The sequence below is a fragment of the Parendozoicomonas haliclonae genome (assembly GCF_900174585.1).
Lineage (GTDB): Bacteria > Pseudomonadota > Gammaproteobacteria > Pseudomonadales > Endozoicomonadaceae > Sansalvadorimonas > Sansalvadorimonas haliclonae.
Genome location: NZ_FWPT01000005.1, coordinates 346029 through 458274 on the forward strand (window position 1 = coordinate 346029; position 112246 = coordinate 458274).

At 52.4% G+C, this 112246-nt stretch carries 89 protein-coding genes and 1 tRNA gene (1 of these 90 running past the window's edge); 50 read left to right on the plus strand and 40 right to left on the minus strand.

Annotated elements, in window-relative coordinates; translation table 11 throughout:
• The 7 genes from ptsP to EHSB41UT_RS12885 all read left to right on the plus strand — a co-directional run.
• A protein-coding gene (gene ptsP, locus EHSB41UT_RS12855) for a phosphoenolpyruvate--protein phosphotransferase (protein WP_242667303.1) crosses the window boundary here: on the plus strand, window positions 1–2464 show its 3' portion. It extends 104 nt beyond the left edge of the window; 2464 of the gene's 2568 nt are visible here — the last part of the coding sequence; the start codon falls outside the window, past its left edge; its stop codon occupies window positions 2462–2464.
• Window positions 2465–2472: 8 nt separating this feature from the next.
• Complete coding sequence (ptsG, locus tag EHSB41UT_RS12860) at window positions 2473–4269, plus strand: PTS glucose transporter subunit IIBC (RefSeq protein ID WP_087110431.1); 1797 nt, start codon at window positions 2473–2475, stop codon at window positions 4267–4269.
• A gap of 114 nt (window positions 4270–4383) precedes the next feature.
• Complete coding sequence (gene pgi / locus EHSB41UT_RS12865) at window positions 4384–6033, plus strand: glucose-6-phosphate isomerase (RefSeq protein ID WP_087110433.1); 1650 nt, start codon at window positions 4384–4386, stop codon at window positions 6031–6033.
• Window positions 6034–6140: 107 nt separating this feature from the next.
• Window positions 6141–7331: a mechanosensitive ion channel family protein gene (locus EHSB41UT_RS12870; protein WP_242667304.1), complete on the plus strand. Its 1191-nt coding sequence runs from the start codon at window positions 6141–6143 to the stop codon at window positions 7329–7331.
• A gap of 75 nt (window positions 7332–7406) precedes the next feature.
• Window positions 7407–8603: a PP2C family protein-serine/threonine phosphatase gene (locus tag EHSB41UT_RS12875; RefSeq protein WP_087110437.1), complete on the plus strand. Its 1197-nt coding sequence runs from the start codon at window positions 7407–7409 to the stop codon at window positions 8601–8603.
• 3 nt (window positions 8604–8606) lie between these two features.
• A complete protein-coding gene (locus tag EHSB41UT_RS12880; RefSeq protein ID WP_087110439.1) occupies window positions 8607–8945 on the plus strand; it encodes an STAS domain-containing protein in 339 nt (112 codons plus the stop codon).
• On the plus strand, window positions 8942–9400 hold the full coding sequence (locus EHSB41UT_RS12885) for an ATP-binding protein (protein WP_087110441.1): 459 nt from the start codon (window positions 8942–8944) through the stop codon (window positions 9398–9400). Before EHSB41UT_RS12880 ends, EHSB41UT_RS12885 begins: the two co-directional genes overlap by 4 nt.
• On the opposite strand, the gene EHSB41UT_RS12890 is transcribed toward EHSB41UT_RS12885, so the two are convergent.
• Both EHSB41UT_RS12890 and mfd read right to left on the minus strand, forming a co-directional pair.
• Entirely contained in the window at window positions 9387–10577 is a 1191-nt protein-coding gene (locus EHSB41UT_RS12890) for a CsiV family protein (protein ID WP_087110443.1), read from the minus strand. The two genes, EHSB41UT_RS12885 and EHSB41UT_RS12890, sit on opposite strands and share 14 nt — an antisense overlap.
• A gap of 30 nt (window positions 10578–10607) precedes the next feature.
• Window positions 10608–14066, minus strand: a complete 3459-nt coding sequence (gene mfd / locus EHSB41UT_RS12895) for a transcription-repair coupling factor (protein WP_087110445.1) — start codon at window positions 14064–14066, stop codon at window positions 10608–10610.
• A 399-nt stretch (window positions 14067–14465) separates the two neighbouring features.
• Here mfd and EHSB41UT_RS12900 point away from each other — a divergent pair, with 399 nt between their 5' ends.
• The gene (locus tag EHSB41UT_RS12900) at window positions 14466–15917 is read left to right on the plus strand and encodes a glyceraldehyde-3-phosphate dehydrogenase (RefSeq protein WP_278248151.1); all 1452 of its coding nucleotides are present in this window, start codon (window positions 14466–14468) and stop codon (window positions 15915–15917) included.
• An 8-nt stretch (window positions 15918–15925) separates the two neighbouring features.
• On the opposite strand, the gene EHSB41UT_RS12905 is transcribed toward EHSB41UT_RS12900, so the two are convergent.
• Window positions 15926–17650, minus strand: coding sequence for a hypothetical protein (locus EHSB41UT_RS12905; RefSeq protein ID WP_133060503.1), 1725 nt, complete (start codon window positions 17648–17650; stop codon window positions 15926–15928).
• A 436-nt stretch (window positions 17651–18086) separates the two neighbouring features.
• Between EHSB41UT_RS12905 and EHSB41UT_RS12915 the strand changes: the two genes are divergently transcribed.
• The 9 genes from EHSB41UT_RS12915 (at window position 18087) to nqrM (ending at window position 26492) form a co-directional block, all read left to right on the plus strand.
• Complete coding sequence (locus EHSB41UT_RS12915) at window positions 18087–19418, plus strand: Na(+)-translocating NADH-quinone reductase subunit A (RefSeq protein WP_087110451.1); 1332 nt, start codon at window positions 18087–18089, stop codon at window positions 19416–19418.
• Between the two features lie 4 nt (window positions 19419–19422).
• Complete coding sequence (locus tag EHSB41UT_RS12920) at window positions 19423–20619, plus strand: NADH:ubiquinone reductase (Na(+)-transporting) subunit B (protein ID WP_087110453.1); 1197 nt, start codon at window positions 19423–19425, stop codon at window positions 20617–20619.
• On the plus strand, window positions 20612–21403 hold the full coding sequence (locus EHSB41UT_RS12925; protein WP_087110455.1) for a Na(+)-translocating NADH-quinone reductase subunit C: 792 nt from the start codon (window positions 20612–20614) through the stop codon (window positions 21401–21403). Before EHSB41UT_RS12920 ends, EHSB41UT_RS12925 begins: the two co-directional genes overlap by 8 nt.
• Window position 21404: 1 nt before the next feature.
• On the plus strand, window positions 21405–22073 hold the full coding sequence (locus EHSB41UT_RS12930) for an NADH:ubiquinone reductase (Na(+)-transporting) subunit D (RefSeq protein ID WP_087110457.1): 669 nt from the start codon (window positions 21405–21407) through the stop codon (window positions 22071–22073).
• Between the two features lies 1 nt (window position 22074).
• Window positions 22075–22671, plus strand: a complete 597-nt coding sequence (nqrE, locus tag EHSB41UT_RS12935) for an NADH:ubiquinone reductase (Na(+)-transporting) subunit E (RefSeq protein ID WP_087110459.1) — start codon at window positions 22075–22077, stop codon at window positions 22669–22671.
• Window positions 22672–22683: 12 nt separating this feature from the next.
• Window positions 22684–23916: an NADH:ubiquinone reductase (Na(+)-transporting) subunit F gene (gene nqrF / locus EHSB41UT_RS12940; protein WP_087110460.1), complete on the plus strand. Its 1233-nt coding sequence runs from the start codon at window positions 22684–22686 to the stop codon at window positions 23914–23916.
• A gap of 126 nt (window positions 23917–24042) precedes the next feature.
• On the plus strand, window positions 24043–24987 hold the full coding sequence (locus tag EHSB41UT_RS12945) for a hypothetical protein (protein ID WP_087110462.1): 945 nt from the start codon (window positions 24043–24045) through the stop codon (window positions 24985–24987).
• A 93-nt stretch (window positions 24988–25080) separates the two neighbouring features.
• Complete coding sequence (locus EHSB41UT_RS12950) at window positions 25081–26205, plus strand: FAD:protein FMN transferase (RefSeq protein WP_165767255.1); 1125 nt, start codon at window positions 25081–25083, stop codon at window positions 26203–26205.
• A 65-nt stretch (window positions 26206–26270) separates the two neighbouring features.
• Entirely contained in the window at window positions 26271–26492 is a 222-nt protein-coding gene (gene nqrM / locus EHSB41UT_RS12955; protein ID WP_087110465.1) for a (Na+)-NQR maturation NqrM, read from the plus strand.
• A 56-nt stretch (window positions 26493–26548) separates the two neighbouring features.
• On the opposite strand, the gene EHSB41UT_RS12960 is transcribed toward nqrM, so the two are convergent.
• Window positions 26549–28627: a hypothetical protein gene (locus EHSB41UT_RS12960; protein WP_133060504.1), complete on the minus strand. Its 2079-nt coding sequence runs from the start codon at window positions 28625–28627 to the stop codon at window positions 26549–26551.
• A gap of 169 nt (window positions 28628–28796) precedes the next feature.
• Between EHSB41UT_RS12960 and sthA the strand changes: the two genes are divergently transcribed.
• The gene (gene sthA, locus EHSB41UT_RS12965; RefSeq protein WP_087110469.1) at window positions 28797–30191 is read left to right on the plus strand and encodes a Si-specific NAD(P)(+) transhydrogenase; all 1395 of its coding nucleotides are present in this window, start codon (window positions 28797–28799) and stop codon (window positions 30189–30191) included.
• 119 nt (window positions 30192–30310) lie between these two features.
• On the plus strand, window positions 30311–31645 hold the full coding sequence (locus EHSB41UT_RS12970) for a sodium-dependent transporter (RefSeq protein WP_242667305.1): 1335 nt from the start codon (window positions 30311–30313) through the stop codon (window positions 31643–31645).
• Here EHSB41UT_RS12970 and EHSB41UT_RS12975 read toward each other — a convergent pair.
• From EHSB41UT_RS12975 to EHSB41UT_RS12990, 4 genes are all read right to left on the minus strand, one after another.
• Window positions 31634–33013: an MATE family efflux transporter gene (locus EHSB41UT_RS12975; protein WP_165767256.1), complete on the minus strand. Its 1380-nt coding sequence runs from the start codon at window positions 33011–33013 to the stop codon at window positions 31634–31636. The genes EHSB41UT_RS12970 and EHSB41UT_RS12975 overlap by 12 nt on opposite strands.
• Window positions 33014–33155: 142 nt before the next feature.
• Window positions 33156–36842: a methionine synthase gene (gene metH / locus EHSB41UT_RS12980; RefSeq protein ID WP_087110475.1), complete on the minus strand. Its 3687-nt coding sequence runs from the start codon at window positions 36840–36842 to the stop codon at window positions 33156–33158.
• A 141-nt stretch (window positions 36843–36983) separates the two neighbouring features.
• A complete protein-coding gene (locus EHSB41UT_RS12985; RefSeq protein ID WP_087110477.1) occupies window positions 36984–37382 on the minus strand; it encodes a hypothetical protein in 399 nt (132 codons plus the stop codon).
• Window positions 37383–37500: 118 nt separating this feature from the next.
• The gene (locus EHSB41UT_RS12990; protein ID WP_133060505.1) at window positions 37501–38709 is read right to left on the minus strand and encodes a multidrug effflux MFS transporter; all 1209 of its coding nucleotides are present in this window, start codon (window positions 38707–38709) and stop codon (window positions 37501–37503) included.
• A 260-nt stretch (window positions 38710–38969) separates the two neighbouring features.
• Between EHSB41UT_RS12990 and nfuA the strand changes: the two genes are divergently transcribed.
• Entirely contained in the window at window positions 38970–39572 is a 603-nt protein-coding gene (gene nfuA / locus EHSB41UT_RS12995) for a Fe-S biogenesis protein NfuA (RefSeq protein ID WP_087110480.1), read from the plus strand.
• 77 nt (window positions 39573–39649) lie between these two features.
• On the opposite strand, the gene EHSB41UT_RS13000 is transcribed toward nfuA, so the two are convergent.
• On the minus strand, window positions 39650–39841 hold the full coding sequence (locus EHSB41UT_RS13000) for a type II toxin-antitoxin system RelB/DinJ family antitoxin (protein ID WP_087110482.1): 192 nt from the start codon (window positions 39839–39841) through the stop codon (window positions 39650–39652).
• Between the two features lie 150 nt (window positions 39842–39991).
• A complete protein-coding gene (locus EHSB41UT_RS13005; RefSeq protein WP_087110484.1) occupies window positions 39992–40321 on the minus strand; it encodes a MarR family winged helix-turn-helix transcriptional regulator in 330 nt (109 codons plus the stop codon).
• Between the two features lie 496 nt (window positions 40322–40817).
• Between EHSB41UT_RS13005 and EHSB41UT_RS13010 the strand changes: the two genes are divergently transcribed.
• Window positions 40818–41444 carry a hypothetical protein gene (locus tag EHSB41UT_RS13010; protein WP_133060506.1) on the plus strand — a complete coding sequence of 209 codons (627 nt, stop codon included), beginning with the start codon at window positions 40818–40820 and terminating at the stop codon, window positions 41442–41444.
• A gap of 10 nt (window positions 41445–41454) precedes the next feature.
• Here EHSB41UT_RS13010 and EHSB41UT_RS13015 read toward each other — a convergent pair whose 3' ends face one another.
• Entirely contained in the window at window positions 41455–42099 is a 645-nt protein-coding gene (locus EHSB41UT_RS13015) for a GNAT family N-acetyltransferase (RefSeq protein ID WP_087110488.1), read from the minus strand.
• Between the two features lie 187 nt (window positions 42100–42286).
• Between EHSB41UT_RS13015 and xthA the strand changes: the two genes are divergently transcribed.
• The 8 genes from xthA (at window position 42287) to EHSB41UT_RS13055 (ending at window position 52276) form a co-directional block, all read left to right on the plus strand.
• A complete protein-coding gene (xthA, locus tag EHSB41UT_RS13020; protein WP_087110489.1) occupies window positions 42287–43093 on the plus strand; it encodes an exodeoxyribonuclease III in 807 nt (268 codons plus the stop codon).
• A gap of 146 nt (window positions 43094–43239) precedes the next feature.
• Window positions 43240–43650 carry a MerR family transcriptional regulator gene (locus EHSB41UT_RS13025; protein WP_087110491.1) on the plus strand — a complete coding sequence of 137 codons (411 nt, stop codon included), beginning with the start codon at window positions 43240–43242 and terminating at the stop codon, window positions 43648–43650.
• A gap of 3 nt (window positions 43651–43653) precedes the next feature.
• Window positions 43654–44820, plus strand: a complete 1167-nt coding sequence (locus EHSB41UT_RS13030) for an isovaleryl-CoA dehydrogenase (protein ID WP_087110493.1) — start codon at window positions 43654–43656, stop codon at window positions 44818–44820.
• A gap of 56 nt (window positions 44821–44876) precedes the next feature.
• Entirely contained in the window at window positions 44877–46484 is a 1608-nt protein-coding gene (locus EHSB41UT_RS13035; protein ID WP_087110495.1) for a carboxyl transferase domain-containing protein, read from the plus strand.
• A 14-nt stretch (window positions 46485–46498) separates the two neighbouring features.
• Window positions 46499–47296, plus strand: a complete 798-nt coding sequence (locus tag EHSB41UT_RS13040) for an enoyl-CoA hydratase-related protein (RefSeq protein WP_087110497.1) — start codon at window positions 46499–46501, stop codon at window positions 47294–47296.
• Between the two features lie 11 nt (window positions 47297–47307).
• Complete coding sequence (locus EHSB41UT_RS13045; RefSeq protein ID WP_242667306.1) at window positions 47308–49341, plus strand: acetyl/propionyl/methylcrotonyl-CoA carboxylase subunit alpha; 2034 nt, start codon at window positions 47308–47310, stop codon at window positions 49339–49341.
• A 1-nt stretch (window position 49342) separates the two neighbouring features.
• The gene (locus tag EHSB41UT_RS13050; RefSeq protein WP_087110622.1) at window positions 49343–50248 is read left to right on the plus strand and encodes a hydroxymethylglutaryl-CoA lyase; all 906 of its coding nucleotides are present in this window, start codon (window positions 49343–49345) and stop codon (window positions 50246–50248) included.
• A gap of 69 nt (window positions 50249–50317) precedes the next feature.
• The gene (locus EHSB41UT_RS13055; protein ID WP_087110499.1) at window positions 50318–52276 is read left to right on the plus strand and encodes an acetoacetate--CoA ligase; all 1959 of its coding nucleotides are present in this window, start codon (window positions 50318–50320) and stop codon (window positions 52274–52276) included.
• 12 nt (window positions 52277–52288) lie between these two features.
• Here the strand turns inward: EHSB41UT_RS13055 and EHSB41UT_RS13060 are convergent, their stop codons facing one another.
• On the minus strand, window positions 52289–52861 hold the full coding sequence (locus tag EHSB41UT_RS13060) for a hypothetical protein (protein ID WP_087110500.1): 573 nt from the start codon (window positions 52859–52861) through the stop codon (window positions 52289–52291).
• Between the two features lie 155 nt (window positions 52862–53016).
• Between EHSB41UT_RS13060 and aat the strand changes: the two genes are divergently transcribed.
• From aat to infA, 3 genes are all read left to right on the plus strand, one after another.
• The gene (gene aat / locus EHSB41UT_RS13065) at window positions 53017–53727 is read left to right on the plus strand and encodes a leucyl/phenylalanyl-tRNA--protein transferase (protein WP_087110502.1); all 711 of its coding nucleotides are present in this window, start codon (window positions 53017–53019) and stop codon (window positions 53725–53727) included.
• On the plus strand, window positions 53720–54427 hold the full coding sequence (locus EHSB41UT_RS13070; RefSeq protein WP_165767257.1) for an arginyltransferase: 708 nt from the start codon (window positions 53720–53722) through the stop codon (window positions 54425–54427). Before aat ends, EHSB41UT_RS13070 begins: the two co-directional genes overlap by 8 nt.
• Before the next feature lie 142 nt (window positions 54428–54569).
• A complete protein-coding gene (gene infA / locus EHSB41UT_RS13075) occupies window positions 54570–54788 on the plus strand; it encodes a translation initiation factor IF-1 (protein ID WP_087110506.1) in 219 nt (72 codons plus the stop codon).
• Window positions 54789–54961: 173 nt separating this feature from the next.
• Here infA and clpA read toward each other — a convergent pair whose 3' ends face one another.
• Together clpA and clpS are read right to left on the minus strand one after the other, a co-directional pair.
• Window positions 54962–57247 (minus strand): ATP-dependent Clp protease ATP-binding subunit ClpA, encoded by a 2286-nt coding sequence (clpA, locus tag EHSB41UT_RS13080; protein ID WP_087110508.1) that lies wholly within the window; start codon window positions 57245–57247, stop codon window positions 54962–54964.
• Between the two features lie 19 nt (window positions 57248–57266).
• Complete coding sequence (gene clpS / locus EHSB41UT_RS13085; RefSeq protein WP_087110510.1) at window positions 57267–57629, minus strand: ATP-dependent Clp protease adapter ClpS; 363 nt, start codon at window positions 57627–57629, stop codon at window positions 57267–57269.
• 197 nt (window positions 57630–57826) lie between these two features.
• On the opposite strand from clpS, the gene EHSB41UT_RS13090 reads away from it, so the two are divergent.
• Window positions 57827–58102: a cold-shock protein gene (locus EHSB41UT_RS13090; RefSeq protein WP_087110512.1), complete on the plus strand. Its 276-nt coding sequence runs from the start codon at window positions 57827–57829 to the stop codon at window positions 58100–58102.
• Window positions 58103–58255: 153 nt separating this feature from the next.
• Here the strand turns inward: EHSB41UT_RS13090 and icd are convergent, their stop codons facing one another.
• Window positions 58256–59512 (minus strand): NADP-dependent isocitrate dehydrogenase, encoded by a 1257-nt coding sequence (gene icd / locus EHSB41UT_RS13095; RefSeq protein ID WP_087110514.1) that lies wholly within the window; start codon window positions 59510–59512, stop codon window positions 58256–58258.
• Between the two features lie 386 nt (window positions 59513–59898).
• Between icd and mnmA the strand changes: the two genes are divergently transcribed.
• The 5 genes from mnmA to EHSB41UT_RS13120 all read left to right on the plus strand — a co-directional run bounded on the left by mnmA (window position 59899) and on the right by EHSB41UT_RS13120 (window position 66035).
• The gene (gene mnmA / locus EHSB41UT_RS13100) at window positions 59899–61047 is read left to right on the plus strand and encodes a tRNA 2-thiouridine(34) synthase MnmA (protein WP_087110516.1); all 1149 of its coding nucleotides are present in this window, start codon (window positions 59899–59901) and stop codon (window positions 61045–61047) included.
• 76 nt (window positions 61048–61123) lie between these two features.
• Entirely contained in the window at window positions 61124–61750 is a 627-nt protein-coding gene (hflD, locus tag EHSB41UT_RS13105) for a high frequency lysogenization protein HflD (RefSeq protein WP_242667307.1), read from the plus strand.
• 136 nt (window positions 61751–61886) lie between these two features.
• A complete protein-coding gene (locus tag EHSB41UT_RS13110; RefSeq protein ID WP_087110520.1) occupies window positions 61887–63359 on the plus strand; it encodes an ankyrin repeat domain-containing protein in 1473 nt (490 codons plus the stop codon).
• A gap of 134 nt (window positions 63360–63493) precedes the next feature.
• Window positions 63494–64858, plus strand: coding sequence for an adenylosuccinate lyase (purB, locus tag EHSB41UT_RS13115; RefSeq protein WP_087110521.1), 1365 nt, complete (start codon window positions 63494–63496; stop codon window positions 64856–64858).
• Between the two features lie 70 nt (window positions 64859–64928).
• Window positions 64929–66035: a cupin domain-containing protein gene (locus EHSB41UT_RS13120; RefSeq protein ID WP_087110624.1), complete on the plus strand. Its 1107-nt coding sequence runs from the start codon at window positions 64929–64931 to the stop codon at window positions 66033–66035.
• 6 nt (window positions 66036–66041) lie between these two features.
• Here the strand turns inward: EHSB41UT_RS13120 and EHSB41UT_RS13125 are convergent, their stop codons facing one another.
• Window positions 66042–66671 carry a hypothetical protein gene (locus EHSB41UT_RS13125; RefSeq protein WP_087110523.1) on the minus strand — a complete coding sequence of 210 codons (630 nt, stop codon included), beginning with the start codon at window positions 66669–66671 and terminating at the stop codon, window positions 66042–66044.
• A 44-nt stretch (window positions 66672–66715) separates the two neighbouring features.
• On the opposite strand from EHSB41UT_RS13125, the gene EHSB41UT_RS13130 reads away from it, so the two are divergent.
• A complete protein-coding gene (locus tag EHSB41UT_RS13130) occupies window positions 66716–67714 on the plus strand; it encodes a hypothetical protein (protein ID WP_087110525.1) in 999 nt (332 codons plus the stop codon).
• 140 nt (window positions 67715–67854) lie between these two features.
• Window positions 67855–68733 carry a hypothetical protein gene (locus EHSB41UT_RS24490; protein ID WP_133060507.1) on the plus strand — a complete coding sequence of 293 codons (879 nt, stop codon included), beginning with the start codon at window positions 67855–67857 and terminating at the stop codon, window positions 68731–68733.
• Between the two features lie 95 nt (window positions 68734–68828).
• Here EHSB41UT_RS24490 and EHSB41UT_RS13140 read toward each other — a convergent pair whose 3' ends face one another.
• Window positions 68829–71009, minus strand: coding sequence for a malate synthase G (locus tag EHSB41UT_RS13140; RefSeq protein ID WP_087110529.1), 2181 nt, complete (start codon window positions 71007–71009; stop codon window positions 68829–68831).
• 441 nt (window positions 71010–71450) lie between these two features.
• On the opposite strand from EHSB41UT_RS13140, the gene EHSB41UT_RS13145 reads away from it, so the two are divergent.
• The 3 genes from EHSB41UT_RS13145 to EHSB41UT_RS13155 all read left to right on the plus strand — a co-directional run bounded on the left by EHSB41UT_RS13145 (window position 71451) and on the right by EHSB41UT_RS13155 (window position 76072).
• Window positions 71451–73046 (plus strand): isocitrate lyase, encoded by a 1596-nt coding sequence (locus EHSB41UT_RS13145; RefSeq protein WP_087110531.1) that lies wholly within the window; start codon window positions 71451–71453, stop codon window positions 73044–73046.
• Between the two features lie 130 nt (window positions 73047–73176).
• Window positions 73177–73749, plus strand: coding sequence for a hypothetical protein (locus EHSB41UT_RS13150; RefSeq protein ID WP_087110533.1), 573 nt, complete (start codon window positions 73177–73179; stop codon window positions 73747–73749).
• A gap of 217 nt (window positions 73750–73966) precedes the next feature.
• Window positions 73967–76072: a hypothetical protein gene (locus EHSB41UT_RS13155; protein ID WP_087110535.1), complete on the plus strand. Its 2106-nt coding sequence runs from the start codon at window positions 73967–73969 to the stop codon at window positions 76070–76072.
• A gap of 99 nt (window positions 76073–76171) precedes the next feature.
• Here the strand turns inward: EHSB41UT_RS13155 and EHSB41UT_RS13160 are convergent, their stop codons facing one another.
• From EHSB41UT_RS13160 to ppsR, 7 genes are all read right to left on the minus strand, one after another.
• The gene (locus EHSB41UT_RS13160) at window positions 76172–77146 is read right to left on the minus strand and encodes a LysR family transcriptional regulator (RefSeq protein WP_087110537.1); all 975 of its coding nucleotides are present in this window, start codon (window positions 77144–77146) and stop codon (window positions 76172–76174) included.
• 102 nt (window positions 77147–77248) lie between these two features.
• Entirely contained in the window at window positions 77249–79315 is a 2067-nt protein-coding gene (locus EHSB41UT_RS13165) for a hypothetical protein (protein ID WP_087110540.1), read from the minus strand.
• 154 nt (window positions 79316–79469) lie between these two features.
• Complete coding sequence (locus EHSB41UT_RS13170) at window positions 79470–80387, minus strand: glycerophosphodiester phosphodiesterase (RefSeq protein ID WP_165767258.1); 918 nt, start codon at window positions 80385–80387, stop codon at window positions 79470–79472.
• A 110-nt stretch (window positions 80388–80497) separates the two neighbouring features.
• Window positions 80498–81778, minus strand: coding sequence for a YjiH family protein (locus tag EHSB41UT_RS13175; protein WP_087110544.1), 1281 nt, complete (start codon window positions 81776–81778; stop codon window positions 80498–80500).
• A 209-nt stretch (window positions 81779–81987) separates the two neighbouring features.
• Window positions 81988–82061 (minus strand) — tRNA-Cys (locus EHSB41UT_RS13180).
• Window positions 82062–82117: 56 nt separating this feature from the next.
• Window positions 82118–83527: a mannose-1-phosphate guanylyltransferase/mannose-6-phosphate isomerase gene (locus EHSB41UT_RS13185; protein ID WP_087110546.1), complete on the minus strand. Its 1410-nt coding sequence runs from the start codon at window positions 83525–83527 to the stop codon at window positions 82118–82120.
• The gene (ppsR, locus tag EHSB41UT_RS13190) at window positions 83527–84363 is read right to left on the minus strand and encodes a posphoenolpyruvate synthetase regulatory kinase/phosphorylase PpsR (RefSeq protein ID WP_087110626.1); all 837 of its coding nucleotides are present in this window, start codon (window positions 84361–84363) and stop codon (window positions 83527–83529) included. The genes EHSB41UT_RS13185 and ppsR overlap by 1 nt, the downstream gene beginning before the upstream one ends.
• Before the next feature lie 360 nt (window positions 84364–84723).
• Here ppsR and ppsA point away from each other — a divergent pair, with 360 nt between their 5' ends.
• The 3 genes from ppsA (at window position 84724) to EHSB41UT_RS13205 (ending at window position 89175) form a co-directional block, all read left to right on the plus strand.
• Window positions 84724–87090, plus strand: coding sequence for a phosphoenolpyruvate synthase (ppsA, locus tag EHSB41UT_RS13195; protein WP_087110548.1), 2367 nt, complete (start codon window positions 84724–84726; stop codon window positions 87088–87090).
• A gap of 390 nt (window positions 87091–87480) precedes the next feature.
• Window positions 87481–88536 (plus strand): coiled-coil domain-containing protein, encoded by a 1056-nt coding sequence (locus EHSB41UT_RS13200; RefSeq protein ID WP_133060508.1) that lies wholly within the window; start codon window positions 87481–87483, stop codon window positions 88534–88536.
• A 180-nt stretch (window positions 88537–88716) separates the two neighbouring features.
• Window positions 88717–89175, plus strand: a complete 459-nt coding sequence (locus tag EHSB41UT_RS13205) for a hypothetical protein (protein ID WP_087110551.1) — start codon at window positions 88717–88719, stop codon at window positions 89173–89175.
• Between the two features lie 5 nt (window positions 89176–89180).
• Here the strand turns inward: EHSB41UT_RS13205 and rraA are convergent, their stop codons facing one another.
• Window positions 89181–89666: a ribonuclease E activity regulator RraA gene (gene rraA / locus EHSB41UT_RS13210; protein ID WP_087110552.1), complete on the minus strand. Its 486-nt coding sequence runs from the start codon at window positions 89664–89666 to the stop codon at window positions 89181–89183.
• Between the two features lie 129 nt (window positions 89667–89795).
• On the opposite strand from rraA, the gene EHSB41UT_RS13215 reads away from it, so the two are divergent.
• Window positions 89796–90386, plus strand: a complete 591-nt coding sequence (locus EHSB41UT_RS13215) for a hypothetical protein (protein ID WP_087110554.1) — start codon at window positions 89796–89798, stop codon at window positions 90384–90386.
• A gap of 38 nt (window positions 90387–90424) precedes the next feature.
• Here EHSB41UT_RS13215 and mmsB read toward each other — a convergent pair whose 3' ends face one another.
• Together mmsB and EHSB41UT_RS13225 are read right to left on the minus strand one after the other, a co-directional pair.
• Entirely contained in the window at window positions 90425–91306 is an 882-nt protein-coding gene (gene mmsB, locus EHSB41UT_RS13220) for a 3-hydroxyisobutyrate dehydrogenase (RefSeq protein WP_087110628.1), read from the minus strand.
• A gap of 23 nt (window positions 91307–91329) precedes the next feature.
• Window positions 91330–92838 (minus strand): CoA-acylating methylmalonate-semialdehyde dehydrogenase, encoded by a 1509-nt coding sequence (locus EHSB41UT_RS13225; RefSeq protein ID WP_087110555.1) that lies wholly within the window; start codon window positions 92836–92838, stop codon window positions 91330–91332.
• Between the two features lie 107 nt (window positions 92839–92945).
• On the opposite strand from EHSB41UT_RS13225, the gene EHSB41UT_RS13230 reads away from it, so the two are divergent.
• A complete protein-coding gene (locus EHSB41UT_RS13230) occupies window positions 92946–93548 on the plus strand; it encodes a hypothetical protein (protein ID WP_133060509.1) in 603 nt (200 codons plus the stop codon).
• Window positions 93549–93620: 72 nt separating this feature from the next.
• Here EHSB41UT_RS13230 and prpF read toward each other — a convergent pair whose 3' ends face one another.
• From prpF to EHSB41UT_RS24950, 12 genes are all read right to left on the minus strand, one after another.
• On the minus strand, window positions 93621–94808 hold the full coding sequence (gene prpF / locus EHSB41UT_RS13235) for a 2-methylaconitate cis-trans isomerase PrpF (RefSeq protein WP_087110559.1): 1188 nt from the start codon (window positions 94806–94808) through the stop codon (window positions 93621–93623).
• The gene (gene acnD, locus EHSB41UT_RS13240) at window positions 94805–97414 is read right to left on the minus strand and encodes a Fe/S-dependent 2-methylisocitrate dehydratase AcnD (protein ID WP_087110561.1); all 2610 of its coding nucleotides are present in this window, start codon (window positions 97412–97414) and stop codon (window positions 94805–94807) included. The genes prpF and acnD overlap by 4 nt, the downstream gene beginning before the upstream one ends.
• A 174-nt stretch (window positions 97415–97588) precedes the next feature.
• A complete protein-coding gene (prpC, locus tag EHSB41UT_RS13245; RefSeq protein ID WP_087110563.1) occupies window positions 97589–98716 on the minus strand; it encodes a bifunctional 2-methylcitrate synthase/citrate synthase in 1128 nt (375 codons plus the stop codon).
• A 158-nt stretch (window positions 98717–98874) separates the two neighbouring features.
• On the minus strand, window positions 98875–99765 hold the full coding sequence (gene prpB, locus EHSB41UT_RS13250; protein ID WP_087110565.1) for a methylisocitrate lyase: 891 nt from the start codon (window positions 99763–99765) through the stop codon (window positions 98875–98877).
• Window positions 99762–100541 carry a GntR family transcriptional regulator gene (locus tag EHSB41UT_RS13255; protein WP_087110566.1) on the minus strand — a complete coding sequence of 260 codons (780 nt, stop codon included), beginning with the start codon at window positions 100539–100541 and terminating at the stop codon, window positions 99762–99764. Before EHSB41UT_RS13255 ends, prpB begins: the two co-directional genes overlap by 4 nt.
• A gap of 160 nt (window positions 100542–100701) precedes the next feature.
• Window positions 100702–101928 (minus strand): MalM family protein, encoded by a 1227-nt coding sequence (locus tag EHSB41UT_RS13260; RefSeq protein WP_087110568.1) that lies wholly within the window; start codon window positions 101926–101928, stop codon window positions 100702–100704.
• A 96-nt stretch (window positions 101929–102024) separates the two neighbouring features.
• The gene (locus EHSB41UT_RS13265; protein ID WP_087110570.1) at window positions 102025–103683 is read right to left on the minus strand and encodes an OmpP1/FadL family transporter; all 1659 of its coding nucleotides are present in this window, start codon (window positions 103681–103683) and stop codon (window positions 102025–102027) included.
• Window positions 103684–103797: 114 nt separating this feature from the next.
• Window positions 103798–104880, minus strand: a complete 1083-nt coding sequence (locus EHSB41UT_RS13270) for a transporter family protein (protein WP_207626634.1) — start codon at window positions 104878–104880, stop codon at window positions 103798–103800.
• 191 nt (window positions 104881–105071) lie between these two features.
• Window positions 105072–105872, minus strand: coding sequence for a C39 family peptidase (locus EHSB41UT_RS13275; RefSeq protein ID WP_087110572.1), 801 nt, complete (start codon window positions 105870–105872; stop codon window positions 105072–105074).
• Window positions 105873–105965: 93 nt separating this feature from the next.
• Window positions 105966–107417, minus strand: a complete 1452-nt coding sequence (locus EHSB41UT_RS13280) for a hypothetical protein (protein ID WP_087110575.1) — start codon at window positions 107415–107417, stop codon at window positions 105966–105968.
• Between the two features lie 78 nt (window positions 107418–107495).
• Window positions 107496–108806, minus strand: a complete 1311-nt coding sequence (locus tag EHSB41UT_RS13285; protein ID WP_087110577.1) for a DUF6160 family protein — start codon at window positions 108804–108806, stop codon at window positions 107496–107498.
• A 207-nt stretch (window positions 108807–109013) separates the two neighbouring features.
• On the minus strand, window positions 109014–109148 hold the full coding sequence (locus EHSB41UT_RS24950; RefSeq protein WP_278248152.1) for a hypothetical protein: 135 nt from the start codon (window positions 109146–109148) through the stop codon (window positions 109014–109016).
• Between the two features lie 253 nt (window positions 109149–109401).
• On the opposite strand from EHSB41UT_RS24950, the gene pabB reads away from it, so the two are divergent.
• Complete coding sequence (gene pabB, locus EHSB41UT_RS13290; RefSeq protein ID WP_242667308.1) at window positions 109402–110838, plus strand: aminodeoxychorismate synthase component I; 1437 nt, start codon at window positions 109402–109404, stop codon at window positions 110836–110838.
• Window positions 110839–110944: 106 nt separating this feature from the next.
• Here pabB and thrH read toward each other — a convergent pair whose 3' ends face one another.
• Complete coding sequence (thrH, locus tag EHSB41UT_RS13295; RefSeq protein WP_087110581.1) at window positions 110945–111562, minus strand: bifunctional phosphoserine phosphatase/homoserine phosphotransferase ThrH; 618 nt, start codon at window positions 111560–111562, stop codon at window positions 110945–110947.
• A gap of 239 nt (window positions 111563–111801) precedes the next feature.
• On the opposite strand from thrH, the gene EHSB41UT_RS13300 reads away from it, so the two are divergent.
• Window positions 111802–112074, plus strand: a complete 273-nt coding sequence (locus EHSB41UT_RS13300; RefSeq protein WP_087110583.1) for a hypothetical protein — start codon at window positions 111802–111804, stop codon at window positions 112072–112074.
• Window positions 112075–112246 lie beyond the last annotated feature (172 nt).

Consider the following 112246-nt stretch of genomic DNA (forward strand, 5'->3'; position numbering starts at 1 on the left):
GCGCATGATGGGTGATGGCATTGCCATTGACCCGACCAGCAACAGGGTGGTTTCTCCCGTAGATGGCACCGTCAGCCAGCTTTTCCGAACCCATCATGCCCTGACACTGACCACGGCCCACAATAAAAAAATCCTGATTCATATCGGTCTTGATACCGTTGCATTAAAAGGTGAGGGCTTTAAGCCTCTTGTTGCTGAAGGTGATACGGTCACCGCCGGTCAGCCACTGATCGAATTCGATATGGATTATCTGGCACAGCATGCCCGCAGCCTGATCACCCCGGTGCTGATCGATCAACCGAAAGGTGCCCAACTTTCAGGGCTGGCACAGGGATTTGTCGAGGGCGGTAAAACACCATTAATGCGACTAGCCGACAGTGGCAGTACAGGTGCTCAACCCAGTGCTGCTGTTTCCGGCGAACCTGATGCCATAGCCGAGGTCGTAATTCCCAATCCAACCGGTCTACATGCCCGTCCATCGGCTGTTTTTGTTAAGGAGCGTAGTGGCTTTACCGCTGAAGTCCGTCTGTCCTGCAACGGCATTGATGGCCGTTCCGACAGTGTCACGGAAATCATGAAACTCAACACCCGACAGGGTGATGTGCTGACCATTAAAGCCTGGGGTGATGATGCAGAAGCGGCAGTGAAAGCGCTGGTCACTGCTGTACAAAGTGGGCTCGGTGAGGATGTTTCAAGTTTCAAAGTGGATAGTGCCGGTGTTCATACCCCCATTCCTGAAGAGCAGCCCCTGCTTAGCTATGGCAGCAATGATCCGAATCGTCTTTCCGGTGTTAAGGCGGCCCCCGGCCGGGCAGTCGGCAAAATTGTTCATGCCGGAGACCTTGAATTCCATTATCAGGATCACACTGCTGACAGTCAGGCTGAGAAGGCCTTGCTGGAGCAAAGCCTGACGCGGGTGCGAAACACTCTCAGTCAGCTGGTTTCATCTCTGCAATCAGAAGATAAGAAGGAGCAATCCGAAATTTTTGCCGCGCATCTAGTGCTTCTTGATGATCCGGCTATTGCCAGCAATGTCCGGGCGCGTATTGATCAGGGTTTCAGTGCTGGCTTTGCCTGGGATAAAACCATTGAAGAGGAAGTCGGGGCACTGCGTGGTTTGAATAATCCGATTCTGGCTGGACGCGCTGCGGATATTCAGGATGTTGGTAATCGCGTACTGGCGGACCTGACCGGTGTTTCGGTAACAGCGGATGCATGGCCGGAGAATGCTATTCCGGTGTATCGCGATGTGACCCCTTCTGACCTTTTGACCCTGGACCTTTCCAAAGTAGTAGGACTATGCAGCCTGGAAGGCGGTGCCAGCTCCCATGCCGCCATTATCTCGCGCTCGCTTGATCTTCCTTATCTGGCCGGTGTCGATAGCCAGATTCACGATCTGGTGAATGGCACGCAGGTCATCATTAATGCTGATAAAGGCTATGTGCAGCTTAATCCAACGGCTGAGGATATTGAGCGTTGTCAGAACTACAAACAAAAGGCCGAAGCCGAGTATCAGGCGGCACTGCAGATCGCTTCGGAACATGCCGTTACCAGTGATGGTACCGCCATCGAGGTAGCAGCCAATATCGGCAGCCTGGCCGATGCAAAAAAAGCTGTCGAGCTGGGTGCCGAAGGTGTGGGACTGTTGCGCACCGAGTTCCTCTATCTGGACCGTATCACAGCGCCAACGGAAGACGAGCAGACTGAAATTTACACCGATATCCTCCAGGCCATGGGCCCTGATCGCCCGGTGATTATCCGCACCCTGGATGTCGGAGGGGATAAACCCTTAGCCTATCTGCCGCTGCCAGCCGAGGAGAATCCGTTTCTTGGGGAGCGGGGGATTCGAGTCGGTATTAACCGCCCCAGTATTCTGCGCACCCAAATCCGTGCGCTGTTGCGTAGCGCCAAGGCCGGCAAGTTACGAGTTATGCTGCCAATGATCGGCTCACTGGATGAGTTCCGGGCGGTTAAAAAATTGATGGATGACGAGTCCGCCAATCTGAATACCAGTGTTGAGCTGGGAATCATGATCGAAGTGCCGTCTGCTGCCCTGATGGCTCAGGAGCTGGCCCGGGAGGCCGCATTCTTCTCCATCGGTACCAATGACCTGACGCAATACACTTTGGCTATGGATCGCGGTCATCCTCGTATGGCCAGCAGGATCGATGGCCTGCATCCCGCTGTACTGCGTATGATTGCCATGACCTGTAAGGGTGCAGCTGCCGAACAGCGCTGGACTGGTGTTTGCGGTGGCCTTGCCAGTGATCTTGATGCCATACCACTACTGCTAGGGCTGGGAGTCAACGAACTCTCCGTCAGTGTGCCAACCCTGCCGCTGGTCAAGGCGAAAGTCCGTCAACTGGATATAACCCGATGCCGGAAGCTGGCTTCCGAGGCGCTTAATAGGGAAGACGGTGCTCAGGTACGTGCGCTGCTGAAGCAATGGCAAGAACAGGAGTGAACTGATCCATGTCTGTCTTTAACACACTGTTCGCCAATCTGCAGAAGGTTGGTAAGGCATTAATGCTGCCGGTTGCGGTGATGCCTGCGGCCGGTATTTTGCTCGGCATCGGTGCAGCCGGCTTTGATGTGATTCCTGATGTCGTCAATATGGTGATGGCTCAGGCCGGTGGTGCGATTTTTGGCAACCTGCCGGTGATTTTCGCGATTGGTGTTGCCCTGAGTTTTACTGAAAATGATGGTGTCGCAGCCTTATCAGCCATGGTTGGCTACGCGGTAATGATCGCGGTAATGGGGGTGATTGCCCAGCATTTGGGCATCGAGACCAAGATGATCTGGGGTATGCCATCGATTGAGACCGGCGTTATGGGCGGGATTATTATTGGTGGTGTCGCCAGTACGCTGTTCAATAAATATTACCGCATACAGTTGCCGGAATATCTTGGATTCTTTGCCGGTAAACGTTTCGTGCCCATTGTCACTGCTTTTGCTGCAATCATAGTTGCTGCCGTGCTGGTTGTGGTTTGGCCTCCTATTGGCAGTGCGATCCAAAGCTTTTCCGGCTGGGCAGCTGAGGGTAACCCAGAAGCGGCCTTTACCCTCTACGGAGTGGTAGAACGCTCGCTGATTCCCTTCGGCCTGCACCATATCTGGAATGTTCCGTTCTTCTATGAGACTGGCAGCTTTATTGATCCGCAGACGGGTAAAGAGCTCACTGGTGAGATTGCCCGTTATGTCGCGGGTGACCCAACGGCCGGCAATATGGCCGGTGGTTATCTGTTCAAGATGTTTGGTCTACCTGCCGCTGCCATTGCGATCTGGCACAGTGCCAAGCCGGAAAACAGAAAGCGCATAGCGTCCATTATGATCTCAGCGGCGCTGACCTCTTTCCTGACCGGGATTACTGAGCCGATAGAATTTGCCTTTATGTTTGTGGCGCCCATTCTGTATGTGATCCATGCCTTGCTTGCCGGTGTCGCTTACTTCACCTGTATCGCCTTGGGCGTCAAGCATGGCATGACCTTTTCCCACGGTTTTATTGACTATGTTTTGCTGTATTCACAGTCCACCAACGGTTGGGGGGTTGTGGTGCTGGGTCTGATCTTTGCTGCGGTTTACTACCTGATCTTCCGGCTGGTTATTCGGGCGATGGATCTCAAGACCCCAGGCCGTGAGGATGAAGAAACTGGTGCAGCCATTTCCGGAGAAGGGGATGAGATGGCCAGGGAGCTGGTTATTGCCTTTGGTGGCCCATCCAATATCAAAACCCTGGATGCCTGCATTACCCGTCTGAGAATCTCGGTCTATGACCCGGCCATCGTTAATGATGCCCGCCTCAAGCAACTTGGGGCCAGTGGTGTTGTCCGTGTTGGTGGTGGTGTTCAGGCAATCTTCGGGCCCAAATCCGATAACCTCAAAACTGATATGAATATCTTCCTGCAGAATCCGGCCAATGTGGCAGAGGCCGAAGCGGCAACTCAGGCGGCATCTGTGGCCCATGGAGAACCAGCTTCTACAGATGCAGCTGCAAGTGATGTGGCGGCAGAGACTCTGGCACTGGATCCCGCACAGCTACAGCGCACTGTTACGGCTTTAGGCGGCCGGGCCAATATTCAATCGGCAACAACCTGCGCCATTAGCCGAGTTCGGCTTGAACTGGTCGATGTCACCAAACTCGATAAGGACGCGCTGCAGAAAGAAGATATCGGGATATCGGTGATCGACGGTAAGAATATTGTGTATATGGTGGTTGGGGAGCGTTCAGCACCGAGCTGGCAATCTTCAATCACTGCACAACTGGCCTGAGTCAATAAACTGTACGGTCGGAATCGCAATGATTTCGGCCTTTCTGTATAAAGTACCGTGAGAGCCGTATAGTACATCCGGCTCGCACTATTTACTCTCGTGAAACTCGAAGTGATGATGAAAATACTTCCATCCTATGCCGTGGTAGATTCCCTTAAGCAGCACGCCGATCAGGCGTCAGCAGCCACAATCCAATCCTATCAGGCTGAAACCGGCCGTACCGAAAGGATGGCTACCACTGCAGCAGGACTGACCCTCGACTTCTCCCGCCATCTGATCAGCGAACAGGGTCTGAATGAACTGATCAAGCTGGCCGAACAGGCTGGCGTTGAAGCTAAACGCACCGCCATGTTTGCCGGTGAAAAAATTAACAAATCCGAAGGCCGTGCCGTTCTGCACACCGCGCTGCGCCATATGGGTGACCGTCTGGTCATGGTAGACGGCGAAGACGTTATGCCTGCGGTGCGTGATACCTTGTCCCGTATCTCTTCCCTGTGCGATACCGTACATGCCGGTCAGTGGACAGGCTGGAGCGGCAAGCCGGTCAAGCATATCGTCAATATTGGTATCGGTGGCTCCTACCTGGGCATCAAGACTGCACTGGATGGCCTGCGTCCTTACCAGCGCAAAGATTTGCAGGCCCACTATGTGGTCAATGTCGACCCCGCTGATCTGGCAAAAACCCTCGCTGTTATCGACCCGGAAACCACACTGTTTATCATCTGTTCCAAATCCTTCACCACGATGGAAACCCGGGTAAATGCGGAAGCTGCCAAGGCCTGGATGCTGGAACAGGGAATGCCGGAAGCCGACAGTGCCCGTCACTTTATCGCGGTATCCAACAATATCGCCAAAGCCACGGCTTTCGGTATCGCCGAAGAGAATATCCTGCCATTGTGGGACTGGGTTGGAGGCCGCTATTCATTGTGGTCTGCCATTGGTGTAATGATTCCGCTAATGACCAGCTTTGCCATCTTCAAACGTCTGCTGATCGGTGCTTTCGAGATGGACGAGCATTTTCAGAATGCACCACTGGAAGACAATATGCCAGTGATCATGGGCCTTCTGGGTATCTGGTACAGCAACTTCTTTGAGGCCCAGAGCCACGCCGTACTCAGCTATGCCAGTGATCTTGATGCCTTCCCTGGCCATCTCCAGCAGATGGATATGGAAAGTAACGGTAAGCGCGTCACGGCAGACGGTCAGCCTGTAGACTGGCAGACCGGCCCGGTTATTTGGGGTGGTGTCGGCACCAATGGTCAGCACGCCTATCACCAGTTGCTGCATCAGGGCACCCGTCTGATTCCGGTTGATATTGTTGCCGCACTGGAAAGCCACAACCCGGTTGCTGAGCATCAGGACTGGCTGTTTGCCCACGCCCTGGCTCAGGCTCAGGCCTTGGCCTACGGCTGTCAGGAGGACCAGATTCGTGCAGAAATGGCCGAGAAGGGCGCCTCACAGGCCGAAATCGATATGCTGGCCCCACAGAAGGTGATTCCAGGCAACAAGCCGGTTTCGCTGCTAATTATGGACAAGCTCGAACCGGAAACCCTGGGGGCTTTGATTGCCCTGTATGAACACAAGGTCTTTGTTCAGGGTGCCATCTGGGAGCTGAACAGCTATGACCAGTTCGGTGTCGAGCTGGGTAAGGTCCTGGGTGATCAGATCTTTGAACAGCTGACCGCCGACAGTGCAGTTAACGAAGCCGACGCCGGCCTCAATCAGTGGCTGCAGCGTTATCGTCAGAAGCACCATCGCGCCTGATTCCCTTCTTTCCGGTCAGTCAGCTCTGGCTGACCGGGAGTTGCCTATACTGGTCTTTCCCTGAACTCTGCCTTGCTTTTTGAAATAAGCGTGTGGGCAGTCAGCAAGTGTCAGACCTTTTCATGGAATACCTCACCGAATTCAAAAGCTGGATCAGCACCTACGAAAGCTGGATTATCCAGGTCGTAGTTGCTGGCGTCATTACCACTGTTATTCACTTTGGCGCCCGGGTTCTGCTCGCCCGTCTCGATAAGAAACTCGAAAACAGTCAAAAGCTGTGGGACGAATCGCTGGTCTATGCCATTCGTCTGCCTTTGCAGGTCATTATCTGGCTGGCAGGTCTTATGTGGATGGCCAATATCGCAGATCTGGAAACCAAGGCCGCCATCTTTCAGGGCGTCAGTCGTCTGCATGAACTGATGGTTATGGGGGTACTGTCCTGGACCATTATTCGCTTTGTTAACCGTCTGGAAAAACGCTTTCTGGCCATAGGCCCACGGGTCATGCAGTCCAAGGTTGACCCAACCACGGCTATGGCGATCAGCAAGCTGGTACGGGTTATTATCTTCTTTGTCACCGGACTGGTGATACTGCAGGCCGCAGGATATAGCCTGTCCGGTGTGCTGGCCTTTGGCGGCGTTGGTGGCGTTGCCGTCGGCTTTGCTTCCAAGGATCTGCTGGCCAATTTTTTTGGTGGCATGATGATCTCTATGGATCGCCCCTTCAAAGTCGGCGACTGGATTTCCTCACCGGATAAGCAGATTGAAGGCACAGTGGAATATATTGGCTGGAGGCTGACCCGTATCCGTACCTTTGATAAGCGGCCGCTGTACGTCCCCAACTCCATGTTTACCAGTATTTCGGTAGAAAACCCGTCCCGTATGCTGAACCGCCGGATCAAGCAGGTGATAGGGCTGCGCTATTGTGATGCCGGTGTTATGGGGGAGGTACTGGCTGATATTCGCAGCTATCTGGCCAGCCAGCCGGAAATTGATGATAACCAGCTGTCGATGGTGAATTTTATCTCTTTCGGGGAATCGACCCTGAACTTCCAGATCTACTGCTTTACCCGTACCTGTGACTGGAGCAAGTACCTGATGGTGCAGGAGGATATCCTGCTGCATATCGTCGAGATTATTCATAGCCACGGTGCCGATATTGCCTTTCCTACCCGTACTCTCGACCTTCCAGAGGGACTTTTCGGCCAGACAGAACAAGAGCCTGTGCAACGACAGGACTCCCCACCAGCCCAGCCAGAAGATAGTAATGCCGAAATTCCGGCAGGGCAGGGCGGATAACTCCCAAAGAGTGCCAGCGGGTTGGCAGGGTGAAATTGCTATAACAGAACTAATCCCTTCTACAGATGGCCGGTCATGGATGTACTGATTGTTGAGGATGCCCGGGATCAGCGGCGTCTGCTCTGTAAGGTGGTCGGCAAGCTGGGCTACCGGGTCCATGAGGCTGAGGACGGCCTGCAGGCTCTGCAGGTTCTGGCAGCGGAGCCTGCGATTCGAGTGGTTATCAGTGACTGGATGATGCCAAACCTTGATGGTATTGGCTTATGTGAAGCCATCCGCTCCGGCCAGTTTAATCGTTATATCTATTTTATTTTGCTGACTGGCAAGGCCGACAAGGAAGCCATGGTTGAAGGTCTGTCTGTTGGGGCAGATGATTTCCTTAACAAACCTGTCGATTACCGCGAGCTGGAAGTACGCCTTAAGGGCGGGCAACGGGTAACTGAGCTCGAACAGGCTTTGGATCAGAAAAACCATCAGTTGAGCAAGGCCCTCGATATCGTACAGCAGGATCTGGCCTCTGCGGCAGAAACCCAGGAACGACTGCTGGCTTCACCGGCGACAATTCAGAATATTGGCTTTGACTGGCACTTCAAACCCAGCAAGATCCTGGGCGGCGATATGTTTGGCTACCACGCCGTCGATGATGAGCATGTGATGTTCTACCAGCTCGATGTCGCGGGTCACGGTATCCCTTCTGCTTTGTTTTCCTTTGCGATCAATAACTTGCTGATGGATGTTGATAGCCCTTCTTCCATAGTCCGTGAACAAACGACCAAGGCACCGTATATCCGGGTACTGCCGCCAGATGAAGTTGTCAGCCGGCTGAATCATCGCTTCCAGACCACTGCGGACAACATGCTCTATTTCACCATGAGCTACGGCCTTATCCATTCCCCTAGCGGGCGGGTCCGGCTCTGCCATGCCGGTCACCCACCAACGCTCTGGTTAAGACCGGGTGAGGGCACAGTGCATCGCCTGGAGTCTGGTGGTGTGCCGGTAGGCATGGTGCCGGGAATGAACTGGCGTACTGAAGAGTTTCAATTGCGTCCGGGCGATCGGCTGTTTCTCTACTCCGATGGCCTGACCGAGTGTGAAAACCCGGATGGAGAGATGTTTTCCGAGCAAAGGCTCTGTGCAGCCTTGCAGGACGCTGGCAGCCAGCCGATGAACACCATGATCAGCCAGGTTTGGAGTGATCTGTGCCAGTGGCGGGGCGGCGAGAGTTTTGATGATGATATGACCGGGCTGGTGTTGGAGTATCAGGGAGAGTGAAGTATGGGCTTCAGTAATCGTCAGGAAGCGGATAAAACCGTTGTTGAGATAGGAGAGGCGCGGCTGGATGCCAGTCAGGCGACTCCTTTTCGGGACTATATGTTTGATTTGATCAATCAGGGACAGACCCAGCTGGTGGTGGATCTGTCACAGGTTAATTTTATGGACAGCAGTGGCCTTGGCGCCATTGTCTCTGTGCTTAAGCAGCTGGGGGACAAAGGGGCAGTCGAACTCGCCAGTCCGCAAAAGGCGGTCAACGATCTATTTGACCTGACCTGTATGGATCAGATTTTCACTATTCACCCGAGTGTGGATCAGGCACTGAGCGGAAAACCCCATTGACGGATAAAGCCTCACAGCAGCCCAGCCAGACCCTGACCCTCAGCATCGACAGCCGGTTGGAAGATACCGTTTTGGTCGCCATGGCTGTTCGCGGTGTATGTGCCATGACGGCCATGAGCCAGAAGGAACTCAATCGGATGGAGCTCTGTGTGGTTGAGGTGGTTAACAATGCTATCGAACATGCCTATCAGGGCAGGAGCGGTCATCGTATTGAGGTCGAGCTGATCTACAGTCCGGAGGAGAATCTGGAAATTGTGGTTTCGGACTATGGCAGTGCCATGCCTGAAGAGGTCAGACCCGAAAACAAGAAAGAACTGGTGGTGCCGGATCCCCACAATCCGGACACCTTGCTGGCATCCGGTCGTGGATTGGCCATTGTCGAGAAGCTAATGGATCACATCCATTATCAAAGCCATGAAGGGCGTAACTCCTTCCATATGTTCAGGGCACTGTAGACGGGCTTTGTACCGGTAAAGCCGACTGTGTTTGCAGGGCATTCACTCTAGTCTCACCAGAAATACCTTCAGCCGATTGTGGTTCAGCAGCAACAGCTTCTACCGGCGGTGCCGGCGTCCATGGTGTTACCTTGATCAGAATACCCGCATCCGGATTATCGATATAAATCAGCTTGTTCAATTGCACCCGCTGGCTGGCATTGAATGGTCGGTTGGTAAGAAATGCCGGCTTCGGTTCTTCAACGATTGCAACAGACTCAGTGTCCAGAGGCTGTTCGGCATTAACACTCAAGACCAATGACTCAGTGGCTTCTGTAGAAACAGGGGCCGGAATCATCTGTCCGGTCACCGGATCCATGATCAATGGTTGTGGCTTGATTGGTTGAGACCGGGCAAGTTCCAACGCTGCCAGCTCTTGAGCCACAAGTTCGGGATCCAGAGTGCTGATCCACAGCTCGGTGTTGATATGCAGGAACCGGCGCAATGAGAATTCCAGAGTGCCTTCCAATTCATAACTGCGACTGTCCTTGCCGACTGCCAGGCTACGACCACCTTCCACCAGTACTGAAACAACATCGCCTTCACGGGTCAGAGGCATACGCCAGCTGCCAGACCAAAGAGGAATGTAGTTACGGGCCCGTTTCAGGGTTTTCATCTCTTTACTCAGCAGAGATTGATCCGCTGGCAAGAGAATAAAAGGGTCACGCTCCGGATCAGGTGCTGGCAACTCGACTGCAGGCATCGGCTTTGCCTGAGCTTTAGGTGTAGTAGAGGCAGCAGAAGCAGTATCAAGAGCTGTAACCGTAGCTTCCGGGATGCTCGCGACTGAAGGATCCACGATAGGCTCAGACAATCCACTCTGCTGGTTTTCAGCAAGTTCAGCCAGCTTGGTCTGTTTACGTGCTTCCAGAATCTGCTCAACAGTCTGTAACCGCAAAGCGGATTGTGGCTTGGCATGCTCGGTAACGGCCGGTGTTTTCTCTTTGGTCGCAGACTGACTGTCCTGACTAAAGATCATCACATCAAACTGATACCAGATCTGTTCCGGTGTCTCTTCCTGGCCAGAGGTCTGCGCCATAACCGCCAGCGGAGTAGCCAGTGAACTGATCAACAGTGCCCGGCCCAAAGCCCTGGCAAAAGGTGCACGTAAAGTCATGCTTTTGGGTTCAAATTTCACAGTGTTATCACATGTTGTTAGGACCGGCTGTTAACGCAGCCGGTCGAACAGATTTTGCGTGATGCTGAAACGTTCCTCAACCTTCTCGGCGCCTTTGAGCAACTTCAGGGAAGAAGCCCCTTCCATACGCCACAGGTGAGACTGCTGTTGAACCAGCATAACAATCTTCAGCGGATCAATCTCGGTCGCCGGGCCAAAATCCACGCGCCCACCACCCGAACCGATATCAATCCGTTCAATTCCCAGAGCTTCTGCCTGCTGTCGCAGGGCGGTCTGACGGAACAGTTGCTTCAATGGATCCGGCAGCAGACCAAAACGGTCTATCAGCTCGACCTGCAGATCCTTAAGCTGGTCATCGTTGCTGGTGTTGGCAATACGCTTGTAGAACACCAGACGGGTATGCACATCAGGGATGTAGTCATCCGGGATCAGTGCCGGTGCGCGCATGTTGATCTCAGTGCCATGGGCCAGCGGCTTATCCAGATTTGGCTCTTTGCCGGTTTTGATGGACTCTACAGCCCGCTCCATCATCTCCATAAACAGGGTAAAGCCAACATTCTGGATCTGGCCGGATTGTCCTTCGCCCAGCAGTTCACCGGCGCCACGAATCTCCAGATCATGGGTCGCCAGAGTAAAGCCGGCTCCAAGATCATGAGCCTGTTCAATGGCTTCGAGACGTTTTTCGGCATCCTTGGTCATCGTACGTGGAGGCGGCGTCAGCAGGTACGCATAGGCCTGGTGGTGGGAACGTCCGACCCGGCCCCGTAATTGGTGCAGCTGGGCCAGACCGAACTTGTCAGCCCGGTCGATAATAATGGTGTTGGCGCTTGGGATATCAATACCGGTCTCAATAATGGTGGTGCACACCAGCACATTGTGACGCTTGTGGTAGAAATCCTGCATCACCTGTTCCAATTCCCGTTCGCGCATCTGCCCATGTCCCACGGCGACACGGGCTTCCGGAATCATCTCGGTCAGCTCTTCTGCAGTCTTTTCAATGGTTTTCACTTCATTGTGCAGATAGTAAACCTGACCACCACGCATCAATTCCCGCAGAATTGCTTCCTTGACCAGCAGCTCATCGGTCTGGCGTACAAAAGTTTTAACGGAAAGACGTTGTGCAGGAGGCGTCGCGATAATCGACAGATCCCGAATACCGGACATCGACATATTCAGCGTTCGTGGAATAGGCGTCGCCGTCAGGGTAAGGATATCCACTTCCGAGCGCAGAGATTTCAGCTTGTCCTTATGGCGCACACCAAAGCGGTGTTCCTCATCAATGATCAGCAAACCCAGTCGATCAAAGACAATATCCGACTGCAGCAGTTTATGGGTGCCGATAATAATATCGATACTGCCACTGGCCAGTTTGTCTTTCATTTCAGTGATTTGCTTCGCGGACTTGAAGCGGGAAATCACCTCTACATTAATCGGCCAGTCGGCAAAACGATCACGGAAACTTTCAAAGTGCTGCTGAGCGAGCAGGGTAGTTGGCACAAGAATGGCCACCTGCTTGCCACCCTGAACAGCCAGGAAAGCTGCGCGCATGGCCACTTCGGTCTTACCAAAGCCCACATCACCACACACCAGACGATCCATTGGCCGTGGTGAGGTCATATCGGCCACTACGGCATTGATGGCTGATTGCTGGTCAGGCGTGGTTTCAAACGGGAAACCCGCTGCAAAGGTATCGTAGTCAGAGTCTGGTGATGGGAAGGCAAAGCCGGTACGGGCTTCACGGCGGGCATAGATATCCAGCAACTCTGCTGCACTGTCCCGGGCCTTCTCTGCCGCCTTACGGCGGGCTTTGGTCCATTGCTCGCTACCCAAACGACTCATCGGCGCCAGGGCATCATCGGCACCGGTATAACGGGCGATGAGATGCAAAGAGCTGACCGGCACATACAGCTTGGCCTCATCAGCATATTCCAGCTGCAGAAACTCCTGAGTCTGGCCATCTACTTCCAGGGTGATCAAACCCTTGTAACGTCCAATACCATGATCGATATGAACTACCGGTGCATCTTCCCGTAACTCACTAAGGTTACGGATCATCTGTTCGCCGGCATCCTCGGTGGTTTTCCGGCGCCGACGCTGCATGACCTGGCCACCGAGAATCTGGCTCTCGGTAATCAGGGCTATGCCAATATCATCCTGGGCGAGGATCAGGGGCTGATCGATGGGAGCAACCGTCATGCCGATAGGTACAGAGCCCTGCACAAAGCTTTGCCAGCTATCGACCACTTCCGGGCGAATACCGCTCTTACCCAGCAGTTCCAGCAGGTTTTCACGGCGACCGGCGGATTCCGCAGTAAACAGAATCCGGTTATTACCATGGAGGAATTCAATCAACTTTTGCAGCGGCTGTTCTTTACGAGGCTCTGCAGCCACATCCGGTAACACGGCGGTGGCCAGATTCAGGCGACCGACTTTCTCCGGTTGATCCTCGGTGGTGAGGGTAATACGCGGATGATCCAATAACTTGGAGAACAACTCATCGGTATTGAGAAACACCCGGGCAGGAGAGAGCAGGGGACGCTCGGGATTAACCCGGTGGCTCTCATAACGACTGTTGGCCTCATCCAGAAACTGGCTCACCGATGCCTGCAGCTCTCCAATGGCCACAACCAGAGTGTTGTTTGGCAGGTGATCAAATAAAGATTCAGTCTCGAAGAACAGCCCCAGGAAATATTCTATCCCCGGCGATGCCAGCCCCTGGCCAATATCCACATACATCGGGCAGGCGCGGTAATCGACATCGAAAGCATCTCGGTACTGGGATCGGAAGTGATCCCGGCCCTTTTTATCCATCGGGAATTCATGGGCCGGCAACAGCTGGATACTGTTGATATCGGTCAGCGAACGCTGGGTGTCCGGATCAAAGGTCCGCAGGGTATCGACTTCATCATCAAACAGGTCGATACGGTAGGGCGTTTCGCTGCCCATCGGGAAGATATCCAGCAGCGAGCCTCGCAGTGCATATTCGCCATGGCTTAACACGGTATCAACACAGGTATAACCGGCCGCTTCCAGATCAAGACGATACTGCTCACGATCAAGGGTATCGCCCTTGCGAATCACCAGGCTGTTGCCCTGCAGCCAGCTCCTCGGAGCAATGCGGTGCAGCAGGGTGGTGACCGGCACAATCAACACCGCCTGACGGGTCGATGGTAAACGATAAAGGGTCTTTAACCGTCGGGAGACAATATCCCGGTGAGGAGAAAAGGTATCGTAGGGCAGGGTTTCCCAATCAGGAAACTGCAGCAGTTCAATAGCGTCGTGGGACGCTTGATCATTCAGCCCCAGGAAAAAACGCAGTTCCCGTTGCAGGCGTTCAGCCTGTTCGGTATCGGGGGCAATCACCAGTGTCAGGCCGCTGTGCTGGCCGGCAATATCAGCAATGGCACTGGCACCGGCAGAACCTGTAGCCCGGCCCCATTGGCGCCGGTCACCGGCTCTGCTTGGCAGGTCGAAGTCTGTCAGGGACATGTACATCCTGTGTGCAGCAAGACAAAACGCTGGATTTTAAGGGGGATGGCGGCGTTTCACCAGACTGGCAGCGGAATTAAACGCAATTCCCCACCTACAAACAAACACATTCAAACATTTGCAAACATTCCACATTGCACCGTCATAGGGTTATCTGGATAATGGCGCCCATCAGAAGAGGGATTGGCGGTTGATGGTCAAATTAACTTGCCCCTGTGCCCTGTTGCTGTCTTATGCATAGGGTCAGACTGTCTTATAAGGCCACAACCTTCCCAATAACAAGAGCCTTTGCGCTGGTGGCAGATTATGGTGCCGCGCAACCGGAACCTGTCCAGTCCAACAATAACTAATGGACATGCTCTTGATACAAAAACAACGTCAAAAGCAGGAAAGCACTCCGTGACTTCAGAGACCAATAAAGATACCCGCCAGGAATGGATGGAACGCGAAGCCATGACCGAGGCGATGATTCCTCTGGTCGGCAGACTGTACCGTGAAAACCATGTGGTGACCTCTGTTTATGGTCGTCCTCTGATCAATCGCTCCGTGATTGATATTATCAAAGCCCACCGTTTTGTTCGTCAGATGGAAGGCAGCGAGTTGTCTGTTCGTGACACTCTGCCGGTTCTGGAACAGCTGGTACAAATGAACCTGGGTGAAAGCCGTATCGATATCGGTAAGCTGGCCATGAGCTTCCAGCGTCAGGACATCCACACCGACCTCGGCGAATTTATCAAAGCCGAGCTGGCCGAAGTCATTAACGGCCGCAACGGCAGCCGTGAAGAAGGCCAGGATGTTGTCCTGTACGGTTTTGGTCGTATCGGCCGCCTGATGGCCCGCCTGCTGATCGAGCGCTCCGGTGGCGGTGAAGGTTTGAACCTGCGTGCCATTGTTGTGCGCAAGGGCAGCGCCGAAAACGATCTGCAAAAGCGTGCCAGCCTGTTGCGTCGTGATTCCGTACACGGCTCTTTCAAGGGCACTCTGACTGTTGATGAAGAGAACAACTGCATTATCGCCAATGGTGTTCGCATCCAAGTGATCTACGCCTCGTCCCCGGACAGCATCGATTACAACGACTACGGCATCAAGAATGCCATCGTGGTCGATAACACCGGCGTATGGCGTGATGAAGACGGTCTGGGTCTGCACCTCAAGGCCAACGGCGTTTCCCGTGTCCTGCTGACTGCACCGGGCAAGGGTGACATCAAGAACATCGTTTACGGTGTGAACGATAGCGACATCAGCACCGACGATCGCATCCTGTCGGCAGCGTCCTGCACCACCAATGCCATTACTCCGGTACTGAAAGCGGTGATGGACAAGTACGGCGTGAAGAACGGCCATGTGGAAACCGTTCATGCCTACACCAATGACCAGAACCTGATTGATAACTACCACAAGGGCAGCCGCCGTGGCCGTTCTGCCGCACTGAACATGGTTATCACTGAAACCGGAGCGGCCAAGGCTGTCTCCAAGGCTCTGCCTGAACTGAAAGGCAAGCTGACAGGCAATGCCATCCGTGTTCCGACCCCTAACGTATCGATGGCGATCCTGAACCTGAACCTGGAGAAGGAAACCAACGTTGAGGAACTGAACGACTACCTGCGCTGGTGTTCCCTGTACTCCGGCCTGCAGAAGCAGATCGATTACGTGAACTCTCAGGAAGTGGTATCCAGCGACTTTGTTGGCTCTCGTTACACCGGCATTGTCGACGGCGAAGCCACTATCGTTGATGGCGACCGTGCTGTACTGTACGTCTGGTACGATAACGAGTTCGGTTACAGCTGTCAGGTGAACCGCATCCTGCACGCGATGGCCGGCGTACATTCCTACGTTTACCCAGCCAGCTAAGCCTGCTCTCAATCTGGAGTCCCGATCCCATCGGGCTCCAGATTCTCTTCGTCTGATCCCATCTCGCCCATTTCGATAACCTCTGAATTATCTGATATCGCTGAAATAGGCTCCAGCACCGTCTGAGTCACAGCCTGCTCCCCCTGCCACCAGGCCATCCATCGGCTGAGCACTTCCGTTAGCGAACTCTTTTTGCCACTGCGAGCCTCAACAAGATCTTCCAGACTCTCATAATTGTGCTCGGTCAGTACGCGACTTTCTCCCTGATACAACTCCGGTGCAGCGAAAAGCCAGGCATACCAGCGGGTCATGAAGCCAAGCAGGCGGCTTTTCTCATCAGAGGCATCTGCATCCTCGGCAAAGACCAGATAGTTCATCCAGTCCGTAGTTTGCGAGAATACACTCCAGAAGCTGTCCGATGCGTGCTCGGCAGTTGGCATATCACTCCAGTGCACCAGCATGGTCAGGGTGGCTGCAAGACTCATGGTCGCCAACCCGTACCAATAGGGCTCGATATTCTGATAGACCATACCTGGCTCAAGGAAGTAATCTTGCGGGGCATATAACAGATGCTGGTTCAGTAGCATGACTGAGGCAGCAAACACCGAAGAGAGCCAGTCCTCGGTTAGAAATACCGACAGCACCAGCGGCAAAACAATATTGGCATCGCGAACACCGGCCCAGGCGGAATTACTGGCCGGAAACTGAGCCTGATGGAGAAAGGCGCCGGCCAGGGCAGAGTAAATAAGGCCGCGCTTCTCTTTCAGGTTCATCATGGTCAGCACGCTATCTATTGAAGCCTGGGTATAGTGGCCCTTCTGAAAATGGCGATAGGCACTGGCCAGCATAGCGGCAGGAAAGCTATTAAAAGTGGAGAACTTTTTCAGCGCGCCACCCGAGGCCTGCGCCGCCAGAACCAGACCTGCTCCATAAGCCGAGGAGGAGAGGGCACGGCTAATAGGCGCGTCACTCCGGTAGTTACTGCTAAACAGAGAAATGGCAATAGGTGCGGTCAACATTGCACTCAGGTAGGGCTGAGACTTGGGAAACATCGACTGCAGGTATTGGCTCATGGCCAGAATATGGGGAATGATCAATCCCTCATCACCGCCACCGGTCAGCTTGTCAGCATGGGCCACCACCGGCTCGTAGATATAGATGTGGTAATAGTACAGTGCCTGAGCGAGTTGGGAGATCAGCTGTGAACTGTTTTCCTGTGATGCTCCACCCTGTAACTCTTCCAGCATGGCTTCTGCACCGGCTGGCTGACCGATCTGTAGCTGCTGATAAAGGTAGTCAAACAAGAGTTTATGCTGGAGCGAGGTAAGCTGAGTTGTCAGAAAGCTATGAAACAACTGCTGCGTCTGCCGGGCCTGTAGATCGATATAACTGATAGTCACAGGGCTGGGCTGAGCGTTGGCCACGACTTCATTTTGTCGTGACACCTTCATGGGTGGATTATTTTTCTTCTTTTTATCTTTCACCTGAGGAGTAGAAGAGGGCAGAGGCTCTTCACCGGGACTTTCGTTACTGGATTTTTCAGTGCTGGCTTCGGTACTTGTTTCAGTACTGGGGTGCACCGCCTCACCAGATGCCGGAAAGTCGTCGATGAACTCATCAGCGACCGGTGCTGGTTCATGTGCCACATCAGAGACAAAATTTGAAGCATCTGCCTCCTGAACGACATCTACTAAATTCGCTTCGTTTTCTGCTGACTGCTGATCCGCAGACACTGACACAATTGTGCTCAGAAAAAAGACAGCAGTAAGGGTTATCTTCCGAATTATGCGTAGAACCCCATAAAAGAACGTCTTTTCTTGTGTGTGTTCCAAGGGTTGAGTCCCTGATTCTGGTGTTATTGTTCCTCCAATCCCTTAATTCCATATGGAATAATGTTTCCGCCATTATTATAATCGCCGGCTAGGTTTTCTCGGGTTACACAATCACAGCAAAATACAGGGAATGTGTTGTGGCTATCCATACAATGTTTTTACAAATGTATTCAGCCATAACCCAATCGGTCTTGCGTTGTGCCATGTTCCTGAGTGGTGCCAGCTTTAGCGGAGCATTGGAGTATCTGAGCAGGCGAAAAATAGAACAAGAGTTCGTTGTTTGCCAGTGGCCAAAAGTTCCTGTGAAGATCCTGCAATATCAGGTTGGGCAATAGGTATGATCAAAATTAAACAGGGCCTGGATCTGCCGATCTCCGGATCGCCGCAGCAGGTAATCGGTGAAGGGCCGCAGGTACGATCTGTGGCCGTCATCGGTCCTGACTATGTCGGCATGAAGCCGACTATGGCGGTATCCGTGGGTGACCGTGTCCGGGCGGGTGACCTGTTATTTACTGACAAAAAAACAGAAGGTGTCCGTTACACGGCGCCTGCAAGTGGTGTAGTGGCTGCTGTTCACCGTGGTGAGAAGCGTGTGCTGCAATCTGTAGTGATCGATGTGGAAGGCGATGATGCCGTAACCTTCGACAGCTTCCCTGCAGACCAGCTGGCTTCCCTCGAACGCAGCAAGGTTCAGGATGTGCTGGTGGAGTCCGGTTTGTGGACTGCCCTGCGTACCCGTCCTTTCAGCAAAGTACCGGCTCTTGGTACTGCGCCTCGCTCTATCTTTGTAACTGCCATGGATACCAATCCACTGGCGGCCAATCCAGAGCTGGTAATTGCTGAGCAAAAGGAAGCCTTTGAACACGGTCTGACTGTACTCTCCCGTCTGACTGACGGTGCGGTTTACCTGTGTAAAGCACCCGGTGCGGATATTCCTGCAGCCAAGGCTGAAGTGAAAGAATTCGCCGGTCCTCATCCTGCCGGTCTGGCCGGTACCCATATCCACTTTATCGATCCGGTTGGTGCCAACCGCACGGTATGGAGCATTGGTTACCAGGACGTGATCGCTATCGGCAAACTGTTCACCACCGGCCAACTGTGGCTGGAGCGTGTGGTTGCCCTGGCAGGTCCTCAGGTGAGCGAGCCTCGCCTGGTACGTACCCGTATCGGTGCCAACCTGGACGAACTGACCGCTGGTCAGCTGAAAGGTGGCGAGAACCGTGTTGTTTCCGGTTCCGTATTTGGCGGCCGTACCTCCAATGGTCCTTTCGCGTTCCTGGGTCGTTACCACAACCAGATCACCGTACTGGAAGAAGGCCGTGAGCGTTTCATGCTGCACTACTTCTCTCCTGGCTTCGATCGCTTCTCCGTTATGCCGACCTACATCTCCGGTCTGATGAAGAAAGTGTTCCCGTTCAATACCAGCACTAACGGTAGTGAGCGTGCCATGGTACCGGTTGGTTCCTACGAAAAGGTTATGCCTCTGGATATCCTGCCAACTCAGCTGCTGCGCAGCCTGATCTGTGGCGATATCGAAGTGGCAGCCCAGCTGGGTGCCCTGGAACTGGACGAAGATGATCTGGCGCTGTGTACTTTCGTTTGCCCTGGCAAATACGAATACGGCCCGATCCTTCGCGATAACCTGACCCGCATCGAGATTGAGGGATAAGCAAGTGCTGAGGAAGCTGCTAGACAGCCTGGCCCCTCATTTTGAGAAGGGCGGCAAATTTGAAAAGATGTATCCGCTGTATGAAGCAGTGGATACCGGACTGTACAGTCCTCCTAACGTAACCCATAACAGCTCCCATGTTCGTGACGGTATCGACCTGAAGCGTATCATGATCGTTGTGTGGGCCTGTGCTTTCCCGGCACTGCTGTTCGGTATGTGGAACGTGGGCTATCAGGCCAACACCCTGATCGCTTCCGGCGCCGGTACTGCTCCGACTGACTGGCACAGCTGGTTCTTCCTGGGCCACGATCCGGCCAGCCTGATCGACAACATGGTCTATGGCGCGGCTTACTTCCTTCCTATTTATGCTGTTTCCTTTATTGTGGGCGGCTTCTGGGAAGTGCTGTTTGCCACCGTACGTAAGCACGAGATCAACGAAGGCTTCTTCGTAACCTCCATTCTGTTCGCTCTGATTGTTCCGCCAAGCATTCCGCTGTGGCAGGTGGCTCTGGGCATCAGCTTTGGTGTGGTTATCGGTAAGGAAGTGTTCGGCGGTACTGGCAAGAACTTCCTGAACCCGGCCCTGACTGGTCGTGCGTTCCTGTTCTTCGCTTACCCGGGCCAGATCTCCGGTGACGCGGTTTGGACTGCTGTTGATGGTTTCTCCGGCGCAACTGCACTGAGCCTGGCGGCCCAGGGTGGTGTTGATAACATCATGGCACACGGTATTACCTGGTGGGATGCCTTCTACGGCAACATCCAGGGCTCCATCGGCGAAACCTCTACTCTGGCAATCCTGCTGGGTGGCGTGGTGATGCTGGGCATGGGTATCGCGTCCTTCCGTATCGTTGCAGGTACCGTCATCGGTATGATCCTGATGACCTTGATCTTCAACGCTGTTGGTTCAGAAACCAACCCGCTGTTCGGTCTGCCTTGGTACTGGCACTTCGTTATCGGTGGCTTCGCCTTCGGTCTGATCTTCATGACCACCGACCCTGTATCTGCTTCCATGACCCACGCCGGCCGCTGGTTCTACGGCGCCCTGATCGGCATCATGGTTGTTCTGATCCGTGTGGTTAACCCGGCTTACCCAGAAGGCATGATGCTGGCGATCCTGTTCGCCAACCTGTTCGCGCCTCTGATTGACCACTTTGTGGTTCAGGCCAATATCAAGCGTCGGGAGGCCCGTCTCAATGGCTAACGATTCCATTAAAAAGACACTGGGCGTCACCATCGGTCTGTCCCTGGTGTGTTCCGTGCTGGTATCCGCTGCCGCGGTATTCCTGAAGCCTACTCAGGTGGAAAACCAGCAGCTGGACCTGCAGAAAAACATTCTGGCGATCTCCGGTCTGGTGAAAGATCCTGCCGCTCTGTCCAAGACTGAAATCCAGGACAAGTTCAAGGAAATCACCCCGAAGCTGGTTGATATCAAAACCGGTAAATTCGTGACTGATGTCAACGGTATGGATGCCGAAGCCTACGTTCAGCAGAATGCGGCCAAGGATCCTGCACAGTCCCGTTCCCTGGCTGGCAATGACCCTGCCGGTATCGTACGTCAGGCCAACGTGGCAAAGATCTACGAAGTGGTAGAGAACGGCAAGCTGAAGACTCTGATCCTGCCGGTTCACGGCCGTGGTCTGTGGTCCACCCTGTACGGCTACATCGCTCTGGAACAGGATATGAAGACCGTTTCCGGCTTCGGTTTCTACCAGCACGGTGAAACTCCGGGCCTGGGTGGTGAAGTTGACAACGCCCGCTGGAAGGCGAGCTGGGTCGGCAAGGAAATCACCGGCAAGAACGGCGAACTGGCCATCAAGGTCATCAAAGGCGCTGTGAACCCGGCTTCTCCAAATGCCATCAATGAAATTGACGGTCTGTCCGGTGCGACCCTGACTGTGAATGGTGTCAACAACCTGGTTCAGTTCTGGCTTGGTAAAGAAGGCTTCGGTCCTTTCCTGGCGAACCTGAACAAAGGGGAGGCATAAGATGAGTGCTATCAATACTAAAGAAGTTCTGATCACTCCGATCTTCAACAATAACCCGATTGCCCTGCAGATCCTCGGTATCTGTTCGGCACTGGCAGTAACTACCGGTATGCAGACCGCGGTCGTTATGACCATGGCTGTAACCGTAGTAACAGCGTTCTCCAACCTGTTCGTATCCCTGATCCGTAACCATATTCCTGGTTCCATCCGGATCATCTGCCAGATGGCGATCATCGCCTCCCTGGTAATCGTGGTTGACCAGGTGCTGAAGGCTTACGCTTACGACATCTCCAAGCAGCTGTCGGTATTCGTTGGCCTGATCATTACTAACTGTATCGTTATGGGCCGTGCGGAAGCCTTCGCTATGAAGAACCCGCCTATGGCTTCTTTCATCGACGGTGTCGGTAACGGTCTCGGCTACGGTGTGATCCTGATCGCGGTTGCTTTCTTCCGTGAACTGCTGGGCGCAGGCAAGCTGTTCGGCGTGGTTATCTTTGAAACCGTCAACAACGGCGGCTGGTATAACCCGAACGGTCTGATGCTGCTGGCTCCTTCCGCGTTCTTCCTGATCGGTCTGCTGATCTGGGCTCTGCGCGTATGGAAGACCGACCAGGTAGAAAAGGAAGAGCACAAGCTGGCTCGTCACTCTATTGCATCGGAGGCTCACTGAGATGGAGCACTATCTGAGCCTGTTTGTTAAGGCCGTATTCGTTGAAAACATGGCCCTGGCGTTCTTCCTGGGCATGTGTACCTTCCTGGCGGTGTCCAAGAAGGTTCAGACCTCCTTCGGTCTGGGTGTTGCGGTTATCGTTGTTCAGCTGCTGACTGTGCCGCTGAACCAGCTGATCTTCCAGCACGTTCTGAAAGAAGGTGCTCTGGTTGAAGGCGTTGACCTGACCTTCCTGGGCTACATCACCTACATCGGTGTTATCGCTGCGGTTGTACAGATTCTGGAAATGTTCCTTGATAAGTACGTGCCAGCGCTTTACAACGCTCTGGGTGTGTTCCTGCCACTGATCACCGTTAACTGTGCGATTCTGGGTGCGTCCCTGTTCATGGTACAGCGTGACTACGACTTCGGTGAATCCGTGGTTTATGGCGTAGGCGCGGGTGTGGGCTGGATGCTGGCCATCGTTGCACTGGCAGGTATCCGTGAAAAGCTTAAGTACAGCGACGTGCCTCCGGGCCTGCGCGGGCTGGGCATCACCTTTATCACCGTTGGACTGATGTCTCTTGGCTTCATGTCCTTCTCCGGTGTCCAGCTGTAAGGAGTTAGATTAATGGGAAGTGAACAGATCATACTGTTGGGCGTAGCCCTGTTTACAGTGATCGTACTTGCTCTGGTTCTGGTTATCCTGGCCGCCCGCTCCAAGCTGGTGAACAGTGGTGATGTAACCATTCATATCAATGACGATCCTGAAAAGAGCATCACCGTGCCAGCGGGCAGCAAGCTGCTGCAGACTCTGGCCGGTAACGGCGTGTTCCTGCCATCCGCCTGTGGCGGTGGTGGTACCTGTGCCCAGTGTAAGTGTCAGGTTCTGGAAGGCGGCGGTGAAGCCCTGCCTACCGAAGAACCACACTTCACCCGTGGTGAGCTGCGTGAAGGCTGGCGTCTGTCCTGCCAGGTAGCTGTTAAGCAGGACATGCACATCGAAGTTGAAGAAGAGCTGTTCGGCGTTAAGAAGTGGGAATGCGAAGTTGTTTCCAACGATAACGTGGCTACCTTCATCAAGGAACTGGTTCTGAAGCTGCCGGAAGGCGAGAACGTAAACTTCCGTGCCGGTGGTTATGTTCAGCTGGAAACTCCGGTTCACACTGTAAACTACAAAGATTTCGATATCGGCGAAGAGTACCGTGGCGACTGGGACAAGTTTAACCTGTGGCAGTACACCTCCAAGGTGTCTGAGCCGGTTATCCGTGCCTACTCCATGGCTAACTATCCGGAAGAAAAGGGTCTGCTGAAGTTCAATATCCGTATTGCTTCACCACCTCCGGGCATGGACGTACCTCCAGGCCAGATGTCTTCCTACGTATTTAGCCTGAAGCCAGGCGACAAGATCACCGTATACGGACCGTTTGGTGAGTTCTTCGCCAAGGAAACCGAGAACGAAATGGTCTTCGTTGGTGGGGGTGCAGGTATGGCGCCTATGCGTTCCCATATCTTCGACCAGCTGAAGCGTCTGAGCTCTACCCGTAAGATCTCTTTCTGGTACGGTGCCCGTTCCCTGCGTGAAGCCTTCTACGTGGAAGAATTCGACCAGCTGGCCGAAGAAAACCCGAACTTCACCTGGCATCTGGCTCTGTCCGATCCTCAGCCTGAGGACAACTGGACCGGTAAGACTGGCTTCATCCATAACGTGTTGCTGGAAAACTACCTGAAAGATCACGCTGCTCCTGAAGATTGTGAGTTCTACATGTGTGGACCTCCGATGATGAACGCAGCGGTTATCAAGATGCTCGAAGATCTGGGCGTTGAGAAAGAGAACATCCTGCTGGACGACTTTGGCGGTTAATCGCTGAATTCTCCGGGATTCTCAAGAAAGGGTCGGCTTTTTGCCGACCCTTTTTTTTATCTCCCTAAGATAGAGGAGGGCAGGGCTACACTGACCCTAAGCCGGTATCTTACAAGGAGGTTTTCCATGGGCTTGAAAGCACAGTTTCAACAGGCGCAGTCTGTATATCAGCAGGTTATACATAATGAAGGCAGCGCCGGTAAGGCCTTTGTGGAAGCGGTTAAGTCCTTTTTAGGTTTTAAGGTTGGTATCGCTAAAGGCGAAAAGCATATTCCGCCGGTGAGCTATAAGGCTGGAGACGAGGAAGTTTCCGGCGTCAAACCCTGGGAAGAGAAATCCGTCTCCGCTGTTGAACCGGAGGCAAAAAGTCAGACTTCCAACGCTGTGCGTTATACTCCCAACCAAACCAATCCTTATGCCTCGGATCAACTGGATGGCATCAGTGATACCCCAGATGAAGTGGACCCATTTGATGGTGAAGATGTGGTGTACAGCCGCCAGCCAGATGAAACCAATTACGAAAATACGGTTGCGGTCTCCATGCTGGAAACCATCGTTGATTCCATGCCTGCCGATCAGGCGGCGAAGACCTTTGCAACCTATCTTAGAGATGAAAATAAACAAAATGGTGGCCAATATCTGAATGGCGAGCAGGTTCAGGATATACTGTCTTCCTTTCAAGCAGCATACACTGGTTCAGGTAATACTCTGGCTCCGGACACTATGGCCAAACTGGAAGATGCGGCGCGAACCGTACTGTTTGAGCCTGTCGTTGAGCACCTTCTGACCCAGATTTTCTTCGATAAGCAGGGCGAGCTTGATGCCTTCAGTGATGAACTGAAGTTCCTTGCAGCCAAACCCGGTCGTATGGAAGAGGCTGTTGATCGTCTGTGCCATGATGTACTGGCTCAGCGTAAACTGGATAACAATCCTGAGGCCATGAGCAAGATCACCAACCTGCTTAATCAGCGTTTGGCTGCTGACAACCAGACTCTGGAACACCCGGATGTTCTGGAACCATTCAACGAACTGCATATGGAAATGATGGCCCGCTACGGTGGTTCTGAATAACAGGCAGTACCGGCCACAAGGCAGTGGCTCATGACACTGCCTTCATCTGACTGTACAATTCCGCCCGATCGTTTTTACCAAAAGGGCATCTCCTTGTTTCAGCGCATTTTCCTTACCGCTGTCGCTCTCTGCGCAGTTGTTCTTGGTATCTATTATTTTGATTTACTAAAAGCCCCGACGATTCACGATGCCAACGGTCGCACCATGGGGACGACCTGGTCAGCACGTTATGTTCTGGACGAACAGACCGGCAAGGCTACCCCGGAGCAGGCCAAAGCTGCTATCGATCAGGCTCTGGAAGCGGTGAATCAGTCGATGTCAACTTATATTCCCGATTCCGAGCTAATGTCTCTCAATGACCGCCCGGTCAACACGCCCGTGAAGGTGAGTGATGAGCTGTTCCGCATGGTGGAGCAGGCTGATCATGTCTCCCGCCTGTCCGGTGGAGCTTACGATGTCACTGCCGGTAATCTGGTGAACCTCTGGGGTTTTGGCAGTGTTGATGGTCAGGCTGAAACCGGCAGTGAACAGTCTCTGCCTGAGCAGGTGAACGAGCATTCCCAGGCCGCTTTTCAGGAGTGGATGGCAAAAGGCCGCGTAGCCACTGTTCCTGCTGCAGACGCCATTGCCGGTGCGAAACAGAATACGGGCTTTCAATCACTGATTTTGGATCAGGAAAACCGTACAATCACCAAAACCAAGCCCGTCTTTATCGATCTTTCCTCTATTGCCAAAGGCTATGGTGTGGATCGAGCGGCCAAAGCCCTCGAGCAGCTTGGTATTACCAGTTATATGGTGGAAGTCGGTGGTGAGATTCGTCTGCGTGGACACAAGCCTGACGGTAAAGGCTGGAGGATAGCGGTTCGCGAACCGGTATTGGAACAAGGTATTAATACCATCGTCAGTCTGGATAATCGGGCTATTGCCACGTCCGGTGATTACCTCAATTATTACGAGGTGGAAGGCGTACACTTCTCCCACCTGATTGATGCCCGTACCGGTTACCCGGAACAGCATCGTCTGGCTTCAGTAGCTGTAATCGCCGATGAAACCAGTCTGGCTGATGCCTATGCCACGATGTTTATGATCCTCGGTGAGAAAGAGGGTATGAGAGTGGCCAAAGAGCAGGGGATTGATGCCTATTTTATCTATCATACGGATAACGGCTTCACATCTTCATCAACCGGTAACTTTGACAGCTATCGCGTTGATAAATAAATGATTTCCTCTCCACAGGCAGTTCTGTGGAGACCTCACTTACAGATATGATCAGGAGTGCTGCCATGACGGTCATGCTTTTAACATTCGGACTTCTTCTGCTGATCATTGCTGGCATGTCTGTCGGCGTGATTTTTGCCAACAAGCCTATCAAAGGCTCCTGTGGTGGTTTGGGTAATCTGGGCCTGAAAGACAGCTGCCCAATCTGCGGTGACGAAAACAAGAACGTGCTGCCAAAGGGCAGCGAAGATCTGTTTTACGATGCCGCTGCGTCTGTTAAGCCGTAAATTATTACCGCACATCCATAAAACAGGCCGGAATTCCGGCCTGTTTTACTTTATGGCTAATACATTGCTTGGGCACGCATTTGATCCAACACCCGTTTATGAGCGTTGGCAGCCATATTTCCATTCTTGACCATCTGATTCGTGAGGGTCGTATCAGCGCCAGCCTGGTCGAAGATTTCAGGCAATTCTGTTACATCTTCTTTTCTTAGTTCTTCCACCTTGCTGAAACTGGAGAACATCTGCTCACTGCGCTCTGAGAAAAGTAAAGCGCTCCAGGGCCAGTTATCCATGTTTTCCGGATAATCCGGTGATACCATCGGCTGCCCTGAAAATGCGAGTAACAGTGCAGATAACGATTCCAGCACCTCCAGATTGTCAGCTCCGGGATTATCAGCCTTTATAGGAACAGCAAAGTTCTGGAATCCTAACCGGAATAGCCGCATTTGCTGTGAGTTTAGGGTCTGACCACTTGCTGGCTGAACATCGTATAAAAGTTTTATGATGGTTTCTGGCACTTTTTTATGTTCGACAGGATCATTCTTATGATTGGGATCAATGCTGCTGTCTACGCCCAGAACAGTCCTGAGTAGTGCAAGTTCTCCATATTCCGAGAAGGTATATTCCTTCAGAAGCGAATCCACAGGTGCCGTGCGCATATTTTTCGGCAGACGTTTATTCATCATTGAGGCCAGTGAAGAGGGCAGACTTTCTACGCTCTTTGTCCATTTATGTCTGGCCCGGAGCAGTGGCTGCCATTGGCCCCTGATCGTCGTCATTGAAGTAATAATTTGGTTTTGGTAACTGTCGTAAGGGCTTGACAGAATATCATGGATTTGGAAGGCCAGTTGCGTCAGCATATAAGCATTCAGCGCTTTCTGGTGCGCTGGTTCTGACGCTGTTTTTCTGTAAATCCATGCACCAATTTCCCAAATGGCCAAAGCCTTTTCGAGATTCATATCAAGTATGGCTAACGGGTCTAGTCCGGGGGTATCCGAAGTGGTATCAAACACCCTTGGCATCACCATTCGCGCCTGTAGGGTGTATTGATCGTTTTCTGAAAGACCGGGAAATAGTGCACTATCGGGCCGCACGCTTTCGTGTTTAAGCGTCAGTTTTTGAAGCATGAGGCCGCTTTCATCTACGTCATCCTCAGTGCTGGTAGCAGAAGTGGGAGTAACCTCTGATGATGGCTTCTTCAAGTTCGGTTTCACTGCAGGAGGCTTTGGCCTTGGCGGCTTCCTTTTCGCCGGAACGGGCTGTTCAGACTTCGTTAAAACTGGACTGCTAGGTGGAGCTTGCGGGGTAGCCTCTTCAAGGGAGTCAGTCACCATTTCTTCATCATTTAGCTCACCATCTGCGCTGACTGTAGAAGAACGCTTGTCGTTTGAGTCAGGGAGTCTTGGAGGAGGGTAGTCGGGTACTCCAGAGTTGACTGGCATCTGGCTGGGCGTTGGTGAATCGTCCATGGGCTCTTCATCAGAATGGTGCGATCCACCATTGCTGGTGTTTTCGATACTACCCGATAGATTCAGCTGTCCATCACCGCCATCCTGACCCTTTACATAGCCCACCATGATACCGGCCAGTTGATGTTGTGACAGCCGGTTACCCTTCTGGCTCTGCATTGAACTGTGTGATTCCCTATAGGGTTTAGGTTTTGGCGGCGGTTCTTTCTTCTTTGTTTTTTCGACTCCTTCACCAGCAGGTTCTTGTTGTTCAGGTTGAGGCTCTTTGCTCTTCTTATCCCGCTTAAGGGTTCCTACAGCTTTTGTAAGTTTTTGAACCCCCTTACTGTCTTTAAACTTTCCAAGCAAACTCCTCGGTTCTGAAACATTAATCGCTGATGCCCCACCAGTCCCTGAACTTCCGTGTTGTTGATCTCCCTGTGCTGGTGCTCCGGCCCCCGACTTACTGAAAGTAGTTGCATCTTTTGTCCCGTCATTTTCCATCGACCGGGCTAGAGGCATGAATGCCATTTGAATAATGAGTACCAAACCGAGAGAACTAATAAACCTTGTACTACAGTGCATAAGCTTTGGTTCTTGGGATGATCGTTTCATGGTCTTTTGAATTTGTTGTAGGAACGAAAGCACAGATAATAGACAACCCTGCGTAACGCGCTGTTTTTCTAACACTGAGTGCGATCTCCCCCTATCAACCGGCCTCTGGGGTATGACACGCCCTGACCATATCGTTACAATAAAGAGAAGAATACGAACACTGCCTGTCGCGATGGTTTTGACAAACGCCTTCGAGGTTTTGAAGCAGTTGTTGATGTTAAGGATCGAGCGAAGGATAAAGAAAATGGGCATCACGAACTACGATCTGATTATTTTGGGGAGCGGCCCGGCTGGCGAAGGCGCGGCCATGAGTGCAGTGAAGCAGGGGAAACGTGTCGCCGTCGTCGAACAGAAGCGGGTGGTTGGCGGTAACTGTACCCATCTGGGTACCATTCCTTCCAAGGCTCTGCGTCATGCGGTGATGCAGATTTACAACTTCAATAACAACCCTATGTTCCGGGAAATTGGTGAGCCACGCTGGTTCAGCTTTCCGAATGTTCTGAAAAATGCTTATGACGTTATCAATAAGCAGGTTGGCTCCCGTACCGGCTACTACTCCCGTAACCGTATCGCCATGTACTTCGGTACCGGCAGCTTTGTTGATGAAAATACCATTGAGGTGGTTGAGCACTCCGGTAATGTTGAACGTCTGGCTGCCAAGCATATCCTGATTGCCACCGGTTCCCGTCCTTATCGTCCGTCCGGCGTAGACTTCGGTCATCCCCGTATCTACGACAGTGACACCATCCTGCAGCTGAACCACACTCCGCGCCGGATTATTATTTACGGAGCCGGTGTTATCGGCTGTGAGTACGCCTCCATCTTCTCCAGCCTGGGTGTGCTGGTTGATCTGATTGATACCCGTGACCGCTTGCTGTCCTTCCTGGATAAGGAAGTGTCGGACGCGCTGAGTTACCACCTCCGAAACAATAATGTGATCATCCGTCACAATGAGGAATACCAGAAGATCGAAGGCACCGAGAATGGTGTCGATCTGTATCTGAAATCCGGCAAGGTGATTAAGGCTAACGCTCTGTTGTGGGCTAATGGCCGTACTGGTAATACTCAGGAGCTGGGGCTGGAAAATATTGGTCTTGAGGCCGATGGCCGTGGCCAGCTGAAGGTCAACGACCTGTACCAGACCGAAGTCGATAATGTCTATGCCGTTGGTGATGTCATTGGTTGGCCAAGTCTGGCCAGCGCCTCCTACGATCAGGGCCGATTTGCCGCCAGCAATATCTGCGGAGTTACGCCAGTCACTACCCTGAGCAGTGTTCCGGCCGGTATCTATACCATTCCGGAAATCAGTTCACTGGGCCGAAATGAGGAAGAGCTGACCCGCGATGCGGTGCCTTATGAAGTCGGTAAAGCCTTCTTCTCCCGTCTGGCCCGTGCCCAGATTACCGGAGAGACGGCCGGCATGCTGAAAATCCTGTTCCATCGAGATACTCTGGAAGTGCTGGGCATTCACTGTTTCGGTGACCAGGCCTCCGAGATTGTTCATATCGGTCAGGCCATTATGGAACAGCCGGAAGGGCAGAACACTCTGCGCTACTTCCTTAACACTACCTTCAACTATCCGACCATGGCCGAAGCCTACCGGGTTGCAGCTCTTGATGGTATGAACCGTCTGGGCTGATTCCTCTCTGGCAGGTACCTATCCATGTACCTGCCGGCTTTACTTGCCTTTCCTCCCCGAAGATTCCAGCTAATCTGTCTGTAAAATGGCAGGGGGAAGACATGGCCGCAGAACAAAGAATGATAAGACATTCCGGGTTTATTCTGGCCGTTGCCGGAGCCGCTGTCGGATTGGGTAACATCTGGCGCTTTCCCTATATGGCCGGGGAGAATGGCGGCAGCGCCTTTCTGCTGTTTTATCTGCTGTTTGTACTGTTGCTGGGCATTCCGGCCATGGCCGCTGAAATTCTGGTGGGTCGGGCAGGGCGGTCAACGCCAACAGTCAGCCTGAGGGCATTGGCCAAGCAAGGCAACGGTTCCTGGGCCTGGGAAAAGGTTTCCCTGATCGGCATGCTCGCAGCATTGATGGTGCTGTCTTTCTATTCCGTGGTTGCCGGGTGGGGAGGGTATTACCTGACCCAAACCCTTAGTGGTGGCCTTGATTTTCAAAACGCACAACAACTCGGTAGTTTTTTTGATAGTTTTCTCGCCAAACCCCATCTCTTAATCCTGTTTCACAGCCTGTTTCTGATCATCACACTCTCGATTAACGGCCAGCCGGTCGCTAAAGGTCTGGAACGTCTTAATGCGTTTTTGATGCCACTGCTCTATGGGCTGCTCATCGTACTGGTGATCTATGGCAGTGGCTTCCCCGGTTTCAGCCACGCTATTGATTACCTGTTTTCTCCGGACTGGCAGAACATCAATATGGGTGTTCTTATTGAAGCCATGGGCCATGCCTTTTTTACATTGGCTGTCGGAGCCTGCTGTCTAATGGCTTATGGTGCCTATATGCCGGCCAAACAATCCATACTGGGGGCCGTGTTTATTGTGGTGATTCTGGATCTGATTGTTTCACTGCTTGCCGGGGTTGCCACATTTACTATTGTGTTCAGCGATGGCCTTGATCCGGCCAGTGGCCCGGGTCTGATATTTATTACTCTTCCCAAAGCACTCAACGCCATGCCCTATGGCGATATTGTTCTGCCGCTGTTCTTTATTCTGTTTGTCATTGCCACTTGGACTTCTTCCGTCAATCTGGCGGAGCCACTGGTTGCATCTACCGCCACACGGCTGGGAGTGGGGCGTGGTATGGCATCTGTGGTCGTTGGTTTTGTCGTTTGGTGTCTTGGATTAATTCCCGCACTTTCGTTTAATCTCTGGAGCGGTGTATCCATCGCCGGCCATGGGCTGTTTGATCTCTGGACCGGCTTTGCCACCAATATCCTGCTGCCGGTTACCGCATTGTTAATTCTGGTTTTTGTCGGCTGGGTGGTGCCTTGGGGAACGGTTGCGGAACAGCTGGGCTTTAAAACAAATAACGGTGGGACTATGGAGGGAATGTTTAGGCTTCTGTTCCGTTTTATTGCCCCGGGAATGGTTCTGACAATCTTTGTGTTTGGCTTACTCTCTTGAGCCGCCGGCCTGCTGGATCCAGCGCCGGTTATACCAGATAACCAGGCAGGCCAGCGATGCCAGTGCCCGTTGGCCGACCTGAATGATCCAGACTGCGATCAGTCCGTACTGAAAGCCACCCACGGCCAGAGCGGTGAGTGGCAGACCAATCAGCCACAAGGTGCTGATACGCAAAATCATTACGGTCTTATTGCTTCCCGTACCCAGCAAAGCCTGAGTGAGGACCAGAGCAGCGCTATCGACAATCATGCCGATACCAACCAACTGCAATGGCAACCGAGCCTGTTCAATGAGGGGACTGGTGCTCGGTAAAAACAGCGACAAAACCAACTCAGGGAATACTATTAATGGCAAACTGAGAATCGTAAGCACGATCACAGCTACCATCACTACCTCCAATCCCCAGCGGAAAGCCTGCTCCGTCTGATTCGCACCAAGCGCCTGATTGATCAATGTTGTCGCCGCCATACCCAGACCAATTCCCGGCAAAATCAGCAACAACGAGATATTCACCAAAATATGGCTGATCGCCATGGCCTCACTGCTGATCCACGCAATCAGCCAGAACAGCAGGGCGGTTCCCAGCGCAAACAGTGTTTGCTGGGCAGAATCAGGCCAGGCTTTACGAATCAAAGGCTTGGAGTGGGTTGTTCCGGGAGTTTTCAGATGTAGGTCATGATGGTTTGAAAATCTTTTCACCTGCAGGGTATTGGCCAGCACACCACAATACATGGCAATCACCGTACCTGCAGCAGCTCCGGCCAGACCAATACCAGCAAAATTCCCAATGCCGAATATCAATTGATAACTCAGCAGGGCATTAATGATATGAACCCCGACCAGAATCTTTAAATAACTCATCGGATGGCGGCAACCATTCCAGAAACCGCGATAGGTCAGCAGCATCATGCCCGCGGGCAGGCTGATAATCCGTAGCTGGAAGTATTCAGCAGCATAATCAGCGACTTCAGGGCTGATATCAAACAACCGCACCAGGTAAGGAGAGAACAGTACCAGCAATATCGTGATCGGAATACCTGCTACAAAGGCCAGGCGAATACCTTTGCCCACCGGATCGAGCAGCTTGTTTCGGCGACCGGCACCACAATCCCGGGCAACACTGGACTGCACCGCCACGGAGAGACCACTGATCAAGGCAAAGCAGACAAAAATGGCATAGTTCGCCGTTGCCACTGCAGCCAACTGGACTTCACCCAACCGGCCGATCATGGCGGTATCCACCAAATTGATCAGACTCTGTGACAGCATCCCTCCGGTAATCGGCAAAGCCAGCCGGGCAATCATCTGCAGGCGTAGTCTGCGTGATGCCGGAGGACTGTTCAGTCTGCCAATATCCAGTTGCTGCACAAATGCTCCATCAAGGAAAAACGAAGGGCGAAAAGAGGCGGTATTGTAATGCTTCTTTATAAAATGCGGGAGAGAACGTGTGTAACTGCTTAATGTTCCTACAGATGCCCTTATGGATGCGATCCATAAGGGCATCACAGATTTAGGCAGGATTATAATCCAGTACCGGCATCAGCCAGCGTTCGGCTTCTTCAAGGCTCCAGCCTTTACGGGCAGCATAACTTTCCACCTGATCCTTTTGAATCTTGCCGATGGCAAAGTAACGGGAATCAGGATGAGAGAAGTACCAGCCACTGACCGCAGCAGTCGGCCACATGGCAAAGTGCTCAGTCAGCGAAACGCCAATTGCCTGCTCTGCATCCAGTAGCCGGAACAGTGTCGCTTTCTCAGTGTGATCCGGGCAGGCCGGATAACCGGGTGCAGGGCGGATACCGGCGTACTTCTCCTTAATCAATGCCTCATTATCCAGAGCTTCATCAGCGGCATAGCCCCAATACTGGGTACGCACCTGCAGATGCATATATTCCGCCAGAGCTTCAGCCAACCGGTCAGCCAGCGCCTTCACCATAATGCTTTGATAATCGTCGTGCTGTTCTTCAAAGGCTTTGGCCATCTCCTCTGCACCAATACCGGCCGTCACCACAAAGCCGCCAATATAATCATCCTGTTGACCTTTCGGCGCGACAAAATCAGCCAGACTGTGATTCGGCTTGCCATCCGGCTTCAGGGTTTGCTGGCGGAGATGGTGGAGCAGGGTGGTAGTGCCATCCGTTTCGGTCACCTCAATATCATCCCTGTTCACCTGACTGGCAGGCCAGAAACCAATCACTGCCTTGGCCTTGATCTCATTACTGGTTTCCAGACGATCGAGCATGGCATTGGCATCACGGAACAGCTTGACCGCTTCTTCGCCGACGACTTTGTCTTCCAGAATCTTCGGATATTTGCCGTGCAGATCCCAGGAGATAAAGAACGGCGTCCAGTCGATATAATCACGCAGCTCTTTCAGACTGATATCATCAAAGACTCTTGTACCGGTAAAGGCCGGCTTCGGAGGCTGATAACCGGTCCACTCAATAGGTGTGACTTTGTTATCGAGTTCAGCAAAAGGTACGCGCTGGGCATTGGGACGACGCTTGCCGTGGCGTTCCCGGATCTTGATATATTCCTCTTTAATCGCGGCAACAAAAGGAGGCTTGAGCTCCTTGCTGATCAGATTGGTTGCCACACTGACACTACGGGAAGCGTCCGGTACATAGACGACCTGATCATTTTGATACTGCTGCTCAATCTTCACCGCAGTATGGGCTTTCGAGGTGGTCGCACCGCCGATCATCAACGGGATATGGAAATCCTGACGCTGCATCTCCCGGGCCAGATGTACCATTTCGTCCAGTGATGGAGTGATCAGACCGGAAAGACCGATAATATCGACATTCTCCTCCCGGGCCGTTTTCAGAATGGTTTCCGCCGGAACCATCACACCAAGATCAATCACTTCATAGTTATTGCACTGCAAGACGACACCGACAATATTCTTACCGATATCGTGAACATCGCCTTTCACTGTGGCCATCAGAATCTTGCCCTTGGCCTGGGTCATGCCGCCTTTTTCTGCTTCAATAAACGGCACCAGATGGGCAACTGCCTGCTTCATAACCCGGGCGCTTTTCACCACCTGGGGCAGGAACATCTTGCCTTCACCGAACAGGTCACCGACGACGTTCATGCCATCCATCAAAGGTCCTTCAATCACTTCGATAGGACGGCTCGCCTCCAGACGGGCTTCTTCGGTGTCTTCAACAATATAGGTGTTGATCCCTTTTACCAGCGCATGTTCGATACGCTTAACGACCGGCAGTGAACGCCACTCGTTGTCTTCTTTTTTGCCCTGACTCTGGCCATCACCACGGAAACTGTCGGCCACCGCCAGAAGCTGTTCTGTCGCTTCATCACTGCGGTTAAGCACAACATCCTCAACCGCGTCTTTCAGTGTCTGAGGAATATCTTCATAGATAGCCAGCTGACCGGCATTCACAATACCCATCGACAGGCCAGCTTTGATCGCGTGATAGAGAAACACCGCGTGGATGGCTTCCCGTACCGGATTGTTACCACGGAATGAGAAGGAGACGTTACTGACACCGCCGGAGGTCATGGCATGGGGCAGATTGTCCCGGATCCATTCGCAGGCCTGGATAAAATCAACGGCGTAGTTGTTGTGCTCTTCGATACCGGTGGCCACAGCAAAGATATTCGGGTCGAAAATAATATCTTCCGGTGGGAAGTTCAGCTCATTAACCAGAATTTCATAAGAGCGCTTACAGATTTCTCTCTTGCGCTCAAACGTGTCTGCCTGACCGGTTTCATCAAACGCCATCACCACCACAGCTGCGCCATAGCGCATACAGCGGCGGGCATGAAAGCGAAACTGCTCTTCGCCTTCCTTCAGGCTGATGGAGTTAACGACGCCTTTACCCTGAATACATTTCAGGCCGGCTTCAATCACTTCCCACTTTGAGGAATCGATCATCACCGGTACCCGGGAGATATCCGGCTCGGAGGCGATCAGGTTCAGGAAGCGAGGCATGGCAGACAGGGCATCGAGCATGCCCTCATCCATATTGATATCAATAATCTGGGCGCCGTTCTCAACCTGCTCTCGAGCTACATCCAGTGCGGTATCGTAATCCTCTTCCAGAATCAGGCGCTTAAAGCGTGCGGAACCGGTGACGTTACAGCGTTCGCCGACATTCACAAACAGGGAATCCCGAGTAATGGTAAACGGCTCAAGGCCGCTCAACCGGCAGGCCACTTCCGGATTCGCTTTCTGGCGAGGCTTCACGCCCTCAACACGGTCAGCAATGGCTTTGATATGGGCAGGAGAGGTGCCGCAACAGCCGCCAATAATATTCACCAGCCCTGAGTCGGCAAATTCCCCGACAATCTCGGCCATCTGCTCCGGTGTTTCATCATACTCACCGAACTCGTTCGGCAGACCGGCATTCGGGTGCGCACTGACATAGCAGGTGGCAATCCGGGACATCTCTTCAATATAAGGACGCAGTTCGGTGGCACCGAGGGCGCAGTTCAAACCGATACTGATCGGCCGGGCATGGCGCAGAGCATTGTAAAAAGCTTCCGTTGTCTGACCGGAAAGGGTTCGGCCAGACGCGTCGGTGATGGTGCCGGAGATCATAATCGGCAGCTCATAACCGAGCTCTTCATAAACCTCTTGTACACCAAAAATCGCAGCTTTGGCGTTCAGGGTGTCGAAGATCGTTTCAATGAGAATGAAATCAACGCCACCTTCAATCAGGGCATGGGTGGCTTCCTTATAATTCTCCACCAGTTCATCAAAGCTGACATTACGATAACCGGGATCATTTACATCCGGGGAGATAGAAGCGGTACGGCTGGTTGGGCCAAGTACCCCGGCGACATAGCGAGGAATACCGGTTTGCTGCTCGACCATCTGCGCAGCCTTAACGGCCATGCGGGCGGCTTCCCGGTTAATCTCGGGCACCAGCTCTTCCATGCCATAGTCGGCCATGGAGATACGGGTGGCATTAAAGGTGTTGGTTTCAACAATATGGGCACCGGCCTCAAAGTAAGCCTGATGGATGCCGGTGATAATGTCGGGTTGGGTCAGCACCAGCAGGTCGTTATTGCCTTTCAGATCAGAAGGCCAGTCGGCAAAGCGTTCCCCACGATAATCAGCTTCCTCAAGCTTATGGCCCTGGATCATGGTTCCCATGGCCCCATCCAGAATCAAAATGCGTTGATTCAGTGCGTCTTGAAAGGCTTGTAAACGCTGCTCGCGGTTCATGCGTGGAGTTTCCTGCTTATTATCGCTATGGTCACAGGGCGCTTTCTTCTTGGAAAAATAAAAACGGCCACTTCGTGCTCTTTAACACTTGCGACCGTATTTTATCAGAACCCGCGAATTGAAAGGAGAGGCGATAAGTAATTAACGCCAGACCTTATGAAGCTTCGCCCTGGGATTTCTCGCCAACAGAACTTCATTGCTCTCTTTCAAAGCAGCGGTATTGCCTTTGCGGGCATTTCGATTCATATACTGAGTCAGTTCACCATTGGTCATCAGCTTCGGATTGGTGCAGACGGCCCGGGCCTCTTTCTTGGTAATGGTGTTCTGCTCATACAGTGAGCTGCTGGCATAGCTGCTGATCGAGCTGGTCGATGGGGATTTCAGCGTCGGGATTTTGCTTCCCTTCGGGACAGAAATCTTACGAATATTGCGCTGAAAGGCATACCGAACTTCACCACTGGTATTCCGGTTCTTTTCGGAAACCGGAGCAGCGTTCAAATGAATATCCGTATGCCTTCTGCCGAAATGAGCCTTAACCATGGTCAATCCCTCCCCATAAACAGGTCTGATAAGGCTAAGAATAGGGAGGGATACGCTGCCGGTCTGTAAGACCTTAGACGGGTCAGACTAAAGGCTGAGGCGGCCTTTCCCCCCCTGATTAAACCGCCACACCCCGTTTGCTATGACCGTTCATAATCAGGGCTGATATGCCCAGAGCCATAAGCAACAGGGTGCACATCAGGCTGGCAAGAGGCAGGGTGTTGTCCAAAACCATCAGACCGGCACAATAACTCACGGCACTGGCCACAATCATTTCAAGGAAAAACAGCATACCGGCACCGGTTCCGGCATGATGATCCAGATGAGCCAGCGCTCTGGCCTGGCAACCGGGCAAAAACAGTCCCAGCCCGATTTCATATATCACAATACCCGTTACAAACCCGGAAACGGACATTCCGCCTGTGAGCAGGGCGGTTAACAGGGCCACTCCCGCGCCCAGAAACATAATGATCCAGGCCAGCAGATGCGTGCGATTATGCCCCAGCGTGTCGGTCACCTTGCCAGCACCGGCACTGGCCAGAATGTAGGCCCCCATAACCAGACCAAAGATGATGCCATAGTTGCGGGGGCTGATCTCAAAACCAGCAATCAGCACAAAAGGCGCGCCCACAACAAACACAAAGGCCCCGGCAAAGGCCAGGGAAGCCGACAGGGCTGGCGTCATATAGCGCCGGTCTTTCATTAATATCGTAAAGCCTGCCAAAGTCTCCTTCAGACCAGCCTCACTGTTAAAGCGATCCTGTCCGGGCAATAGTCGTACGGCCAACATGGTCAGAACGGCCATAATCATCATCAGCACAAAGCTGGCATGCCAGTCCCAGATCTGCTGGAGAATGCCACCAATACTGGGCGCAACCATAGGAGCAACCATCATGGTTGCGCCAATCATGCCCAGAATGCGGATATCCTGTTCGCCTTTGTAAATATCACGGGCAATCACTCGGGAAAGGGCAGTACCGAAGCAGCCAAAAACAGCCTGAATCAGCCGGGCAGCTATAAAGACATGGATTGAGTCAGTCACAAGAATCACTGCAGTCGCCAGCAGAAACAGGGTATATCCCCCAAGCAGGGTGCGGCGATGCCCAAATCGCTCAGAGAGTGGGCCGACAATCAGCATGGAGATAGCAAAACCCAGCATAAAAATGCTGACCGTCCACTGTGACATCTCTGCCGTAGTGTGGAATGCATCCGTGATCGCGGGCAGAGAGGGGGTGAACAGATCAATGGACATCGGGCCGATCATGGCGCATAGCACCAGAATCAGAAAGACCAGTCGAGGCTGTTTGACAGGATCCAGTTGGTACAACAGAAACTCCAGCTTGGGCAAAAGGCGGGCAAGGATAGGAGATGAGAATAGGTATGCACACTGTGGTTAGTACGTATATTTACATATCAAAGAACAAACTGTGGGACTGATTCAGGGAACCGGCTACCAGAAAAGCGAGATAACCTGCTGATATCATTCTGTTACAGGGAATGGAAAGCTATTCCCGACTAATCAACTAGGGCTTTTATGAGAGCGTCTATGGGCGTAGAATCCAACCCATAATCAACACGGGAATTGCGATTTTGAGTACTCCTGAACCAGTTATCGATTTCACCGAAGGTGCCCAGACCTACCTGACCGAACTGCTGTCCAAGCAGAATGTTGAAGGTATTGGTGTGCGTATGTTCGTCTCCAGCCCGGGTACCCCCCATGCCGAAACCTGCCTCGCTTACTGCAAGCCTGGTGAGGAGAAAGAAGGGGACGTTTCCATGTCCCTGAACGGATTCACTGCCTGGATTGAGCATGACAGCGTGCCATTCCTTGAAGACGCGACTGTCGATTATTCCGCTGACAAGATGGGCGGCCAGCTCACCATCAAGGCACCGAATGCCAAGATGCCGAAAGTCACCGAAGACAGCACTGTTGATCAGAAGATCAATTACTATCTGGCTATGGAAATCAATCCAAGTCTGGCTGCCCATGGTGGTCAGGTACGTTTGGTAGAAATGGATGATGAAGGTTTCGCCATTCTGCAGTTTGGCGGTGGCTGCCAGGGTTGCGCCAGTGTCGATCTGACCCTGAAAGATGGTGTCGAGAGAACCTTGATGTCTCACATCCCGGAGCTGAAAGGTGTTCGTGATGTGACTGACCACACCAATCGTGAAAATGCTTATTACAAGTAAAAGCTACTCATAATAAGCCATAAAAAAGCCAGGACTAGCCCTGGCTTTTTTGTATACAAAATTTGGTGTTCCATTGTTTATTTGTTGTCAGAGGAGCGTTCCTCATCTGGAATAGAAACATCAAACGGCAAGCCTCGTCGTAATACAATCTGGCTGAAATAAAGATTGATGGCCTGGGAAGTATTGAGCCCCAGTTGTTTAAGTATGTCTTCAGCGTCTTGTTTCAGACTCTCATCAATTCTTGCGCGAACAGTCGTTTGCTTGGCCAAAATAGCGCTCTCTCATTACATTCATAAAATCCGTTAACAGCTATTATGGCTGAGCACGGGAAGATTCAAAAGCAGGGATAGGAGAGAAGGGGAGAATAACTTGAAAAAAACAGGCCTGAATCCCCGGATAGGAATTCAGGCTCACATCTGTCATTTCACAGATTTGATTTGCTGCTTCAACTTGTCGACCAGCTTTTTGCCTTTTGGGCTCAAGCTCAGACGGAAGTAGCGGCCATCGTCTTCATGCTGAACTTTCTTCAGCAAGCCGAGGCCTGGGCGGTCATGGCGTCCTTCGCCAAGACGTTTCACACTGACGGCAATATCACTGGGAGTTCCACATTCCAGCTTGCCTTCATTAACCAGATCCGTAATGGTTTCGCCCGGATTATCTGCAACCACGAGTAGAATCTGCCATTGAATAATGGTCAGAGGGTGTTCCTGCAGAATATTTGTTAGTTTTATCAATCCTTTTAAAGTCATTGAGGTTTCCTCGCTGATTCAAATGTCGTCCGTTGACTCGTTCAAGGTATGATACAGCCTGATTCATGCAGGCAATTACCATGTCATATGCCCTTTATTATCCTGCTCGCTATTCAGGCATGGCTAAATAGTAGCCACTTTCTAAAGTAATATGCAAACATAACTGTCTATTAAATGTGTTTTTAGTCGTACGACAGGTAATAGTTTTGTAAACGCTTTAAATGTAACAGCCGATTTCAATTGTTAATTATTGGATTATTAATAACTTAACAACGTATGTAACAAGTCGTTAATTATCATTCTCAAATCACAGTTACATTTCTAATTCGGGCTTGGCATCTCTAATTTAGGCATGGCTCCCAATTTCCACCCGGTAGAATCCACGAACAACACACAAATGCGTATAATATATATTATGTTAAATTATATATTGCTTTATATATAGGAAGCTCAGGATTATCATCCGCGAGTTTTTTTGCCATGGAGTTTGGTGAATATGGCACCAACAGGACTTCCCCTTCTCGCCATCAGCGCTGTACTACTTGCCGTTGCCGGCTATCTTCTCTTTTATTCCTCAAACAGGAACAAACTGGCAGTCCATAATGAATCCCAGCCTGCCGAGGTGCGGGTAGAAACAGAGCAACACTTTCCAGAACATCGCGCCGGCTCCCTGATCCGCCAGGTCTATAACAGCCAGCAGCGTTCCGATGAGGAATGGAAATCACTAATCCGGGATATTCGGGAGCATCAGATTTATCTGGACCATGAAAGTCTCAGCCTGGTTGGTTACGGTATTCACAATCTGGACAGTCTGGCGTTAACAGCGCGTAGCAACGAGATGGTTAACTCCTCACTCCAGTTTATCAGCCGGGTGATTCCTGCGCCGGATAATGTCGACTGGTTTCTGTCTTCCGTTCCCTATGAAAGCCTGACTCCGGAGAATATCGAACTCTACGTTCAGCGTTTGCTACTGAGTGAATCGCCGGATCCGGCAGGAATGCAGACCATCAATAAGCCCACGCTGTCATTAAGCGGCCGACATCTGACGACAGATCGATTCTGTTATCGGGAGTGTCAGCTGCTCAATGGTTTTACTCTGATTGCCCAGATTTCCCGCCACTAATACGACGAAGTTATTGCGGCCGCTCCCTGAACAGCATCGCCTGGGTGTGGTCGCCCTCTTCTATTATTGCCGCTCTTATATAGCCAAGTCCTGAGAAGAATGGCAGCAGGTTGCCCTCACTCAATGCCACTGTGCAGCCACTGGCAGTCTGATCCAGATCACACAGGTCATGCACGGCTTCTAAAAGACGACGCCCGTAGCCCCTTTCCCTTAGCTCCGGATGGACGCCTACCATAGGCAACAGATAACTGTGGCTTTCCGGCAAGGTGTCGTGCAACTGTTGGATATAGGTCAGATAGTTTTCGGTACAGCGATAGCCGATAGTCATGATCATTTTTACCCGCCAGAACAACCGGGTCAGTAACTCTTCCGCCTTCTCACTGCTGCAGACAAAAGCGACACCCACCAGGCGTTCTTCATCCAACAGACCGATGACCGGCATATTCTCGGCAAAATAGAGTGTCGCCAATTCCCGGGTGCAGGCCCGGATACGCTGTTCATAGCCTTTGCGATCAGCCTCCAGAATATGTCGGAAGATCGGATCATGGCGATAGGTATGGTAAAGCAAGGAACGCACCTGCCGGGTCCAGTTGGTGTCCAGATAGCGGGTGGTGATGCCCTGACAGATTTCGGGCTCCAGAAAAAGAGTGGTCATGGTAATGCCCAGCCTTTGTTATTGTTGTTTTTGATACGGCTGTTATTGGTACTACTATTTTTGCTACTACAAGCTCTGAAGCTATCACAGAGTTCTTACCGATATCCATCTTCTACATCTCATTCTCTGAAATCGGTCACTTCTGTTATAGACTTGCCGCCATAACAGAAGCAGATGGAACGATGGAATGAGAATTGTCTCCTTTAATGCCAACAGCATCAGGACACGGCTGCATCAGATTGAAGCCATTATTGCCCGCCATGATCCGGACGTGATTGCGATTCAGGAAACCAAAGTCAGCGATGAAGAGTTTCCGGTGGAAGCGATTACGGCTCTCGGCTATCACGTAAGTTTCCATGGCCAAAAGACCCATTATGGTGTCGCCACACTGACGAAAGAGAAGCCTTTGTCCGTGATCAAAGGCTTTCCGGGTGAACCTGAAGGTCGCCAGAAGCGGATGATTATGGTGGATCTGCCCTGGCAGGGTTCCACTATTAAGGTCATCAATGGCTACTTCCCCCAAGGGGAGAATCGCGAGCATCCGGAGAAGTTTGCCAACAAAACCTGGTTTTATCAGGCGCTGCAGGATTATCTGACAGGCCAGTGCAGTGCCAGCGATCCGGTTGTGGTTCTGGGCGATTTCAATATCTCCCCACAGGATACCGATATCGGCATCGGTGCAGATAATGCCAAGCGCTGGCTGAAAACCGGCAAATGCAGCTTCCTGCCGGAAGAACGGGAATGGTACCAGCGCCTGTTGGGCTGGGGCCTGACCGATAGCTATCGTCATCTCTATCCTGACAATAGTGACCTGTTCAGCTGGTTTGATTATCGGTCCAAGGGTTTTGAGCGAGAGCCCAAACGCGGCCTGCGTATTGATCATATCCTGGTGACCCAGCCCCTGTTGGCGAACTGCTCCGCAGCTGGTGTCGACTATGAGATTCGAGGCATGGAGAAACCTTCTGACCACGCCCCTGTCTGGGTTCAGCTCTAACCCTTCCTTCTGACAACCTCCTTTATTGTTCTCTTTCAGCTGCAGTGGCTTTATGCCTCTGCAGCGAATAAACATCAACAAGTTGACGTTTACGTAAAGGGAAGCATTGTATAGACTGCTGACTAAATACAATAAAACAGCGTGTTATGCCCTACTCCATTTCTGATCTGGCCAAAGAGTTTGATGTCACCCCGCGTGCTATTCGTTTCTATGAAGAGCAAGGGCTGCTGAACCCTGAACGCCGGGGCCAGACACGTATCTACAGTCCCAGTGACCGGGTACGCCTCAAGCTGATTCTTCGCGGCAAGCGCCTTGGCTTTACCCTCGAAGAATCCCGTACCCTGTTTGAACTTTATGATCCATCTTCAGGTAATCGTCGTCAGCTGGAAACCATGCTGGAAACGATTGACCGCCACCGGACGCATCTGGCCCAGCAACTTCACGATATTCAGGTGATGATGCTGGAGCTGGATGAAGCAGAAACCCGTTGTGCCCGCGCGCTCGAAGCCGCCGGTTCAGCAGAAAATAATAAAAATATTGCATCGACAGAGGGGTAACGCATGTCTTACGCCATCAGTGAACTGAACTTCGGACTCGGTGAAACCATCGATATGTTCCGCACTCAAGTGCGCCAGTTCTGTGAGGGAGAAATTCAGCCACGGGCAGCGGATATCGATAAGGAAAACCGCTTCCCAATGGATCTTTGGGAAAAGTTCGGCGAGATGGGCCTGCTTGGCATGACCGTACCGGAAGAGTATGGCGGTCTGGGTATGGGCTACCTTGCCCATGCGGTGGTGATGGAAGAGATCAGCCGTGTCTCAGCCTCCGTGGGCCTGAGCTATGGCGCCCACTCCAACCTGTGTGTGAACCAGATCACCCTGAATGGTACGGATGCCCAGAAGCGCACCTATCTGCCAGATCTGATCAGCGGCAAAGCCGTTGGTGCTTTGGCCATGAGTGAAACCGGTGCCGGTTCCGATGTGGTCAGCATGACTCTCCATGCCGAAGATAAGGGCGATCACTTTGTGCTGAATGGCAGCAAGATGTGGATTACCAACGGCCCAGATGCCCACACCTATGTGATCTATGCCAAAACTGATCCAAGCAAGAAGGCTCATGGCATTACTGCCTTTATTGTTGAGCGTGATTTCCCCGGCTTCTCCCGCTCTCCGCATCTGGACAAGCTTGGTATGCGCGGCTCCAACACCTGCGAGCTGGTATTCGAGAATACCCCGGTACCGCGGGAAAATATCCTCGGTGAGTTGAATGGTGGCGTTAAGGTACTGATGAGCGGGCTCGACTATGAGCGCGTGGTGCTTTCCGCTGGTCCTACCGGCATTATGCAGGCCTGTATGGATCTGGTGCTGCCTTATATCCATGAACGTAAACAGTTTGGTCAGGCCATTGGCGAGTTCCAGCTGGTTCAGGGCAAGGTGGCGGATATGTACAGCACCATGAATGCCTGTAAAGCCTATCTCTATGCTGTGGCGCAATCCTGTGACCGTGGTGAATCCACCCGTAAAGATGCCGCCGGTGTCATTCTCTATTGTGCCGAAAAGGCCACCCAAATGGCTCTGGATGCCATCCAGCTTCTGGGCGGCAATGGTTACACCAATGATTACGATGCCGGCCGTCTGCTCCGTGATGCCAAGCTCTATGAAATTGGTGCCGGCACATCAGAAGTTCGTCGTATGTTGATTGGTCGTGAACTGTTTGCCGGTCATTAATCGGCAACATTTCAAACCCAATCCTTTTTATTGAAAGCACAGGAAAACAACAAGATATGCCTGTTATTTCAAGCAAGGTTGTCACCACAACCCCGGAATTTGCCGAAAACCGGCAGGCCATGGAAGTGCTGCTTGATGAGATGATCAGCCTCGCGCAAGCCATCCAGACCGGAGGGCCTGAACCGGCCCGCATTCGCCATCAGGAGCGGGGCAAGCTGCTGGCGCGCGAGCGTATCAATGCCCTGCTTGATCCCGGCTCTCCGTTTTTGGAAGTCGGCTTGTTCGCAGCCCATGATGTGTATGGTGAAGATGTGCCTGCTGCTGGTGCTGTTGCCGGCATCGGTCAGGTCTGCGGCCGTGCCTGCATCATTGTTGCCAATGACGCCACGGTAAAAGGCGGCAGCTATTATCCGCTCACCGTTAAGAAACACCTGCGAGCGCAGACTATTGCCGCAGAAAACCATCTGCCGTGTATTTATCTGGTGGATTCCGGTGGTGCCAACCTGCCCCGCCAGGATGAAGTTTTTCCGGACCGGGAACATTTCGGCCGAATCTTCTTTAACCAGTCCAATATGTCTGCCCAGGGGATTGCCCAGATCGCCGTAGTGATGGGTTCCTGTACCGCCGGTGGTGCTTATGTTCCAGCGATGGCGGATGAAAGTATTATCGTCCGCAATCAGGGAACAATCTTTCTGGCCGGCCCACCGCTGGTTAAAGCGGCAACTGGTGAGGTTGTTACCGCTGAAGAACTGGGTGGAGCCGATGTGCATGGCAAAGTCTCTGGCGTTGTCGATCATATTGCTGAAGATGATCACCATGCCCTGCAGCTGGCCCGTCAGGCCGTAGCCCGCCTGAATACCGCGCCGCTGCCTTTGCCAGACAAAACCGAGTCTCGCCCTCCCCGCCTTGATCCGGAAGAGTTGCTCGGCATTATCCCCGCCAGTCTGAAAACCCCCTACGACGTTCGGGAAGTGATCGGGCGTATCGTGGACGATTCCGAGTTTGATGAGTTTAAGGCCAATTTTGGCGCAACCCTGGTCACCGGCTTTGCCCGTATCCATGGTTACCCGGTCGGTATTCTTGCCAATAACGGCATTCTGTTTTCGGAGTCTGCCGTGAAAGGGGCACACTTCGTTGAGCTCTGCTGTCAGCGCAAGATCCCGCTGGTGTTCCTGCAGAATATTACCGGTTTTATGGTCGGCGCACGTTACGAGGCTGGCGGTATCGCCAAACATGGAGCCAAGCTGGTGAATGCCGTGTCCTGCGCCAAGGTGCCCAAGCTGACAGTGATTATTGGTGGAAGCTTTGGTGCAGGTAACTATGGCATGTGTGGCCGAGCCTATGACCCTCGCTTCCTGTGGAGCTGGCCTAATGCCCGTATCTCGGTGATGGGTGGTGAACAGGCCGCAGGCGTACTCACCATGGTGAAAGGCGCAGCCGCTGCCAAGCGCGGACAAGCCTGGACCGAGGAAGATGATGCCAATTGCCGGCAGCAGGTTATTGATGATTATGACCGTATGGGCAGCCCGTTTTACGGCAGTGCCCGCCTGTGGGATGACGGCATTATCGACCCAAGAGACACCCGTGATGTACTGGGGCTGAGTCTGGCCGCAGCTTTGAATGCACCCATCGAGGAAACACGCTTTGGCGTGTTCCGTATGTAACCGGAGACGGTGAAATGGCTATTCATGCTTCCATTACTGATGGCGTTGCCCGCCTGGTCCTTGATCGGCCGGAAAAGCGCAATGCCTTTGATGACCAGACAATCGCAGATATCAGCAGCGTACTAAGCCTATGGCGTCACGATGAATCGATTCGGGTGCTGGTGATTTCAGCCAACGGGGAAACCTTTTGCGCGGGTGCCGACCTTGGCTGGATGAAACGCACTGCACAGCTGGACCATCAGGCCAATCTCGAAGATGCACAAAAGCTCGCGATTATGATGGACCTGATTGACAGCTTCCCGGTACCGGTTCTGACCCTGGTTCAGGGGGCAGCATTTGGCGGGGCTTTGGGCATAATCTGCTGTAGCGATATTGTGCTGGCCACCGAGGATGCCAAGTTCTGTCTGAGTGAAGTCAGACTGGGTATCGTGCCAGCGGTTATCAGCCCTTATGTCATCCGCGCCATGGGGGAACGTCAGGCTCGCCGTTACATGCTGACGGCAGAACGCTTTGATGCCGGCCAGGCTCTTAATTTCAATCTCGTACACCAGCTTTTCTCTACGCAGGAGGAGGTTGTTGAGGCGGGTAAAAGCCTTATTACCACCCTGTCTCTGAATGGCCCACAGGCCATGCGCCAGTGCAAACAGTTGATTGCCGATGTCAGTGGAAAGCCCATTGATGAACCACTTATGAGACATACCAGCCAGTTTATTGCCGATATTCGCAACACGTCTGAAGGGCAGGAAGGGCTTGCGGCCTTTCTGGAAAAGCGTAAGCCCAACTGGATAACTGCTGAATCCGGCCATCAATAACGGTACCTACTATGACGGCTATGACAACCAACAACAATCAACCAATAAAAAAGCTGCTCATTGCCAACCGGGGTGAAATTGCCTGCCGGGTTATCCGCACTGCCCGCACGCTGGGCATCGAGACAGCCCTGATCAGCTCGGAGCCGGACGCCACCAGCCTGGCGGCAGAGATGGCCGACAAGGTTTTTGTGATTGGACCTGCCGCTGCTGCAGACAGCTATCTTCGTCAGGATAAGGTGATTGAAGTCGCCAGACAGTGGCAGGCTGATGCTGTACATCCAGGCTATGGCTTCCTTTCTGAGAATGCCGACTTTGCCAACGCGTTGGAGGCTGCCGGTATTCGTTTTATCGGACCACCGTCTTCCGCTATGTCAGCTATGGCATCCAAAAGCGAAGCTAAACGCTTGATGGAACAGGCCGGTGTGCCACTGCTTAAGGGCTACCATGGTACCGATCAGGCCGACAGCACCTTAAGTGAAGCTGCTGATGCTATTGGTTATCCGGTGATGCTCAAGGCAGCAGCTGGCGGTGGCGGTAAGGGCATGCGGATTGTCAGCAGCCCTTCCGATTTCCAGTCAACGCTGGACAGTGCCCGCCGGGAAGCGGAAAAGGCCTTTGGCGATACCACCATGCTGGTCGAGAAGTATCTGGCGGCTCCTCGTCATATAGAAGTGCAGATTTTCTTTGATCAGCACGGTCAGGGCGTTTACCTGTTTGACCGGGATTGCTCCATTCAGCGCCGCCACCAAAAAGTCGTGGAAGAAGCTCCAGCTCCCGGTTTGCCAGACCGTCTGCGCAACACCATGGGTGAAGCCGCATTGGCCGCAGGCCGTTCCATCGGCTATGTCGGCGCTGGTACGGTGGAGTTTCTGCTGGATACAGCCGGTGATGGCGATCAGTTTTACTTTATGGAAATGAACACCCGCCTGCAGGTTGAGCATCCCGTCACTGAAATGGTTACTGGACAGGATCTGGTGGAATGGCAGATTCGCGTGACGGAAGGTCAGCCCCTGCCCTGCTCCCAGGAACAGCTACAGCTCAGAGGACACTCTCTGGAAGTGCGGCTTTATGCGGAAGAGCCTGCCCGTGAGTTCCTCCCTGCGACCGGCACCCTGTCACATCTGCACTGGCCAGCTGAACAGAACTGGCTGCGGGTGGAAACCGGTGTGCGAGCCGGTGATGAAGTGACGCCCTGGTATGACCCGATGATTGCCAAGCTGGTTGTCCATGGCGATGATCGCGAGCAGGCCTGCCAGCGTATGCTTGAGGTACTGCAACACACCCGAATTACCGGACTGTCCACCAACCGGGACTTCCTGATCAAAGTTCTTGAGCAGCCCGCATTTCAGCAGCAGGCACCTGATACCTGCTTTATTCCCCGCTTTCAGACAACACTGCTCGATAACAGCAAAGCCAAGCATCTAGCCCTGATTGCAGCAACACTGGCGCCACAGAGCCACAGTAGGCATGCTGGTCTGAGTGAAGCGTATAACGGCTGGCGTCTCCATCAACAGAAGCAATGGTATGGGCATTGGCAATATCAGGGCGAGACCTTCACCGTACTTGTTGAGTCAGGTGCCAATGGATGCAGCGCCAGAATCAATGGCCAGCAGGTACCTGTTACAACACTTGAGACCATCGATGACACGATCGTGGTCAACGGTGTTGTTCATGATATCTATCAGGAAGCCAGCTATGGTTCCCATGATCGCCGTCTGACTGTGGTCTCCCCGGCTCTGACACTGCCACTGCACAAGCCGGATCACTCGGTCGCCGAGCATGACGAACAAGATCTGACCGCGCCGATGAATGGCCGGGTGGTCGCGGTGATGGTTGAAGCCGGTCAAACGGTTAATGAAGGCGACACATTGCTGGTACTGGAAGCCATGAAGATGGAGCAGACCATTCGCGCCCCCCATGCTGGCGTGATTGCTGACATTCATCACACCGCTGACAGCCTGGTGGAAGAAGGTGCGTTGCTGGTCAGTTTTGTCGACACGAGCCTGGCCGAAGCTAGCCTTGATAACACGGCGGAGGATGGTTGATATGAACGCGAACGGACTCCCGGACAGTGTCAGACTCGTTGAAGTCAGCCCGCGGGATGGATTGCAGAATCAGCAACAGATTCTCTCTCCGGAACAACGGGTTGAGCTGATCCGTCGTCTGCAGGCCAGCGGCCTGACCCGTATAGAAGCCGGCAGTTTCGTCTCCGCTGAGCGGGTTCCGGCCATGCGGGATACCGACCAGGTACTGGCCGCCCTGCCGGCAGTACCTGGAGTTCGTTACAGTGTTCTCACCCCCAATATCAAAGGGCTGGATGCAGCTTTGCAGGCTGGAGCCGGTGAAGTCGCCGTGTTTACTGGCGCCAGCGAAACCTTTACCCGCAAGAATATTCAGTGCTCTATCACTGATAGCCTCAACCGGTTTGCACCGGTGGTTGATAAGGCCAAAGAACACAATATTCCGGTCAGGGGTTATCTCTCATGCACCATGGGTTGCCCCTATGAGGGGGAAATCCCACTGACAGATGTGGTTACTCTGGCCACCGAACTGTTCCAGATGGGCTGCTATGAGATCTCTCTTGGCGATACCATTGGTACCGGTAACCCGGCGCGGGTGCAGGAGCTGATTAACCTGTTACAGCCCAGCATTCCACTGGATGCACTGGCAGTACATTTCCATGATACCTATGGGCAGGCGCTGACCAATATCTACGCAGCACTCAATGCCGGTGTTCGGGTGATTGATTCTGCCGTAGCAGGATTGGGAGGCTGCCCTTACGCCAAGGGAGCGTCTGGCAATGTGGCCACTGAGGATGTGCTGTATCTGTTAAACGGTTTGGGTATTGAAACCGGTGTTGATATGGACAAGCTTTTAGAAGCCACACGACTGCTGACTTCTGATTACGGCTACCGGAATGACTCTCGTGTTGGTCAGGCGCTATTGTCGTGATACATCTGTAGAGCCAATTAAGAACATCTCCCAACCGCTTGAAATAAAAATAAATTATCGGTACTCAATATGTTGGATAAGCCACTGTGGTCACCTTCTCCTGAAAGCATTCGTCGCTCACAGATGCAACAGTGTCTTGAGGCCGTCCAGAGCGAGTTTGGGCTATCCCTGACCAGTTACCATGACCTTCATCAGTGGAGCTGTCAGCACCCGGAACTGTTCTGGCCGTTTCTGGCTCAATTTCTCGATCTTCCCGTCACAGACTATCAGCAGGTTGTCGCCTTTGATAACGAGCAGGCTTCCAGCATGGAAGGTGCGCACTGGTTTACCGGCTCCCAAATCAACTACGCCGAAGCCATGTTGCGTTTTCAGGGAGACCAGACGGCTATCGTTTATCGGGGTGAAGATGGAAGTCGCCGGGAGCTAAGCCGTAATCAATTGCGGGAACTTGTCGCCCGCGCGGCCAATGGTCTGCGTGCAGCCGGGATAAGGGAAGGCGATCGTATCGCCGGCTTTATGCCCAATATGCCGGAGACCATTGCCATGATGCTGGCGGCAGCCAGCCTGGGCGCGGTCTGGTCATCCTGCTCACCGGACTTTGGCAGTCAGGGCGTGCTGGATCGGTTTGGACAGATTGAGCCCCGGATACTGGTGGCGACGGATGGCTATCAATACAGCGGCAAGAGCATTGATTGTCGCCCGCGTATTCAGGAACTGGTTGAAGAAATCCCTTCCATAGAGCGCGTTGTTATTGTGCCTTTTGGTGAACAGGACCTTGATATCCGCGCTATTGAGAAGAGTACAACTCTGGCAGACTTTCTGTCCGACGATACTACTCTGCGCTTCTCTCCCCTGCCCTTTGATCATCCTCTTTGCATTCTTTATTCATCCGGCACTACCGGAAAGCCAAAGTGCATTGTACATGGCCATGGCGGTACCTTATTGCAGCATGCCAAAGAGCTTTGCCTGCATACCGACCTGCGTGAAGGAGAAAAGTTTTTCTACTTCTCCACCTGTGGCTGGATGATGTGGAACTGGCTGGCGTCTGGTCTGATAACCGGAGCCACGCTGGTACTGTTTGATGGCTCCCCCTTCCACCCTGGTCCGGAAGCGCTCTGGCAGATGGCCGAACAGGAACAAATCTCTGTATTTGGCACCAGTGCCCGCTATCTCACCGCTTTGCAGAAATCGGGCTTTGAGCCGGCCAAGGCTTGCAAACTACCGGCGTTACGCGCCATTCTCTCGACCGGTTCACCGCTGCCCCATGAAGGCTTTGATTTTGTCTACGAGAGCATCGGTCGTGATTTGATGCTGTCCTCAATCTCTGGCGGGACGGATATTATTTCCTGCTTCGCGTTGGGCAATCCCATCCTGCCGGTATATCGAGGACAGCTACAGTGTCTGGGGCTGGGGATGAACGTGGCCTTTTATGACGATGAAGGACAGTCCGTTCTTCATCAACCGGGAGAACTGGTCTGCCAAACCGCATTCCCAAGCCGACCGGTGATGTTCTGGAACGACCCTGACAGCCAGCGTTATCACGACGCCTATTACAGCCGTTTCCAGAACATCTGGGCCCATGGTGACTATGGCGAAATCACCCCGGAACAGGGTGTTATTCTCCATGGTCGCTCTGATGCGGTTTTAAACCCTGGCGGCGTGCGTATTGGCACCGCCGAGATTTACCGACAGGTTGAAAAGGTTGAAGCCGTACTGGAATCCCTGGCTGTCGGGCAACAGTTCAATAATGATGAACGGGTGGTGCTGTTTGTTCGCCTTCGGGATGGCCTGATACTCGATCAGGCGCTGGAGCAGCAGATACGCAGCGTGATTCGTACCCACGCCTCTCCACGCCATGTTCCGGCAGTGATATTGCAGGCCCCTGATCTGCCCCGCACGGTCAGCGGCAAGCTGACCGAGCTGGCAGTCAAGGCGATCATTCATGGCCGTCCGGTAAAGAATGCCGAAGCATTGGCCAACCCGGAGACCCTGACTTTCTTTAAGGATCTGGACGCTTTAAGGGTCTAAATGCCTGCAGCCTTAAAGCTCGCTGGGCAGAAACGAACGATTCTGACGCAGCAAGTAATAATCGGGATAGCCGGTGTCGCCTACCAGACATCGGCCGTCCTGCTCCTGACCGGGATAGACACGACTCATTGGGTCATACATCTCATCCATCACCAGACAAATGCGCTTCTGGTTTTCCGGGTGACGAATATAGATACCCTGACTGGTCAGCCCGTAAGGGCCATGCACCTGATGAACCTGCACCGAATCCAGCACTTCAAACGAGGAACTCCCCTTCTGGATGCCGTTCTTGTCGAGATAGGAGCACAGGGTAATGTCTTCCCGTCTGTCGGCCACAACAATCGGCCCCTGCTCCGTTACTACCGCATCACGGAGATATAAGGTGACCAGATCAACATAACCGAAGTGCCACTCACCACTCATATCACGGGTACGGCAGTAGTAAGGCTCAATATCCTGCGCGCTTTCATGCTGCTTACGGGAAAATGCATCATTGCTCAGCCACGGGGATGCCGCCTGAGAGAGGCCAGCCCAGGCCAGCATAAGGCTGAATACCAGCCCCATCAGGGAAAAATTGGTTTTCATAGAAGCTCCTTCTTCAAGACCAATAACAGAGTGGACAGTTGATAGACCCTGTTCATTCCCAGGAGTTTTTCCGTAACAATAAGTGTCAGTGAAACTAACCACCCTGATATGATGGGAAGGAATGATTGAGTGAGCGCAACCAGGAGTAATCGGCGGTGATTCCATGGATTGATGATGAATATCCGGCTTTTCCTCCCGTCGATGAGGCACTGAAGGATCCGGATGGTCTGCTGTGTGCCGGTGGGAACCTTGACCCGATGACCCTGCGCCGGGCCTACAAGAGTGGCATTTTCCCCTGGTTTAACGAGGGCCAGCCGATCCTCTGGTGGTCCCCTGATCCCCGCATGGTGCTGACACCCTCCTCATTCCGCTTCTCCCGGCGGCTGAAACGCTTCCTTCGCAGCAGCGGCTGGACGATTACCGCTAACAGAGACTTTGAAGCGGTGATTCGAGCTTGTGCCAGTATTCGTCGTGACGGCCAGGACGGCACCTGGATTACTGAAGATATGGTACTGGCCTATCTGGCCTTTCATTATGTCGGTCATGCCTGTTCGATCGAGGTCTGGGATGAACAAAATCAGCTCTGCGGCGGCCTTTATGGCGTTGCCCTCGGGCGGATGTTCTTTGGTGAGTCGATGTTTTCCAACACCAGCAATGCCTCAAAGGCCGCTCTTGCCACGCTTATGCAGTCAGGCTGTTTTGACCTTGTGGATTGCCAGATGCAGACCAGTCATCTGTCTTCTCAAGGTGGTTTTCTGATGAAACGCGCTGAGTTTATTGATCAGATCAAACTGCTCGCTGAACGGGAACGTGATGATCTGCCTGGTGCTGTTGAGCACACGGCCCGGGAGCTGGTCAATGGCTGATCAGCGTATTCCTTTGTATCAGACCGGACTGCACCCCTGCAGCTATCTTGACAGGAAGGATGCCTCAACAGTCTTTCTCGACCCTAACATTCTGCTTAACGTTGAAGGGGCGGAGGTAATGGCTGAGCAGGGCTTCCGACGCAGTGGGCGGCATACTTACCGCCCCCACTGCCCGCAATGCCATGGCTGCATCTCGGTGCGGGTGAATGTTCAGGATTTTCAACCCAACCGCACCCAGCGCAAGATCCTTAACCGTAACCAGGATCTGCATATCGAAGTCTCTGAACCTCAGCTGACGCTGGAAAACTACCGGCTGTACCGGCGTTATATCAGTGAGCGACATCGCGATGGTGATATGTTCCCGCCAACAGCGCGGCAGTTTCAGGATTTTCTTGGCGTGGATTCCGGATTTACCCAGTTCTGGAATATTCGTAGAGGCCACGAACTGGTCGGGGTAGCTGTAACCGACAACTTCCGCCGTTCTCTGGCTTCAGTCTACAGTTTCTTTGATCCCGATGATCACAGGCGCAGTCTGGGCACCTACGCTGTTCTCAAGCAGATAGAGGCAGCCAGACAGTCCGGACGGCTCTGGCTGTATCTGGGTTATTGGATCAGTGATTGCCGCAAAATGCGCTATAAAACAGCTTTCCAGCCGCTGGAAATGTTTAATGGCAATGATTGGCAGCATTTTCAACCCTAACTCGCCTTTGCCTATTGACAGGTTTTCGGGCAGAATGCGCACAAATTTTTAATTCTCAGTTCATTCGGATACTTTGTTATTCCGAGGGTCCGGTTGAGTTGGGATTATTTAAAAAGTTTCGTACTAACGAGGTAAAGGCCGAATGGCAAAAGAAGATTCCATTGAAATGGAAGGCGTGGTTGTTGACACCCTGCCGAACACCATGTTCCGTGTAGAGCTGGAAAACGGCCACGTGGTTACAGCTCACATCTCCGGTAAGATGCGTAAGAACTACATCCGCATCCTGACCGGTGACAAGGTGCGTGTGGAGATGACTCCTTACGACCTGAACAAGGCGCGTATCGTTTACCGCGCCCGTTAATCGAAAGGTTAAAAAAAGCCCGCATGCCATTGGTATGCGGGCTTTTTTATGTCTTAAGCTTTCGGTTCCTGCTGCACTCTCGTTCCCACGGTCCTCCGTGGAAACGCATACCGACCAGAGTTTGATCAAGCATGGGTTACCACGCAGAGCGTGGTAACCAGATTTTAAGAACGCTATTCCGCTTCTGACTCTTGTGCAGGCTCTTTCGCCGGCTCGATCTTGAAGGTCAGTTCCCCACCCTTCACACCGATCTTCACCAGACCACCGCAGATCAGCTTGCCGAACAGAATATCTTCCGCCAGCGGCTTCTTGACCTGATCCTGAACCAGACGCGCCATTGGGCGTGCACCCATCAGCTTGTCGTAGCCCTTCTCTGCCAGCCAGGCTCTGGCGGCTTTGTTCACCTCAATCTGAACCTTACGTTCATCCAGCTGCGCCTGCAGCTCGGTCAGCTGCTTATCAACCACGCTGGCGATAACTTCTTCAGACAGCGGATTGAACTGAATCACAGAGTCGAGACGGTTGCGGAATTCCGGAGTAAAGGTCTTCTTGATCGCTTCCATACCGTCGGTCTGATGGTTCTGCTCGATAAAACCAATCGAGGCACGGTTCATCATCTCGGCACCGGCATTGGTGGTCATGATCAGAATTACGTTACGGAAGTCTGCCTTACGGCCGTTGTTGTCGGTCAGGGTACCGTGATCCATCACCTGCAGCAGCAGGTTAAAGACATCCGGATGGCCCTTTTCGATCTCATCCAGCAGCAGTACGCAGTGTGGGGTCTTGTTGATGGCTTCGGTCAGCAGACCGCCCTGGTCAAAGCCGACATAGCCAGGAGGTGCACCAATCAGACGAGAGACGGTGTGACGTTCCATATACTCGGACATATCGAAGCGCACCAGCTCAATACCCAGAGATTTGGCCAGCTGCTTACAGACTTCGGTCTTACCAACACCGGTCGGACCGGCAAACAGGAAGCAGCCCACCGGCTTCTCGTTCGGCTTGAGGCCAGCACGGGACAGGCGGATATTGGTGGACAGCGCTTCAATCGCTTCATCCTGACCAAAGATGGTCATACGCAGATTACGCGGCAGCTTTTCCAGCAGCTGCTTGTCGTCGGAAGAGACGGACTTAGGCGGAATACGCGCCATCTTGGCAATAATCGCTTCCACTTCCGGCACACCGATGGTTTTGACGCGTTGTTCTGGCTTCAGCAGGCGCTGGTAGGCGCCAGCCTCATCAATCACATCAATGGCCTTATCCGGCATATGACGATCGTTGATGTAACGATCCGCCAGCTCGGCAGCGGCCTTCATCGCTTCCCGCTCATAGGTAATATCGTGATGTTCCTCAAACTTCGGCTTGAGTCCCATCAGGATGGCAAAGGTATCGTCAACGCCCGGCTCCTGCACATCCACCTTCTGGAAGCGGCGTGCCAGGGCACGGTCTTTCTCGAAGATGCCACGGAACTCCTGGAAGGTAGTGGAACCAATACAGCGCAGCTCACCGGAAGTCAGCAGCGGCTTGAGCAGGTTAGAGGCGTCCATCACACCGCCAGAGGCGGCACCGGCACCAATAATGGTATGGATTTCATCAATGAAAAGGATCGCACCTTCTTTACGACGAAGTTCGCCCAGCAGCTGCTTGAAGCGCTTCTCAAAATCGCCGCGATACTTGGTTCCAGCCAGTAACGCACCGAGATCAAGGGAGTAAACGGTGCAATCCTTGAGAATATCCGGTACTTCACCGTCAACAATGCGCTTGGCCAGACCTTCGGCGATGGCGGTTTTACCGACACCGGCCTCGCCCACCAGCAGTGGGTTGTTCTTGCGACGACGGGTCAGTATCTGGGAAACCCGCTCAACTTCGGACTCACGGCCGATCAGCGGGTCAATCTTGCCCAGTTTAGCCTGTTCGTTGAGGTTCAGGGTGTAGTTGTCGAGCGGACGACCGCCCTGTCCTTCAGGGTCGGCAGATTCTTCCACCAGCTCCTGACCGAGCACATCAGCCGCCTGATGGCCCGGCACCTTGGAAATGCCGTGAGCGATGTAATTCACCACATCAATCCGGGCAATTTCCTGCTGTTTGAGGAAATAAACCGCCTGGCTTTCCTGCTCACTGAAAATAGCGACCAGCACATTGGCACCGGTGACTTCTTTCTTACCGGAGCTCTGGACATGGAACACAGCCCGCTGGAGAACCCGCTGGAAGCCCAGAGTTGGCTGGGTTTCCCGCTCTTCATCGCCGGCAGGAATGTGAGGTGTGGTGGAATCAATAAATTTGGTGAGTTCTTCGCGGAGCTGTTGAATATCAGCGCCGCAGGCTTCGAGCACGTCCGCCGCGGAGGTATTATCCAGCAAAGCCAGCAGCAGATGTTCCACCGTCATAAATTCATGACGTTTGCTTCGTGCTTCCCGGAAGGCGGTATTGAGCGTCTGTTCGAGATCTTTATTTAGCATTTGCGTACCCGGTGGAGACTTAGTCTGTCACTTTCTGCGTTTTGCACATCAGAGGATGCTGATGTTCCCTCGAGTATCGGTTGACCTGTTCTGCACGCGTTTCGGCTACATCCCGCGTGTAGACACCACATACAGCCGATCCCTGGGTATGTACTGTCAGCATTATCTGTGTCGCCCGTTCCCTGGACATTCTGAAGAACTGCTCAAGAATCTCGACCACGAAATCCATAGGGGTGTAGTCATCGTTCAGCAGGAGGACCTTATACATGGGTGGTTGCTGAAGCTTGGGCTTCGCTGTCGCAACAGCAACCGAACCATCGTCGTCCTGTTCTGTTTGATGATCCTTTTCTAACGATAGCCGAATTTGGGTGGTGAAACTCATCTTATATTCTGTCAGCGAATGAACATTAAAAATGTCATTAAAATTGTGTCAGCTTGTAACCTAACAGGATTACCCTTGACATAAGGTTGACACTCGTTGTTACATAACTAAAACTAGTTTCTGCTCATGGATGTGAGCACCCAAGAATAATAACACCAAAAAAAAGAAAGCATCAGGAGTACAAGAGGGATATTACGATGCCAACAGGAAAAGTTAAGTGGTTCAATAACGCCAAAGGGTATGGGTTCATTCTTCCAGGGGAAGAAGGCAACGGGGAAGACCTCTTTGTTCACTACTCATCCATTACCATGGACGGCTACAAGACTCTCAAGGCGGGCCAGCAGGTCACCTACGAAATCATTCAAGGTCCCAAGGGGCTGCACGCCATCAATATCACCATTCTGCCGGAAGACGGTGCATCGGAAGCTCTCGAAGCTGCCCCCGTTGCGTCGGCGGAATATTCGGAAAGCTGAGGCACTGACCTGTCCTTCTGATGCCTTTTAAAAGGGAGTAGTTCGCTACTCCTTTTTTTTATGCCTCGCATCTTTCTGCACAACCAAAGAGCGATAAAAACGCAATAAAAAAGGAAGGCCTGAGCCTTCCTTTTTTTTGTCAAACCATGCTGATTACATGTTTTCGACGATCGCTTCTGCGAACTCGGAGCACTTCAGCAGGGTCGCATCCGGCATCAGACGCTCGAAGTCGTAAGTTACGGTCTTGGCTTCGATAGCACCTTCCATACCCTTGATGATCAGGTCAGCGGCTTCAGTCCAGCCCATGTGACGCAGCATCATTTCAGCAGACAGGATCAGGGAACCCGGGTTCACCTTATCCTGACCGGCATACTTAGGTGCAGTGCCGTGGGTCGCTTCAAAGACTGCTACGCTGCCACCGATGTTCGCACCAGGAGCAATACCGATACCACCAACCTCTGCAGCCAGAGCGTCAGAGATGTAGTCACCGTTCAGGTTCAGGGTCGCGATAACGGAGTACTCGTCCGGACGCATCAGGATCTGCTGCAGGAAGGCATCAGCGATCACGTCTTTGATGATGATCTCGTTACCGGTCTTAGGGTTCACCAGCTTGTGCCAAGGACCGCCATCCAGAGGCTCGGCACCGAAACGCTCGGCCGCCAGCTCATAACCCCAATCCTTGAAGGCACCTTCGGTGAACTTCATGATGTTGCCCTTGTGAACCAGAGTCACGGAAGGCAGGTCGTTGTCGATAGCGTGCTGGATGGCCTTGCGTACCAGACGCTGGGTACCTTCTTTGGAAACCGGCTTGATACCAATACCACAGCCTTCGTCGAAACGGATCTTGGTCACGCCCATTTCTTCTTTCAGGAAGGTGATCAGCTTCTTGGCTTCTTCACTGTCCGCCTGCCACTCGATACCGGCGTAGATGTCTTCGGAGTTTTCACGGAAGATCACCATGTCAGTCTTTTCTGGTGCAGTTACCGGGCTAGGTACACCCTTGAACCAGCGAACCGGACGGATACAGGCGTACAGGTCAAGCTCCTGACGCAGGGCTACGTTCAGGGAGCGGATGCCACCACCTACCGGAGTAGTCAGTGGGCCTTTGATGGAAACACTGTACTCACGCAGAGCTTCCAGAGTCTCTTCCGGCATCCAGACGTCTGGGCCGTATACTTTGGTGGCTTTCTCGCCGGTGTAAACTTCCATCCATACGATGGAACGGTTATTGCCATAGGACTTCTCAACAGCGGCATCAACCACGCGCTTCATGGCAGGGGTAACATCCGCTCCGATGCCGTCACCTTCGATGAACGGGATGATGGGATGGTTAGGAACATTCAGAGAAAGATCGGCGTTGACAGTGATTTTGTCACCATCGGCAGGAACCGTGATCTTCTGGTATGCCATTCGTTAGCTCCGTCACTTGGAATGTGTGGTACCGACATTCTGTATGGTCGGCTTGTTTCAGGATTGTTGTAGTTTTGCTACATTCCGATCGCATTCAAATTCAGTGATTAACCGATGCGATCCAGATTTGGGATACAAAGATACCGTAATAAGCACCATTAATAAATCGGTCGTGTTGCAAAGCTACACAAATTTACACAAGTTTTTGCGTGAAATGCCTATCAAGAATATGCCATCGAGTCGTATTTCATCGCGGTTTATTCTTGTGGACGCTGTCTGCTAACCCTATACAATAGCCTTCCCGCTGATCACTTTCAGATCATGGACTAACTGCGCACCAATTGCTCAGAGATACATTCTTTAGAGATAAATTGTTCAGAGATATTATGACTGATAACTCCCAGACCCGTGTCATTGTCGGTATGTCCGGCGGTGTAGACTCCTCTGTATCCGCCCTCCTCCTCCAGCAGCAGGGCTACCAGGTGGAAGGTCTGTTTATGAAAAACTGGGAAGAAGACGACGGCACCGAATACTGTACCGCCATGGACGATCTGGCCGACGCCCAGATGGTTTGTGACAAGCTGGGTATCAAACTGCACCAGGCCAACTTTGCCGCCGAGTACTGGGACAATGTGTTTGAACACTTCCTGGAAGAGTACCGCGCCGGCCGCACCCCGAACCCGGACATCCTCTGCAACCGGGAAATCAAATTCAACGCCTTCCTCGACTACGCGATGATGCTGGGTGCCGACCTGATCGCCATGGGTCATTACGCCCGCCGTGATGACAGCACCGGCAAGGTCCTGATGCGTAAAGGTCTGGACCCAAACAAGGACCAGACCTATTTCCTGCACGCCGTTGGTGAAGAACAGCTGGCGAAAACCCTGTTCCCGGTGGGTGAACTGGAAAAGAGTGAAGTGCGGGCCATTGCTGAGAAGCATGATCTGGTCACCCACAACAAAAAGGACAGTACCGGTATCTGCTTTATCGGTGAGCGCCGCTTCCGGGACTTCCTGAAGCAGTACATCCCTGCACAGCCCGGCAATATCGAAACCGAAGACGGTGAAGTCATCGGCAAGCATCACGGCCTGATGTACCACACCATCGGTCAGCGTCAGGGTCTGGGTATTGGCGGTATGAAGAATGCCAGTGATGAACCCTGGTATGTGCTGGAGAAAGATCTGGAGCGTAATGTCCTGATCGTCGGTCAGGGCAACGACAACCCGCTGCTGTTCTCCAAAGCCCTGTCAGCTGATACCATCTACTGGATCAATGGTGAACCGGAACTGCCGGCACGACTGACCGCCAAGGTCCGTTATCGTCAGAGCGATCAGGCCTGCACGCTGGTGCGTGGTACTGACTGTCGCTATCTGGTGATTTTCGATGAAGCTCAGCGGGCTGTGACTCCGGGCCAGTCTGTGGTTTTCTACGATGGTGATATCTGCCTCGGTGGCGGTGTAATTGAAAAGCGCCATGCCACTCTCCCTGCGGGCTTTTCTGCAGAGGGTTCTGCAGAGTCAACGGTAACTGCCTGATACAACAGGTTTTACAAGTCGGGCTTGGCCTTTATGGATAAGCCCGGCCAACGGGATTTTCAGGATTATCTGACGCGTGACGCTTAACGAGACTGACAGAGTGATGGCCCTTGCCGGTTTGTTTCAGGCCTGCAGCCTGGTTGAACAGGTGGCCAAAAATGGAACGACCTCTGAAGAAACACTGGAAACAGCCATCAAAAGCATTTTTGTCACCGACCCACAGAATGTGGCCGAGGTTTATGGCGATGTTTACAGCCTGCACAATGGTTTGCGTCTGGTACGCGGCCTGCTGGAGCGCGATCCGGAAGTAGTACGTTCTGACGCTGTACGCTATGCCCTCACCCTGATCCATCTGGAAAAAAAGGTGCGTAATAATCGCGCCATGATGTCAGCCATTGGTGAAGGTATTAACCGCGCCCGCGGTCAGCTCAATCACTTTGGTCACACCCATGAAAACCTGATCGCCAATCTGGCCGGAGTGTATCTGGATACCGTCAGCACTCTTAAGACACGCGTACAGGTCACCGGTGATCTGCGAAATCTCCAAAACGCAGCCTGTGCCAACAAAATTCGCGCCTGCCTGATGGCCGGTCTTCGCTCGGCTATTCTCTGGCGTCAGGTCGGCGGGCGTCGCTGGAACCTGGTGTTCTCCCGCAAAGCCATGCTTAACGAGTGCAACAGCTTGCTGAAAGGCAACCTCTAAGCAACTCTTCTTTACCTCTCCTATCCCTGACTGGTCAGCACGCCTGACAGTCAGGGCTCCCTCCGTGAATACCCCACATCAGCCAATGTCCAAGAACCGGTTTTAATACACATTTGTGTTGAGAGGACGGTTCACTATGGAAACTTCGCAGCCAGTCGCACAATCACCACGATCACAAGGTGGTATAACCTACACAACTGAACGGACACAGAAGCAGGGAAGCTTTGCCAGTCGCAACACTGCGCCATCCGGGACAGACACGGAACCTGCACTGGCAGCCCACCAGCAGCAGGGCGAAAGCTTTCTTGGCAGACTCCTCAGAACCATGCACATAACACGAACTGAGGTTCCGCCTTTTCCGTTTCTTGAGAAAACAACGGCAGCGATTACTCAAGGGGATACCATTACCCTGAATACCCTGCTGAACCTATTAGAATTCCAGACAGAACTCACCCCAGCTTTCTTTGAACAAAGCCTGCAACTGGCGAAAGAGAGTGATGCACCTGATGCAGAAGCTGTGTTCCGGCTCCTGGTCAGACATGCAAAAAAATTGGGAGAGTTTCAGCCTCTCTACCAGACTATCCTGCGCGAGTTATTACGGGAAACCAATGATGCCTTTCTTGATCTGATAACCACCGAGAAATCGTATGCCCAGGACCCATCTGATACCCACCTCAATATGTTAACGGAGCTGACGGAAGCCACACCAACTGTCACGCAGAAAAACGCAGGGCTTGTTGCCATCCTTATACAGGAAGGCTGTGATCTTCTCTGGGCTCAGGACCGTGAACTACCTAAATACTCTCCGCTGGTTAAATTACTATCGCCTGAATGGGATGAGTGTTCGGAGCTTCGCCAGCAACTGGTCGAATACCTGAAGACAAACAACATCAACCTTGATCAGCTCATCCTGAACAGAAAGCCATTATTTATGGAGATGGCCATAATGAGGGCATCCCATCATGGAATTCAATGCATGCTCGATGCCGGAGCGGATGTTAATATTCGCTGGCATGGTCAGACAACCCTCTTCAAACTGTTGGCAGGCTACCCTGTTGATGCAGCAACGCGTTGGAAATTCACTCGCCCGCGACGTGCAGAGATTATTAAGGTATTACTGAATAATGGCGCCTCCCTGACCGACACCATTTACCATGAACGATGTGTGGACATGCCACTGGCACGCATAGCCCTCAGTTATTGGGCAGCCCATAATGCACTGCGATGCATGGCAATAAAAAAGCTTCGTGAAGAAGATGAGTGCCGCGAAGTACCCGTAATGCTGGATCTGGCTCTTGATAAGAGAGTCGGTACATATGTCAGTAGCGCTATCGAGATGACCGCCGAAGCCGGACTACAGCATCAAATTATCCCACTTATCTATGCTGATCATCGCCTGCCTCTCAGCGCTGATGCCCTGCAAACACTGCAGAGCCAGGATAAATATTATCGGGATAACTGCCCGGAGTATGCAGCTCTGGTTGAAACCTATTCCTCCCTGAGAGATAAAGCAGATATTACCAACCGGGGTTTCTCAACAGAGCCATGCCAGCAGATTCTGAGGACCGGTGCAGCTATCGCCCGTTTAACCGATGAGATGAGCTCTTAAACAACCTGATAATAATACCCAGTCCTATCGAGCCGGAGAATCCTGCTTTGAAAGCAGATTTTCCCGTCATTTTCGTGTAGCATGCCCGCGCTTGCTTATCCTCGAAATAGCTTACAATCGATAAGGGTCAACCAATGGAACTGTCCGCACTGACTGCAATCTCTCCTGTCGACGGCCGTTACGGCAGCAAGACCAGCGCACTGCGCCCTGTATTCAGCGAATACGGCCTGATCCGTGCCCGGGTTGAAGTGGAAGTACGCTGGCTGCAACAGCTGAGCCGTCATCCGCAGATCACCGAACTGCCTGCCTTCAGTGCTGAAGCCACTTCTCTGCTTGATAACATTGTCAGTGAGTTCTCTGTTGAAGATGCCGAAGCCATCAAGGCCATTGAGCGCACCACCAACCACGACGTAAAAGCGGTGGAATATTTCCTGAAAGGGAAAATGAAGGCTAATGAAGAGTTGGCCAAGGCTCTGGAGTTCGTTCACTTCGCCTGTACTTCCGAGGATATCAATAACCTGTCCCACGGCCTGATGCTGAAGGAAGGTCGTGAAACCCTGAAGGCCACGATGGTCAAGGTGGAACAGGCCATTGCCGCTCTGGCGACCGAACATGCCGCTCTGCCGATGCTGAGCCGTACCCACGGACAGACCGCCTCCCCGACTACTCTCGGCAAAGAGATGGCCAACGTCGCCTACCGCCTGAAACGCCAGCTGAAGCAGCTGGATGAGGTGGAACTGCTGGGCAAGATCAACGGTGCGGTTGGCAACTACAACGCCCACCTGGCCACCTATCCAGAGATCGACTGGGAAGCCAATGCCAAGGAATTTATTGAATCCCTGGGCCTGAGCTTTAACCCATACACCACCCAGATCGAGCCACACGACTACATCGCTGAACTGTTTGATGTCGTACGTCGTTTTAACACTATCCTGATCGACTTCGATCGTGATATCTGGTCTTACATCTCCGTTGGCTACTTCAAGCAGAAGACCATTCCCGGTGAAGTGGGCTCCTCCACCATGCCGCACAAGGTCAACCCGATCGACTTCGAGAACTCCGAAGGTAATCTGGGTCTGGCTAACGCTGTAATGGAACATATGGCCAACAAACTGCCGATCTCCCGCTGGCAGCGTGACCTGACCGACTCTACGGTACTGCGTAATATGGGTGTTGGCTTTGCCTACAGCCTGATTGCTTACGAATCAGCCTTGAAGGGCATCAGCAAGCTGGAAGCCAACGCACAGCGTCTGGGCGAAGACCTGAACAACGCCTGGGAAGTCATGGCTGAACCTGTTCAGACCGTGATGCGCCGCTTTGGCATTGAAGAGCCATACGAAAAACTGAAAGCCTTTACCCGTGGCAAGGTGATTACCCGTGACGCCATGCTGGAGTTTGTCGACCAGCTGGATATGCCACAGGAAGCCAAGGACAGCCTGAAGGCCATGACTCCAGCATCCTATGTGGGTAATGCCGAAGAGCAGGCCCGCAAGCTTTAATGGGCTAATGGTTATCAAGGAGAGCTGCGGCTCTCCTTTTTTATGCTTTTTTGGGGGGGCGGGGGAAATAATGACAAAGCCAACATCACAATTATCTTCTCAACCAACATGGCCGCGTGGAGACGCTCTTGGAGAGATAGGCGCAGAGCAGTTCCTGGCCGAGTACTGGCAAAAGAAACCTCTGCTGATTCGACAGGCCTTTCCTGACTTCCAGTGTCCAGTCAGTGGTGATGATCTCGCCGGTATGGCCTGCGATGAAGAGATTGAATCCCGACTGGTGATTGGTCGCGATAAAGAGTGGCACCTGCAGCAGGGGCCATTCGATGAAGAAGACTTTGCCGCCCTGCCCCCAAGCCACTGGACGCTGCTGGTTCAAGCCGTCGATCACTGGGTGCCGGAAGTCCATGATCTGCTGCAGCACTTCCGGTTTATCCCGGACTGGCGCCGGGACGATATCATGATCAGCTATGCCGCTCCCGGTGGTGGTGTTGGCCCCCATTACGATAACTACGATGTGTTTCTGATCCAGGGACATGGCCAACGACGCTGGCAGACCGGGCAGCTCTGCGACAGCAACTCTCCGCTAATGGATAATGACCAGCTCTGTCTACTGGAGACCTTTGAAGGCGACGAAGATTGGACGCTTAACCCTGGCGATATGCTCTACTTGCCGCCAAGAGTCGCCCATCTGGGTGAAGCTGTAACAGAACACTGCATCACGCTGTCGGTCGGTTTTCGGGCCCCCTCGGAGCAGGATATCCTCATGGATTTCAGCCAGCTGGCCGCGCAGGAGCTTTCCGAGCATCAGCGTTACAGTGATCCTGACCTGGAGCTTCAGCCCCATCCGGCACAAATTACCGACGCAGCTATAGACCGGATTCAGGCCATTCTGGAGAAATATGCGGGCAATCGGGAGTTAATCGCCCAATGGCTGGGAGAAACCATGACCCGCAGCAAATACCCTGAGTTTGAAGAGGATATGGAGCCGGCTGCCAACGAAGCACTCCCTCTGGATACACGTCTGGCCTGGCGCAAACAGGATAAATCCGATCAGGTGCAGTTATTTATGAATGGTCAGTGCTATGTATTGCCGGCAACACAAAAGGCACTTATTGAGAAGTTGTGCAATAACCGCACATTATCGCAGACCGAGTGGCAGGCTTTAGGCATCCAATAAGAGGCCTTATTGGCTTTGATAGCGGATCGCCTGCTCGGTCAGCATAGCGATCAACGACTCAGCGCTATAGTGAGTCATGGAAACAAACCTGTCGAGGCGCTCATTCAAATCAGTGACCGCGGCAGGAATCTGCTTCCAGAGAAGACAGATATGGGCTCTGGCATTATCTCCCAGTCCCGCTCCGTTCAAACGGAAGACTTTTTCAGCATTAAGATAATCAAAGCGTGATCTGACAGCTGCCAGACTCAACACCGGTTGCGGGCTCACATAGGGCGAGGTGGAAATCAGGTTTTGCAGGTCGGCATTGGTATAATTCATCGGCAACGCCAGCAGTTGCAGCCGATGCCGCACACCGTAATCCGTTCGTTCTGAGCCCTTCAAGCCATTCTGTAACAGGTAGGTTGCCACAGCTGCCTGTGTGCTTCGCTCAGTGAGAGGAACCTGTTTGCAGGCATTCAAAAGCTGCAGGGTTTCTTCTGGCGTCCAGCGGACACTGGTTTTCGTCGCAGACGGTGTAACCTCTGTCTGACCAGCAACAGCCTTTACTGCATCTTGCACATAAGATTCCACCGGTCCACGGCTTGCGCTGTTCACTGCCGTACCACTAGCCCCTGCTCCATCCACTTTGCCGTTCATAACACCCTACTACCGTGATTTATCCATTAACGGCATTAAGACTCATGCAGCGCGAAGGAGTTCAAGCAATAGAATCTCTAACCATTCTGTTACAAACACTATTGGTAAATCTGGTCATATTTATTGTTGATAAACACAGTAGAAGCCAGAGCATGAACTTTCCCAATCCTAATGGAGCATTTGCACCCTTCGCTTTTGCGTTTAATCTGCCACATGCCAATAACAACAATTCAGATCCAGAACCTCCAGTGGAGAGCCTTGGGGCACTGTCGCTCTCAGAAAACAGTGACGCTGGAACATTTCGTCCTGTTCAAGATATTGACAGAAGAAACTGGACTGTTTCTGTGCATGATCAACCCTTTGAATCTCTACCAACTTTTCGCCAGGCCATTAGAAGAGTGGAGCATCTGCATCCCCGAATTATCGATTCGCCATTTATCAATAAAATGAAACACAGGGCCATATCTAATTACGAAGTCATGCAGTTTATGATGGCTAGAAAAGAGCTGTATGCAATTGCGGAACAGGAGCCTCTGTTAGATAGGCTTGGGGGCGATTATGGCATTGATCAGCCCATCCTTTGGAGATGCCTCCCACGCACTTGTGTTGCTTCTGAGGATATTCAACGACTCAGGCAAATAACACCGGACTGCCAGCTGAAACCCTATTTACAAGAAGTCATTACCGGATATCGGAGAAGCTTCGAGACCATCAAGGGTATCCCCGTTTTGGTCATGGCTCATTACTTCGTTCTTTATGGCGCTCAACTGGTAGGTGGTCACCCTATGAAAATGCTGTTCTCAATAAACGAGTCGGTAAAATTTGTTCAATCATTCAATATATTTTGGGAAAGAACAGGGATCGACCAGCCAACGGCGCTGGAGCATATATCGCTGCTGGTTGACCGCGTGGTTGCTGATCATGAAGCAATCTATCGTGTAAGCATTAAGGAAAGATTCTTTCAGGAGGTTGAACAAACCTACAAGACCTATATTGGCCTGTTTGAAGGCGCCTCCGACCTTAACGACAATACCAGCCACTAACTGATTGCGTTATTCCGGGTTACAGCCGAAGCTATTAAGACCCACCAACGCCACGACAGATCCCCCTATGATTCTGCCGCATAACTTTATTGGAGTGTTTGGTCGTATTTATTAATGACAAACAATGGGAGAGCCAGAACATGAACACGAGTCGCCTTGGAAGCTCCCATTCCTACGATTTTATGTTTTTAATTCCTCCATCCGTTACGAGTTCTGAATCTGAACCAGGATCGGATGGTGGTGCAGGCGGGGCTACATCATTATCGGAAAACCATGACACGCCACCGTTTCACCCTCTTCCAGATAGCGATAGAACTGACTGGACACTTTCTGTCGCGAATAGGCCAGTTCATGCACTGCCAACTTTTCGCAAGGTTTTGAAAGATGTGGAGCCTATGACATCCCGTATCGTCAATTCGCTGTTTATCAAAAGACTGGAAAAAAGAACCCTTCTTCCTTGTGAAGTGATGCAGTTTATGATGGCCAGAAAAGAGCTGTTCGAGATTGTTGAGCAGGCGCCTCTGCTGGAGAGACTGGGGAGCAATTATGGCGCAGATCAGCCCAGGCTTTGGTCATGCCTTCCGCGAGGCCACGCTGTTTCTGAAGACATTCAACAACTCAGGGAAATAACGCCGGACTGCCAACTGGAACCCATGTTACGAGGAGGGATTGACGAATATCGCAGGAGATTTGAAAAAGTTAAGGGTTGTCCTGTTTTGATCATGGCCCATTACTTCTGTCTCTATGGTGCTGAACTGGTCGGCGGCCCAAAAATTGAGCGGCAGTTACATGAGTACGAGCAACTGAAAAATTTGCAATCGCTCAGTCTATCTTGGGAAAAAGCAGGGATCGATCAACCCAGAGCGCTGGAGCATATATCGCTGCTGGTCGACCGCATCGTTTATGAACACGATGCTAAACATGGAGGATCTATTTTTGATTCTTTCAGCGTGGAGTTTCAAACAGTCTACAACATCTATATTGGACTGTTTGAATGGTCCACTATACCAGCGCCCTAGCCCAACTATACGTTTCTCTATCCCATGTTATCCGCAATAACATAACGCACTGGCTCCCACGCTCAGCGTGGGAGCCAGACACAAACACCTATGACTTAACAGCCATATTTGGCCTTGGCTTCCCGACGACGGGCATGCAAAACCGGCTCGGTGTAGCCATTAGGCTGCTCGGTTCCCTTGATCACAAGATCAAGGGCAGCCTGGAACGCTACGCTGTCGTCGAAGTTTGGCGACATAGCACGATACAGCGGATCGCTTTCATTCTGACGATCCACAACCGCTGCCATCCGCTGCAGGGTTTCCATCACCTGCTCTTCGGAACAGATACCATGACGCAGCCAGTTGGCAATATGCTGGCTGGAGATCCGCAGCGTTGCACGGTCTTCCATCAGACCCACATCATTGATATCCGGCACCTTGGAGCAACCAACGCCCTGGTCAATCCAGCGCACCACATAACCGAGAATGCCCTGGGCATTGTTATCCAGTTCGTTCTGGATATCGTCAGCTGTCAGCGCACTACGCTCGGCTTCGGTCAGCAGTGGCAGGGTCAGGATATCATCCAGACTGGCCAGTTCACGGCTGGCAAGCTCGTCCTGACGGGCAGCAACATTGATCTTGTGGTAGTGCAGCGCGTGCAGGGTCGCAGCCGTCGGTGAAGGAACCCAGGCGGTATTGGCACCGGCCAGAGGATGACCAATCTTGGCATCCATCATATCAGCCATATTGTCCGGTACCGGCCACATGCCCTTACCAATCTGTGCGCGACCTTTCAGACCAGCCGCCAGACCAGTATCGACGTTCCAATCCTCATAGGCCTTGATCCAGGCCGCCTGCTTCATTGGGCCCTTACGAACCACTGCTCCGGCTTCCATAGAGGTGTGGATTTCATCACCGGTACGATCCAGGAACCCGGTATTGATGAATACAACCCGCTCACGGGCTTCAGCAATACAGGCTTTCAGGTTAACTGTGGTGCGACGCTCCTCATCCATAATGCCCATCTTCAGGGTGTTACGGGTCAGGCCGAGCGCATCTTCGACACGGTTAAACAGAGTATTGGCAAAGGCGACTTCTTCCGGGCCATGCATCTTCGGCTTAACGATATACACGCTGCCCTGACGGGAGTTGCTGTTTACGCCCTTGCGGTTCAGATCATGAATAGCAATCAAAGAAGTGATCATGCCATCCATAATACCTTCCGGCACTTCCCGGCCTTCACTGTCCAGAATCGCTTCATTGGTCATCAGATGGCCTACGTTGCGGACAAACAGAAGACTGCGGCCTGGCAGAGTTAGCTCAGAGCCATCGGCAACTGCATAGGAACGGTCAGGGTTCAAAGTACGAACAAAGCTCTTGCCGCCCTTCTCAACAGCTTCCTGCAGATCGCCCTTCATCAAACCCAGCCAGTTGCGATAGACGACAGTCTTATCTTCAGCATCTACGGCGGCAATGGAATCTTCGCAATCCATAATCGCAGTCAGCGCTGATTCCACCAGCAGATCTTTTACCCCGGCAGGGTCATCCTTGCCGATTGCACTTTCAGGATCGATCTGAACTTCAATATGCAAGCCATTGTTTTTCAAGAGAATAGCTTCAGGTGACTCAGGGTTGCCACGGTAGCCAACAAACTTCTCCGGCTGGGACAGACCCACCTCAATACCTTCCGCAAGCTTGACCGCCAGCTGGCCTTCTTTCACGGTGTAGGCGACAGCATCAGTATGGTCACCAGCCGCCAGAGGTGCGGATTCATTCAGAACTTCCCGGGCATAAGCAATAACCTTGGCGCCACGTACCGGGTTATAAGCACGCCCTTTCTCTGCACCGGCCGCTTCGGAAATCACATCGGTGCCGTACAGTGCATCATAAAGGGAACCCCAGCGCGCATTGGCGGCGTTCAGGGCGTAACGGGCATTCATCACCGGTACAACCAGCTGTGGGCCAGCAATGGTCGCGACTTCGGCATCGACATTCTCGGTGGTGATTTTAAAGTCTTCGGCCTGGGGCAGCAGGTAACCAATCTCCTGCAGGAAGGCTTTATAAGCTGCGGGATCGTGAGCTTTATTCTGCTGATGATAGCAGTCTATCTGTGCCTGCAGCTGGTCACGTTTGGCCAGCAGCTGGCGGTTAACCGGGGCGAGATCGTTGACGATGGCCTCGAATGCGGACCAGAAAGCCTGTGGTGAAACACCAGTGCCCGGTGCGATTTCGTTGTTCACCAGATTGTAGAGCACACTGGCAACCTGCAGTGAACCTACCTGAGTACGGTCTGTCATGGTCTTATCTCACCCTTTTTATCAATAACACAGTTCTCAATGACTCCGGTCATCCCGAGATGCTCGTCCATGAGACTCTGATCTTTGCGCAGAAAAAATGCCTGAAAAAATCGGCAACGCCAACCCCCAACCCTAAGGAAAACATTGTCCTGCGACAGCGTTTCATGCTGAGAAACGCCGTAACCGTAAGGTTTTTCTCATGTTATTAATAAGCTCCGCCGGACTATTCACCAGATAAATACCTGATATAAAACAAGGTCATTTCCCCGTTACATACCGATTACATAGAATGAGCTCACCGAATCGAGACCGCTTCGGACAAGCAGAGTAGATGACCGTCACGGATAGAGAATACGAATTATAAAAATTCTTCATTCCCAGCGTGCCGTGCCTTCTGCCACCGTGCGAGAGATCGCCACAAGAACGAAAGGACAACCGATCATGTCAACTTATCTGCAAGACATCGACGCCGTTGCTTCTCTGAAAGCGACGAAAGGGTCAGCCTGGGACGCCATCAACCCGGAATCTGCTGCACGTATGCGTGCCCAGAACAAGTTCAAGACCGGTCTTGATATCGCCAAGTACACTGCCGGCATCATGCGTCGCGACATGGCCGAGTTCGACAAGGACAAGACCAAGTACACCCAGTCCCTGGGTTGCTGGCACGGTTTCGTAGGTCAGCAGAAGCTGATCTCCATCAAGAAGCACTTCGGCACCACTGAGCGCAAGTACCTGTACCTGTCCGGCTGGATGGTTGCTGCCCTGCGTTCCGACTTCGGCCCGCTGCCGGATCAGTCCATGCACGAAAAGACAGCCGTCGCCAGCCTGGTCGAAGAGCTGTACACCTTCCTGCGTCAGGCGGATGCCCGTGAACTGGGCGGTCTGTTCCGTGCGCTGGACAAGGCCCGTGAAGCTGGCGATACCGCTCAGGAAAAAGAGATCCAGAGCCAGATCGACAACCACGAAACTCACATTGTACCTATCGTTGCTGATATCGATGCCGGCTTCGGTAACGCTGAAGCCACTTACCTGATGGCCAAGCAGATGATCGAAGCGGGCGCTTGTGCCCTGCAGATCGAAAACCAGGTTGCGGATGAGAAGCAGTGTGGCCACCAGGACGGTAAAGTAACCGTTCCTCATAACGACTTCCACGCCAAGCTGCGCGCTCTGCGTTACGCATTCCTGGAACTGGGTGTTGATGACGGTGTTATCGTTGCCCGTACTGACTCCGAAGGCGCTGGCCTGACCAAGGAAATCGCGGTAGTTAAAGAGCCAGGCGACCAGGGTGATGTTTACAACTCCTACCTGGACGTTGAAGAAGTTGCTCCGGAAGACACCAAAGAAGGTGATGTTCTGATCAGCCGTAACGGCAAGCTGGTTCGTCCTAAGCGTCTGCCTTCCGGTCTGTACCAGTTCCGTCAGGGCACTGGCCATGAGCGTTGCGTATTCGACTGCATCGAAGCCATCAACGCCGGCGCCGACCTGCTGTGGATCGAGACTGCTGTTCCTACCGTGCACGAAATCAAGGGCATGATGGACGACGTTCGTAAAGTTCACCCGGATGCCAAGCTGGTTTACAACAACAGCCCATCCTTCAACTGGACTCTGAACTTCCGTCAGCAGACTTACGATGCCTGGGCCGCTGAAGGCAAGGACGTATCCGCTTACGATCGCGCCAACCTGATGTCTGCCGAATACGACGATTCCGAGCTGTCCGCTGCTGCTGATGCTCGCATCAACACCTTCCAGGCTGATACTGCCCGTGAAGCGAACGTATTCCATCACCTGATCACTCTGCCGACTTATCACACTACCGCCCTGTCTGTAGACAACCTGGCGAAAGAGTACTTCGGTGAAAAGGCAATGCTGGGTTATGTTGAAGGCGTTCAGCGTAAGGAAATCCGTCAGGGTATTGCCTGCGTTAAGCACCAGAACATGGCTGGTTCCGATATGGGTGACGACCACAAAGAATACTTTGCTGGTGAGAACGCTCTGAAGGCCGGCGGTGCCAAGAACACTTCCAACCAGTTCAGCTAATCCGCTGAATTGACCGGAAGTTAGAAAAAGGCGACCCTCGGGTCGCCTTTTTTATCCCTGTCCGGATAAAATACTGTCCCATAAAATCAGCACATAAAGTTAATAAACAGAAGTTCAGAGCGAGAGAATAATGAGCGCTGCCCTTTTACAAGCCCCATCTTCCCTGCAGGACGCGAAAGACCTTCTGACCGACCAGGGTTTTGCCACCAGCACGATCTGGTATCACGGCACCTCCTCTGCCCTGCTGCCTTCCATTCTGAAACAGGGGCTGAAGCGCTCCGGCGACAAGGCCATGAACCAGATGGCCAAACAGACCATGGCCACCATCGGCAATACCTTTACCGAAACAGTGGAGCCGGTATTTCTCACCCAGAGCAAAGAGATTGCCTTTTATTGGGCACAACAGACCGTTCGCAATCGCAGTGTACGCTTTGAAGGTGATGAGCAGCCGATCGTTCTGGCTGTTAGCCTGCCGGATGACGAGGCCGCCAAGGTAAGACCGGATGTGGGTGCTGCCAGCCTGCTGATGGTGAAAGACGGGGAATCTTATCTGGCATTTATTGCCGGCCTTTATGATCAGGCCGGAGCGACCGTACCTGAAGTCAATGTGATGAAAGCCGACCGGATGGATTACCTCAATAAGCTGGGCATGGCTTATTACGACAATGATATTCCTGCGCAATATCTAACGGCTATCTCCTGACTGGTAGCTCCTTATTTATGGCCGTGGCAGGTTGGCTGCCATGGCCCTGCTCTACCTCTGAATCTCCACTCCCAAACGCCTCACCATCTCTAAGACTTTGGTCGTATTGCCATCATTTTCAGTGTGACTTAGCCCGCACTTTTGTTTCCTTCCAGTGAACTTTAGTTAGAGATACTGTCAAAGCTAGGTGTGATCTTACCGGAAAAAGGAGTTTCCCATGACCATGCCAATCCCTTTTTCGAGGCGGCTTTCCAGACGACTGCTGGCCTCTGCCCTTTGTGCCATCACTCTTGGCAGCCCTTTGTGCCAGGCCGCTGAAGAGGCCGAGCAACCGTCCTATCCCGCCGTCCATAACACCGCCACCCAGCTGAAACCTAAAGTGGTCGGCACTCTGGAATCTGTCGATCAGTATGGCCTTGGTCAGCTTGATGACAAATCCAGCAATGTCTTCACGTGGATGAGTGATCTTGCCCGGGATGCCGGTATGAATCCGTTACGCTTTCATCATCTTATGGAGCTCCTGCTTACTGAACTCACCTCGGCTCTGGAGGAACACTACCCTATCCCGGAAGATGACGATGATCTGCACAATGTCCTGTTGCGCATGTCAGTCTATATGGTCAGAACCTGGGGCATTGCCAATGATCAACCCGGTTATGTATTCCCAACAGTCAGCGAACACCCTGTGTTCAACCTGCGCAATGGTCTGGTGAATACACGGGGCCATGCCAAAGGCCAAATGGATGAGAGCTCTCTGAAGCGACGGATCACTATGAATCTGTTATTCAGCACTCTGGTTGCCAACCAGCCCGTACTGTTTAGCACCCGTTTCCATGCCGGCTCCGACTACTACAGCGCCTGGCAGCAGCTGCTGATCGGCCCGGTCTTTGATGAAGCCACTGGCCGCACCCGCATTGTGCTGGCCGATTACACCCCATGCCAGCAATCAACCGATGAAACAATTTACTTTCCAGGGAGCTATACCCTGGATCAAGGCAAACTGGGTTATACCCGCAGTACCAGCCCTCGTCCTACCGGACGCTTTAGCCTGCCAACCTGTGCTGTAGAGCTCTACCCTTCAATGGATCTGATGTTGGGCTATGACAGTCAAGGCCGTCGTGTGCACAGCCTGATGCAGCAGTTGATACAAAACGATCGTGAACAATGGGAAGCCAAAGAGAGGGCCATCTTTGCGATCTATCTGGAGGACTGCAAGGGGAATAAGGAAAAGCTGTTGCAACTGCTCAAGGATAATGACCAAATGCTCAGCCATAAGCTGATTACCATGCTGGGTATTGGCCAGCTCTCATACCAGAAAGCTTCCGACAAAATGACCGAACTGGGCCAACTCCTTGGAACCGATAGCCAGTCAACGAAGCTTACAGCCAGACTGGCGTTGGTGATACAGGCTCTTGAAGCCAACCCGAAATTCCGCATGGAAGCACGGATGCTGAGTATGCATCAGTCGGTGATTTCCAAGGTTATTGACCACCAGCTCGAGTCGAAAGCGCTGAAACAAGATGATCCGGATGCCTACCAGATGTTTGTCAGCCGCTGGATCAGCCTGGAGCAACAGCGAGTCACGGCACTATTGGGAGACCAGCTGGCTCAGCTGAGCTCCAAGGACGCAGCCCATGCCCATGAACTTATGCTCCGCGTCGTCAAGCTGACCCAATCCCGCACATCCATTGAGGCACGCAGTCGGATCCAGAAATATATCGCGGCTTTTGACCAAGCTGATTTGATGAGCACACAGGCAGGTACCACATTGAAATCGGTACAGGACTCTCTGGACAAAACCCCAAGCAATGGTATCGAGTTTGCCTATGACCCTGACACAGGCAACACCTCGTTGATGATTGGCAGTGTCGATATCTTCAGCCCGGAGTTGAGCGATAAGGATGTAGAGAATCTGGTAGAGGTGGGTATCAGCAACTCCCCACTTGCTGCTCAGGTACGTGAAGCCGTGGCCCAGCGAATTAATGAGCAGATTGATCATTATGAGGTGGATATCAAAAAGTCGAAGGAACACATGTCCGACAATAAGAAGAAGCGTGGATTGCTGCAGATCTATAAGGCGACCGGTATCGTAAGCCAGCAGCCTGACAATAAGAACGCCAACATACCCGCTGAGCGCACCCTGGCCCTACACCGACTGAGACGATTCTCGTTACTGGTCAGCCATGAACGGTACCGGAAGAAAGGCTTGTCGGTTGATGATCCAATGCGCAAAGCGGCCGAAAGAGTAGCATCCAGCATCAGCTATATGCGCTGGCGTAATAGCAACGCAACCGCAATCGCCTTGAGTTCTGAGAAAGACTAACCTCTTAGATTGAGCACTTACTTTATACCCTGCAGCTTCTGGCTGCGGGGTATTTTCATATTCCACTCTGGCTTTTGAACTTTTTTCTGTTCAGATGGATCAAGATAACTCCGCCCGGTGACTGCTGGGCGTGAGTTCCGGACGCCGACCAAGATCGACAATCAGTCGCCGTAACCAGCGATGACCTGCATCCTGCTGTAACAGTGGACTCCAGGCCATTTTCAATTCAATGGGTGGAATCAGGAAAGGCGGTGGCAGAATCACCAGTTCCGGATCATCCTGCATCAGCTTGGCGGCCCGGGTTGGCAGTGTGGCAATCAGATCATTCTGGCGGGCCAGCTGCATCGCCACATGATAGTGGCGGGTAAACACCGCAATCTGTCGCTGCTTGCCGATATTGTTCAGGGCATCATCAACCCAGCCCAGGCGCTGAATATCTTCCGGGTTCACCCCCACCCCGGCACCCATACCGGTTTTACTCACCCAGATATGCCGAGCCTGCAGATAATTTTCCAGAGTAAATTTACGGCGTATCAGGTTCTTCTTGCTGAGGATACAGGAGAAGGAATCTTCCCAGATCGTACTCTGATGAAAGGACTGAGGCATATCATCGAAGCGGTTGATCGCCATATCCACCCGCCCCTGCTCCACATCGGCAAAGCCAACATCGCTGGGCGTCAGCATATCCAAAGTGATATGAGGTGCATCCTTACGCAGTTGGCGCAGCAGCAGTGGAATCAACGTTGATTCAGCATAGTCACTGGCCATGATCCGGAACACCCGCTTACTGCTAAGCGCATCAAAAGGTGTCTGGGGGCGGATAGCCTGTTCAACGTCGGTCAGCACCTGACGAATCAAAGGCTGCAGCTCAAGGGCGCGGGCGGTGGGAGTCATGCCGTCACTGGTGCGCACCAGCAAAGGATCGGCAAACAGGTTACGCAGTCGTCGGAGACCATTACTCATGGCCGGCTGACTGATCCCCAATTGATCGGCGGCTCGGGTGACATTCTGTTCACGCAGCAGCGCGTCGAGATATACCAGCAGATTCAGATCTACCCGGGAGATATTGACCATTATTATTCTCAGCCTGATCTGTACAGCTTATTGGATTCCCGAGCAGGACACTTATCATCACTGCTCAGGATGCGGCCAGTATGCCATAACCCGATCAGGTTATCAGTCGATATTGCCCTTCGGCTTCAGAGTGCTGAAAGAGCCGTAGTAGGTCATCTGACTCGAACCGATATAGAACAACTCGCCCAATCCATAGTTTGCCATCAGTCGCGTAAAGAACTCAACATGGGGGTAACGGGTCTCGGGCGGAGCCCAGGGGGTCATTGCCAGCACACCGCCTGCCAGCATGCCAGTGGCCGCAATTGCACCGGGCACACCGGTAAACGGCAGCAGCAGCTTACCCACCAGCAAGGCTCCTGGCAGCACCATCCCCGTCACCGCGCCTTGAACATGACCGGCAACATGCCCCTTGTCCCATATACTCCACATGGACACGGTATAGATGGAGTTATTGACATCGTCATAGACGCCACGAATGGTCAGACGAATATTATCCCGGGCATGATCCACCCCGAACACAGGTCCATGACACCAGGTATCTTTGGACGGTACCTGATAGTTACTGCCATACATATGAATCAATGGCATGGTCCAGGGTGTACGGGTGGATTCCAGACTCACCAGCCAATCGTGGTTATCCAGCAGATTGATTTCAATCCCGATATCAAAGCCGTAATGACGGTCATTGACCGGATAACCAAAGACACCTTCCTTGTTCTGGGTCATCAGGCAGGCTTCCATAAAGTCCTTATTGGGAAGCTTGGGGCTCTTACCTTCCAACAGATGTCCGGCTGAAGGTTTGCGTCGCTCCGGATAGCTGGCGTTGGTGGACTTGGTCGCGGTGGGCAGCGGCTCCTGCTCAAACAGGTTTGGCTCCTGCGCCAACAGATTGCGTTCGGCTTCATCGATCAGGTCACCATCGGATTCCGCCTGCTGTTTCTGAAACGCGCGCAACCCTTCAGAGCGGTGTTCCTGCTCCTGAATCTTGCGGGCCAGATGTTCCAGCATGCGGTTAGCCTGCTTACTGAGATTATCAGCCTGCAACTGCATGGCCATCATCTCGTTCTGGCTGGTTTCGGTGCTGCTGGCCAGATTGACAATCTGCTTACTGCGGGAGGACAGCTCACTCAACAGCATGGCAGAGTTTTTCAACTTGCTGTCTTTATCCCGCCCGGACAGATTCATACTGTCTTCCAGCGCCTGATCCGCCTCTTCGATCAACTCCTGCAGTCCATCGTTACTGTACAGCGAGCGCATATATTCGGAGGAGTTACGGGTCATCAGGGTTTTGATACGGTGCAGCGCGGCCCTTGCTGTGGCTGGGCTCACCGGCATATTAGGCGACAGAACATTCTGGGATGACGACTCATCGGACATTGTCGCCATCTTCTCAACATCAAAGTTCACCCGCAGCTCATCCAAATCCTGATAACCCGGGCGATACTTACCGGTCATCAGCATCGGCACTGCCCCCGGCTGGTTGGCGACATAATCAAAGGAGTGAGGATACGGGGTTTGTCCTTCGATATAGGTTTTGTACAGGCTACTGATCTTGCCAGCCAGACCATTGCGGGGATAGGCCAGCTGCAGCCGGGCCACACGCAGCCGCATATCATCCATCCCATGACTGTTCAGGAATTTTTCCGCCCGGGCCGACAGCCAGCCATTGGACGAATCAAAGTATTCACTGCGGCTGGACAGATCCCGCCCCTGCCACTTCAGCTGAATCCAGCCGCCACTGCAGCGGAAGTCGGCATAGGCATTGGTTTTGCCATCAATAAACGCCTGATTGTCAGTCACCCAGGTCATATCGTCCTGACGGTGCTCACTGTGCACCATCAACGAGATGTTTTGGGTAAAGCTGTCCACCATCACCGCGACCCGGGTCTGGCGCTCTTTATCGTGGAAGTTGTAGCTGTGGGCCTTCTTCATCCGGCTCATCAGATCGAGACTCAGATAGGTCGGATAGTTGCCGGTCAGCTGATAAATCTCTTCCAGATGATCCATCGCGCGCTGGGCACGGGCAACATGAGCCGCGTCATTCAGGGTGGTGACATAAATATCATTGGTCAGAGTGCAGGTGTTATCCATAATCACCCGGGCACTGGCCAGCGGGCTCAATAGCATGACAGCTACTACCGAAGCTGCAACAACGGAAAGACGGAGCATGGACAGTAAACCTCTGCGATTCTGCTTGAGCAGTTAGGACGCACAGGCTGTGGGAAGTTCCGGTGGCAAGGGCTACGAATTGTCAGCCCCTGTAACCCCCTGTGTCAGCGCCCCAAACACCTGTATGGTCTGGGGCTGAGTGTGCACACCGTTATTAGCTGGTATAGAGCTTCAACAGCTTTTCCGGATCATCCGTTTCAATCCAGTCCACTTTCAACTCATGCAGACGTCGCGCTTCGGCCATCTGATCCGATTCGGACGCACTGACCGTGCGGGTATCGTAAGGAAACAGAGTGTAAGCTCCGACCAGCATATTACGGTCATGGAATTTCTGCACGGTATCGGAATCTATCAGGGTATGCTCAACGCCCACGACCGAGGAACCCACCATCCGGCCAACAGCATTCAGCTCCAGCAGACGATTGATAAAGGTCATATGGTTCTGATTGCCGGCCGCCTGGGAGAATTCACTACCGATCTCCGGCAACAGCCTGCACCACTTTTCAATACCATCCGCCATGCCATCATCGTAGGCAAAGCCAGAGTGAATGCTGCGGTAATCATTCTCCAGATCCCGGAGCATAAAGAAATCAAAGGAGGTCGCCACCACCCGATCACAGCTGCCGGTTTTGCGAATCACATCAGCTACCAGCCGTCCGGTCTTACGACGGCTCCACATCGGGCGGTAGGCCTTCATCTCGACATTGATCAGCAGATCATCCTGCAGCTCGTCCAGTACCTCTTCCAGCAGAGGAATACGCTCTTCACGTCCGTATGTCTGGTAGTTGCCGTTATCATCCTGGACGATACGCTTCTGAACCCGCAGACGGGAGACTTCATCCCAGGTCATCTCACTGATCAGGCCTTTAACACCTGTCAGGCGCTCGGTGTCCTCATCATGAAACACCACCACTTCCCCATCACGGGTAGCAAAGACATCCAGCTCAATACCATCAATACCCAACTCAACCGCTTTACGGAAACCGGCCATGGTATTTTCCTGATGTGCGAGAGGAACACCCCGATGCCCCAGCACCAAAGGGCGGGATTTAGGCTTATAAAATCCATTCATACTGTACATCCTGTGGTTTTTATTATTCGGTGGCTTAATCCTAGCCAGCACAAAGGATACCGAAACTGCGCGGGGAATGCCTTATCAGCGGGATAACTTCAGAAGCAGAATCAATATATCAGATGGGCAAACAGCGTAATTAAAGGCAGGGCCAGCACTGTGCGAATTAAAAACAGCACCAACAGTTGCCAGAAATTTAAAGGAATGGAGGAGCGCATAATCAACACCCCGACTTCGGACATATAAATTAATTGCGCAATCGATAAAGCCGCCACCACAAACCGGGCCATTTCATTCTCTATGGTCACCGCCACAGCCACCGGCAGAAACATATCGGCAAAGCCCAGCAAAACAGCGGGAGCGGCCTTCTCTGCCTCAGGAATCCCCAGTAGCTCCAGTATCGGAGCAACGGGAGCGCCCAACCATTGAAACAGATCAGTGGTCTGGCCAAGGATCAACCCGGTGGTTGCGATAGTCATAATAATTGGAACAAAAACCAGCCAGATATCCAGGGCATTTTCACAGCCTTTGCGGAGCAACTGTCTGACACCCGGCCCCTGCCCGGCTTTATTGAGTGCCCGCACCAGCCCATTCTGTTGTTGCTGCTCTTGCGCTTTGCCGGCCACTTCCGGGTCAGCCATGGCGCAGTAGGTATCCGGGATATGTGACAGTGGCCAGATTCGGGGTAAGACCAACCCCACAATCAGGCAGGTGGAGATGACAGTGAGATAGAAGGCAAGAAACATATGGGAGAGCTGGGCAAAGTTCACCACCACCACGCAAAACGAGATCGACACAATCGAAAAGCTGGAGGCAATAATGGCTGCTTCCCGGGCGGTGTAATAACCACTTTCATACTGCCGGGCAGTAATGAGAGTGCCGACCGTGCCATCGCCCAGCAGCGAGGCAATAATATCAACGCCACTATTGCCGGGAATCCGGTACAAGGGCTTTAAGAACCAGTGCATCAGACTGCCGATCAGCTCGACCAGCCCGTAATCCAGCAAAAACGGCAGAAACAAACCGGCCAGAAAGAAGAATACAAACAACACCGAGACAAGCTCAAAGAGCACCAGGCCGCCGGTCTCTGACCCCCATACCCATTCCGGGCCACTGCCAAAAAGAGTCATGGTGCCGAGAACTGCACCGGCCAGGCGAAACAGAATCCAGAGGATTGAAGTGTCGAAAAGTGAGCGCAGGAGCTTATTGTGACGAATCCAGTCAGGCTGGAAGGCTCGCGCAATGATTGCACCACCTGCAGACACCCACATGGTGCAGACAATGATTGCCGGCAGCCAATGCTGAATCAGATCGAGAATGGCGTAACCCATAATCCCGATAAGTACGGACGGCCCTTTCTCACTGTGAAAAGGTATCAGGAAAAACAGCACACCCAGTGCTGAGGGGAATAGAAACCTTGCCCACCGCTTGAATTGCGATTCGTCAACTGAAGGAACAGAGTCTGACACCGGTGAGCCATTTCACAAAGATGATTCAAGATAGTCTAGCAGTCGGAATCAAAGCAGCGTTTTGGCGAAATAGAGAGTAAGGCGAGAAATTGCAGACATAAAAAAGCCAGCACAAGGCTGGCTTTTTAATTTGGAGGCGAGTACCGGAGTCGAACCGGTCTATATGGAGTTGCAGTCCACTGCATAACCGCTTTGCTAACTCGCCAGGAACGCGGCGCATATTAAGGGTCGACTGATTAAAAATCAATAGGTTGGATGATTTTATTCATGCCTGTTGTAGTCATCATCATAACGGACAATATCATTCTCCGGATCATCACTCCCTTGCTCACTCCAGGTTTGCACCTCAATAATAATCAAAGGCTCCGCTCCGGGGTTTGCCAGACGGTGCCGGCTGCCAGCCGGAACATAGACAGATTGTCCCCGGTGCAGCATCTGCTCCTGCGCATCAACAGTGACCTGCGCGCAGCCCGATACCACCACCCAGTTTTCATTGCGGTAACGGTGACTCTGCAAGGAGAGTCTATGCCCCACTTTAACCTGCAATTGCTTGACGGCACACTGATCACCTTGCAGCAATAATGTCTGACTGCCCCAGGGAGCATAACGCTTGGAGTGAGCAGCAATAGTTCGCTCGCCGGCTGCCTGCATGATCTGCAGTAACTGCGGAAGCTGGTCGGCAGATTGCCGACCCATCACCAACACAGCATCTTCCGTCACAACAATGATCTGATTATCTATACCGACAGTGGCAACAGCAGGTCCGCTGCTACGAATCAGGCTATTGGACGTGTTTAAGGAATAGATTCTTTCTGAAGCATTACCTCCGCCCTCAGCCTTAAGCAAACCTTCCCAGGAGCCAATATCCGACCAACCCATAGACACAGGCAGTACCCGTGCCTTATCGGTGTTCTCCATCACGCTGTGATCAAAACCCTGGGGGGCAATGTTTTGATAGGCTTCAGCATCCAGACGTAAAAAATCGAGATCCCTGACTGCACATTTATAAGCCTGCGAACAGTTCTGATAAGTCTCAGGCACCCAGTGCCGTACTTCCTGCAGGAAAACCTCAGCGGCTCCAAGAAAAATGCCGGCATTCCAGAGATAACCCTGCTGGATATAAACGTTTGCGGTATCACTGTCCGGCTTTTCAATAAAGGTCTGAACAGGATAAGGCGCGTCACCGGATGATTGATCGGGCCGGATATAGCCATAGCCAGTTGCCGGGTAGTCCGGCACCACACCAAAAGTCACAATGGACGACTGTGCAGCGGCAAGACTGCGGGTGACAGCCTCTATAAAGGAAGACTCATCCTGAATAATATGATCGGCTGGTAGATACAACAGTGTCGCGTCTTGCTGACTAGCTAAGGCATGCAAAGCCGCACTGGTGATCGCCGCAGTAGTATGGCGGGCTTCCGGCTCCAATAACAGATCAACATCCAGGCCCAGAGCCTGAATGTGCTCTGCCGCCTGAAAGCGATAAGCGTTATGGGTAACAACAATAAGACGTCCACAATCCGGTAACTTGCAGGCTCTTAATAAAGTTTGTTGAAACAGGCTCAGCCCGGCACCCGTCAAATCCAGAAACTGCTTGGGACGATCAGCACGGGATTCCGGCCAAAGCCGTGTTCCCTGCCCTCCAGCCAGAATGACGGGAACCAGTGCCACTACTTCACCCGCCGCTCTATACCGGTCTGAGCAATGACCCGGGTGGCAATCTCTTCCACCGAATAATGGGTAGTATTCAGGAACGGAATATTGTTGCGGTCATACATCTGCTCCACCTCCTGCAACTCCATGGCACACTGACGTGGTGAGGCATAACGACTGTTCGGACGGCGCTCATGACGAATAGCAGCCAGTCGCTCCGGCGTAATCGTCAGCCCGAACAGTTTATTCTTGTAGGGTTCCAGCGCCTTGGGCAGACGCATCATATCCATATCATCTTCGGTGATCGGATAGTTGGCCGCCCGAATACCAAACTGCAAACCGAGATACAGACAGGTTGGCGTTTTGCCACAGCGGGATACGCCCACCAGGATAATATCCGCCTGATCGTAAGACTTCAGCCGTGCACCATCATCATTATCAATTGCAAAGTGAACAGCTTCGATCCGCTGGTTGTACTTGCCGCCCCCGGAGGAATCAATGGAACGTTTACGACCGACCTGATGCACCGCATGGGCATTGAGCTGCTTTTCCAGAGCCGGCATAAAAGTATCGAAGATATCTACGCGGAAGGATTCAGCCGTGCGCAGAACTTCTGCGATACCTTCATCAATAATGGTGCTGAACACCAGCGGAGGGACCCCCTCACTGGCCACCTGATTCAATAGTTGTACGACTTCCTGCGCTTTTTCGGCGGTATCTATATAAGGAAGGGTCATGGGTTCAAAGCGGGTGTCGGCAAACTGGGCCAGCAGACTCTGCCCAAACGATTCGGCGGTTATCCCGGTACCGTCAGAGACAAAAAAAACCTTACGAATCGGGTTCTGTTCATTCATGTTTATTATAACCACCATTTCATCGAAAAATATCGACCGCTCGGAACGGCACAGGCCGATTGCTGCCAAGCTTACTCCCAGTACGGCCATCGTGTCCAAAGCGGCACTTTTCACAGCAGTTCCGTGGCTATTTTTCCGGCACCGCCAATAACTGAATATATACTCTCCCCTCTTGTTTGAATCTGTTTGATAGATGTATTGTAGAATGCAGTTACTCGGTACAGAGTGATAGGCAAATCAACCGGTGTTGCACCAGTTGCAGCCACTGGATACAGGCAGAAATATCCTGCACATTCATCAGCAGCGCCCTGTATTCTGTGAACCGGCTTGATCAGGGGTGTGATCTTTAGGGGGTGACTCTTGCAAGCATATGTAATTGGCCTGGACAAACTGGGGGCCGGAGATGTTGAGCTGGTCGGAGGCAAGAATGCCTCGCTGGGGGAGATGATCAGCAACCTGGCAGGTGTCGGTGTATCGGTACCGGGCGGTTTTGCCACAACGGCTCAGGCCTATCGCGACTTTCTGGAAGAGAGTGGCCTTAACGAAAAGATTCACCAGCTGCTGGACACTCTCGATGTTGATGATGTCCGCGCCCTGACGACTGCCGGCGCCCAGATTCGTCAGTGGGTCATTGAGCAGCCTTTCTCCGAGAAGCTCGAACACGACATTCATGAAGCCTGGGAAGTTCTGCAGCAAGGCAATGAAAACCTGTCTGTCGCCGTGCGCTCTTCCGCTACCGCAGAAGATTTGCCGGATGCCTCCTTTGCCGGACAGCAGGAAACCTTCCTGAACATTCGCGGCTACGACAACCTGCTGGTCGCTATCAAAGAGGTGTTTGCTTCCCTCTTTAATGACCGAGCCATCGCTTACCGCGTGCATCAGGGCTTTGATCACCGTAATGTTGCCCTGTCCGCCGGCGTGCAAAAAATGGTGCGCAGTGAAACAGCCTCTTCCGGGGTTATGTTCACCCTGGATACCGAATCCGGCTTCCGTGACGCTGTCTTTATCACCTCTTCCTATGGGCTTGGTGAGACTGTCGTTCAGGGTGCAGTCAACCCGGATGAGTTCTATGTTCACAAAGTCGCTCTTGAAGCCGGTCGCCCTGCGGTTCTGCGCCGCAACCTGGGCAGCAAAGCCATCAAGATGACCTACACCAGCGAATCCTCTGCCGGCCGCTCCATCCAGACCGTCGATGTTCCGGAAACCGATCGCCGCAGCTTCTCCATCACCGATGAAGAAGTGCAGGAACTGGCCAGACTGGCCGTGATTATTGAAAAGCACTACCAGCGCCCAATGGATATCGAGTGGGCCAAAGATGGTGACGACGGCCAGCTTTATATTGTTCAGGCTCGCCCGGAGACAGTGAAGAGCCGCAGCGCCGGCACCATGGAACGCTACCTGCTCAAAGAGAAAGGCCGTGTTCTGGTGGAAGGTCGCAGCATCGGTCAGCGTATTGGTAGCGGTCAGGTGAAAGTGATCCACGATATTTCCGAAATGGATCTGCTTCAGCCGGGCGATGTACTTGTCACAGATATGACCGACCCAGACTGGGAACCGATCATGAAGCGGGCAGCTGCCATCGTCACCAACCGCGGCGGCCGTACCTGCCACGCAGCCATCATTGCCCGAGAGTTGGGCATTCCTGCGGTTGTTGGCTGCGGCAATGCCACTGAGCGCCTGCATAATGATATGCCGGTAACCGTATCCTGCGCCGAAGGTGATACCGGTCTGATCTACGATGGCCTGCTGGACTTCGACATCCATAGCAACTCCGTAGAAACCATGCCAGACATTCCATTCAAGATCATGATGAATGTTGGCAACCCGGATCGGGCTTTCGACTTTGCCGCCCTGCCCCATAACGGTGTTGGCCTGGCACGCCTTGAGTTCATCATCAACCGGATGATCGGCGTTCACCCGAAAGCTCTGCTGAATTATGAAACTCTGCCAGCGGATATCCGTGCCAGTGTCGACAAGCGCATTGCCGGCTATGCCAGCCCGGTGGATTTCTATGTCGAGAAACTGGTTGAAGGTGTGGCTACCATCGCCGCAGCCTTCTACCCAGAAAAGGTGATTGTTCGTCTGTCCGACTTTAAGTCCAACGAATATGCCAATCTGATTGGCGGCAAACTGTATGAGCCGGAAGAAGAGAACCCGATGCTCGGCTTCCGTGGCGCATCCCGCTACATCTCCGAAGGTTTCCGTGACTGCTTTGAGCTGGAATGCCGTGCCATGCGCAAGGTGCGCGATGAAATGGGCCTGACCAATGTTGAGTTGATGGTTCCGTTTGTCCGTACTGTTGGCGAAGCCCGTCAGGTGTCTGATCTGCTGACTGCCAATGGCCTGCGCCGTGGTGAGAATGGTCTTCGCATTATTATGATGTGTGAGCTGCCTGCCAACGCCCTGCTGGCTGATGCATTCCTGGAATACTTCGATGGCTTCTCTATCGGCTCCAACGATATGACCCAGCTGACCCTTGGCCTGGATCGTGATTCCGGCGTTATTGCCCACCTGTTTGATGAGCGTAACGATGCAGTGAAAGCCCTGCTGGCTATGGCAATCAAAGCCTGCCAGAAGGCTGGCAAGTATGTCGGTATCTGCGGTCAGGGGCCATCCGATCATCCCGATCTTGCTCGCTGGTTGATGGAGCAAGGTATTGAGACCGTATCCCTGAACCCGGACAGCGTTCTGGAAACCTGGTTCTACCTGGCTGAACACCAGAAGTAAGTTCAGGTAGTTACCTCAAAGACAAAAGCCATGGTTAACGCCATGGCTTTTTTATTACCTGCTCCCTTTGCCTCTACTGCCTGCGCGCTATATCCACTTTCTCTCTGTGTCAGCCTCTTGAGCTCTAACGATCCAGCACTGCCCTTTACCCCAACCTATCTCTTTTTGATCACGGTTTTGGCCACTTTTTAGCCAAATCGAACCTCTTCCTGCCCCGAAAAACCTCTGTGCTATAGACGTCTCTAGTTTTCTTACTCAAAACCCTATTTAGTACCGGTAATTAATATTACCGGTACTAAATTGTTATTTTTGAAAAATATTCACAACCTTTAATACCAGTATTATAATACCGGTATTAATAGTTTTATCAGTACACAAAGAATGTCCGATATGAAAGATTCACAGCGTCGTTCACTTGTTTTCACCGTTCTGGATGATATGAAGAACGCCGGAGAGAAGATCACGGCTCAGAAACTGGCAACCCAGGCCAAAATGGGTAAACAGACCGTTCTCCCCTATTACCGGGAGTGGCAGGAGCTGGAAATACTGGGAGAGAGTGAAGAAGTAGAGCTGTCCCAGGAGCTGATCCGGGTAATCAAACGTGAGATCGCCAAGGAGAAGTTCCGTCAGGGCGAACAGCTGCGCGAAATTCAGGATCAACTGGATGAAGAGCGAGATCACTACGCCGCTCAATCGGAAGTCTGGAGACAGCAGCTAGAGGAGCTGCAGGAAAACCTGCAAAAGCAGGAAGCGGCCAATACTGAGCTCAGCCAGCAGAATCAATCCCTGCGGGAAACGGAAGCCGAGCTGCGCACCAAGCTCTCCACCCTCTCTGACAAGAACGAAAGCCTGCAGAAAGACACTGATAAGCTTGAACAAAAACTGGAGCAGGAAGCCAAACGCGCTGAGCAGGCACTGGCTGAGCAGGAACGCCGCCTCGACGAATCACACAGCAAGATTGTCGATCACTGGCTGAAAGTGCTGGATGAAGAGCGCCGGGAAAAAGCCCGGGCGCAAAAACAGGCTGAGAAAGCCGAGTCTGAACGCCAGCTGCTCAGCAAAGATAAATCACGGCTGGAAGACCAGCTGGAATATGAAAAGCGTGCTCACCGTACGACCACGGAACAATTGGGAACAGCGGAGCAGAAAGCCAGCCTGATGGCCGAACTGCAGGCCCAGCACGACAAACTGATTCATGGACTGGGTCGTCCGGAAAACCCTGAGCAAGCCCTACAGCAGCTACAGGAGCAAGTCGCCCTCTTTAAAGAGAATCAGCAAAACCTGCGACTGATTGAAGAGGAACTGAAGCGAACCCAGAAACAAAATGCAGAACAGACCGAAGCCATGGATAGCCTGTCCAAAGAAAATCGTACCCTGCTGGAACAGGCGATTCGCCTCGAAGCCCGGCTGGAAGGTATCCAGCTGGCTAAAGGCATAACCTCTTAACCCCTGCCTTCTGCAAAGACCAATAGCAAGCCATGCTGACAACTCTGCCAGCATGGCTTGCCGGCAGAAAACTTATCCTGCTCGAGAAGGCCAAATACTCTTTACCACTGATATAAGACCGGTAGATCCATGCAAGGAAGCCATCGGAGCCAAATTCTCAGGCAGGAGCACTGTCTGAACATGTTAGAAGAGCCCGCTCCGCCACCACGTTATTATGGTCGCAGACCGCTCCAGAGAACTGGCAGCTGGCATGGAACCACGGTTACTCGTCAGGATATTACCGACCCAAAACTGCGAAGAAAAAATCGTCAGGCCTTTGTAGATTTTGCCTGTCAGGTCATTCAGAGTGAGCTGGACAGTATTCGCCGAAAGTTTATCGCTGGTAACGACAAACTCATCGAGGCCGATCGTAAAATAACAGTGGTAACCAGCCAGATAACCAAGCAGTTTCCGGGACGAAGAAGTAACAGGCTGAAAAAATACAAATCCATAAGCGCAATGGGCAGCCTGCTCACCAGCAGGCCACCATCACTGGCTCTACTCCCGGAACCCACTCTCTATCAGCATAAAAATACAGAGGCTTCTCACAGAGCCAGAGACTCACGATGCAAAACCCCTAAAAAAGTACACTTTCAATAAATAGCTCAGGGCATGCTCAATGGTTCCTTGGACACAATAATCCCGTTATTGTCGGCATAAATATAATCACCCGGGCGAATCGTGACCCCGTGAAAAGTCACCGGAATATTCACCTCACCAATGCCCTTCTTATCGGTCTTCATCGGATGTGAGCCCAGCGCCTGAACACCCAGAGGCAGTTCGGCCAACACATCGACATCCCGAACACAGCCGTACATGATAATCCCGGCCCAGCCATTCTTGACGGCCTTCTCTGCCAGCATATCGCCCAAACAGGCCCGACGCATGGAACCACCGGCATCAACCACCATCACCCGGCCCAAACCCGCCTCATCTACCAGCTCTTTCACCCGAGAGTTATCTTCAAAGCACTTGACCGTTATCACCTCGCCACCAAAAGAGCTGAGGCCACCGTAATTACGAAAACCGGGATCCAGCGCCTGAACCAGTTCCGGATAAGCATCACAGAGGTCAGGTGTTACATAGGTCATAGCGAAATCTCTTGTTCTGTTTATAGGTTTTCGATGTCGTTTGCCACGGGAGGCATCAGCATTATTCCATTAGCGCCCGTGTGCTTCAAACTGACTAAGCTGATAAAGAGACAACAGGGAGCACCAGCCATGGGTGTAGGCAGAATAGACGGCAGCGATCGGACCGCCAGCAACGATATCCTCGATAACAGCATTCAGCCCCCAGAACCATCTGTTGGCCACCATGGCACCCGCATGGTTTATCAGGTGATTCCTCAACAACTGTTCAAGAAACTGACCAAAGCGGAAAAGGATATTATTCGTCAGGCTGAACGTATTGCTCGCCGGGAAGAGCGCCGTGCCATGCGCGAAGCCAAGAAGTCCGCGCTGGAAAATGAAACTGTGACTGCGGTGGAATCTGGCCAGGACCGTGGCACGGTAGATTTCAGTGACCCTTATGCCGTGGTGCTGGAACTGGCCAAGATGGCAGATGGCATGGAAAACAGCCAGAATCCCAAAGTCGTCTTAATGCTAACCGAAACCATCAATCAGATGCTCAAGCAAATTCACGAGCAGGAAGAGAGACGCGCCGAGAACCGCCGGGAAGAACAGGAGCAGGAGGAACAGGACCGCAAGACCTATGAGCAGCGTCGCCAGCAGGATGACCATATCCGCCAGCAACAGCTGCAGAGAATTGAGCAGGAAAACAGCCAAAGGCAGAACCGGCTAAACAACACCTAAGCTCTGCCCAACGGCTTCACCTTTGATAACGGCTATTTCTATTTCTGATAAGCGCGGAAGATACTGGAGAAATCCAGCGAGCCATTACCGGCTTCCGCATGTTGCCCAAACAAGCTTCGGGCCAGATCTCCCATCGGCGTATCCTGCTGACTCTGACTGGCAATCTCAGCAGCCAGCCCCAGATCCTTCAACATCAGATCCACCATAAAACCGCCCTGGTAGTCTTTACTGGCCGGTACGCCATCCATCACACCCGGCACCGGATTATATTTTTCCAGAGACCAGTTGGCACCTGAACTTTGCAGCATAATATCCGACAGTACCTTAGGATCCATGCCATTGGCCTGCCCCAGAGCCAGAGCTTCGGCCGTCCCGGCCATATGGATGGCCAGCAGCATGTTATTGCACATTTTCACCAGCTGACCGCAGCCCACCTTGCCGGCATGGAAAATATTCTTGCCCATATGAGCCAGCACTGGTTTGGCTCGTTCAAAAGCCGCATCCTCACCACCTACCATAAAGGTCAAGGTGCCCGCGGCCGCACCAGCTGTTCCTCCAGATACTGGCGCATCGAGGAAAACCAGCCCTTCCATATGAGCCTTTTCCGCCATATCCCGTGCCGTTGAGAGATCAATGGTGCTGCAATCAATCACCAGGGTGTTGGGCATCAGCTGTCCGAACAGATTACCCTCACCAGCATAAAGATCACGAACAATCTGTCCATTGGGCAGCATGGAGATCACCACATCAGCACCACTGGCCGCTTCGGCCGGTGTCTCGGCAACCTCTCCGCCAATCTCCCGAAATGCCACCAGTGATTCCGGTGACAGATCAAAACCCTTAACGGCATAGCCCGCCTTTACCAGGTTGGCCGCCATTGGCCCGCCCATATTCCCCAAACCAAAAAACGCAATATTCATAGAGACCTCACTTTTTATTTTCATTATTTGAGGTTAATGGTCATATTCGGGCCGCTCGTTGCCTGGCTTGATTCAAAGCTTGGCTCAAACCAACGACTGGTGACTGTTTTGGTTTCGGTATAAAAACGCACCGCCTGCTTGCCGTAAGCATGCTGATCGCCATAGAACGAACCTTTCCAGCCGGTAAAGGAGAAAAACGGCAGTGGTACCGGAATCGGAATATTGATACCCACCTGCCCGACTTCCACCTCATGGCGATAACGGCGGGCAATGGCGCCACTGTCGGTAAAGATTGAAGTACCATTGCCATAAGGACTGTTATTTACAATCTCCAGCGCATCATCAAAGCCGTCGACTTCCATACAGCACAGCACAGGGCCAAAGATCTCTTCTTTATAGATATCCATCTCGGGAGTCACACCACTGAATAAGGTTGGGCCTACCCAATTCCCCTCAAGGTGACCATCAACAGCGCACTCGGAACCATCCAGCAGACAGGTGGCTCCCTCCTCCTTACCACGAGCAATCAAACCAAGCACCCGCTCTTTGGCCTGCGGGCTAATCAAGGGACCGTAGGCGGCTCCACTGTCATTCCAGGCTCCCGGGCGCACCTTGGCCAGCGCCTCTCTGATTTCCGGCAACCAGTCCCGGGCTTCACCAACAAGCACCGCAACACTGATCGCCATACACCGCTGGCCTGCCGCGCCGACTGAGGCACCGACAATATTATTGATCACCTGTTGTTTGTTGGCATCCGGCATCACCACCATATGGTTCTTGGCACCGGCAAAGCACTGGGCGCGCTTCAGATGGTCGGTCGCAGTCCGGTAAACATGCTGGCCGACGTTGACCGAGCCCACAAACGACACGGCTTTAATATCATCGTGGGTCAGCAAGGTATCCACCTGCTCCTTACCACCATGAACCACCTGCAGAACACCTTCCGGCGCTCCGGCTTCACGGAACAGTTCCGCCAGTCGCATAGGGGTATGGGGATCCTGCTCCGAAGGTTTGAGAATAAAGGTATTGCCACAGGCCACCGCCATCGGGAACATCCAGAGCGGTATCATCGCTGGAAAGTTAAAAGGGGTAATACCGGCACAGACGCCCAGCGGCTGGATATAACTGACGGTATCAATGCCCGGGGCCACATTCTCGACCGACTCACCCATTAACATGGGGGCAACATTGGCCGCCTGCTCAACCACTTCAATCCCACGCCAGACATCACCCTTGGCATCTTCAAAAACCTTGCCGGTCTCGCGGCTAAGAATTTCGGCCAGCTCATCATGGTGTTCTTTCAACAAGGCCTGATAACGCAGCATGAGACGAGAACGTTCCGGCACAGCAACATTGCGCCAGCTCTTGAATGCCTTTCCTGCATCGGCAATAGCCTGCTGCATTTCATCGGGGGTTGTCAGTGGGGCTTCAGAAATCACTTCGCCGGTGGCTGGATTGGTCACCGGAATGGTGGCAGTGGCCGAAGAATTGACGCACTGGTTATTCAGAAACAGAGGGACACGCTGAGTCATACTGTGGCTCCATTTATTATTGTTTTTTCACTGCCAGCTTGTGCGGTGGTGATCACGCTCAGTGTCTATGCTCATGGCTCTCATATCTGTATCGAGGATGAGATCCCATGATAGAAGGTGATAAAGAATTCCTACAGAATCCACGCACACGCATACCCTTCCACTGTATCAGGAAATACGCCCGCCTCGTAGCTTTGGGGAGCTGCGCCAGTGTTATCATTTGTATCCAGAACACACAGGCGGCCACTCTGTTTTTTGATGACCAGACAGCCGCCAGCAGCTATGGCTTCAGCGCCAAAGCCACCGGGTTTAAAGGGGACGCCCTGAAGTACTTCACCAAGGTGAATGGTCATACCTATACCATTGGCAATGTCAGCTCCCAGGGCAACGATATTCCCAACAGCACCAATATCAGTCTGCAGAATGTTAACGACGATACCCACCCGACAATGGGTGCCTTTCCCCAGGGCAGTCTGGGTTGGTCGTTTGATGGCAGCTCCACCGCTAATCCAACCTATACCTTTACCGTGTTTGCCGGCGGTAAATATTATTACCCCGATGAACGCAGCTACAGCATAACAATCACAGTCGATGGCAAAGGATTGGGAACTGTGAATACCAATACCTCATCCGACTGGCATCCCACCCACTTTAACAAGATACCTTTCAATAAAAACAGCAAGATAGACGTCGTTCTTAAACCACTTTAATGCACGCGAATAAAAAGCCCGGCAGTCAAACTGTCGGGCTCGCGTTTAATAAAGAAGGTCTTTTAGTGCTGCTTAAACATCCAGAGTTTCAGCAGGTACCCTGACCCAGCCTTCCATCAGTACACGGGCACTTCGACTCATAATGGCTTTGGTCGCAATCCAGTTCCCATTCACCAACTTTGCTTCTGCACCAACACGTAGCGTTCCCGAGGGATGACCAAAACGGACAGCATCACGCTCACCGCCACCGGCCGCCAGATTGACCAACGTGCCAGGAATCGCTGCTGCAGTCCCGATCGCCACGGCTGCAGTGCCCATCATCGCATGGTGCAGCTTCCCCATCGACAGCGCCCGTACCAGCAGATCAACACTCTCTGCTGCAACCTCTTTACCGCTGGTAGATGTGTAGCTTCTAGGCTCAGAGACAAAGGCAATCTTCGGTGTATGCTGACGGCTGGCCGCTTCGGCAATATCAGAGATCAAACCCATCTTCACCGCACCATAGGCACGGATAGTTTCAAACCGGGCCAGAGCATCAGCGTCGCCATTGATAGCATCCTGAAGCTCGGTACCGGTATAGCCAATATCTTCTGCATTCACGAAGATGGTCGGGATACCGGCATTGATCATGGTGGCCTTAAAGGTGCCAACATCAGGCACCTCAAGTTCATCTACCAGATTGCCGGTCGGGAACATACTGCCTTCACCGTCGGCCGGATCCATAAACTCAATTTGCACTTCTGCTGCCGGGAAGGTCACCCCATCCAGTTCAAAGTCGCCGGTTTCCTGCACTTCACCATTGGTGATCGGAACATGGGCAACGATGGTCTTCTGAATATTCACCTGCCAGATACGGACGACGGCAATGCCAGTCTCGGGAATACGATCCGCATCCACCATTCCCTTGCTAATGGCAAAGGCACCCACAGCGGCAGTCAGATTGCCGCAGTTACCACTCCAGTCAACAAATGGCTTATCAATAGAGACTTGCCCAAACAGATAATCAACATCATGATCCGCTTTCGTACTCTTATCGAGAATCACCGTTTTGCTGGTGCTGGATGTAGCACCACCCATGCCATCAATCTGCTTGGCATAAGGATCCGGGCTGCCAATCACCCGTAACAGCAAAGCATCACGAACTGCGCCTGACTGCTGGGCAGCCTCGGGCAGATCGGTGCGGGCGAAGAAGACGCCTTTGCTGGTACCGCCACGCATATAGGTGGCGGGCACTTTTATCTGTCGTTTAAAGCTGGTCATGCCTCATCACCCTGAGCCAGGAAATCCTTGGCAAAACGCTGCAGCACACCGCCAGCGGCATACACGGAGATTTCCTCAGCAGTATCAAGACGGCAGGTGACAGGCACTTCAATGGTTGCGCCATTCACGCGATGAACAATCAGAGTCAGCGTGGCACCCGGTGTCCGCTCTCCAACAACATCATAAGTTTCGGTACCATCCAGCCCCAACGTTTTGCGGGTGGTGCCTTCCTTAAACTGCAGTGGCAGAACACCCATACCCACCAGATTGGTACGATGGATACGCTCAAAGCCTTCGGCAACAATCGCTTCAACACCTGCCAGACGCACACCTTTGGCCGCCCAGTCCCGTGAAGAGCCCTGCCCATAGTCTGCACCGGCAACAATAATCAGCGGCTGCTTGCGCTTCATATAGGTTTCGATGGCTTCCCACATCCGGGTCTCTTTACCTTCCGGCTCGATACGAGCCAGAGAACCCTGCTTTACACTGCCCTCGTTGTCGAGGCACATCTCATTCAGCAGTTTTGGGTTGGCAAAGGTGGCACGCTGGGCGGTCAGGTGATCACCTCGGTGGGTGGCGTAAGAGTTAAAGTCCTCTTCCGGCAGCCCCATCTTGGCCAGATATTCACCCGCCGCACTGGACGCCAGAATAGCGTTCGATGGTGACAGATGGTCGGTAGTGATATTGTCACCCAGCACTGCCAACGGACGCATACCCTTAAGAGTTCTCTCACCGGCCAGTGCACCCTCCCAATACGGCGGACGACGGATATAGGTACTCATTGGGCGCCAGTCGTACAGCGGGCTTTCTGCTTCTGTGATCTTGCCCAGATCAAACATCGGGATATAAACCTGCTGGAACTGCTCCGGCTTTACAAACTGGCTGACAATGGCATCAATCTCTTCATCCGCAGGCCAGATATCCTGCAGGGTGATCGGGTTGCCGTCTTTATCGGTGCCCAGCACATCCCTCTCGATATCGAAACGCACTGTACCGGCAATGGCATAAGCGACAACCAGCGGCGGTGAGGCCAGGAATGCCTGCTTGGCATAGGGATGGATACGGCCATCAAAGTTCCGGTTACCGGACAGCACGGCCGTGGAGTACAGATCACGATCAATAATTTCCTGCTGAATCTTGGGATCCAGCGCACCACTCATACCGTTACAGGTGGTGCAGGCATAGGCGACAATACCGAAGCCCAGCTTCTCCATCTCGGAAAGCAGACCCGCTTCTTCCAGATACAGCTTGGCCACCTTGGAGCCGGGAGCAAAGGAGGATTTTACCCAAGGTTTGCGAACCAGCCCCAGCTCATTGGCCTTCTTAGCCACCAGGCCGGCAGCCACAACATTGCGAGGATTGGAGGTATTGGTGCAGGAAGTGATGGCAGCAATAATCACGGCCCCATCCGGCATCTTGCCTTCCGCTTCTTCTGCTTTGGCTTTATCCAGATCAACCGCAATACCGCGCTCTTCCAGAGCAGCCGTCGGCAGACGACGATGAGGGTTTGATGGGCCAGCCAGATTTCTTTCCACGGTGGAAAGGTCAAAGGTCAGCACCCGCTCGTACTCAGCAGTCGAGAGATCATCCGCCCATAGACCAGTGGTCTTTGCATAGCTCTCAACCAACTCGACCTGCTCTGGCTCACGACCGGTCAGTTTGAGATAGTCGATGGTCTGTTCATCGATATAGAACATACCGGCCGAGGCACCATACTCCGGCGTCATATTGGAAATGGTGGCCCGATCACCAATCGACAGGGTTGCAGTGCCTTCCCCAAAGAATTCCAGATAGGCGGAAACCACCTTCTCATTACGCAGGAATTCGGTAATGGCGAGAACGATATCCGTGGCGGTAATGCCCGGCTTACGCTGACCAACCAGCTCCACACCAACAATATTGGGCAGACGCATCATGGATGGACGACCAAGCATCACGGTTTCCGCTTCCAGGCCACCGACACCAATCGCGATAACGCCCAATGCATCGACATGAGGCGTATGACTATCCGTACCTACGCAGGTATCCGGATAAGCGACACCATCACGGTTCTGAATAACCGGCGACATCCTCTCCAGATTGATCTGGTGCATAATGCCGTTACCGGCCGGAATCACATCCACATTTTTAAAGGCGGTCTTGGTCCACTCAATAAAGTGGAAACGGTCTTCATTACGGCGATCTTCAATAGCCCGGTTTTTCTCAAAAGCTTCCGGATCAAAACCCGGTGCTTCCACGGCCAACGAATGATCAACAATCAGCTGGGTAGGAACAACCGGATTCACTTTGGAAGGATCACCGCCCTGCTCGGCAATGGCATCACGCAGACCGGCCAGATCAACCAGTGCTGTTTGCCCCAGAATATCGTGGCAAACGACCCGGGCCGGATACCAGGGAAAATCAAGGTCTCTACGGGTTTCTACAATCTGAGTCAGACAATCGGTCAGCTGTTCCGGCGCACAGCGACGCACCAGCTGCTCGGCCAGAATGCGGGAGGTATAAGGCAGTTTGGCATAAGCACCGGGCTTGATGGCTTCGACCGCTTCACGGGTATCGAAGAAATCAATATCCGTCCCCGGCAGGTTCTTTCTGTATTGCGTGTTCATCTTTTTATCTCTGGAAACTGCTCTGCAACGTCGCTATGTAAAAGGTGAGAGGCCAAAGGTGACAGTCGGTGGCCTGTTGTTTCCAAAGGCCAGGGATGGCCGATGAGCTCCGCCGGACAGGGACTGTCCATCGGAGCGGGAAACAACAGGTTACCGGCGGTCAGCCAGGCACCGTTACGAGCGATCGGCAATATCAACCCACTCGGCACCTTCAGGGCCGGTGTAGTCGGCAGATGGGCGGATAATCCGGTTATTAGCGCGCTGCTCCATCACATGGGAGGTCCAGCCTGCCACCCGCGAGCAAACAAATATCGGGGTAAACAGCTTGGTGGGAATATCCATAAAGTTGTAAGCCGAAGCATGGAAGAAGTCTGCATTACAGAACAGCTTCTTCTCGCGCCACATCACCGCTTCCACACGTTCGGAAACTGCATACAGGTTGGTATCACCTGTCTCCTCAGACAGCTTCAGGGACCACTCCTTGATGATGGCATTACGTGGGTCAGACTCACGATAAATCGCATGACCAAAGCCCATGATCTTATCCTTGCGGGCCAGCATTCCCATGATCGCCTCTTCGGCTTCATCAGCGGTCGTCCACTGTTCGATCATATCCATGGCAGCTTCATTAGCGCCGCCATGCAGCGGGCCACGCAGGGAACCGATCGCACCGGTTACACAGCTGTGAATATCAGACAGAGTCGAGGCACAGACACGGGCGGTAAAGGTAGAAGCATTAAACTCATGCTCGGCATAGAGAATCAGAGAAGCATGCATAACCTCAACGTGCAGAGGCTCCGGCTTCTTGTCATGAAGGGTCCACAGGAACTGTTCCGCAATGGAATCCGCTTCGGTTTCCGTTTCAACCCGCACGCCGTTATGGCTGAAGTTGTACCAGTAGTTGATCATGCCCGGGAAGATGGCCAGCATGCGGTCAATATGGTCCAGCTGCTGCTCAAAGCTCTCTTCGGTTTCCAGGTTGCCCAGCATGGAGCAACCGGTGCGCATAACATCCATCGGATGGGCAGAAGCCGGAATATTTTCCAGCACAGTCTTCAGAGCATCCGGCAGCTTACGCATACCTTTCAGGCGAGCCTTGTAGGCGTCCAGTTCAGCCTGGTTTGGCAACTTGCCGTACAATAGCAGATAGGCAACCTCTTCAAACTGAGCCTTGTCCGCCAGCACTTTGATATCGTGACCGCGGTAAGTCAGGCCGGCACCGGTTTTACCAACCGTACACAGCGCTGTTTCACCAGCGGACTGACCACGAAGACCTGCACCACTTAATTTTTTTTCAGCCATGTCTGATTCTCCTGTTCGTACTCTTTATTGGGCAAAGCTCTTTATTGAGAAACGTGCCTATGAAAGATGTTCACGAACCTTGTTGTCTTTGTTATATCCGGATGGAATCACGCTGGCGGCAAAGCTGACTAAACCTTCCCGCCTGTTATTATTGTTTATTACTTGTTTTGGTCTTCAGCAAACAGACGGTCCAGAGTCTGCTCATAATCGTGGTACCCCAGGAAATCATACAGATCCATACGGGTCTGCATGGTCTCCACAACCGCTTCCTGACTGCCATCACGCAGCAGAGTCTGATAAACATTCAGCGCCGCCTGATTCATGGCCCGGAACGCACTCAACGGGTATAGCACCAGATCAATGCCGGCACCGGCCAGCTGCTCGCAGTTAAACAACGGCGTCGCACCAAATTCGGTGATATTCGCCAGCGTCGGCACCTTCACCGCATCAACAAAACGACGGTACTCTTCCAGAGTGTGCATGGCTTCCGGGAAAATCATATCAGCACCCGCTTCCACACACAGACAGGCCCGCTCGATAGCGGCATCAATACCTTCCACCTGCAACGCATCGGTACGTGCCATAATCACGAAATCATCATCCTGACGGGCATCAACGGCCGCCTTGACCCGATCCACCATCTCTTCTTTGGTGACAATCGCCTTGTTGGGGCGATGGCCACAACGCTTCTGGGCCACCTGATCTTCAATATGCACCGCCGCAGCGCCGGCCTTTTCCATATCCCGAATGGTCTTGGCAATATTGAATGCCCCGCCCCAGCCGGTATCGATATCAACCAGCAGTGGCAGGCTGGATGCCGAGGTAATCCGGCGCACATCTTCCAGCACGTCATTCAGGGAGGTCATACCCAGATCCGGCAGACCATAGGAAGCATTAGCCACACCACCACCGGAGAGATAAATAGCCTGATGACCGACCTTTTCGGCCATCATCGCAGCATAGGCATTAATAGTGCCGACCACCTGCAGCGGATTGTTGTTGGTAACAGCATCGCGGAACTTGCGACCTGGAGATTCACGACGACTCATAGAGTGGACTCCTTGACTTGTTTAGCGTTGTTCTTGGAAAAGGGCGTCTGCTTTTGAGACTGAGGAGAGGCGATAAATTCTAGTTGTTCAACCCGCTGACGGGCGGTACGAATATGGCGACGCATCAGATACTCGGCCATATCCCCATCCCGTTCAGCCAGGGCATCAACAATCTGCCGATGCTCGGAAAAGGCTTTTTCCGGACGGTTGCCGCCGGTGCTGGTCTGGTAACGGTACATACGAACCAGATGGTAGAGCTCACCGCACAGGCTATCGATCAACCGACGGTTACCGGATGCCATCACGATCCGATAATGGAAATCGAGATCACCTTCCTGCTGGAAGTAGGCTATGCCTTCCTTGAATTCCGACTGCTGACTGTGCTGTTCCAGCAAGGTATACATCGCCTGAATCTGCTGATCCGGCATATGCTCGGCGGCGAGCCGGCAGGCCAGACCTTCAAGCACTTCCCGTACCTGATAGATTTCCAGCAGCTCTTCGCGGCTTAACGACACCACCCGGGTACCGCTGTGGGGCGTACGGATAACCAGCTTTTGTCCTTCCAGACGACGAATAGCCTCCCGCAACGGTCCTCGACTGACGCCATAACGACTGGCCAGCCCGGCTTCGCTGAGCTTGGAACCGGCTGGAATCTCGCCACGCACAATGGCCTGTTGCAGAGCATGGAACAGCTGATCAGAAAGGGTTCGGGCTTCTACACCATCAGCACCGGCAGAGGAAAGTGCCGCTGTTGAGGCTGGCTCATGATCGGGCATTAAGATTGTCAACAATTTATAATTTTTCTACAGCCTATTGCCCACCAGGGCTTAGGTCAAGATGAAATTGTTGACAATTTTATTGATGGCAGTGGAATCATACAGAAACTGGTAGCCGGAAAAGCTATTTATTCCGCAAGACAGCATAACCGTGAGCAGGCTATTGCTCGATAAAGGCGACCTCAAAGCTACCCTGAGTCGCATGCTGACGCACAAACAGCTCCTGATCCTTATTCGGCACAGCACCATCCAATGGACGATCATAGGCACGGTTATCCAGCGTCTGCTGCTGACGGTCTTTAGACGTGGTCATAATGACCAGATAACGCTCGCCCAGCCACGGCTTCACCTGCACCACGCCTTCGATACTGGCATAACTGTTCCAGCTCTCCGGCTTTAACCGATAAACCGCATCGGTCACCATCCGTACCGGCTCACGATGCGCATCAAGGAACAGCAGGGTTGGGTAGATAAAGTCCGGACTGTCAGCCTGGGCAAAGCTTCGGATTCGTACAGATAACCGCCCCGGATCGGAAGGCAAGACAAAACCAATATACGGGCTCAATCCGGAAGGAAAGGCATAGCTGGGGCTGAGAGAATTAAAAGTCTCAAAGTGTTCATCCCCCTGCCCCATAGGCACAAAGGAAGTCACATCAATACTGCGACAGCAGCCCGTGCGCATATCCTCAATCAGCTGCCGGTCACGGTTCTGGGTTCGATTATTACGGCGCTGTTCACGACCGGCATCCAGCACTGTCGACAATTCATTGCTTAATTGCGGCCCTGCTGCGGTTGCAGGCAATTGTTGAGGCCGGCGAATCATAATTTCATAACCGTCGGATAATGTCGGAGCGGCACCAAGTCCAGGCAGTTGAGGCTGACGGAATGCCAGAGCTCTTTGTTCCGGGCTGATACTGGTGGTCTGCATCTGCCCGCTTTCATCCATCCAGGTAAAAAACGGCAGGCCATCACCATCACGGACAAAGCCCTTGCTCTCCAGCGCTTCCGCATCCATATAGCTGGATGCCCACTCACCGGAACCCAATACATAATCATTACTCGATGGGCCAGAGGCTCCAACATTGGAATAGAAGCTGCTCTGCAGATTGCCTTCGCCGTCTATAAAGGAGAAATAGCGGCGGGCCTGCTCTTTTACGCCACGACTGTTGGCCTGCCAGGCAATACTGTCAGAGGAATCGACCTTACTGGTATAGCCAGATAAAGAGATACGGCTACTGGCCTCATTTTGCTGATCGGTAAAGCTGTCATCGAGAAACAGATTACGCACCTTGCCGGTCTCATCGATGTAGGTGAACCAGCGTTCCTCAGCCAGCGCTGAGACGGAAACACAGAGGGAAAGAATCGGAATGGTCAGAATGGCTTTCATTATTATTGCTCTGACAAACGACAGTGATAAAAGAGCCTAACGGAATTTTCGGGGAAACCCAATGGCTCAACAGCCATACAGGAAGGCAGAACCCGCTTAAAAGCGGGTTCTGTAGGTCAGGGAGAAGATATAAGCGCGCACGCTGGTTTTGATATCCAGCCCCGCATACGGGTTATAAATAATATCGGTGAGACCATCACAGTTGGCGTTACAGCTGGTGCCCGCCGGAATATCCTGGTCAGACCACATATACTGGAAACCAACATCAACGACAGAATCCTTATCCCACTGGTAACCAAAGCCAAGACCAATCAACTGAGCATCCCCAAGAGGGGCCATCACATCAGCTTTATCCTTGGGAATCGCAGAAGGACGATTCTCATAACCGGCCCGCAGGCTTAAACGACTGTTGTAGTCATACTCCATACCCACTGCCCAGCTCCATACACTCTTGTAACCACGGGGCATGGTGATATAGGTCGGTGCTGCCGAGACCTGACCGGGTGCAAGGATACGAGCAAACTGCATGGCGGCCAGCTCACGGTCAAATTCAATCTTGAACTCATCCCATACGGCCCAGTCTGTCCACTTGGCATCCACATTCATGGTCAGTTTAGGGGTCAGATCAACACTGGCACCCAGCGCAACATGCTGAGGGAACTTCATATCCAGATAGGCCTTACCAGTCTCATTAAGCTTACCGGAGGTGGAACCCACCAAGGCCTGACCAAAGATCGACGGCAGCCCTCGATTACCGGTAAAACCTTCAATAAACTCATAGAACTCCGGATCATACTTCATGGAGAAATCACCAGAGAGAGACATCTCCGCCCCACTCTGGTAAACCGCACCCAGACGCAGCCAGTCGTACGGTTCCCACTGAACACCCAGATTAAAGGTCGGAGACAGACGTTCTTCCATCTCGATGGTCAGCTCACCAATTGGCTCAAACGGACCAATCTCACCACTACAGATATAAAGGAAGATACCTACAAATACGTCCACACCAGGGATACCACAGGCGAGCTCACGAATAGCATCGTTACCGGTCAGTGCCACCAGATCATTCGGCGTCCGCATATCCTGCTGAATACCCATGGCCTGATGGGAGAAACCAATCGATAGCCCGACACTCAGACGATCATTAATTTCATAGGCGACGCTGGGGGAAAGATAGGTAATCCGCTGCAGGGCCATCTCTTCACCCTGAAAACGACCGGGATCATCACCAGCACGCTTAAAGCCCAAAGCCATAGGCGCGTAGAGATTATTGGCAAAGGTAAACTTGGAACCCGGTGGGGAGATAGACAGACCGTTCATCGGCGAGAACAACACCGGAACATCGACCATACCAAATCCCGGTACAAACAGAACGGGCGTATTGGCCTTACTGGTCTTACCAACGACCGGATCATCGTCAGCATCAAAACCAAAGAAGCCATAACCGGGAGGTGCATCAAACTTGGCCCGGATATCCATGTAGCCGCCAAACAGCTTGGTCTCAATCTGGCGACCTTTCAATTTGGTCAGTCCGGCTGGGTTAAAGTGAACATTATCCATACCAACCACATCAGCCGTCACCGCATTGGCAAGCGCCATGGCCTTCGGGCTACCAATGGTCAGGTTCTGGGCCAGCTGAGCATGGGTTGCAGTGCTGAACACCGCCCCTGCCAGGCACAGCCCTTTCAACCCTGCGGTCAGAAGTGCTGGAACCCTGCTGAATAATCCTGTTTGTCCGGAATCAATAGTCTGCATACTACAGCGTTCTTCTTGTTATTCGTTGCTTCTGGCAGAGAGTGCACTCCTTGCGCATCATCTCCGCCTCGGACAGATTTCGTTCAAGATGGCCTGCAATGGGCAGTGAAACCGTTACTCGTCTTTCAGACCATCCAGATCCAGCGGCAGAGAGAAGCCCAGCAGAATATCCGGGGAATCTTCCGTCAGACCAAATCCGGCATTGACGTTAACAATGTATGTCGGTGAAGCCCGCAGACCGAGAGACAGATTCACAACACCACTGGTGCTGGCGGCCGATTCCACTTCACGCCCGGTTTTGAATTTGAACTCGGATGGTTCGGTATACGACACCTGATAGGAGGCGCTCATGGACACGTCATAAGACAGCGAATAGGCAAAGCCCATATTCATGTTGTAGCTGTTACCCGGCTTGACGGCATCGAGCACAAACTCATCCTGGGCGCTGCCCACCTGCTGATCCTGCGGACCACGGAACTGATCCAGACCGGTTTCCTTGAAGTTGTAGGTGTAACCGACGGAGCCAAACAGCACCACAGGGTCCAGAACATGACTCATATTGGCGCCGACACCCAGCGAGTAGTAACCGGAGCCAGTCGGAATATCCTTGGCCAGGTTCATCTCATAAGGGCTGTCACCGGTTTTAGTCGAGAAGCTGCTGTAAAGGGTCAGGGATGGACGACCCGGCTTCACTTCAAACGGCTGCCAGCGCAAGCTCAGGGAAACATCACCCAGACCATAGGCCGTCTTGTCTTTATTACGGTAGGTCCGCCCTTCCAGCGCCTTGATATCGGAATACTTGGCAACCAGCGGAATACGAGCCGACAGCGTCAGGTTATCCCAGATGCCGTAATCAAAACTGAAGGTATTGGTAAAGCTGTTCTCGGAGGAGTTTTCCACGAAGTTGGTGACGATGGTGGTGTCGTTCTCACCGGCCGCCTGCACAAAATCAATACGACTGTCGCGGAAGTTGGAATAGTCAAAGGAGTAAGTGAGCCGGGTATCACCTGACTTCAACAGTGAGTAGCTCTTCTCAGCGGCCTGAAAGACTTCTTCCAGCTGCTTTTCCTGGCTGGTGTCGTTTTCCTGCTGGCCAAGTGCCGCGCGAGCGTCATCTGTCGAGGAAGAACCATAGACCTGAGTGGCTGCCAGAAGACCTGCTGACAGGATACAGGTGGAAATTCGGTAAAACTTCATCCTGAGTTGCCCTTATTATTTTTGTTCTTATCGCAGCGACTGCTGTGAATGCTGTTCGCTTCAATCATTGATCGACAACATTCAAAAATTTATGCAGATCAGTATAACTGTGTGATCTGCAGCACATACTGACCTTTTCTCCCAAGCCCACCGTCATATTTGTCAGCAAGACCATCGTACTAACTAAAATATCACTGTCGCTTGTACGGCCAGCCACCGGTTGACTCACTGGTCTTGCCGGTCTCATCCGTTATGATCGCCCGAACCGCAGCGGCAGCGGCATCCGCCCTGCGCTGTTCCGGCTGGGTAAACTGTGGCATCTCGTTAAAGGCCAGATAGGTGAGTGTGGCATCTTCCACTACCCGCATATCTTCCGGACGCAGTTCCAGATTCGGCAAAGGTGCGTGACCGTTCGGGAACACGATAAACAGTACGTTCTGGTCCCATACCTCTTTAAACCGCTCAATGGTAAAGCTGATGTTACCGACTGCCGGGTCCGCCACATACACATGACCCTGATAGACATCCCGCACCACCACGAAGTGTTTAAAGCCGGCGTACTCAATCGGAACAATAGCCGGGTGGTCAAGATCGATAAGGTCATTGATAGACGCACGATAACCACCGGAACGGTGACCGATCGCCCTTACGAAACGTTTCATATCCAGCAGGGAGAAGGCACGCCGGGAGACAATTTTTTCCGCCTCACCAAACTTCAACAAGCCTTCCATCACCTGACGCTCGGTCAGGTTACGGCCGAGATAATAATCGAGGAGAGTGGTCAGAGCCGCCGCACCACAACTGTAGTCATAGGCCTGGCGAACAATGTTCTTGAATTTGAGATTACTGAGAGGATCAACATGGGCCTGTTCCGTCACAGTCATACCGGCCTGCTGCTCGTAATAAACAGTGCCCTGCTCTTTGGGTTTGACTTCTATTGCGGTGGTAACACCGAATACCGTCAACAGACTACCAACCAGAACTTCTACCATGATGTTTTATTCTTTTTATCCATCATTAACAGACATTTGACGTAAAATTTGGCGACAGGTCAAATCCAGTTTCGCCAACCATCAACCCTGCACTTATTCCTTACCGGTAATACGCATGGTATTGACCGGAATATTTACGCCATCAAAAATCAGCGAGCCAATACTGTTATCACCGATAAAAATATCTTCAACAGCGATTCGACCATTTAACAAGGGCGCAGAGATCACCAACGTATCATCCTGATCAATATCGATAGAGATAATGCTGGCATCGGATTCCAGCTCAATGCCGGCCAGAGTGATTGTGCCACCCTCACCACTCTCTTCAACCGAAGCGGCATAACCGGCATTTAATTCACGGGCACGGACTTTTAATGTGTCGGTATCGACATCATCCAGGCCAGTTAACTCATCCTCGATCGCAGCAACACTGTTAAATAAACGATCATATTCGGTATCAACACCCGGAGCCGGCGTTCCATTGATATCATATTCCTGAGCAGAGATATAAGAGCCTAAATCAGCACCGGCCACTTCCAGATTGGCACTTAGCTCCCGACGCACAATCACCGCAGGGTCATAACCGCCCGTAATCGTCAGTGCACCGATACGCATATCCAGCGCCTGGGACAGTCGAACACCATTACCCAGGCTTGGGGTGTAGACATAAAGCTCACTGCCATTACTCTCCAGACCGGAGAGTTTCATGCCAAACAGCTGCTGATCATAATAATCTGCAGAGTTACGATCTTTTTCAGAACCGATCTGAATGCCACCCACACTGATAAAGCCGCTATCCAATGAAGGCATAGTCACCTTGATAGCAGCAGAGTTTTCAAAAGGGTTTTCTTCGGCACTGATTGACTCCAGACGGGTGCCATAGAGATTCAGCTCAGACATACGCACTTCATTAAAAGCCAGCGTACCGCCACCTTCCGGATTTGCGAGACCATTGGTTTCAATATCTGTGTATTCAACTCGGCCTATGGTTTGATTAATAACCGTATCAATACCGATCTGAGCCGTATCCTGAATGGAGTAAAGGTAGGTGTTTGATTCATCAATCTTAAGATCTTCAATCACCAACTGGCCCAGACTTGGCGTTGCGCCGCTATCACCCAGACGAATGGCTCCGATTTTCACATCCGCATCAAGACCACTCATCTTCTGACTTAATACATCTCCCTGGGCCAAATCAATTGCCGCCATCCCCAGGCTCAATTCAGAAACCGGAATAACTTCAACCGCCAGAGAGATATTCAAGCGACCAAAAGGGGTATCCGAATCAAGAAAACCGTTGCCCAACTCAAAATCTTCAAACAATAAAGCGCCACCGCCGATATCACCCGGCACACCCGGCTCAATATCATCACGCACAATCACTTCATCGATTTTGGTATAGATGGAGGCATCCACTTCAATAGATGCCTGGGCAACCGCTTCGCGGGCCTCTTCATCACTAAGGGGGGTAATTGCGAAAACAACTTTAGAAAAACCGGCTGTTAACACTGCCAAAGTCAGCTTTTGTAAAGTTGCTTTATCCATAACAAAGTTCCTGGTTGTTATAGTTTTTATCTTAGTTAAAAAACCGGCCTGACAAGTCAGGCCGGTACAACATAGAGCTTAGTGTGCGTAGATGTTGACTGTATTTGTAGTCAGATTAATGCCTGACACACTCAGTCCGCCCAAGCTTGAACCACCCAGATAAATATCCTGAGCAGAGAAGGAAGCGCCAGTCAGCGCACCATCAATAGCAATACCTTTAGCAGCGGTTACATCAATACTGGTAGTACTACGATCACTTGTGAAGCTAACTTCTGAAAGGGAAACACTACCTACACCGTCACCATTACGGGCAGCAAAGTCCCCTTTACCGTCAGCATCAAAAGTAACTGCTCCTGCAGTTCCAGCCAGACCTGCTACGTAAGTGATTTCACCAGCACCAATATCCATCTTCTGGCTAATACGGATACCTTCCCCACCAGCAGTTGTAAAGATATAGGTTGCTTCACCAGAAGAGTTCACATCCAGCTTATCAATAATGGCACCACCAATAACCTCATCTGCTGCTGCTACAGCAGACTGCTCAACTGCACTCAAAGTCGAACCATCAGGCGTGGTGTCAAGCTTAGTCAAAGCAGAACCCAAATCTCCAGCCAGGTCCGTACCAGTATACTGAGTAGAACCAATCTGGATTGCTTCAACAGTCATCTTTCCATCAACAATGGCCGGCTGAGTGATCTTAACAACGTCACCAGAGTTGTTGAGAGTTGGAAGAGAACCATCATCACGATCCAATATCTGAATCTTGGTACCGACCATATCGATTTCGGTCATTTTGATATCATGAATCTGGATACTACCGTTATCATCATTAACGGCTACTTTACCGGTGCTATCGTAACCCTTATCCGTATAGGTCACTTTCTTGATGCTCTGGTTAATAGTGGAATCCATACCGATCCCCTTTTCACCCTCAAGAGCATACACATACATTGTTGTATCTTCTGCACTCAGACCATTGATCTCAATCCGACCCAGAGACTCGGTACTACCAGTCGTCTTAATACCCCCGACTACAACATCAGCATTCATGTCGCCCATACCGATCTTGATAGCATCACCTGTGCCAGCACGAGCCTTCAGAGCATTACCAAGCTGACTATTTTCAACAACGTCAATAGTAACAGTTTGCGTCAAAGTATCGTCTGTACCATCTCCGGAAAGTTCAATACCTTCAATACTCAGGTCATTACCATCATCGGTGTAGGTAACCTTATCGATGGTAGCCTTAACTGAAGTCTCGATGGTAATACCGGCCTGACCAGTGAAGCCATCCATCACTTCGTCATCCAGAGCAACAAGCTCTGCATTGGCAGATGCACTCAGTACCGCGATCGCCGCAGCCAGAGGCAGCTTTTTAATGCCTTTCATTATTATTATCTCCATTGTGTTGGGCGCGCGCCCTCCCAAGGGTTTTGCCGCACAATGCGGCACAGGCGACAAAACACGCACGTGCGGTGCTCTGTCGTTTTCCCACAGCCCTTTCCGACACCAAACCGGAGCAAAAAAAACTTGCATCCGACACACTGGAAACAGCCATGGAGAAACCAAGTAAGCCCTGCATACTGTTCAGCACAGTTACATCAGGGTCCAGGTAAATACGCTAACGAGAAGAATAGCCAGCAAGGGATTCAGCGCTGAGCCGTAACGATCGGACGAGCTATAGGAAGAGTCATCCTTTTGCAGGTTTTGCAAAGTGGAATAGTGAGTCATTGTGCTTTCTTCTTATTATTATTTTTATGCTGTTTAGTTCAACATGGGCGACGAAGACGGTCAATGTACACATTTAACACTTTTGACTGTCAATTTGGTCAACCGCCCTGTCACTTATTGCCACACTCTTTGCACTGCTCTTTACATTGCTCCTTACAACGCAATGCCAGGCCATCAAATCCGGCACGCTTGCTTTTCCTTCGCTATACAGACAAGTACAATCCCTGCGAAGTTGAACAATGATGATCAGGCAGTGCCTTACCTAACCTATCGAGCCGACCCTTGCCACTGGCTGGGACAACTCCGCCCTCTTGGATATGCCCTGTTGCTGGACAGCGCCAACGGCCATGCCAGCAGTAAAAGCCTGAACTATGGCAACAGCACACATCGCTACGACATAATCACTGCCGCACCGGAATCTGTTACCATCGTCCAAGATGGAACCACAACCGTCTATGACCTCAATGACGGTACGGCCCGGGAAACATGCCAACCTGTTTTTGATGAACTGTCAGCACAGATGGAAGCTGTGGCAGAAGATGAAGCCGCGCAACAGGCACAGCTTCCCTTTACCGGCGGATTGGCAGGCTATTGGGGCTATGAGCTGAATCATCAGCTGGAACCGGAGTGCGTGCCTGAGCGCAAAACACCACAGGCTGACGACACCCATCATCCGGAAATGATTGTTGGTCTTTATCTCTGGGCCATTATTTCTGATCATCAAACCCGCACCAGCGCGTTGTACTTGCATCCCGATCTGGCCGAAACCAAGAAGCAGCGTATCCTTCATGCGCTAAAAGGCACCGAAAGCTCAGGGGCGGTTCAACCTTTTTCTCTGAGCACACCTTTCCGGAAGATGATTACTGCGGACACTTACCGCCAATCTTTCCAGCGTATTCAGGAGTGGATCACCGCGGGTGACTGCTACCAGATCAATCTGACCCAACGGTTTACCGGCAGCTACCAGGGCGATCCCTGGCAGGCTTATCAGTACCTGCGGGAAATCAGCCCAACGCCGTTCTCGGCCTTTCTGGATTTCCCACAACTTAAAGTTCTGAGCCTGTCACCAGAACGGCTGCTGTTAAGTGATCACGGCCATATTGAAACCAAACCGATCAAGGGCACTCGCCCCCGTGGCCTGACTCCGGAACAGGATCAGCAAAGCGCCGAAGAACTGCTGAACAGTGAGAAGGATAGAGCGGAGAATCTGATGATTGTCGATCTGCTGCGCAATGATCTGGGTCGCAACTGCCAACCGGGCTCTATCAAGGTTCCGGTGCTGTTTGGTCTGGAGAGCTACGCCAATGTCCATCATATGGTCAGCACTATTACCGGTGAGCTGGCGGAAGGTCGCAGCAATCTTGATCTGCTCCGCGATGCTTTCCCCGGCGGTTCGGTTACCGGCGCTCCGAAGATTCGGGCAATGCAGATTATTCAGGAGATTGAGCCCTACTCTCGTTCGGTTTATTGCGGCTCGGTGGGTTATATCAGCCTGAATGGCCGGATGGATACCAATATCACCATTCGGACTCTGGTGGCCGATGGTGAAGAGATTCATGCCTGGGGTGGCGGTGCGATTGTTGCTGATTCGGAGTGCGACAGCGAGTACGAGGAGTCATTAACCAAGGTACGCAATCTGGTGAATGGACTGGAAGAGGCGTTTCTTAGCAAGGAACGGGAAACGGCTTAAGAGCGAGATCCCACGCGGAGCATGGGATCCCGAACGAACAGGCGTGGGTACCAGTAGTTCAAAGCTCGTTCCCACGCTCTGCGTGGGAACGCATATACCAAGAAGGTTATGGCTGAAGATCCCGCACACTCGCCTTACAAAATTCCATCTTCAGCTCTTCATAAGTATGCACAGCCGGGAACTGAGGAAACTCGGTGATCACATTATCCGGCGCCTTAAACAGAATACCGGCCTCCGCTTCCGCCAGCATGGTGGTGTCATTATAAGAATCACCGGCAGCAATCACCCGATAGTTCAGGCTATGGAAAGCCTTAACCGAGCAACGCTTGGGATCAGGCTGGCGGATTTTATAGTTGGTTACCTTGCCATTATTATCGATTTCCAACTTATGGCAGAGCAGCGTTGGGAAACCGAGTTGGCGCATAAGTGGCTGGGCAAATTCGTAAAAGGTGTCGGATAAAATCACCACCTGGAAATTCTCCCGCAGCCAATCGACAAAACTGCGTGCTCCGGGAATCGGTGCCATTTCAGCAATCACCGCCTGAATCTCTTTGATTCCCAGCCCGTGCTGTTCCAGCAGAGAGAGACGCATGCTCATCAACTCATCGTAATCGGGAATATCCCGGGTGGTGGCCTTTAACTCTTCGATACCCGTCTGCTCAGCAAAACGAATCCAGATTTCCGGAACCAACACCCCTTCCAGGTCAAGACAGGCTATTTCCACTTCAATACTCCCTTTACGCGAACTTTATTATGCCAATAACACACTTATTCAGTGATCGTTACTTTATCGCTGTGCACAGCATCAGGCAATCGCCGTCACACTAAGCGACAGAATTATCCCATCTACAGGAATGTCGTAATAAAAGATGAAGTTATATTTTTAGATCGGAGGGTTATTTTTCAGTAGCCTGCGCACTTGGTAAGATCACCGCCACATAACGATTTCGACAGGATGCCCCGATGAAAATAACAATGGTCAAGAAGATCATGGCTGATGGCAGCCCGTGTAAGAAGTGTGTTCAGGTGATGGAGAAGCTTGAAAGCTCCGGCCATATCAAAGCCATCAATGAAATCATTGAGGCCCATGAGAATGATCCGACCAGCAAAGGCATGCAGATGTCACTGGTGCTTGGCGTCGATAAAGCGCCCTTCTTTGTTGTTGAGCGGGATGGCAAGGAGCCTGAAATCTTTACTGTCTACTTCAAGCTGGTCAAAGAGGTTCTGGAAGCCTGATACCTTCATACTTCTCAGGTTGCCAATAAAAAACCGCGCCTCAATTGAAGTGACCCCCAATAGTTGGACACCCAATTATTGGGGGTTACTTTTATGTCCAAATACAGCCCAGAGCTGAAACGTATCATTGCCAGCGAATACATAGATGATGGAATATCATCACATCAGCTCG

What these genes read in the sequence shown, in the direction of transcription:
- ptsG (WP_087110431.1), top strand. Translation starts at nt 2,473, where the DNA reads ATGTCTGTCTTTAACACACTGTTCGCCAATCTGCAGAAGGTTGGTAAG.
- pgi (WP_087110433.1), top strand. Translation starts at nt 4,384, where the DNA reads ATGATGAAAATACTTCCATCCTATGCCGTGGTAGATTCCCTTAAGCAG.
- EHSB41UT_RS12875 (WP_087110437.1), top strand. Translation starts at nt 7,407, where the DNA reads ATGGATGTACTGATTGTTGAGGATGCCCGGGATCAGCGGCGTCTGCTC.
- EHSB41UT_RS12880 (WP_087110439.1), top strand. Translation starts at nt 8,607, where the DNA reads ATGGGCTTCAGTAATCGTCAGGAAGCGGATAAAACCGTTGTTGAGATA.
- mfd (WP_087110445.1), bottom strand. Translation starts at nt 14,066, where the DNA reads ATGTCCCTGACAGACTTCGACCTGCCAAGCAGAGCCGGTGACCGGCGC.
- EHSB41UT_RS12915 (WP_087110451.1), top strand. Translation starts at nt 18,087, where the DNA reads ATGATCAAAATTAAACAGGGCCTGGATCTGCCGATCTCCGGATCGCCG.
- EHSB41UT_RS12925 (WP_087110455.1), top strand. Translation starts at nt 20,612, where the DNA reads ATGGCTAACGATTCCATTAAAAAGACACTGGGCGTCACCATCGGTCTG.
- EHSB41UT_RS12930 (WP_087110457.1), top strand. Translation starts at nt 21,405, where the DNA reads ATGAGTGCTATCAATACTAAAGAAGTTCTGATCACTCCGATCTTCAAC.
- nqrE (WP_087110459.1), top strand. Translation starts at nt 22,075, where the DNA reads ATGGAGCACTATCTGAGCCTGTTTGTTAAGGCCGTATTCGTTGAAAAC.
- nqrF (WP_087110460.1), top strand. Translation starts at nt 22,684, where the DNA reads ATGGGAAGTGAACAGATCATACTGTTGGGCGTAGCCCTGTTTACAGTG.
- EHSB41UT_RS12945 (WP_087110462.1), top strand. Translation starts at nt 24,043, where the DNA reads ATGGGCTTGAAAGCACAGTTTCAACAGGCGCAGTCTGTATATCAGCAG.
- nqrM (WP_087110465.1), top strand. Translation starts at nt 26,271, where the DNA reads ATGACGGTCATGCTTTTAACATTCGGACTTCTTCTGCTGATCATTGCT.
- sthA (WP_087110469.1), top strand. Translation starts at nt 28,797, where the DNA reads ATGGGCATCACGAACTACGATCTGATTATTTTGGGGAGCGGCCCGGCT.
- EHSB41UT_RS12970 (WP_242667305.1), top strand. Translation starts at nt 30,311, where the DNA reads ATGATAAGACATTCCGGGTTTATTCTGGCCGTTGCCGGAGCCGCTGTC.
- metH (WP_087110475.1), bottom strand. Translation starts at nt 36,842, where the DNA reads ATGAACCGCGAGCAGCGTTTACAAGCCTTTCAAGACGCACTGAATCAA.
- EHSB41UT_RS12985 (WP_087110477.1), bottom strand. Translation starts at nt 37,382, where the DNA reads ATGGTTAAGGCTCATTTCGGCAGAAGGCATACGGATATTCATTTGAAC.
- EHSB41UT_RS13005 (WP_087110484.1), bottom strand. Translation starts at nt 40,321, where the DNA reads ATGACTTTAAAAGGATTGATAAAACTAACAAATATTCTGCAGGAACAC.
- EHSB41UT_RS13010 (WP_133060506.1), top strand. Translation starts at nt 40,818, where the DNA reads ATGGCACCAACAGGACTTCCCCTTCTCGCCATCAGCGCTGTACTACTT.
- EHSB41UT_RS13015 (WP_087110488.1), bottom strand. Translation starts at nt 42,099, where the DNA reads ATGACCACTCTTTTTCTGGAGCCCGAAATCTGTCAGGGCATCACCACC.
- xthA (WP_087110489.1), top strand. Translation starts at nt 42,287, where the DNA reads ATGAGAATTGTCTCCTTTAATGCCAACAGCATCAGGACACGGCTGCAT.
- EHSB41UT_RS13025 (WP_087110491.1), top strand. Translation starts at nt 43,240, where the DNA reads ATGCCCTACTCCATTTCTGATCTGGCCAAAGAGTTTGATGTCACCCCG.
- EHSB41UT_RS13030 (WP_087110493.1), top strand. Translation starts at nt 43,654, where the DNA reads ATGTCTTACGCCATCAGTGAACTGAACTTCGGACTCGGTGAAACCATC.
- EHSB41UT_RS13035 (WP_087110495.1), top strand. Translation starts at nt 44,877, where the DNA reads ATGCCTGTTATTTCAAGCAAGGTTGTCACCACAACCCCGGAATTTGCC.
- EHSB41UT_RS13040 (WP_087110497.1), top strand. Translation starts at nt 46,499, where the DNA reads ATGGCTATTCATGCTTCCATTACTGATGGCGTTGCCCGCCTGGTCCTT.
- EHSB41UT_RS13045 (WP_242667306.1), top strand. Translation starts at nt 47,308, where the DNA reads ATGACGGCTATGACAACCAACAACAATCAACCAATAAAAAAGCTGCTC.
- EHSB41UT_RS13050 (WP_087110622.1), top strand. Translation starts at nt 49,343, where the DNA reads ATGAACGCGAACGGACTCCCGGACAGTGTCAGACTCGTTGAAGTCAGC.
- EHSB41UT_RS13055 (WP_087110499.1), top strand. Translation starts at nt 50,318, where the DNA reads ATGTTGGATAAGCCACTGTGGTCACCTTCTCCTGAAAGCATTCGTCGC.
- EHSB41UT_RS13060 (WP_087110500.1), bottom strand. Translation starts at nt 52,861, where the DNA reads ATGAAAACCAATTTTTCCCTGATGGGGCTGGTATTCAGCCTTATGCTG.
- EHSB41UT_RS13070 (WP_165767257.1), top strand. Translation starts at nt 53,720, where the DNA reads ATGGCTGATCAGCGTATTCCTTTGTATCAGACCGGACTGCACCCCTGC.
- infA (WP_087110506.1), top strand. Translation starts at nt 54,570, where the DNA reads ATGGCAAAAGAAGATTCCATTGAAATGGAAGGCGTGGTTGTTGACACC.
- clpA (WP_087110508.1), bottom strand. Translation starts at nt 57,247, where the DNA reads ATGCTAAATAAAGATCTCGAACAGACGCTCAATACCGCCTTCCGGGAA.
- clpS (WP_087110510.1), bottom strand. Translation starts at nt 57,629, where the DNA reads ATGAGTTTCACCACCCAAATTCGGCTATCGTTAGAAAAGGATCATCAA.
- EHSB41UT_RS13090 (WP_087110512.1), top strand. Translation starts at nt 57,827, where the DNA reads ATGCCAACAGGAAAAGTTAAGTGGTTCAATAACGCCAAAGGGTATGGG.
- icd (WP_087110514.1), bottom strand. Translation starts at nt 59,512, where the DNA reads ATGGCATACCAGAAGATCACGGTTCCTGCCGATGGTGACAAAATCACT.
- mnmA (WP_087110516.1), top strand. Translation starts at nt 59,899, where the DNA reads ATGACTGATAACTCCCAGACCCGTGTCATTGTCGGTATGTCCGGCGGT.
- EHSB41UT_RS13110 (WP_087110520.1), top strand. Translation starts at nt 61,887, where the DNA reads ATGGAAACTTCGCAGCCAGTCGCACAATCACCACGATCACAAGGTGGT.
- purB (WP_087110521.1), top strand. Translation starts at nt 63,494, where the DNA reads ATGGAACTGTCCGCACTGACTGCAATCTCTCCTGTCGACGGCCGTTAC.
- EHSB41UT_RS13120 (WP_087110624.1), top strand. Translation starts at nt 64,929, where the DNA reads ATGACAAAGCCAACATCACAATTATCTTCTCAACCAACATGGCCGCGT.
- EHSB41UT_RS13125 (WP_087110523.1), bottom strand. Translation starts at nt 66,671, where the DNA reads ATGAACGGCAAAGTGGATGGAGCAGGGGCTAGTGGTACGGCAGTGAAC.
- EHSB41UT_RS13130 (WP_087110525.1), top strand. Translation starts at nt 66,716, where the DNA reads ATGCAGCGCGAAGGAGTTCAAGCAATAGAATCTCTAACCATTCTGTTA.
- EHSB41UT_RS24490 (WP_133060507.1), top strand. Translation starts at nt 67,855, where the DNA reads ATGAACACGAGTCGCCTTGGAAGCTCCCATTCCTACGATTTTATGTTT.
- EHSB41UT_RS13140 (WP_087110529.1), bottom strand. Translation starts at nt 71,009, where the DNA reads ATGACAGACCGTACTCAGGTAGGTTCACTGCAGGTTGCCAGTGTGCTC.
- EHSB41UT_RS13145 (WP_087110531.1), top strand. Translation starts at nt 71,451, where the DNA reads ATGTCAACTTATCTGCAAGACATCGACGCCGTTGCTTCTCTGAAAGCG.
- EHSB41UT_RS13150 (WP_087110533.1), top strand. Translation starts at nt 73,177, where the DNA reads ATGAGCGCTGCCCTTTTACAAGCCCCATCTTCCCTGCAGGACGCGAAA.
- EHSB41UT_RS13155 (WP_087110535.1), top strand. Translation starts at nt 73,967, where the DNA reads ATGACCATGCCAATCCCTTTTTCGAGGCGGCTTTCCAGACGACTGCTG.
- EHSB41UT_RS13160 (WP_087110537.1), bottom strand. Translation starts at nt 77,146, where the DNA reads ATGGTCAATATCTCCCGGGTAGATCTGAATCTGCTGGTATATCTCGAC.
- EHSB41UT_RS13165 (WP_087110540.1), bottom strand. Translation starts at nt 79,315, where the DNA reads ATGCTCCGTCTTTCCGTTGTTGCAGCTTCGGTAGTAGCTGTCATGCTA.
- EHSB41UT_RS13170 (WP_165767258.1), bottom strand. Translation starts at nt 80,387, where the DNA reads ATGAATGGATTTTATAAGCCTAAATCCCGCCCTTTGGTGCTGGGGCAT.
- ppsR (WP_087110626.1), bottom strand. Translation starts at nt 84,363, where the DNA reads ATGAATGAACAGAACCCGATTCGTAAGGTTTTTTTTGTCTCTGACGGT.
- EHSB41UT_RS13200 (WP_133060508.1), top strand. Translation starts at nt 87,481, where the DNA reads ATGAAAGATTCACAGCGTCGTTCACTTGTTTTCACCGTTCTGGATGAT.
- EHSB41UT_RS13205 (WP_087110551.1), top strand. Translation starts at nt 88,717, where the DNA reads ATGTTAGAAGAGCCCGCTCCGCCACCACGTTATTATGGTCGCAGACCG.
- rraA (WP_087110552.1), bottom strand. Translation starts at nt 89,666, where the DNA reads ATGACCTATGTAACACCTGACCTCTGTGATGCTTATCCGGAACTGGTT.
- EHSB41UT_RS13215 (WP_087110554.1), top strand. Translation starts at nt 89,796, where the DNA reads ATGGGTGTAGGCAGAATAGACGGCAGCGATCGGACCGCCAGCAACGAT.
- mmsB (WP_087110628.1), bottom strand. Translation starts at nt 91,306, where the DNA reads ATGAATATTGCGTTTTTTGGTTTGGGGAATATGGGCGGGCCAATGGCG.
- EHSB41UT_RS13225 (WP_087110555.1), bottom strand. Translation starts at nt 92,838, where the DNA reads ATGACTCAGCGTGTCCCTCTGTTTCTGAATAACCAGTGCGTCAATTCT.
- EHSB41UT_RS13230 (WP_133060509.1), top strand. Translation starts at nt 92,946, where the DNA reads ATGATAGAAGGTGATAAAGAATTCCTACAGAATCCACGCACACGCATA.
- prpF (WP_087110559.1), bottom strand. Translation starts at nt 94,808, where the DNA reads ATGACCAGCTTTAAACGACAGATAAAAGTGCCCGCCACCTATATGCGT.
- acnD (WP_087110561.1), bottom strand. Translation starts at nt 97,414, where the DNA reads ATGAACACGCAATACAGAAAGAACCTGCCGGGGACGGATATTGATTTC.
- prpC (WP_087110563.1), bottom strand. Translation starts at nt 98,716, where the DNA reads ATGGCTGAAAAAAAATTAAGTGGTGCAGGTCTTCGTGGTCAGTCCGCT.
- prpB (WP_087110565.1), bottom strand. Translation starts at nt 99,765, where the DNA reads ATGAGTCGTCGTGAATCTCCAGGTCGCAAGTTCCGCGATGCTGTTACC.
- EHSB41UT_RS13255 (WP_087110566.1), bottom strand. Translation starts at nt 100,541, where the DNA reads ATGCCCGATCATGAGCCAGCCTCAACAGCGGCACTTTCCTCTGCCGGT.
- EHSB41UT_RS13260 (WP_087110568.1), bottom strand. Translation starts at nt 101,928, where the DNA reads ATGAAAGCCATTCTGACCATTCCGATTCTTTCCCTCTGTGTTTCCGTC.
- EHSB41UT_RS13265 (WP_087110570.1), bottom strand. Translation starts at nt 103,683, where the DNA reads ATGCAGACTATTGATTCCGGACAAACAGGATTATTCAGCAGGGTTCCA.
- EHSB41UT_RS13270 (WP_207626634.1), bottom strand. Translation starts at nt 104,880, where the DNA reads ATGAAGTTTTACCGAATTTCCACCTGTATCCTGTCAGCAGGTCTTCTG.
- EHSB41UT_RS13275 (WP_087110572.1), bottom strand. Translation starts at nt 105,872, where the DNA reads ATGGTAGAAGTTCTGGTTGGTAGTCTGTTGACGGTATTCGGTGTTACC.
- EHSB41UT_RS13280 (WP_087110575.1), bottom strand. Translation starts at nt 107,417, where the DNA reads ATGGATAAAGCAACTTTACAAAAGCTGACTTTGGCAGTGTTAACAGCC.
- EHSB41UT_RS13285 (WP_087110577.1), bottom strand. Translation starts at nt 108,806, where the DNA reads ATGAAAGGCATTAAAAAGCTGCCTCTGGCTGCGGCGATCGCGGTACTG.
- EHSB41UT_RS24950 (WP_278248152.1), bottom strand. Translation starts at nt 109,148, where the DNA reads ATGACTCACTATTCCACTTTGCAAAACCTGCAAAAGGATGACTCTTCC.
- EHSB41UT_RS13300 (WP_087110583.1), top strand. Translation starts at nt 111,802, where the DNA reads ATGAAAATAACAATGGTCAAGAAGATCATGGCTGATGGCAGCCCGTGT.